The sequence below is a fragment of the Rhizobium sp. RAF36 genome, from assembly GCF_052114105.1.
GTDB lineage: Bacteria > Pseudomonadota > Alphaproteobacteria > Rhizobiales > Rhizobiaceae > Rhizobium.
Genome location: NZ_JBFREC010000011.1, coordinates 57,672 through 169,186 on the forward strand (window position 1 = coordinate 57,672; position 111,515 = coordinate 169,186).

The following is a 111,515-nucleotide window of genomic DNA, read 5'->3' on the forward strand; positions in this document are numbered from 1 at the left end:
CGCTTCGAGCGTGATGGTGATGATGCGCGAGCCGCCCGGGCTGCCGATCACCATGAAGGGCTTGCCGTCCTTGGTGATGATTGTCGGGCTCATCGAGGAGAGCGGCGTTTTCTTCGGGGCGATGGCATTGGCCTCGCCCTGGACGAGGCCGTAGAGGTTTGCCACGCCGGGCTTTGAGGTGAAGTCGTCCATCTCGTTGTTCAAGAGGATGCCGGTGCCCGGCGCCACCACACCGGCGCCGAAGGAGCCGTTCAGCGTGTACGTCACCGCAACGGCATTGCCTTCGTCGTCGATGATCGAATAGTGGGTCGTCTCGGTGCTTTCCTTGCCGCCGAGCGGTTTCAGATCGGCTGATTTTCCGGCCTTGTAGGGATCGATCTTCTCCCGGATCTCGGTGGCATAAGCCTTGTCGAGCAGCTTGGAGACCGGATTGTCGATGAAGTCAGGATCGCCAAGTGCAGCGTTGCGATCGACATAGGCGTAGCGCATCGCCTCGACCATCGCATGCACAGTCTCGGCCGAGCCGTAGCCGAGATAGGAGAGCGGGTAGTCTTCGAGAACGTTGAGGATCTCGCAGATGATGACGCCGCCGGAGGAGGGCGGGGGCGAGGAGATGATGTCGTAGCCGCGGTAATTGCATTCGATCGGCTTCAACTCGCGAACCGAATATTGCTCGAAATCTTCTTTGGCGAGGATGCCGCCCTTTGACTGGCTGGCCTTGACGATCGCGTCTGCCGGGGTGCCCTTGTAGAAGGCGTCGGGGCCTTTCTCGGAGATCGCCTGAAGCACGGCGCCGAGTTCCGGCTGCACCAGCTTCTCGCCTTCCTCATAAGGTTTGCCATCGGGCTTCAGGAAGATCTTGGCAGCCGCCTCGTCTTTGGCGAGACGCTTTGCGCTGCTGGCGAGCGAGGCTGCATCTCCCTGCTCGAAGGTGAAGCCGTCCTTGGCGAAAGCGATCGCCGGGGCAAGCAGGTCGGCACGGGATTTGGTGCCGTATTTTTCGCGCGCGGTCTCGAAGCCCATCACCGATCCCGGCACGCCGACCGCCAAATAGCCATCGAGGCTGGCGCGGGGAACGATATCGCCCTTGGCATCGAGGTACATGGTCTTGGTTGCGGCAAGCGGTGCGCGTTCGCGGAAGTCCAGAAAGGTGCTCTTGCCGTCCTTGGTGCGGATCGTCATGAAACCGCCGCCGCCGATATTGCCGGCAGTGGGATAGACGACGGCCAGCGCATAACCCACGGCCACAGCTGCATCCACGGCGTTGCCGCCGCTCTTCAGAACCTCAACGCCGACATCGGTCGCCAGATGCTGGGCAGTGACGACCATGCCATGCTGCCCTTCGACGGGCGCAGGCGAGGCGGCAAAGCTGGTGGAAAGCGGGCTGAGAGAGAAGGCTAAAGCGGTGAAAAGCGAAATGGTTTTGGCTTGAAGCCGGTCCATGAGATCCCCTCCAAAAGATAAATTATCGAGTGGATATGGTTCGGCCTGCGCCGGGTGCAAGGCTTTCAGTTGGCGGTCGCAACGATATCGCCGGTCAGCCGCTCTTCGGCGTTACGGGCCGCTGCCTGCAGATCGCGCGGCATGCCTGCAATCTTCTCAAGTGCTGCGATGGCCACATCGGTCGCCAGATAATCCGGCTTGTGCCCGACGCCCCGTATGGTCACTAGCTCCGAGCCGGCGATATCGCGGGCGAGGCCTTGGGAGTGCAGGTGTTCCCAGACGATGTCGTCGCTGTCACCGGTGATGATGACGGTCGGCGCGGTGATCTCCCGATAGCGATGGGACTCGGCCTTGAGATAGCCGAGCAGGCGGGTGAAATCGGTGGCGTTGTTGTGGAAAGTGCCGGGCCGCAGGACCAGTGACGGGCCGGTACTGGCGATATAGTCAGCCGGGCGGACGTTCGGCCGAAAGACGTTCATCGTGCCCTGTTCCAGCCGCCGCAATCCCATCGGTACGACGAGCGCGTGATTGAAGAGCCAGCCGAGCAGCGGGGCCGTTGCCGCATGATAGTACCAGTCAACGCCGCCCGGCCACGGATGGGTCGCCGGCGCAAGGAAGAGCAGCCCCGCCGTCTTCTCCGGATGATGGACGCCGAAGGCGGCGGCGATGGCGCCGCCGAAGGAATGGCCGACGATGATCGCCTTTTCGATGCCGCGCCTTTCCATCAGCCGGGCAATAGCTGCCGCCTGACCGGACGGCACGGCATTTTCGGGCCCGCCACGCTCGGAGTAACCGTGTCCGGGGCGGTCGACGAAGAGCATTTCGGCGCGGCCCTGCAGAGGCCGCAGAAAGGCACCGGCCTGATCCAGCAGATTGCCGCTGGCGCCATGAATGAAGACGATCGCCGGCAGATCCGCTGTGTCTGGACGCGGGATATGCAGGGCGTTCATGCGATAGCCGCCGATATCGGTCAGCTCGCCGACATTGGGGAAAGCTTGCTCGAACTGCCGGGCCTTGAAAGAACTGTAGCCGATGGCAGCGGCGAGAGGGGCAAGAAGGGCGGAAACTTCGGCAAGCATGGGCGGACCGGCGATGAACTCTGTGACTTTTCCTAAAATTGGGCTGTTGCGGCCGCCGTCAAGATCAGGTGCGGCTGCCCGCCAGTTTTTCGGAGAGCGTGTTCACCTGCTCCTGCGCCGTGCGGTTTGCCGGGAAGACATCCAGGAAGCGTTCCCATGCCTTGAGCGTCAGCTGGTCGTTACCGGTGTCGTTCAGGATCGCGGCCATGCCGGATAGAGCGCCGAAGTGGCGGGGATCGAGATCCAGCACATGCTCGATGTCCGACATCGACTTGCGATAATTGCCCGAGGCGTAGTTGAGGGTGGCGCGGCGGTTCCAGCTCTCGGCATAGGTCGGCTTCAGGGCAATCGCCTGGTCGAGAAAGTCGAGGGCGGCGGCGCTGCGCTTGTCCTCGATCGCCTTGTCGGCCCACTGCATCAGAAGGTTCACGGTGGCGCTGCCGGAATCGTTCCATTCCGTGCGAATTTCCTGCGCGATGCCGTTGGCCTTTTCGGGGTCACGTTCGCGTTTCAGCTGGGCGTAGAGATTGTCGAGCCTCTGCTTCGGAGAGGCGTTGGTATCCGGCTGCTCGACTATGACGTCCTTCTCGGCGCTGGCGGCGGGGAAGGCAGGAGCAAGGAAACCGGTGGCGAGCGGCGCGGCCGCCAAGAGCAAAGCAAAAAAGCGCATGGCGGACAATGTAGCCCGCCATCACACAAGATCAAAGAAAATTTGACGTGATCACCAAAGCGACCCACCGGAAATGAGCGATCAAGCGGCTACGCCGTCAATCGCTTCCGGAACGCACAATCAGCCCTGACGAGCCTTGAAGCGCGGGTTCAGCTTGTTGATGATGTAGATGCGGCCCTTGCGGCGAACCAGACGGTTGTCACGGTGACGAGCCTTGAGCGACTTGAGCGAATTCTTGATCTTCATTTTTCTGATCCGCGATCTCTGGGGGGAATTTCACATTCGCCCGTATCTTCAAACATTCAAAAGCGCGCTCGTGGCGCGCCTTTAGGTTGGGCAGGCAGATAACCCGATGGCATTCCTGTGTCAACCACATGAAGGCCTTTTATCCGGCAAAATCCTAGGTTTTCGCCGTCAGCACCGTCACATGGCCCATCTTGCGGCCAGGGCGGGACTCGGTCTTGCCGTAAAGATGGACGAGCGCGTCCTTGCGCCTCAGCCAGTCCGGAACGGTCAATATATCATCGCCGATGAGGTTCTGCATCACGCAATCCGAATGCCTGCCGGCATCGCCGAGCGGGAGCCCGCCGACGGCCCGGATATGCTGCTCGAACTGGGAAACCACGCAGGCGGCTTCCGTCCAATGGCCGGAATTATGGACGCGCGGCGCCATCTCGTTGGCGATCAGGCTGCCGTCGGCGAGCACGAAGAACTCGATACCGATGACGCCGACATAGCCGAGAGAGGTCAGGATTGCATCCGCGGCCTGGCGGGCAGCCTTTGCCGTGGCATCGGAAATCGAGGCCGGGATCGTCGAGGTGTGGAGAATGCCGTTTCTGTGGATATTCGCTGCCGGATCGAAGGCGACGACCGTGCCATCGGTGGCGCGGGCGGCGATGATCGATACTTCGCGCTCAAAGGCGACGAAGCTTTCCAGAATCAGCGGCACACCACCGAGCGCTGCAAAGGCGCCTTCGGCGCTGTCGGCTGTCGAACGGAACACTTTCTGGCCCTTGCCGTCGTAGCCGAGGCGCCGGGTCTTCAGGACCCCCTGGCCACCGAAGTCCTTCAGCGCTGCTTCGAGGTCTGCCTGACTGTTGATCGCGTGGAATTTGGCCGTCGGAATGCCGCACTCATTGATGAAGCGCTTTTCGACCATGCGGTCCTGGGCGGCTTCCAATGCCTTCGGCGGCGGATAGACTGGCACGCTTGCGGCCAGAGTCTCGGCGGCGGCGACGGGGACATTCTCGAATTCATAGGTGACGACGTCGCAAAGGCTGGCGAGCTCGGCAAGGGCTGCCGGATCGTCATATGCGGCGGTGATCTGGTGGTTCGCAACCTGGGCTGCCGGGGAATCGGCCTGCGGCTCCAGAATGACCGTCCGGAAATTCAGGCGGGCAGCGGCCATGGCCAGCATGCGGCCAAGCTGGCCGCCGCCGATGATGCCGATTGTCTTTGCGCTCATCTATCGTCCATAGGGTATTCGGCGATCGCATCGCTCTGGCGTGCGCGCCATTCATCGAGGCGATCGGCAATGTCTTCGTCGGAAAGGGCAAGAACGGCAGCGGCCAGCAGGGCGGCGTTGATCGCGCCGGCCTTGCCAATCGCCAACGTGCCGACCGGGATGCCGCCCGGCATCTGCACGATCGAAAGCAGGCTGTCCTGGCCGGACATCGTCTTGGATTGCACCGGTACACCGAAGACCGGAAGCGGGGTGAAGGCGGCCGTCATGCCCGGAAGATGGGCCGCACCGCCAGCGCCGGCGATGATGATCTTGAAACCTTCGTCGCGAGCGCCCTTGGCGAAGCTGACCATCCGGTCGGGCGTGCGGTGGGCGGAGATGATGCGCGCCTCGTAGGGGATCTCGAGCGCCTCGAGCGTGTCGGCAGCGTTCTTCATGGTTTCCCAGTCGGATTGGCTACCCATGATGATGGCAACGGGTGGTCTGTCTGTCATCGTCAACGGCACGTCCTCTTTAGGCGATGATATCCGGGATGATCTGATCCTCGAGCTTCGACAGCTTGTCCTTGATCACAAGCTTCTTCTTCTTCATGCGCTGAACGCGCAGAGCATCGCAGCCGGTGGCAATCATGGCATTGATCGCGGCATCATAATCTTCGTGTTCCTGACGCAGGCGAGCCGCGATGAGCCTGACTTCCGCCTGTTCCTGATCGGCCATTTACATTCCCCATTATCGTCTTCGGACGTTGTCCGGTCTGCCGATGATTTCCGCAAGCTCCTATCACCAAATAGCGGTAACGGGAAGTTAGTGTTGATCATGAATTTGCCATCGACACACCATGTTTTCGCCTTCGACAAGCCTTCAAAAATATGTCACAGTCGAAAGGTTGACGCCTAGAACTCCAGCGATGGATGGCTGGGGAAGGCAAGAGGAAGGAAGGGTCTAATGACTGTTCAAGCTCATCTTGAGTCACTACAGAAGAAGCATGTAGCTCTGGAGGAAGAGTTACATTCGCTGATGACAGCTCCCTCCAAAAGAGACGCAGACATTGCGGAGTGCAAGCGCAGGAAACTGCGTATCAAAGACGAGATCCAACGTCTGAAATCTTCCGTTCACTAATCGAATAATTGAGAGATCATTGCTCGGTCAATCGCGGTCCATAAGGACATAAACATAATCTTTCAAAAGGTTTAGCAAGACAGAGCCGATCCCAAGACATCATGCGCCAGTCCATTCAGTGCGGAGTTGGACTGGCGCATTTTTATGTAAGGCGGGCGCTAAGCCCAGAATTGATCCAGCCAGAGATTGAGCTTGTCGAAGCCGCGGTTGTTGACCGCGTAGATGCGGCGTGTGCCTTCGGATGTCACGGAAACGAGGTTGGAGTCCAAGAGCGCCTTGAGGTGCTGCGAGACCGCCGGACGGCTGATCGGCAGGCCTTCTGCGAGTTCGTTGACCGTCTTCGGCGCGCGCCTCAGCTCTTCCAGCAGGAACCGCCGGTTCGGATCTGATATCGCGGCGAAAGGGTCAGCGCTCGACATGCCGGAACGCTACGGCAAAGGGCGCATTCCGGCAAGAGAATTGTGCGGTGCAGCAAGCGCGACTGCGGTTTGCCATCTGCTGCCCTAGATATCTGCTCAGCTTCATTTTGAGGAGGATCACGATGGACCGCATCACCGGCGGCTGCCTTTGCGGCAGTGTCCGCTTTGTCGCAACGGGTGCCCCATACCGGGTCGGCATCTGCCACTGTCTCGATTGCCGCAAGCATCACGGCGCCTTGTTTCATGCCTCGGCGATCTATCCTGCCGATGCGGTCGAGGTTCAAGGCGAGACGGGGAGCTATGCCGGGCGGTTCTTCTGCCCGCGCTGCGGCTCGCCGGCCTTCGGCCGCAGCGGCGATGAGATCGAACTGAACCTCGGCTCGTTCGATGTGTCCGGCCAGTTCAAGCCGACTTACGAGCTCTGGACGATCCGCCGCGAGGCATGGCTGCCGAAATTCCCCTGGGTTCGCAGCTACGAGCGCGACCGCGACAATGCAAGCCGCTCGGAAGATTAATAGCCGAGACCCTCACGGATGATCAGGAAGGCAGCGATCAGCGCCATCGCATACATGAACGGATAGAAGATCTCCGGCTTCATGCGGCGCACACACCAGGCGCCGGCGATTGTTGCCAGGGGCGCGAAGGGCAGCAGCGTCATCGATGTGACGAGGTTCTTGGTATCGAGCTGGCCAAGGGCGAAATAGGGGATCAGCTTCACGGCGTTGAGGATTGCGAAGAAACGAACGCTGGTGCCGGTGAATTCGCGCGGCGGCAATTTCAGCGGCAAGGCGTAGATCTGGAAGGGCGCACCGCCGGCATGAGCAACGAAGCTGCCATATCCGGATAGCGTGGCCCAGGCACTGGCGAGGATCGGGCGCTGGCCGCGCGGCGGGACGACTTTGCCCGCGCCAGGGCCGAAATTGTTCCAGAAGTATCGCAGGCAAAAGAGCACCATAACGAGGCCGATAAGGATGCGCAGTGCGTCTGCAGGAACAAGCGCCGATGTTGCCCAGCCGAACGCGATACCCAGCAAGCCGCCAGGCAGCATGATTTTCAGCGTCGTCCAGTCGCCATGCTGGCGCCAGATGATCAGCGAAATGATGTCCATGAAAACGAGGATCGGAAGCAGAATGGCGGCGGCCTCCACCGGAGACACGACGAGTGCCAGAAAAGGGACGCCGATCAGCGAAAGGGCATCTCCCATGCCGCCCTTCGCAAACCCTACGAGCACTACCGCGGGCACCGCCGCGTAAAAGAATGACAGTTCCGGCAGCATGCTTTTCAAGTCCTCCCCTTGCCAGCCCCGTCTATCGGAATTACTCACACAAAACGAGTGCGGAGTTGCCGCCTGCTGGCGGAATCCGCGGAAAATGGAAAGACGTCATGACCACCGACCCGGAAAACCGCTGCCGCCTAGTTCTGATCGCCCCTGACATCGCCGATGCCGATGAGAGGACGAAGATCGTCGGCGACGCGCTGAAGGGCGGCGATGTCGCCTCGGTGATCGTTCCGCAATACGGTCTCGATGACGGCGCCTTTCAGAAACATGCCGAGAAACTTGTGCCGGTTATCCAGGATGCCGGCGCTGCAGCGCTGATATCGGGCGACAGCCGTACCGTCGGACGGGCGAGGGCTGACGGGCTGCATATGGCTGAGCCGGCTGCAGCACTGGCCGAGGCGATCGACAAATATGCCGACAAGCTGATCGTCGGCGGCGGCAACGCGACCGATAGACATACGGCGCTGGAGATCGGCGAGGCCCGCCCGGACTACATTTTCTTCGGCAAGCTCGACGGCGACATCAAGCCGGAGGCGCATCCGAAGAACGTCGCGCTCGGCGAATGGTGGGCATCGATGATCGAGATCCCGTGCATGGTGATGGGCGGAACGGATCCGGCCTCGGCGCTCGTCGTTGCCGAATCCGGCGCCGAATTCGTCGCCCTCCGTCTGGCGGTCTTTGCCGATCCGGCTCAGGCGCCTGCGATCGTTGCGCAGGTCAACGCACTTCTTGACGAAAAAGCGCCACGGTTTGAGGATTGAAGTCGCGCTTATGCCGATCCTTGCCGTTCAGATGCGCCGATTCTTCCTTGCTGCCGCCACGCTCGCCGTGGCGCTGCCTTATGCCGCTGTCGCGCAGACGATCGACAATGTGGTGACACGGCCAGTCGGCGGCGATGCCGAGCCGCTAAAGAAGGGCCGCCCGGCAGAGGGTGCGCAGCCCTCGTCCGGGCTCGGGGTGCTGGATCGCATGGGCGCGAAGCTGCCCGATCTTCCGCCCGAGAAGAATTATCACGGGCCTGTTGATGACGCCTACGGCGCCTATCAGCGCGGCTATTATCTGACGGCGATGCAGCTTGCGCTGCCGCGGGCGCAGCTTGGCGATCCCTCGGCACAGACGCTGGTTGCTGAGATGCAATATGCCGGGCTTGGCGTGCGCCGCGATCTGAAGAGTTCGGCCTTCTGGTACAGCAAGGCGGCCGAGGGCGGCGATGCGGCAGCGATGTTCAAATATGCGCTGATGCTGATGGCCGGTGAGATCGTGCAGCGCGACAAGGCGAAAGCCGACGACTACATGAAGAAGGCGGCTGATTCCGGCAATTCTTCGGCGCAATTCAACTGGGCGCAGATCCTGACATCCGATCATCCCGGACAGGAGGGGCTGAAGCTGGCGCTGCCTTACTATGAAAAGTCAGCCGAGCAGGGGATCGCCGACGCGCAATATGCCGTTGCCGAACTCTATTCGACCTTGCCTGATTTGCCGGAAGAAAAGCGCCGGCGGACGCGTGAATGGATGGCGCGTGCGGCACGTGCCGGTTTCGATACCGCCCAGGTCGATCTGGCTGTCTGGCTCGTGAATGGCCAGAACGGTCCGCGCGATTTCGTGCGCGGCTTCGAATGGATGCAGCTCGCCGCCAACCGCGGTAATGTCGTGGCGCAGAACAAGCTGGCGCATCTCTACATCTATGCGCTCGGCACTAAGCCCGATCCGATCGAGGCTGCCAAGTGGTATGTCCTATCGCGCCGGGCCGGACTGCCCGACCCGGAACTTGAGGACTTCTTTCTGGGGATCGAAGACGATCAGCAGAAGGCGGGGATCGACAGGGCGAACAAGTTCCGCCGGCTGCCGTAGTTCCTAGAACAGTGCATCGGCGAAGAGATCTTCGTCACCACCCGCGCTTGCGGGCGCTGCTGCCACCGGCGTGGGCGCGGCTTCGTCTTCCATTTGCGGGATGATGTGGCGGTGGACGTGCCGTTCCTGCACCATGGTGTAGAGCTTGAAGATCTTGCGATCGAGCGGCGCGACAGCCTCGGCGATGTCGTCGATGGAGGCGATTTCCTGACCGGCTGCATCTTCAAGAACCGTGGCGCAGCGGGCCAGCGTTTCGCCGAGATCGTGTTCGAAATCGAGCTTGCCGATCATCAGGGTGATCTTGCTTGCGACCTCGCGGCCGTGCTCGGCCAGCACCTTCAGTTCTTCTTCCATCATGTTGGCGGCAGAGCGGATGCTGCCGACGGCGGCCGTCAGGTTCTCGGCGAGGCCGCCGGAATTGCCGGTTGCGGGCGCCATGTTGCCGGCGGCCGCTTCCAGTGCCGGAAGGCCGTTGACGATGGAGTCGGCTGAATCGTCGAGCTTGCTTGCAAAGATGCGCAGCTCGGCGGTGACGACGTTGATCGACTTGCCCTCTTCGCCCAGACGGCTGCAGCGCAGGTTGGTGTTCAGCGCCATGTAATTGATATCGGTCTTGACCGAACGGATGTTGCCGATCGATTCCAATAGCTTAGCGGCAGTGCCCAGCGTCGATTGGCTGACCTGGTCCGCCTGCCGGGTGGCCGCATCGACCTGCTTGACGATCTCGTGGGCTGCTGAGACGCTCGATTCCAGAGCGCGCATGAAGTTGTTTTCGCCGCCGCCGCCCATCTGGTCGCGGAGCTTCATGATCTCGTGCGTATCGTGGCTGAAGCTCTTGATCGTCTGCACGACATTCTGCGAGTCGCGGTGGAAGTCCGTGCACATGTCCGCCATCTGTGCGGCGGTCAGGTGGTTGATGACGTTGCGCAAACGCTCGCGCTGGTCGGCGTCGAGCGATTTGCCGTCGCCATCTAGAAACTCGTCGAGCAGGGCAAAGCTGCTCTGCACATGCTCGATGCGCTGACGGGTGATGTCGCCGATCTGCAGTGCCGACAGCGTCGAGGCGACCTTGGACTGGACGCCGCGTGCGATGGCGCCGACGTCGCGTGCGATAGCGCCAAGATTTTGGCGGTGGCCGGCAATCTTCTGCGCATCCTGGCGGAGCGCCGAAGCCACGGCAGGAACGGTTTCAGAATAACTCTTCGACAGATTGACGCCAAAGCTCAGCGCCACTTTGACTTCCTTCTGCAGGCTGTCGAGATGGCCCGCGAAGCGGTTGACTTCCTCGGTACCGGAATAGATGCGTTCAAGGATTTCCTGGGCGAAGCCGGCGAATTCGGGAAGGCCGGCACCGGTGATCTTCACGGTCACCGCAAAGGTCCGCAGGTAGCGCATGGTCTCCTGCATTTCGGCAATGTGTTTGTGCAGATCACTGCCGGTCTGTGCAAGGACCGTCAGTGCGTTCTGGCGGGCCTGTTCGGTCACCGGCAGGGCCGTCAGGCTCTCGACGGTCGCGCGCAAATCAGCATCTGCATTGCTCGACTCATTGTTGTCGAGCGCCTTGGTGATGTTATCGAGGGAATTCAGCAAACGGTTGAGAACATCCATCACCGAAAGCAGCACCGTACCGCCTTCGAGGAAGCGCTCTTCGACCTGGCTGCGCGCCGTTTCCAGCGTCCGGCTTACATCCGTGCCCGCCGTCAAGATTGTCGGCTGTGCCGATACCGCCCCGTGTTTCACCCTGTTCCCTTTACTTATAACTTTTGGAAATCTGGTGCTATCTTTACGGGCAGGATGGAAATGAGGGGTAAACAGTTCCGACTCGCGTACGTTGTGATTAATGCTGCGTAAAGATTCCAGCGCCCCTTGTCCGCTTTAGCTCTAATATTAAAATAACAGACTGTTTTCATTTTGTTTTTTAAATAGCTGAAAAGCCATACTACAACTTATCTTAGGTAAGAATTCGGGAGTCCTGACTCGCTCCAATTGCAGATCGGTTACAACCAGAATTTACTCCCCGTTAAGCCTGTCGTGAGAGTCCTTTAAAGGAATACAAGTATTTCTCATGCCGCGAGGGCTGACTTGAACATGGATAATCAACTCCGTGATTCTGTATTATTTCCTGATGTTCTGAGCATCAGAAACGTATCCGATCTGCGCGCGAATATTATTTCGGCGCTCGATAGTAATGAGCGGATTGTATTTGAGATTCCGGCTGGTGCCGAAGCCGACCTGAGCTTCGTGCAGCTGGTTGAATCGGCGCGGCGGCAAGCAAAGGCGCTGGGCAAATCCCTGACACTCTCCTCGCCTGTTGGCGAACGTCTTCTCAAGGTTCTCGAACGGGCCGGCTTCGTCGAAGCCTTCACCGCCGAGGACGCGAAGTTCTGGTTGCATAAAGAGGTTACAGCATGAGCGCCAACATCCTGACAGTCGACGATTCCGCCAGCATCCGGCTGACGACCAAGGTCACGCTGACCAATGCAGGCTACGCCGTGACCGAGGCGGTCAACGGTGCGGAGGGTCTTGCCACCGCGCAGACTGCCCAGTTCGATCTGATCGTCACCGATCTGAACATGCCGGTTATGGATGGCCTGACGATGATCGAGGAGCTGCGCAAGCTGCCGAGCCAGGCCGGCGTTCCAATCATCTTCCTGACGACCGAGTCCGACGCCGATCTGAAGGCGCGCGCCAAGGCCGCCGGTGCCACCGGCTGGCTGACCAAGCCCTTCGATCCTGAGAACCTGGTGAAGATCGTCAAGAAGGTCTTAGGCAGATGAGCACGCTCGATCCGGTCGCAGTCTTCCGCATGGAAGCCGCCGAATGCCTGGAGGCAATCGAGGCGGGTCTTCTCGATCTCACCCATCAGCTCGACGACAAGGGCCTCGTCGATGCCGTTTTCCGCGGCCTCCATACCCTCAAGGGCTCGGGCGCGATGTTCGGCTTCGAGGCGCTTGCTGCCTTCACGCATCACTGCGAGACGGCTTTCGACCGGGTCCGCAAGGGCGAAGTGCCGGCGACCGCTGAACTGGTGGCCGCGGTTCTGGCAGCGCAGGACCACATGCGCGCTCTTGTCGATCAGCCGGACGCCGATCACGGTGATACCGGACAGAAGCTGCTTGCGCTGCTGCAGGCGGCCGTTGGCGGCTCTGCTGCTGCGAAAGAGGCGGCACCTGCCGTCGCTGCTCCGGCCGCCGCCGCACCGGCGCAGCAGAAGAAGCTCAACCATTGGCGCATCCGTTTCAGCCTGCCGTCGAATGCGATGGCCAACGGCACCAATCCGCTCGGCCTCCTAGACGAGCTGCGCGAACTCGGCGAGTGCACCGTCCGCGCCAATACCGCCGCTATCCCGCCGTTGAACGAGGTGGTCCCGAACGAGCTCTACGTTTCCTGGGAAGTGGTGCTGAAGAGTGAGCAGGATCGTTCGGCGATCGATGATGTCTTCATCTTCGTAATGGATGACATGGAGCTCGAAGTCGTCGATATCGTTGACGCCCCGGCACCTGCTGCCGAGCCCGTGAAGGCCGTCGAACCTGCACCTGCAGCCATTCCCGCAGCCGCGATCCCGGCTGCTGATCCGGCCTTCAAGCCGGTCGAAGCGGTGCCGGCCAAGCGCGAGGCGCCGGCTGTTGCTGCCGACAGCCGCCAGGCCAAGGCGCAGGAAAATGTCCGCGTTCCGGCCGAACGTCTCGACGAACTGATGGACCGCGTCGGCGAGCTTGTCATTGCCCAGTCGCGTCTCAGCCAGCTTGCCAGCTCCAGTGCCGATATCGCCCTTCGCTCCGTCTCGGAAGAAATCGAGCGGCTGTCGGGCGAATTGCGCGACACGATGATGGTGCTGCGCATGGTGCCGGTGGCAACGCTGTTTTCGCGCTTCCGCCGCCTCGTCCACGATCTGGCCCGCGAAACCGGTAAGGTGATCGAGCTGGTGACCGAAGGCGAGAGCACCGAGGTCGACAAGACCGTCATCGAGCGTCTTGCCGATCCGCTGGTGCATCTGGTCCGTAACTCCATCGACCATGGCCTGGAAACGCCTGCCGACCGTCTTGCTGCCGGCAAGAGCGAAACCGGCACGGTGACACTGTCTGCCCGCCAGTCCGGCGGCGAGGTGATCATCTCCATCAAGGACGACGGCCGCGGCATCAACCGCGAGCGGGTCCGTGCCAAGGCGGAGTCCTCCGGTCTGATTGCGCCTGGCCAGCCGCTGTCGGATTCCGAACTGCTGCAGCTGATCTTCGCGCCGGGCTTCTCGACGGCCGCGGCGATCACCAATCTTTCCGGCCGCGGCGTCGGCATGGATGTGGTCAAGAAGACGGTCGAGGCGCTGCGCGGCGCGATCGATATCGAAAGCAAGCCGGGCGAAGGCTCGGATGTGTCGCTTCGCATTCCGCTGACGCTGGCGATCATCGACGGGCTGCTCGTTCGTGTCGGCTCCGGCCGCTACGTCATTCCGCTGTCGGCGGTCGAGGAATGCCTTGAGCTTTCGCTCGAAGAAGACCTGCGTTCGCGCGGGCGGAGCTTCATCTCGCTGCGCGACAGCCTGGTGCCGTTCCTGCGGCTTCGCGATCTGTTCCGCACCGGCACCAAGCCTGACGTTCACCAGAAGGTGGTGGTCATCTCGACCGGCACTGAGCGTGTGGGCCTCGTTGTCGATCAGATCATCGGCGACCACCAGACGGTCATCAAGTCGATGTCGAAGCTGCATGACGACGTTGCGACCTTCTCGGGCGCAACCATTCTCGGCGACGGCAGCGTCGCCCTCATTCTCGACGTCGGCCATCTGGTGGCCGCCGGTCAGCAACAGGAATCTCAGATGAGGGTGGCAGGATGAGTGCGGTAGCCGAGAGAGTGGATCAGTTCTGGTCCTATGCCGACGAAGTCGAAGTTCTGACATTCGACATGAACGGTGAAACCTTCGCGCTCGAAGCCGTGATGGTCCAGGAAATTCTCGACCTTCTGCCTGAGACCGCCGTTCCCGGCGCTCAGTCTTTCGTGGCCAGCGTCATCAATTTTCGCGGCAAGGTCATCCCGCTTGCCGATCTGCGCCTCGCCTTCGGCATGGAAGCGACCGAAGCGACGATCGACAGCCGCATCATCGTTATTGAAATCGACCTGCACGGCGAGCAGACGCTCGTCGGCCTCAGGACCGACAAGGTGAATGAAGTCACCACGCTCGCAAAGACGGCGAGCGAACCACCGCCGAGTGTCGGCATGCGCTGGCGCGCCGACTACATCAACTGCCTCGTCAAACGGGGAGGGGAATTCATCATCATCCCCAACCTGCAGGCAATCTTTTCCTCCCGGCACGACAGCGCCGGCAACTCACACTGAAACGCCGTTGATATCAGCTAGGGGGCTGGACGATGCGACTGACAATTAAAGCAAAACTGGTGACTGCGTTCACCTTCATCATATTAATGCTCGTGGGTACCGCCGGTTACGGCGTCATGAGCCTGGGCGCACTGAACGACACGCTCGGCAATCTGCTTGCCGGTCCGGCGGCACGCCTCGATCTCGCGCAGCAGATCAATATCGCGCAGCTGGAAGCGATCCGTCAGCAGAAAAACCTGCTGACTTCCCGCACGCCGGACGATATCGCCTCTTCGATTCAGAAGGGCGATCAGGCCCGCAAGGACTTCTCTGACGCATTCAGCAGCGTCGTTGCGATCGCCAGCGAAGAAGGCAAGCCGCGCTGGGCACAGATTGCCGAATTCTCCAAGGCGTTCAACCAGGCCGACGACCAGATCCGTGACCTGATGAAGGCCGGAAACATGGATGCGGCCAACACCATTTCGGTCTCCACCGCGCGCGATGCCGCCAACAAAATCGATGCGGCGCTCGATGACATCCTGGTACTTGAAAAGCAGCGCATGAAGGATGCCGACGATAGCGCCGACCTGCAGTTTTCATCGACCCGTACGGTTATGATCTCTATTGCCGGCGTCGCTCTGCTGCTCGCTGCCGTTACTGCCTTCTGGATCGCCAACACCATCAGCAAGGGTCTGACCCGCGCCAACACTGTCGTTCGCGAAGTTGCCGAAGGCGACCTCACCAAGACGGCTGAAATCACCAACCGCGACGAAATCGGCGAACTGCTCGGCAACGTCAACGTGATGATCGAGCGTCTGCGCGGCGTCGTCGCCGATGCGCTGTCGGCTGCCGACAACGTTTCGTCGGGTAGCCAGGAACTGTCGGCTTCTTCCGAGCAGGTTTCGCAGGGTGCAACGGAGCAGGCTGCATCCGCCGAAGAAGCCTCTGCCTCGATGGAGCAGATGGCTGCCAACATCAAGCAGAACGCCGATAATGCTGCTCAGACGGAAAAGATCGCCCGCCAGTCTGCCAAGGACGCCGAAGCATCGGGCGAAGCCGTCACCCGCGCTGTCGAAGCGATGCGCACGATCGCCCAGAAGATTGGTATCGTTCAGGAAATCGCCCGCCAGACCGACCTGCTCGCCCTGAACGCCGCTGTCGAAGCAGCTCGTGCAGGCGAACACGGCAAGGGCTTTGCGGTCGTTGCTTCCGAAGTCCGCAAGCTTGCCGAACGCAGCCAGTCGGCTGCCGCCGAAATCAGCTCGATGTCGGGCGACACGGTCAAGGCTGCTGCCGACGCCGGCGAAATGCTCGGCCGCCTGGTGCCGGATATCCGCAAGACCGCCGAACTGGTCTCCGAGATCAGCGCCGCCTGCCGCGAACAGGATATCGGTGCCTCGCAGATCAACGAAGCGATCCAGCAGCTCGACAAGGTGACCCAGCAGAACGCGGGTGCATCGGAAGAAATGTCGGCAACGTCTGAAGAACTCGCTGCCCAGGCAGAAGAGCTGCAGGCCTCGATCGCCTTCTTCAAGGTCGATACGGCCGGCGCCACCCGCGCTGGTGTCAAGAAGGCTGCTCCGGTCAAGACCACCGCCAAGTTCGTCAAGGCCCCGGCTGCTGCCCGCAAGCCGACCAACGATCACTTCGCTCACGGTCAGTCGGTTTCGAGCCAGCAGGCTCGCGCCAAGGGCTTTGCGCTCGACATGTCGATGGGCGGCCCTGACGCGCATGACGACGACTTCCGCGAAAGCGCCTGAGCGCTGAAGCTTCGATGAGATTGCCGCGGGCCTGATGGGCCCGCGGCAGGGAAATGCCCGGCGTGATGGATGCGCCGGTTTCGACCGGCGATGTCTGCCTGCCGGTCGCCGAAGCCCGGGTGCGTCCTGATTGGCTGCCGGCTCAAGCGACGATGATCTGGAACAAGCGAATGGTCTCGTGATGCGTGCCGCTTACCGCGGCACGATCCAAGCGCCGCGGTGCCGCGGCGGAATAATCAGACAATCTCTAGTGAGGAATGCCCTATGACTGCCAGCCGCAAAAAAGGACTCTTCAGTTCCATCGGCACCAAGATTCTTGCGATCCAGATCTCGTCCAGCATTGCCATTGCCAGCGTCATCGGCGGTGGCGCCTATTACGGCATGAATGCAATGACTGAATCGATGAAGTCGATCTATGACGATCGCGTCGTCCCATTGCAGCAGCTGAAGCTTGTCTCTGACGCCTATGCCGTCAGCATCGTCGATACGACTCACAAGCTGCATGCTGACAAGCTCGACTGGCAGCAGGCCGCGACCAGCATCGAAGGCGCAAAGCGTACGATCTCCAACCAATGGTCGGCCTATCTCTCGACCGAGCTGACGCCGCAGGAAAGCCTGATCGCCGAAAAGGTGAAGAGCGACATGGCCAAGTCCGACACCAAGGTCGAGGAACTGCAGGATATCCTGAAGTCCCACGATGCCGCCAAGCTCGACAGCTTCGTGAAGAATGACCTCTACCCGGCAATCGACCCGACCACCGACGGGATCGGCAAGCTCACCGAGTACCAGCTGGAAGCTGCGAAGGAACTCAGAGAGCAGGGCATCGCGCTGTTCCATTCGCTGATCCAGCTCACCGTCATCAGCGGTCTGCTGATCACGCTGGCTGCGATCGGCGTCGTCATCTTCGTCACCAACGCCATCAAGCGCAACCTCGCCGCCGCTACCGAGCTGGCAAGCGCGGTTGCACTCGGCGATGTTGCCGCCACGGCCACCGTCAATTCCAATGACGAGGTCAAGGACCTGGTGGACGCGCTGAACACCATGACCGCCAATCTCCGCAACACGGCTGGTATCGCCGACCAGATCGCCAATGGCGACCTGACCGTCATGCCGAAGGCGTTGTCGGACAAAGATACGCTCGGCATTGCGCTGGAGCGGATGGTCGAGCGTCTGCGTGGTGTTGTCGCCGATGCGATCGCGGCCGCCGAGAATGTCTCGGCCGGAAGCCAGGAACTGTCCTCCAGCTCGGAGCAGGTCTCGCAGGGTGCTACCGAACAGGCTGCCTCGGCTGAAGAAGCCTCCGCGGCCATGGAGGAAATGGCGGCCAACATCAAGCAGAACGCTGACAATGCCGCGCAGACCGAGAAGATCGCCCGCCAGTCGGCAAAGGATGCCGAAATCAGCGGCGAAGCGGTGACCCGCGCTGTCGAAGCGATGCGCACGATCGCCCAGAAGATCGGCATCGTTCAGGAAATCGCCCGCCAGACCGACCTTCTCGCCCTGAACGCCGCTGTCGAAGCGGCCCGTGCAGGCGAACACGGCAAGGGCTTTGCGGTCGTTGCCTCCGAAGTCCGCAAGCTTGCCGAACGCAGCCAGTCGGCTGCCGCTGAAATCAGCGCCATGTCCGGTGACACGGTCAAGGCTGCCGCCGAGGCCGGCGACATGCTGGGACGTCTGGTTCCGGATATCCGCAAGACCGCAGAACTGGTTTCCGAAATCAGTGCTGCCTGCCGCGAGCAGGATGTCGGCGCCTCTCAGATCAACGAAGCGATCCAGCAGCTCGACAAGGTGACCCAGCAGAATGCCGGTGCATCCGAGCAGATGTCTGCAACCTCCGAAGAGCTTGCGACGCAGGCTGAAGAACTGCAGGCCTCGATCGCCTTCTTCCGCGTCGATATGGCGACCGGACGTCAGCAGAAGGTGCCGGCGGCTCGCATGTCGGTCAGCCGTATCCCGGCTCCGGCGGTTCGCAAGCCGTCCAAGGCTCCGGCTGCCAACAGCATTGCCAGCCAGCAGGCACGCGCAAAGGGCTTTGCCCTTGATATGTCAATGGGCGGTCCCGACGAGGGCGATGCCGAATTCAAGGAAAGCGCATAATCATGGCGACAGCGTCCCAGGAAGCTCAATTCGTGACTTTCAGCCTCGGCGATGAAATCTTCGCCGTCCCGGTGGAAGTGGTCAGGGAAATTCTAGACTACGCGGAAGCGTTCAAGATCCCGAACGGTCCGGACTACCTGCTCGGCCTTCGCGACGTGCGCGGCCAGGGCGTGCCGACCATCGATCTCCGGCTGAAGCTCGGCATGTCGAAGACGCAGCCGACCTCGCATACGCGGGTTCTCGTTCTCGACATCCCGATGGAGAGCCGGATGCTGACGCTGGGCCTGGTTGCCGACCGGGTCTTCGAGGTCACGCCTTTCCGGCGGGATCAGATCGAGGCGGCGCCCGATATCGGCGTCCGCTGGCGTTCGGATTACATCGCCGGTGTGGTCCGCCGCGACGATGGTTTCGTGGTGATCGTCGATCTCGCGCGGCTGCTGTCGCGCGAGGATGCCTCGGCATTGCAATCGGCGGCCTAGCGCTGCCGCCTTTGGAGTATTGCGTACATGAGTGTGGCAGCAGTGGAAGCCCAATTGCCGGGCGACCGGATCAGCAAGCGTAATTTCGATAAGCTTGCCCGGTTCATCTACGATTATAGTGGCATCAAGATGCCTCCGACGAAACTGACGATGCTCGAGGGCCGCCTGCGCCGCCGCCTTCGGGCCACCCATCACTCCAGTTTCGACGATTACTGCGACTTCCTCTTCGATCACGGCGGCCTCGAGCAGGAAACGGTTTACCTGATCGACGTGGTGACGACCAACAAGACCGACTTCTTCCGCGAGGCCAAGCATTTCGAATATATGCAGCTGACGGCGCTTCCGGCGCTTGTTGCAGGTGGTGCGCGCAAGATCCGCACCTGGAGTTCGGCCTGCTCGACCGGCGCCGAACCGTATACGATGGCGATGGTGCTGTCCGAATTCGTCGAGGAGCGGGCCGGGCTGTCCTACAGCGTGCTGGCCACCGACCTCAGCACCGATGTGCTGCAGACGGCGCGCCGCGGCATCTATCCGCAGGATCTGGTGCAGCCAGTACCTCACGATCTGCAGCGCAAATATGTGATGACTGCCAAGCAGCCGGGCCGCCGTGATGTGCGCATCGCACCGTCGCTGCGCAGCAAGGTCGGCTTTGCGCGCATGAACCTGATGGACGACAAATATCCGGTCGGCGAGCCGATGCAGATCATCTTCTGCCGCAATGTGCTGATCTATTTCGACAAGCCGACGCAGCAGGGTGTGCTGAGCAGGCTCTGCGACTGCCTAGCCGACGGCGGCTACATGTTCATCGGCCATTCGGAATCGATTACCGGATTCGACCTGCCGCTGAAGCAGGTTTCGAACACGGTGTTCCAGAAGACGTAAAGCAGGATTGAGATGGGAAAGAAGATTCGCGTCCTCGTCATCGACGATTCCGCCAGTGTTCGCCAGACGCTGGTCCGCATTCTCGAAGAAGACCCCGATATCGAAGTCATGGGCGTGGCGACCGACCCATTCATGGCCGCCCGCAAGATGCAGGAAGACGTCCCTGATGTCATCACGCTGGATGTGGAAATGCCGCGCATGGATGGCATAACCTTCCTGCGCAAGCTGATGTCGCAGCACCCGATCCCCGTTGTGATGTGCTCGTCGCTGACGGAGACCGGCTCGGAGACGTTGATCCAGGCGCTGGAAGCCGGCGCCGTCGATATCATTCTGAAATCGAAGATCGGCGCTGCCGACAGCCTGGCTGACGATGCGATCCGCATCCGCGAAGTGGTGAAGGGCGCTGCCCATGCCCGTCTGCCGTCGGTGCGGCGTGGTGTCGGCGTGGTGCGTTCGGCATCCGCTGATGGCCCTGCAAAGAAGCTCACGGCCGATGCGATGCTGCCGCCGCCGACCGGCCGCGCCATGGCGAAGACCACCGAGATGGTCGTCTGCGTTGGCGCATCGACAGGCGGAACCGAGGCGCTGCGCGAATTTCTGGAGGCGCTACCTGCCAACGCGCCCGGCATGGTGATCGTCCAGCACATGCCGGAGAAATTCACCGCCGCCTTCGCAAAACGCCTCAACGGTCTCTGCGAGGTCGAGGTCAAGGAAGCGGCGGATGGCGATGCGGTGCTGCGCGGCCATGTGCTGATCGCGCCCGGCGACCGGCATATGCTGCTCGAGCGCCAGGGCGCGCGCTATCATGTGTCGGTGAAGACCGGGCCGCTGGTTTCCCGCCACCGCCCGTCTGTCGATGTCCTGTTCCGCTCGGCGGCGCGGTCTGCCGGCTCGAACGCCATGGGCATCATCATGACGGGCATGGGCGACGACGGTGCGCGCGGCATGCTCGAGATGCATCAGGCCGGCGCCTATACAGTGGCGCAGGACGAGGCGAGCTGCGTGGTTTTCGGCATGCCGAAGGAAGCGATCGCCAAGGGCGGCGTCAGCCGCGTGCTGCCGCTCGACCAGATCGCCCGCGAAGTGCTGCTGACACAGCAGAAGTTTTAGAGAAACCGGCGGCCTTGGCCGCCGGTTTTCGTCTGGCGACGAGGGTGGGCATCGTCTCCCCTTGAAATTTCCCTGATTTTGTGGTCTTGAGGCCGCCAATCTTATAAAGCGCTGCCTTTTCCGGCGATCAGGGACACATCCCGCCCTGACAGCGACCCCGTACCAGTTCCAAGGAAATTGCCAACATGGCCCGTTCTGCTCTTCTCAATGTCATGGTTCAGGCTGCCATCAAGGCAGGCAAGTCGCTGGGGCGTGATTTCGGAGAAGTTCAGAACCTGCAAGTTTCCGTCAAGGGTCCGGGCGATTTCGTGTCCAATGCCGACCGCAAGGCCGAGAAGATCGTCAAGGAGGAGCTGCTGAAGGCGCGTCCTACCTATGGCTTCCTCGGCGAGGAAAGCGAAGAGATCAAGGGCACGGACGGCGCGCATCGCTGGATCGTCGATCCGCTCGACGGCACCACCAACTTCCTGCACGGCATTCCGATGTTTGCGGTCTCGATCGCGCTGGAGCGCAACGGCGAGATCGTCGCCGGCGTCGTCTTCAACCCGGCGACCGACGAACTCTACACCGCCGAGCGCGGCGGTGGCGCGTTCCTCAACGATCGCCGCCTGCGCGTCGGCGCCCGCCGCGTGCTGTCCGATGCCGTCATCGCCTGTGGCGTTCCGCATCTCGGCCGCGGCAATCACGGCAAGTTCCTCGTCGAGCTGCGCCATGTGATGGGCGAAGTTGCCGGTATCCGCCGCATGGGTGCAGCGTCTCTGGATCTCGCCTACGTGGCCGCCGGCCGCTTCGACGGATTCTGGGAAGACCGGCTTTCCCCGTGGGATATCGCTGCCGGTATCCTGCTGATCCGCGAAGCCGGTGGTTACGCAACCGACTGGAACGGCGGCGCTGACGTCGTCGAAGGCGGCGCGGTGGTAGCGGGCAACGAGTACATTCACAAGGCACTCACCGAAACCATCAAGCGCCCTATCCCTTCGAAGTAATTCCTCATCAAAACCGGCTGTTGTAAACACACGGTTTTCTGTCGCGGCATACTTCAATTCGGCACAATGTTGCTCTAGTCTCGCAGTGCAAGCAATGCGGAGGCTGCGAGACCATGGAAAACGTGAATGCGGCGGAGTTCGGCTCGACCGAAAAACCGAGCGGTACCTATACGCACAAACTCTCCAGCCCGATGTCCTTCCTGTGGACGATGGTCCTCTTTCTGGTGATCGTCGGCTTCATTGCTGCGATCCTTTTCAGGCAGACGCAAACCGCCTTCATGCATAATCCGGGCCTCAACGGCCTGATCCTCGGCGTGCTCGCTGTCGGCATCATTCTGGTGTTCAGCCATGTGCTGGCGCTCAGGCCCGAGGTGCGCTGGTTCAACTCGTTCCGCGCCGCCGGCAGCGCCGACAAGGTGAACCGCAATCCGAAGCTGCTCGCGCCGATGCGGGCGCTGATCGGCAGCCGCAAATCGACGGCGACACTGTCGACGACGGCGCTGCGTTCGATCCTGGATTCGATTGCGACCCGTCTCGATGAATCCCGCGATACGTCCCGCTATCTCATCGGCCTGCTGGTCTTCCTCGGTCTGCTCGGCACCTTCTGGGGCCTTATCGGCACCATCGGTTCGATCAGCAATGTTATTCAATCTCTCGACGCAGGCACCAATGGTTCCGGCGATGTGCTGGCGACACTGAAGGAAGGTCTTTCGACGCCGCTTTCAGGCATGGGCCAGGCCTTCTCGTCTTCGCTGCTCGGTCTTTCCGGCTCGCTGATCCTCGGCTTCCTTGATCTGCAGGCCGGCCGTGCGCAGAACCGCTTCTACATGGAGCTGGAAAACTGGCTGTCGTCGGTCACCGACGTTGGCTCGGACATGCCGGTTCCGATGATTGATGCCGCAGGCGGCTCTTCGGAAGATGTGCGTTCGCTCTCAGAATATCTGAAGAAGGTTTCAGAAGACGGCGGTGCCGGCAATCAGCGCTCCGTTGCCGCCATGGCGAGCCTCGCGGAGGGGATCCAGGGGCTGGTCAAGAACATGCGCAACGAGCAGCAGATGCTGCGCGACTGGATCGAGGCGCAGCAGGACGAGGCCAAGGCGATGCGCCGCACGCTCGACCGGCTAGCCGAGCGGATCGGCGCGCAGGAGCGTGGCTATCGCAGCAGTCAGACAGAGAAGAGCGAGGGCAAGTAAGCCATGGCTCTCGCCAGGAACCGCCGCCGCGAGCGCACGGTCGATTATTGGCCCGGATTCGTCGATGCGCTGTCGACGCTGCTGATTTCCATCATGTTCCTGCTGACGGTCTTCGTCGTCGGCCAGTTCATCCTCAGCCGCGAAATCAGCGGTCGCGACGAGGTGCTGACGCGCCTCAACAGCCAGATCAACGAGTTGACGCAGCTCTTGGCGCTCGAAAAGGGCAGCAAGCAGGATCTGGAAGATTCCGTCGCCAATCTGCAGGCTTCGCTTGCCGGTGCCGAGAGCGAGCGTTCGCGGCTGCAGGCGCTTCTCGATGCCGGCTCCGGCGGGCAGGACGTCGCGCAGCAGCGCATCGGCGGCCTGACGAAGGAACTCGACGAGCAGAAGCAGGTCAGCGAGCGGGCGATGAGCCAGGTCGAGCTGCTCAACCAGCAGATCGCCGCACTCCGCAGCCAGATTGCTGCCGTCGAAGTGGCGCTTCAGGCATCCGAACAGAAGGATCAGACCTCGCAGACAAAGATCGCCGATCTCGGGCGGCGGTTGAATGTGGCGCTGGCACAGCGCGTGCAGGAACTGAACCGCTACCGCTCCGATTTCTTCGGCCGTCTGCGCGAGATTCTCTCCGATCGCGAAAACATCCGCATTGTCGGCGACCGCTTCGTCTTCCAATCGGAAGTGCTGTTCCCGTCGGGCAGCTCGGATCTCAATCCGGACGGTACCGCCGAGATGGGCAAGCTTGCGGCAGCCCTTCTCGATCTCGCCAAGGAAATCCCGCCTGAGATCAACTGGGTGCTGCGTGTCGATGGACACACCGACAATGTGGCGCTGTCAGGCACGGGGCGCTACCGCGACAACTGGGAGCTCTCCTCGGCGCGCGCCATCTCGGTGGTCAAATATCTGATCTCGCAGGGTGTCCCTGCCGACCGGCTGGTGGCCGCAGGCTTCGGCGAATTCCAGCCGATCGCACCCGGCGATACGCCCGATGCACGGGCAACCAACCGTCGTATCGAGCTCAAGCTCACCGAGAAATAAGCTGGGGGCGGTATCTGGCCGCCCTGCCACCGCCCCAAATTTCAGAGAGTGAAATCCAGCAGTTGCGGCTGACGCCGCTGCTGAATAACGTTGGATTCGTGAATGCGGGGAGGCGTTCGGGATGGAATGTGATGTGCTCGTCATCGGTGCAGGCCTGGCGGGATTGGTGGCGGCTTCAGAGGCTGCCGATCGCGGACACAAGGTCTGCATCGTCGATCAGGAAGGCGAGCAGAGCCTGGGCGGGCAGGCCTTCTGGTCTCTCGGCGGGCTGTTTTTCGTCAACAGTCCCGAACAGCGCCGGCTGGGTATCCGCGACAGTATCGATCTGGCGCGACAGGACTGGTCTGGCTCAGCTGGCTTCGATCGCCCGGAAGACTACTGGCCGCGGCTCTGGGCCGAAGCCTATCTGGAATTTGCCGCCGGCGAAAAGCGATCCTGGCTGCATCAGCAGGGCATGCGCTGGTTTCCCGTCGTCGGCTGGGCCGAACGCGGCGGCGGCATGGCGCATGGCCATGGAAACTCGGTGCCGCGCTTTCATTTGACCTGGGGAACAGGGCCGGCCGTTCTCGAGCCTTTTATTCGCCGCGTCCGCGTAGCGGAAGGACAGGGCAAGATCACCTTCGCCTTTCGCCATCGGGTCGATGATCTGATCGTCGAGAACGGCACGGTCGTCGGCGCTTTCGGCACCGTTCTGGTGCCTGACAGTGCGCCGCGCGGCAAGGCGACGGCGCGGATGATTTCCGGCACGTTCCAGATCCGCGCCGGCGCCGTCATCGTCACCTCGGGCGGTATCGGCGGCAATCACGATCTCGTCCGGCGAAACTGGCCGCAGCAGCGGCTGGGGCCTCCACCGGCCGCGATGGTCGCCGGCGTGCCCGCCCATGTCGATGGGCGCATGCTGGAAATCGGCGAGCGGGCCGGCGCCCGCGTCATCAATGGCGACCGCATGTGGCATTATACCGAGGGCTTGAAGAACTGGGATCCGGTCTGGGCGAACCATGGTATCCGCATCCTTCCCGGTCCTTCCTCCTTCTGGTGCGATGCGCGCGGCAACCGGTTCGCCGCCCCTGCCATGCCGGGCTTCGATACGCTCGGGACGCTGAAGGCGATCAAGCAGACTGGCCACGACTACAGCTGGTTCATCCTGACCAAGGCGATCATAAAGAAGGAGTTTGCTCTCTCGGGCTCCGAGCAGAACCCGGATCTGACGGGCAAGGATATCAAGCTCCTGCTGCAGCGACTTGGCCGCGAACTGCCAGGGCCGGTGCAGTCGTTCATGGACAAGGGCGAGGATTTCATCGTTCGCAACACGCTGGAGCAGCTGGTCGACGGCATGAATGCGCTGACCGGCGAAAGGCTGCTCGACGTTTCGCATATCCGCCGGCAGATCGAAGCGCGCGACCGCGAGATCGGCAACAGCTTTTCCAAGGATGCGCAGGTGACGGCGATCCGCGGCGCACGGCGCTATATCGGCGACAAGCTGCTGAGGACGGCCCGGCCGCACCGGCTGCTCGATCCGGCCAAGGGACCATTGATTGCCGTGCGCCTGCATATCCTGACGCGAAAGTCGCTGGGTGGTCTGGAGACGGATCTTTCGGCGCGGGTGATGGGCGCAAATGGCGATGCCATACCCGGTCTCTATGCGGCCGGCGAAGTCGCCGGTTTCGGCGGCGGCGGCATGCATGGCTACAACGCGCTGGAGGGAACCTTCCTCGGCGGTTGCATTTTTTCCGGCCGGGTGGCCGGGCGGGCGGTGTGAAGGCGGCACCACATTCGGGATGCCGCCTCCCTTAAATTATGCCGTTGGCTTGGTCTGATCGTCGACCGTTGCGCCGGGCGCATTCTTCTTGATGGATTCGATGGCGCTCAGCGCGGATGCCTTTGCTTTGTAGCCTTCCGAGCCGAACATCTGCTCGCCGTTTGACGCCTTGAAGCGGAAACGGAATTCACCAGCCTTGTCTTTGTACACTTCGAACTTATACATCGATTGTCTCCCAAAATCAGGAAGTTGCCCCGGTAACAAAGAGCAATCTAGAGCAAAAGTTCAATCTATTCCATCTGGATATTTGCACCTTTAACGATCGGTTCCCATTTGGCCAGTTCGGCCTTCACATGGGCGCCAAGCTCTTCCGGCGTCGAGCCGACGATCGTGGCGCTGAAGTCCTTCATCCGCCCGGCTACGGCAGGATCCTTGAGGGCCTTGTTGGCTGAATCGTTGAGTTTTGCCACCACATCGGCCGGTGTATTGGCCGGGGCGAAGAGCGCGTTCCAGGTGTAGGTCTCGTAGCCGGGAACGCCGGATTCGGCGATCGTCGGAATATCCGGGAAGGATGTAGCCCGCTCGGCCGTTGTGACCGCGAGCGCGCGCAGCTTGCCGCTTTTGATGTGCGGGGAGGACGAAGGCAGGTTGTCGAACATGATCGAGACCTGGTTGCCGAGCAGGTCGGTCAGCGCCGGGCCTGCGCCCTTGTAGGGGATGTGCTGCATCTTCGTTCCGGCCATGGCGTTGAAAAGCTCGCCGGAGAGATGCAGCGGCGTGCCGTTGCCCGAGGATGCGTAGCTCCACTTGTCCGGCTCGGCCTTCAACAGCGCGATCAGCTCCTGAACGTTCTTGGCAGGCAGTTCCGGATTGACGACCAGCACGTTCGGCACCACGACAAGCAGCGAGACCGGCGCGAAATCCTTCTGCGGATCGTAGGGCGTCGATTTGAGGATCAGCGGGTTCAGCGCATGCGTGGCAACCGTGCCCATCAGGATGGTGTAGCCATCCGGCTCGGCGCGGGCGACATTATCGGCGCCGAGATTGCCGCCGGCACCGGCAACGTTCTGGACGGTCACCTCCTGGCCTAGATCCTCCGACATCTTCTCGGCGATGATACGGGCTACCACGTCGGTCGATCCGCCGGCGGCGAACGGCACCACCATGGTGATGGTGCGATCCGGAAATCCCTCGGCTTGCGCCGCACCCGCGCCAAGCGCGGTCAGCAATCCGATGCCGAGGGCGATGCTTGCCCGGCGGGTAGATGTAAAAGTCGCCATTCGATTCTCCTCCCAGAATTCAACAGCCCAGTCGCCCGGCTGCGTCTGGCCGGGCAGGAGGAGGTTAGGGCAGGGTGGGGTAAAGGCAACCGGTTCGATTGCTCGAGGGCATGCGACTTTAGTCGCCTTGGAATGGGGGATTGATATTACATTTGCACCTTCGATAACCATCTAAGGGTAAAACAGAATTCCACCGCTTGCCGCTGCAAGCGGATTTCATGAGGTTTGATATGCATCTGTCCCCCGATGCGATGGCCACTTTCACGGATGCCGAAGACGGCGCCTGGCCGCTTCGCCGCCGCCGTATTCTCGACTGGCTGGTCAACGAGACGCGCGGCGAACGCTTCATCGACAACATCTTCGTCGAGATGAATGAAATGCTCCTGGAAGCAGGCGTGCCGCTCGGCCGCGCGACGCTGCATTTCCGCACGTTGCATCCGCAATGGATGGGCGCGCGCGTTCTCTGGCGGCCGGGGCTGAAGGAAGGCAAGATCACCACCTTCGGCTATGGTGTCGAGAACACGCCGCAGTTTCTCAGCAGCCCGATGAACGAGATTTTCAGCGGCGCTTCGGAAGTGCGCCAGGGCCTGGAAGGCGAGATCCACAGCGACTATGCGCTCTATGATGAGTTACGCGGCGAGGGACTGACCGACTATATCGCCTGGCCATTAGAGCACACGCTCGGCAAGCGCCATGTCGTGACCTTCTCCAGCAATCTGCCGGGCGGATTCACGGCCGAGCATATTTCGTTCCTCCGTGATCTTCTCCCGGCCCTGACGCTGGTCAGCGAGATCCGCGTCAAGAATATCCTGGCGCGCACCCTGCTGCAGACCTATGTCGGCCCGCATGCCAGCGAACAGATCCTCGCCGGCGCCACGACGCGGGGCAGCGGCAGCACGGTCGGGGCGGCGATCCTGATATGCGATCTCCGCGACTTCACGACGATCTCGGACATGTGGCCGCGCGACGACGTGATCGAACTGCTCAATGCCTATTTCGATGCCATGTCCGAGCCGATCGAGCGCCATGGCGGCGAGATCCTGAAATTCATGGGCGATGGGCTGCTGGCGATCTTCCCGCTCAGCAATCCCGATGCCTGCCGCAATCTTCTCCTGTCGCTGAAGGAAGCCCGCACGGCCATCAACGACCTCAACAAGTTCAACGCCGAACGCGGCGTCGTCGAGCTGCGCTATGGCGTCGGCGTCCATGTCGGCGATGTGATGTATGGCAATATCGGCTCGCGCAAGCGCCTGGACTTCACGGTGATCGGTCCGGCCGTCAATGTTGCGTCACGGCTCGAAACCCTGACCAAGGAGGTCGGCCGTCCCGTGCTGATATCGAAGGCTTTCGTCGACATGGCAAAATGCGGCGCCGAACTGGAGCCGGTCGGCACCTACCCGCTCCGCGGATTGGGAGAGCCGGTGGACGTGTTTACGTTCCCGCAGGGGTGAAAGCCATTACTTAGCGATCGCCAAAAACTCTTCCGCGCCTGCATCAAATTGCAGCTTGGCGAGCTTGGCGTAGATGCCACCGTGGCGGATGAGGCTTTGGTGGGTGCCTTCCTCGACGATGCGGCCCTGGTCGAGCACGAGGATGCGGTCGGCTTTCAGGACGGTTGCCAGGCGGTGCGCGATGACGAGGGTGGTGCGTCCCTGCATCAGGCCGTCGAGGGCCTTCTGGACCAGCGTCTCGCTCTCGGCGTCGAGCGCCGAGGTGGCTTCGTCGAGCAAGAGGACCGGCGCGTTCTTCAGGATCGCGCGGGCGATGGCGATGCGCTGGCGCTGGCCGCCCGACAGCGTGATGCCGCGTTCGCCGACCTGCGTTTCGTAACCGCGGTCGAGACGGGCGATGAATTCGTCGGCCTGCGCGGCGATCGCGGCGGCGCGGACCTGCTCAGGGGTCGCCTGCGGGCGGCCGAAGGCGATATTGTCGTGTATCGAGGCAGCAAAGATCGTCACGTCTTGCGGGACGATCGCCATGCGCTCGCGCAGATCATCCGGGTCGGTGGCGCGGGCATCGAGGCCGTCGATGGCGACAATCCCCTGTTGCGGGTCGTAGAAGCGCAGCAGCAGCGAGAAGATCGTGCTTTTGCCGGCACCCGATGGCCCGACGATGGCAACGGTTTCGCCGGGGGTGACATGAAAGCTCAAACCATGCAGCGCCGATTTTCCGGGGCGCGACGGATAGGCGAAATGGACGTTTGAAAACTCGACGCGGCCGCGGGCAGGCACCGGCAGGATTTCCGGCTGGGGCGGTGCTGCGATCGGCGATACTTCGTCGAGAAGCTCGGTCAGCCGGTCGGCGGCACCGGCGGCCTGCGAGAGTTCGCCCCAGACTTCAGAAAGCGCGCCGAGCGAGCCTGCGGCGATGACCGAATAGAGCAGGAACTGGCTGAGCGTGCCGGCTGACAGCGTGCCTGTGAGCACGTTATGGGCGCCGACCCAAAGAACGGCGACGACGCTGCCGAAGATCAGGGTGATGGCTATACCGGTCAGCAGCGCGCGTGAGCGGATTGCCGAGCGGGCGGCTTCATAGGCGGATTCGACCGCCATGCCATAGCGGGCGGCTGCGGCATCCTCGCCGTTGAAGGCCTGGACGGTGCGGGTGGCGGCAATGGTCTCGTTGGCAAAGGCGGAGGCTTCGGCAAGCGTATCCTGCGCGGCGCGCGAGCGCTTGCGTACCGAGCGGCCGAAGGCGACCAGCGGGAAGACGATCAGCGGGATGGCGCCGAGCGCCAGGCTTGCCAGCTTCGGCGAGGTAACAACCATCATGCCCATGGCGCCGAGACAGAGGATCAGGTTGCGAAGCGCGACCGAGGCGGTGGCGCCGACGGCGGACTTGATCTGTGTCGTGTCGGCGGTCAGGCGGGAGACGATCTCGCCCGACTGGTTGACGTCGAAAAACGAGGCGGAGAGGCGGGTCACATGGGCAAAGACATCGCGGCGCAGATCCGAGACGATGCGCTCCCCAAGCGTGATGACGAAATAGTAGCGGAGCGCGCTGGCGATCGCCAGAACGATCGCCATCACCATCAGCATCGCGAAGTAGCTGTTGATGAAGGAGCCGTCCGGCTGCGTGAAGCCGTGATCAATCATCCGGCGGATGGCCAGCGGCAGGGCAAGCGAGGTGACGGCTGCGAGCGCCAGCGCAACGAGGGCGCCGGTCACCAGGCCGCGGTAGCGCATGACATAAGGCGTCAGGCGCCCGAGAGGCTTCAGCGATCGCGACTTCTTTTCCCCGCCCTGCACTGCGTCTGTCAAATCAGCTCCAATCGCCCTCAAACCGTTGATCACCAGCTTGTTGGCACTTGTTATCCTTTAGGCCTTCATGTATAGGCACCGCATCCGAATGGGAAGCCGTAGCCTTCGAGACTGCGGCTTCATTTATTCAATCGGGCCTCTTGCCGCAATGACATGCGTCAAATTGGACCCTGGCATCGCAGGAAGATTGTTATGAAGGCTGATATCCATCCCGACTACCACACCATCAAGGTTGTGATGACTGACGGCACCGAATACGAAACCCGCTCGACCTGGGGTTCGGAAGGCGCTGTCATGAACCTCGAAATCGATTCCAAGTCCCATCCGGCATGGACGGGCGGCAACCAGCAGCTCATGGACCGCGGTGGCCGCGTTTCCAAGTTCAACAAGCGTTTCGGCGGCCTCGGCCTCTAATCGCTTCTGCGGTACTGAATTTGAAAAGAGCCCGGTTTCTACCGGGCTTTTTTATTGCCCGGTTTTGGGGCTGCGCTTTCCGCCAATGAAAAAGGCCGGTTGCGCAGGGAACGCAACCGGCCGGATTTAAATATATTTCTGAGTAAACTTAGTTGTTGCCGAAAGCGGTCTGCAGCAGGCTGAGCTGAGCCTGAACGCTGTTCTGATTGTCGGGAACGATCGGGGCTTCCGACGGGCGATAGATTTCGCGGTCGAGAAGGGCGATGCGGTTCTGCAGGCGCAGCGAGCGCTCGACGAGATCGCGGAAGGATTCCGGCAGGTCGCCCCAGCCCGGAGCGTTGCGATCGACGTTGAAGCCGTCGAGACGCACCTTGTTCTTTTCAGCCAGAACCTGATCGCGAGACATCTCGCCGTTGTTGACGGCACGCTGCAAGAGCAGCCACGATGCCATCTGCATCAGGCGGGTGGTGAGGCGCATCGATTCCGCTGCGTAAAGTACCGACGCCATGCGGGGGAGGACCTTGGAAGCTGCGCGGCCGTTACCGTCGAGGTAGGCTGCGGTTTCTTCGACAAGCGACATGCCCTCGGCATAAAGCGTCTTGAATTGCGACGATGCGGCGGCGCGTCCGGCGAAGCTGATCGTATTCAAACCAAGTTCCGACATTCAATTTGTCCCTGTTGCACGCGTCTACATATGGTCAGGTAACGCCAGCCTGAAGTAAAAGTTTCAAGGGCCGGTCTTTATGTCTTTAAGATGGTATCATTACCCTAAATGCGCAAGGCGTTTCTTAAGAAAGGGTTAACTTCCACAGATTCGTGGTGAACGGCCGCGCAGGCAAAAAAGAAGAGCCGCAAAAGCGGCTCTCAAGGTAAAACAGGGAGAAAAATCAGACCAATTCACCGCATGGAAAACTGTCTGAGATCCAGACGAAATCTGGATGGTTTAAGTAATAGCTCGTAAAGCTTAATATCCTGTTAATACTGTTCAGCATTAAGACTGGGCGAAGCGTGTTTTGCGCTTGCCTGTGACTTCTTTCTTGAAGTCAGGAGCGGAACAGGCCCTCGGCGGCGGCGCGCCCCGAAGCCTTCCTGACCGACTCGGCCTCCAGTCTTGCGATCTCGCTTTTCAGCAGCTCGATTCGCTCCTTGAGCTCACCGACCGACAACAGCGAGAGATCCGCACCAATCTCGTGGGTGGTCTTCTTCACTGGCCGTTCCTCGTCAAAGAAGCTCATGGCAATCCTCCCTTTCGTTCAGCTTGGCTTTTCAGCCATACTTTACAGCAGGATCGCCGCTTTCGGGAGACTTGTTGGATCCGCGGTCGGCAAGCGTCATGCTTTCGGGCGTGATCATCGGCGATGTTGCCGTCGGGATCGTGGTGTAGGCGTCACGGGCGTCGGGGTGGATGGCAGCGCGCAGGCGGCTGCGGATGATCGCGTAGGCGGCGATGAGCACGTGAGCGATCGCCGTTACCAGGAACAGCGCGTGCGGGCTGACCATCGACATGACAGGCCCGCCGATTGTCGGGCCTATGACCGTGCCGATGCCGTAGAGCAGCAGCAGTCCGCCGGAGACCTTCACGAAATCCTCGGAGGAGGCGAAGTCGTTCGCGTGCGCCACGGCGATCGGATAGAGCGTGTTGGCGACGGCGCCGTAGAACACTACGAGGCCGATGACCCAGAAGGGGTCGGACGGGCTGAAGAGGACGATCAGGATGCCGGCGAGAGCAGCAAGGCCGGACATGGCGGCCAGAACGTAGCGGCGGTCGATGCGGTCCGAGAGGCGGCCGGCCGGAAACTGCATGACGGCGCCGGCAAAGATCGTGGCGCTCATCATGATGGCGATGCTGGTATCGGAGAGCCCGGCACCGGCACCGAAGACGGCGCCCAGCGTGCCATAGGCACCATTGGCGATGCCGACGAGCAGGATGCCGAGGCAGGAGACAGGCGAATTGCGGTAGAGCGCCGGCAGGTCGAGGCGCACGGCCTTCAGCGGCTGCGGAGAAGCCGCCGTCGACAGCGTCGTCGGCAGCATGGCGACGCAATAGAAGACACCGCAGATCATGAACAGGATGGGCGTGCGCACATCTTCCAGCGGGATCATCATCTGGCCGCCGACGACGCCGAACAGGGTGATGGCGATATAGAGCGAGAAGATCGCGCCGCGGCTTTCGTTCGTCGCCCGTTCGTTCAGCCAACTTTCGATGATCATCGAGGTGCCGGCGGTGGAGAAGCCGGTGACGGCGCGCAGCGCAATCCACCAGACCGGATCGATGACGATGCCGCTGAACAGCGCGCTGATGGCGATGATGGCGATGAAACCGGAGAAAGCGCGCACATGGCCGACACGGCGCACCATATTCGGCGCCACGAGGCAGCCTATAACAAAGCCGCCGGCCCAGGATGTGCCGAGCAGACCGAGCGTGGTGGTGGCGTAACCTTCGATGTTCCCGCGGACGGGGAGCAGAATACCCTGCAGGCCATTGCCCATGAAGAGGAAAAGCGTTCCGAAAAGCAGCGCGGCGACGGACAGCAGATTTCTTCTCATATGCCCACTCTCGACGAGTTCGATTTCAAAAAGACATAAGCCGAGACGATGTCCCGCCCAGTCCCAATGGTGTTGATTGTGCCCCGGAATGCCGTTACGGCATGAAGAAATTCTGTGTTCGCCCGGAATAATGTCGGTCCTGTGACATTATGATAATATTGGAAAAATAAAACCATGACCAAGCTGCTCGCATTGCTGCTCATCCTGGCCATGGTCATACACATCATCAAGCCGTTCGGGCTGCCCGGTTTGCGACGGCGAATGGACTTCTGGAAAATTGCGCTGATCGCTTTTGCGATCTGGACGGTGGCGCTGCTTGGGCGCGAGTTCTTCGGCTAGGCGAGAATCTCGCCGCGCATGACGAAGACGCAGCTGCCGGAAATGCGGACATCGGTGACCGTTCCGCCCGCTTTCGTCACATCGACCTGGATGATACTCCGGCGGCCCATCTCGACACCCTGTTCGATAGTGATGCGTTGTTGGCTATCGCTTCCGGGCGTCCGGGAAACCAGATAGGCGGAGAGGGCGGCGGAGGCACTGCCGGTCGCCGGGTCTTCGGGAACGTTATCGAGTGGCGCAAACATCCGCGCACGAATATGCCAGGGATTCTCGCTGGAGCGGACATAGAGGAACAGCGAGAAGTCGTGGTTATTCTCGCCGCGGTTACCGGCGGCTTCGCGGAACAGGGCGGGGTTGGGCACCGCTGCGGCAAGTGCCTCGAGGTTTGCGATTTCGGCAACGGCAAATTCCAGGCCGACGGAGACGAAAAGCGGGTGGTGGAGTGCGGTGGCGATCTCATCCGGCTGTATGGCGATGCAGCGCGCAATATCGGCTTCCGGGATCGCAGCGCCTACCTGCAGCGGTTTTGGCGCACGGATCGTCGCTGCGGTCACCTTTCCGTTGCTGCGGCGCAGATCGACCTCGACGATACCGGCTGCCTCCTCGAAGCGCAGCCGGTCGCTGACCGGTTTGCCGAAGACCTCGCTTTGCTGGCCGATGAAATAGGCGGTGCCGACATTCGGATGGCCGGCGAAGGGCACTTCCATGGTCGGCGTGAAGATGCGGACATGCGCGGTGTTGGCAGGATCCTTCGGCGGCAGCACGAAGGTGATTTCTGAATAGCCGAACTCGGCGGCGATCTTCTGCATCTCGGCCGTGTCGAGAGCTTCGGCGCCGGTGATGACGGCAAGCGGATTGCCTTCGAAGCGAACGGAGGTGAAGACGTCGAGGGTGGTGTAGGCAAGATTGGGCACGGCTGGCTCCTGTTCGGCAGGTCGCCATGATTAGCCGGCAGCGCCTGTCACAGAAGGGGCAAACTTGTCGCCGTGACAAAGAAAAATGGGCGGCCAAGGCCGCCCACATTTGATCAAACGAGGGCGCTCTCGCGCGCGTCGGACTTGTCGACGCTTGCCGCATAAATTTGAGCGATCGTTTTGGTCAGGCTCGCGTCGAATTCCGCGTCGCTCATCGTCACGCGCAGATTTTCCGCCAATGCGCGGGAGAAACTGGCGATCATGCCATGGTTATGGCTGAGCTTTTCGCAGGCGTCTTCGGTGCTGTATCCGCCTGAAAGGGCCACAACGCGGATCACCGACTTGTGGGCGATCAGCGGCGCATAGAGATCGGCAACGGTCGGGATCGTCAGCTTGATCATGACGTTTTCACCGGCGGGGAGCTTGTCGAGTTCCTTTGCGATCTCGTCGCGCAGGATGGCCTCGGCCTGCTGCTTCGTCGGGCTGTCGATCGAGACTTCCGGCTCGACGATCGGGATGAGGCCGTGGCCGATGATCTGGCGCGCCACTTCGAACTGCTGCTTCACGACGGCGGCGATCCCTGCCTTGTCGGCATGGGCGATGACCGAGCGCATTTTCGTGCCGAATATGCCCGTCTGCCGGGCGCGGATCAGGAGCGCGTCCAGATCGGGCATTGGCTTCATCACCTGAACGCCGTTCTCCTCGGCTTCGAGGCCCTTGTCGATCTTGAGAAAGGGAACGACGCCGCGCTTTTCCCAGAGGTAGGAGGGGACAGCCTGACCATCGACTTCACCGTCCATGGTCCGTTCGAAAAGGATCGCGGCGATGACCTTGTCGCCCGAAAAGGAAGGCGCGCTCATGATGCGGGCGCGCATGGCATGGACCAGTCGGAACATTTCCTCGTCACCGGAATAATCCGATTCAGATACGCCATAAAGACGCAGTGCCTTCGGCGTCGAGCCACCGCTTTGATCCAGCGCTGCAATGAAACCCGGTGCAGAGCTCATCTTATCCAACATCTTCGCGTCTACCATGCTGCTCCTATCCCAAAAATCGGCGCGCTAGGCGCCTACGGCTCAATGGCTATCATTCGCGGATAACAGAAGTTTATGAGCGGGAGAATGGAGCGCTAAACCATTGAAACGATTGAAATCATTTCAATCGTTTGAAAGTTTGGGCAGTTTTGACCCCACTGAGCAAAAGACCGCGAAAGCGAGGTGCTTCCGCGGTCCTATCCACATGTAAAAATTGTTAAATCAGCTTTGGCTGATTATTTGCCCTTGAGAACGGCAACGCCTGGAAGGACCTTGCCTTCCATCCATTCCAGGAAGGCGCCGCCTGCCGTTGAGACGTAGCTGAAGTCGTCGGCAACGCCTGCATGGTTGAGCGCCGAAACGGTGTCGCCACCGCCTGCGACCGAGGTCAGCTTGCCGGCCTTGGTGCGCTCGGCAGCGTATTTCGCAGCCGCAACCGTCGCCTTGTCGAAGGGCTCGATTTCGAAGGCGCCGAGCGGGCCGTTCCAGACCAGCGTCTGCGCACGGTCGATCCAGGCCTTGACCGCTTCGACCGATTTCGGGCCGACGTCGAGAACCATGGCATCGGCAGGGATCGCGTCGATGGCGACGGTCTCGTTGGCGGCTCCCGCCTTGAATTCGCGGGCGACGACGCCGTCCTCCGGCAGGATGATGGCGCAGCCGGCGGATGCGGCTTCGATCATGATCTGCTTTGCGGTTTCGGCGAGATCATGTTCGCAGAGCGACTTGCCGACATTGGTGCCGCGGGCGGCGATGAAGGTGTTGGCCATGCCGCCGCCGATAACGAGGGCGTCGACCTTCTTCACCAGGTTCATCAACAGGTCGATCTTGCTGGAAACCTTGGCGCCGCCCACGATGGCAACGACCGGGCGGACCGGCTCGCCGAGACCCTTTTCCAGCGCTTCCAGCTCGGCCTGCATCGTGCGTCCGGCATAGGCCGGCAGCAGGTGGGCAAGACCTTCGGTGGAGGAATGGGCGCGGTGGGCGGCGGAAAAGGCGTCGTTGACATAGATGTCGCCGTTGGCGGCGAGCGCCTTGGTGTGTTCGGCGTCGTTCTTTTCTTCAGCCTTGTGGAAACGGGTGTTTTCGAGCAGCAGGATATCGCCATCCTGCAGCTTGGTGACGGCGGCGGATGCTGCATCGCCGATCGAGTCCGTGGCGGTGGCAACGGGCTTGCCGAGAACCTTGGCGACGTCGGCTGCGATCAGCGACAGCGAAAGGTCAGGCGAGGGACCATCCTTCGGGCGGCCGAAATGGGCAAGCAGGATGACCTTTGCGCCCTTCTTCGACAGTTCGAGGATCGTCGGTGCGACGCGCTCGATGCGGGTTGCGTCGGTAACCTTGCCGTCTTTCACCGGAACGTTGAGATCGACGCGGACGAGAACGCGCTTGCCGGCGATGCCGTTGAGGTCGTCGAGGGTCTTGAAAGCTGGCATGGGAGTATCCGTTCGTTAGTGCCTTGGAAGGTGGCCGACCATAGCAAGGATGCCCCGCGACGCAAGGTGTTCAGCCGTGCTTTTCACGCGCGTTTTCGTCGCTCTCCGGCACCCGTCCCACATGCGCGGGCTCCGGCACATGGCGGCCTTTGAAGCGGTCGCGGATGCGCTGGATGATATCGCGCATGTTGATGAAGATCGGTAGGGTAATTGCCGGTTCCACCGCTTCCAGAGACATGCCGACGGAGCTGATGTGATCCTGGTCGTCGAGGTCGCGAACGATGAGGATGATCGAGCCGAGACGGACGCGATCGGCATAGTCGGCCTTGCCGCCGAGCCGCTGCTTCATCAGCTCGGCGATCGTCAGGCCTTTCTCGGATTCATTCAGCAGACCCGGCCCATAGGCAGCATCGAGATCGGCGGCGGGGCGGATCGGGGAGAGCGCGAAGGCTCCGAAGAAGTCCGCATCATCCTCATCGACAGGCGCCTTGCTGGCAAAGAGACGGTCGAGCAGGCGGGCGTAGCTCGGCACGATGAAGAGATAGACCAGATCGTTTTCGCGCAGGCGTCCGGCATATTGATAGCGCAGCGACTTGCCGTCGCGGATGACCAGCGAGGGGGTGGCCCAGCGCGGGATGCGCTCGCCGCGCAGGACGGGGCTGTCCTTGATGACGCGATAGGCGAGGAGTTCGTGGTTCGCCGAGCCCGGCAGATCGATCTCGACCTTATCGACGGCGCCCATGCGCGGCGGAATGATGAGGCCGAGCTTCTTCGCCACCGGTTTGATCGTCCACCCTTGGACGAGGAGCGAGACGAGGACGATGATGAAGGCGACATTGAAATAGACGTGGCCATTTGGCAGGCCGCCGAGGATGGGCATGATGGCGAGCAAGATCGAGACGGCGCCGCGCAGCCCGACCCAAGCGACGAAGCCGATTTCCTGCTGGGTGTAGTCGTAGGGTAGAAGCGACAGCCAGACGGCCAGCGGCCGGGCGACGAAGATCAGGAACAGCGCCAGCGCCACGGCGGGCAGGATGATCGCCGGAAACTGTGACGGTGTTGCCAAGAGCCCGAGCACTAGGAACATGATGATCTGTGCCAGCCAGGTCATGCCGTCCTGGAAGCGCTTGATGGCGGCAAGGCCGGGAAGCTTGCGGTTGCCGGCATAGATGCCGGCGACATAGACGGCAAGGAAGCCGCTGCCGCCGACCGCGCCGGTGAAGGCGAAGACCAGCATGGCAAGGCCGAGCACGAAGATCGGCGTCAGGCCGCGATCGGTATCGAGACGGCTGACCACCTGGGCGATCATCATGCCGCCGAGCATGCCGAGGATGACGCCGAGGCCCATTTCCTCGATGAAGAGGGCCAGCATCGACAGATTGATGCCGGAATAGCCTTCGCCGCTCGCCAGCAGTTCGACGAGGACAATGGTGAGGAAGATCGCCATCGGATCGTTGGTGCCGGACTCGACTTCCAGCGTCGAGCGCACCTTGTCGCGGATATTGATGCCGCCGATGCGCAGCAGGAAGAAGACAGCGGCAGCATCGGTCGAGGCGACGATCGAGCCGAGCAGCATGCCTTCCAGCCAGCTAAAATTGAGCAGCCAGGTAGCGGCGAAGCCCACAAGGGCGGCGGTCATAAGCACGCCGACGGATGCAAGCGTCAGCGAGGGAATCGCGGCAAGCTTGAAGGCCTGGATTGGCGTGCCGAAGCCGGAATCGAAGAGGATGACGGCGAGCGCGATGGAGCCAAGGATATAGGCAAGATAATTGTTGCTGAACTCGATGCCGAGGCCATCCACACCAGCCAGCAGGCCGATGCCGAGGAAGAGGAGCAGCAGGGGGGCGCCGAAACGGAAGGCGAGCAAGCTGGAGAAGGCCGCAAGAAGCACCAGCGCCGTCGAAACCAGCACGACGATATAGAATGCTTCCACGTCCATCCCCTTTCACATCCGCGCCGCGGCCCGCCCCCGGAAACCGCAACCATTGCTCGATCCTCGTCCTTTGCTGCGCTTCCGCCAGTAAACGGCAAAACAGACCGGAAGGGTAGGCCTTGCGGCTTAACCTTGCTGGGCTGCGGCGTCATGCTGCTGAACGGAGAGCCGGACGGCTCACCAGCGAATGCTACGGGAGAGAATCTCTATAAAGAATGTATAGGCAAATCAGGCGAGAGCAGGGCAAAAACTGAGATGAGCATCGCTTTTGCCGATAAGGCGGCGCTTATCGGCCATTGACCTGAAAGCGCTTGTTGATGCGATCGACCGGCGTGCCGTCGAGAAGGGGAACATCCTTGGTGACGCTGTAGGTCTCGAAGCCCATTTTCGCATAGTAGGCCAGACCACCGGTATTGTCGGCGCGGATCGTCGCGTTGATGAACTGGATATCAAGCGTCCGGGCGGCGGCAAGCGTTGCCGCGAACAGGGCAGTGCCGACGCCGGGGATTTTGGGGTGCTTGCGGGAAAATGTCCCGATGTCGGCCCATCCCTCGGGAAGATCTGGATAGAGACTTAGGAACTGAAATCCCGCAAGGACGTCATCCGTCTCGGCGACATGGCACGCCAGCGCCGACTGGCCGTCTATGAACCAGTCTCGCAGTTGATCGGGAGAGAAGGATTCTTCCATGGCCGTCGTGCCGCCAGCGGCGATGATCTCGTTGAGGAGCATGGTGAGTTCATCGGCATCGGCTGCGCGCGCTTTTCGAATTCTGAGATCCACCAAGATACCGTTCTCCCCTTTTCGGCCGTCATTTAAAACAAAAACGGCCCGGTTTCCCGGGCCGCTGTCTCAATCTGCTTTTCGCAAAAGCGAAGCTTAGATGAGCTTTGCGAAGGCGACGGCCGTGTCGGACATGCGGCTCGAGAAGCCCCATTCGTTATCGTACCACGAGAGTACGCGCACGAAGTTACCTTCCATGACCTTGGTCTGGTCGGTCGCGAAGATCGACGAATGGTCGTCGTGGTTGAAGTCGCGGGAAACCAGCGGCTCGTCGGTGTAGCCGAGAACGCCCTTCAGCTTGCCGTTGGAGGCAGCCTTGATGGCCTCGTTGATTTCGCCGACGGTCGTTGCCTTCTTGGAAACGAACTTGAAGTCGACGACCGAGACGTTCGGGGTCGGAACGCGGATCGACGTGCCGTCGAGCTTGCCCTTCAGGTGCGGCAGAACGAGGCCGACGGCCTTGGCAGCGCCGGTGGAGGTCGGGATCATCGACAGGGCTGCAGCGCGGGCGCGGTACAGGTCCTTATGCATGGTGTCGAGCGTCGGCTGGTCTCCCGTGTAGGAGTGGATCGTGGTCATGAAGCCATGATCGATACCGACGGCGTCGTCGAGAACCTTGACGACTGGTACGAGGCAGTTCGTCGTGCAGGATGCATTGGAGATGACCAGGTGTTCCTTGGTCAGCTGGTCGTGGTTGACGCCGAAGACGACGGTCAGGTCAGCGCCGTCGGCAGGAGCCGAAACGATGACGCGCTTGGCGCCGGCCGTCAGGTGGGCAGCAGCCTTGTCACGCGAGGTGAAGATGCCGGTGCACTCGAGCGCGATATCGACGCCGAGTTCGCCGTGCGGCAGCTGTGCCGGATCGCGAACGGCGGTCACCTTGATCGGCTTGCCGTTGCCGACGATGATCGTGTCGCCTTCGACCTTGACGGTCGCCGGGAACTTGCCGTGGATCGAATCGTAGCGCAGCAGGTGAGCGTTGGTTTCGACCGGGCCGAGGTCGTTGATCGCCACGACTTCGATGTCGGTGCGGCCGGATTCGACGATAGCGCGGAGAACGTTGCGGCCGATGCGGCCGAAGCCGTTGATGGCAACCTTTACAGTCATTTGCATTCACTCCCTAGACATGGGGCTTGCGGATGGAGTGGAGAGCGCCGGAGCGCTCTCCCTGAAACTCAGAGCTTTGCTTCTGCGGCAGCGACGACGGCGTCTGCCGTGATGCCGAAATGCTTGAAGACGTCCTTGGCCGGGCCGGAAGCGCCGAAGCTCTTCATGCCGATGAAGGTGCCTTCCGGACCGATGAACGCATCCCAGCCTTCGCGAACGGCGGCTTCGACGGCGATCTTGACCGGCGAGTTGCCGAGCACTTCCTTGCGGTAGGCATCCGGCTGTTCGAAGAACAGTTCAGTGCAGGGCACGGAAACGACGCGGACGGAAACGCCCTTGGCTTCGAGCGTGGCGCGGGCGGCAACGGCGAGTTCGACTTCAGAGCCCGAAGCGAAGATCGTCACCTTGGCGTCGGCCTTGCCGGCCAGCGTATAGGCGCCCTTGGTCGTCAGGTTCTCTTCCGAATATTCGGTACGAACCGTCGTCAGGTTCTGACGGGTCAAGGCCAGCGCGGTCGGGCGGTTCTTCGTCTTCAGCGCGATCTGCCAGGCTTCTGCCGTCTCGGTGACGTCGGCCGGACGGAAGACCAGCAGGTTCGGAACGGCGCGCAGGCTCGGCACCTGTTCGACCGGCTGGTGGGTCGGGCCATCTTCTCCGACGCCGATCGAGTCATGCGTCAGGACGTGGACGAGGCGGATACCCATCAGGGCGGCGAGGCGGATCGGCGGACGGCAATAGTCCGAGAAGATCATGAAGCCGCCGCCATAGGGGATCAGACCGCCGTGCAGCGAGATGCCGTTCATGGCCGAGGCCATGCCGTGCTCGCGGATACCCCAGTGCATGTAGCGGCCGGAGAAGTCGGTCGGCGTGATCGAGACCATCTGGCTGGTCTTCGTGTTGTTCGAAGGCGTCAGGTCGGCAGAGCCGCCGAGCGTTTCCGGCAGAAGGCCGTTGATCACTTCAAGCACGTCCTCGGACGCCTTGCGGGTCGCGACTGTCGGCTTGGTCTCGACGATCTTCTTCTTCAGGTCGCTGATCGCAGCATCGAAGCCTTCAGGCAGGTCACCAGCGAAGCGGCGGCTGAATTCGGCGTTGTGAGCCGACTTTGCGAGGCCAGCTTCCCAGGACTTGACCAGATCGACCGAGCGGGCACCGGCGGTGCGCCATGCGTCGAGAACGTCGGCCGGGATGACGAAAGGTTCGGCTTCCCAGTTCAGAGCCTTGCGGGTAGCGGCGATTTCCTCGGCACCGAGCGGGTTGCCGTGAACCTTGTGGCTGCCCTGCTTGTTCGGAGCGCCGAAGCCGATGATCGTCTTGCAGGCGATGAAGGTCGGGCGGTCGGACTTGTGGGCTGCTTCGATGGCAGCGGCGATTGCCGCCTGGTCGTGACCGTCGACTTCGATCGTGTTCCAGTGAACCGCCTTGAAGCGCATGATCTGGTCGGTCGAGTCAGAGAGCGAAACAGCGCCGTCGATGGTGATCGAGTTGTTATCCCAGAAAAGGATCAGTTTGTTCAGCTTCAGGTGACCGGCAAGCGCGATCGCTTCATGGCTGATGCCTTCCATCAAGCAGCCGTCGCCGTTGATGACATAGGTGTAGTGGTCCTGCAGGTCGGAACCGAATTCCTCGCGCAGCTTGCGCTCAGCGATCGCCATGCCGACGGCATTGGCAATGCCCTGGCCGAGCGGGCCGGTGGTCGTTTCGATGCCGGTCGCGTGGCCGTATTCAGGATGGCCTGCGGTCTTCGAACCGAGCTGGCGGAACTGCTTCAGGTCCTCGATCGTCATGTCCGGATAGCCGGTTAGATAGAGGAGCGAATAGAGAAGCATCGAGCCGTGGCCTGCGGAAAGGACGAACCGGTCGCGGTTCGGCCAATGCGGCTTCTTCGGGTCGAAGCGGAGATACTTGCTGAAGAGGACAGTGGCGACATCAGCCATGCCCATCGGCATGCCCGGATGGCCGGAATTAGCCTTTTCGACTGCATCCATGGCGAGGAAGCGGATCGCATTTGCCATCCGGTCGTGTTGTTCAGGAGAGGTCATGGCTGTTCCACGGGTTCCGGGTGTCGGGGGATGGCCTCGAGCCTTCTGAAGACCATCGATGAGAGCGGGGTGACACATAGCAGTTGGAACGGCCAAGTCAATAAATTGCAGGCCGAATCCGGGACGGGTGCGACGATTTTTAACATTTGACCATCAAATTTTACAAAAGACCAATTCACTACAAAGACTGGGACTATTTCAGTCATCCACAGAATAGGGCCGGTGCCCCCATGCCGCCTTTATTGACGGGCAGTTGGCGAGCTGCATATCCTCTTGAAAACACTGAACCGGCACCGCTTGCCGATTCGAATGGTCTTCTGCGGGAACACCGGACTTAAGACAATGACGCCGACAGGCAACGCCATGGAAGCAGCGCTCAACGAGCTCAAACAGGCCATCTCAGGCCTCGAGAACGCCGTCGACATGCGCATCGAACGCCAGCGCGAGCAAGGCGATATCGAGGGCGAGGTACGGCGCGTTCATGCCGATCGCTCGAAACTGGCGCAGGAGCTGGATCAGGCGGAATTCCGGGCGAACCGTCTGGAAGAGGTCAATCGCGAGGTCTCCCGCCGGCTGGTAACGGCGATGGAGACCATTCGCGCGGTTCTGGACCGGTAAAGGAAGCAGCGACATGGCGCAGGTGACTGTTACGATCGACGGCAAGGCCTATCGCATGGCCTGCGAGGAAGGCCAGGAAGGCCATCTGACGGATCTCGCCAACCGCTTCGACGGCTATGTCGGCCATCTCAAGGGCCAGTTCGGCGAAATCGGCGATCTCAGGATCACTGTCATGGCCGGTATCATGGTGATGGACGAGATTGCCGAACTCACGCGCCGGGTGGCGGGTCTCGAGGCGGAGCTCGACGGTCTGCGCAGCAACCGCGATACGGTGCTTGCCGCGACCTCGCGCACCGAAGAGACGCTGGCATCGGCGCTTGGCGAAGTTACCAGCCGCCTGCGCAGCATCACCGAAAAGCTGAACGGCCGGACGCCTGCCGAGCTGAATTAATTCGCCGAAACACCGCTTTCTGCCACTGGCGCGGCCTCGAGAACGCCCTTATATATTGAAGGCGATCTGCGCCTCTCGACAGGAATCACAATCCCTGGGGCCATACTCGATCCAACGGGAGCTGTCCCTGACCAGGCTCGTGGGCCTGGACATATGGCGCCCACCTACGTTTGTAGGCACCCAGGATCGTAAACATCCACCGGTTGCCGCGGATCGCACTTTCCCCTTCACAGTTTCCCTTCCCCGATTGCCACGTCCTTCTTCAGGTGAGCGCTTAGGTCGTTGGCCTTGGCGGGGCGGGGCGGTTTGGCCGCCGATTTGGCCCGATATGGCTGAACCAAGCGCAGCAAGATATTCAGAAATTTCATGGAAACGGTCATGGTCTTTCCTTCCATGACGCCAATTTACTGCTGTGGAGTAGCGCAGTATAATGAAACTCCCTCCGCCCAATGGTGAAGGATTTTCATGCCAAATCGCGTTCTGCCGCCTGTCGCCACATTGCAGGCCTTCTGCGCCATTGCGGAAACCGGCGGCTTTGCCAAAGCGGCGGAGCGGCTGGGTCTTACGCAGACGGCAGTCAGCCACCAGATCGCGCAGCTCGAAGGCTGGCTTGGCGGACGGCTTTTCGACCGCGGGCGGCATGGGGCCAGGCTGTCGGCTCTCGGAGCGAAGCTTCATCCGGACATTTCTGCGGCAATGACCGCACTGGAGACGGCGCTGCATCAGGGCCGTGCGGCAAGCCTCGATCCCTCGCTGGTCATTGCCACGACACCCGAATTTTCCAGCCAATGGCTGGCGCCACGTCTGGAGGCCTTCTGCCGCCGTTATCCGAAGATTGAGGTGCGCACCGCGGTCACCTATCAGCGCCCCGATTTCACCAGCGTCGATCTGGCGATCTGGCTTGGGCATGGCGGCTCAGAGCTTGTGACCGAATCTTTATTGCTCGACGACGAATTCGTGGTGTGTGCGCCGGAAGTCTCCGCGCGGCTTCCGCGCCGGGGTGCGGTTCGTGCGGCACCTCTGCTTGCCTATCGCGGCATGCGTCATACGGTTCTCGACTGGCAGCGATGGTTCGAGCAGGTTGGCGGCGACCTGAATTCGCAGGAGCTGGCCGGTTTCGATATTGGCGAAGCGGTGCGGGAAGCACAGGTCTTCGATACGTTCGAGGAGATGCTGGAAGCCTGCGGCCGGGGCGAAGGCTTTGCGCTCGTTCGAAGTTCGCTGGTGGATGCAGATCTTCAGTCGGGAAAATTGGTGCGCTGTTTCGTCGAACAGCAGCCGGCGGCATTGAATTATGCGATGCTTTATCCGGCGGGCGCCCTGGAAAAATCGTCAGTCGCGCTCTTCAGGCAGTGGCTGCTCAGCCAGACAGGGCCGCAGCAATAGGTTCTTACTCGGCTGCAGCCAGATAGATGGTGTTCTGCGAGGAGGCGGCGAGCGCCTGCACTCTTGCTTCGGCCTTGGCGATCAGCTGGTAGAACTCGTCCTGTGCATCGACATCGAGCTGGATGACGGCGTTGACGTCCTCCGGGGTATCGCAGACGCAGGCAACTGCCGATATCGGACAGATGCCGCCCGGATAGCGCTTTCCATTGCCGGTATACGCACGGCGGCCCCAGCGCTCAGAGAAAACTGTCTCTTCGCGGTCGAGATGCAGAATCGTGCCCTTGCATGCTGTCACGATCGCGGCCTTGCCGTAAGCGAACCAGTGATAGTTCAGCTTGCGCAGGATATATTTGCCAGTGATGTCTTCTCCGGCCAGTTCGGCGGGATCTTGAATCATTCTGATCATAACGGCGTCCTCGAAGTTGCCTTCAATATCCGGTATGTCGGTTTCCGCCGCAAGTCGAAAAACATCAGGTTTTGTATAGACTTAGTCACAAACTATTTCCAATTTTTACAAACGGACGGCTGTTGCGCATACCGGAGCGAGTTTGATTTGGTGAATTGAATTCATAAGTGTTGGGATTTTCACCCGGATTATCGTCGCAATGGCGGTCGCCCATATTGTGAGCCGAACAAGAATTTGCCGCGCCTGTCAGATGCGGCTTTCACATCGGATCTCATTATGCCCCTTGCACTTTTTGCGTTAACGATCGCGGCCTACGCGATCGGAACCACCGAATTCGTCATCGTCGGCCTGCTGCCGACCGTGGCCGATGACCTTCACATCACCTTGCCGCTCGCCGGCCTGATCGTCAGTGTCTACGCCCTCGGCGTCACTTTCGGTGCGCCTATCCTGACGGCGCTCACCGGCCGGATCGAGCGTAAGCCGCTGTTGCTCGGGCTAATGGCGCTGTTTGTCCTCGGCAATGCGATGGCCGCGCTCAGCCCCGGTTACCTGCCGCTGCTGGTGGCCCGTGTGCTGTCGGCCTTTGCCCATGGCGTATTCTTCTCAGTCGGCTCGACGATCGCCGCCGGTCTGGTTCCTGAAAATCGCCGTGCCTCGGCCATTGCCATGATGTTCATGGGCTTGACGGTGGCGATCGTCACCGGCGTGCCGCTCGGCACGTTCATCGGCCAGACTTTCGGCTGGCGCGCGACATTCGCAGCCGTTGCCGGGCTGGGCGTCATCGCCTTGATTGCGATTGCCGTCCTGCTGCCATCGACGCTGACGAAGGCCGAACCGGCGACGCTGCGCCAGCAGGCCGGCGTCCTCGGTAGCGGGCGCCTGCTGATGGTGTTCGGAATGACGGCGCTCGGATATGGCGGCACCTTCGTGGCCTTCACCTTCCTGGCCTCAATCCTGCAGGAGGTCACCGGCTTCTCGGCTTCCTCAGTTAGCCTCATCCTGGTGCTCTACGGCCTGGCGATCGCTGCCGGCAACATCGTCGGCGGGCGGATCGCCAATCGGGATCCGGTGCGGGCGCTGACCTGGCTCTTCGTTGCCCAGGCCGCGGTTCTGGTGCTCTTCAGCTTCACGGCCGTCTCTCCCTGGCTGACGATCCCGACGCTGGTGGCGCTCGGCTTCCTCTCCTTCGCCAATGTGCCGGGCCTGCAGCTCTATGTCGTTCAGCTTGCCAAGCAGGTCCGCCCGGCAGCTGTCGATGTGGCCTCGGCGCTGAACATCGCCGCCTTCAACCTCGGGATTGCCGCAGGCGCCTGGATCGGCGGCCTGGTCGTCGAGTCGCCGCTTGGCCTGCAGGCGACACCGTGGGTCGGCGCCATTCTGGTCGTTGGTGCGCTGCTTCTGACGCTGAAGAGTGCGGCTCTCGACCGGCGGTTGGTTCCGGAGGCGGAGCCCATGCGCAGGGCGGCCTGAACGGTCATGCAATCAACGGGCGCTTCGGCGCCCGTTTTCTATTGCGCTTCAAGATCGCTCTTCAGCCGGTCGATGATCGAAAGAGCGTGCCCGGCATAGGCGCTGATCCAGCGGTCGTAGATATGTTTGATCGGCAGGCTGTTGAGGTGGTTCCAGCGTTCGCGGCCCTCCTTTTTCGCGATCACCAGACCGGATTCCTCCAGAACCTTCAGATGCTGCATCACCGTGCAGCGGTCCATATCCGGAAAATTTTCGCAAAGCATGCCGGTCGTGCGCGGTCCGTCCTTCAAAAGGTCGAGGATCTCGCGACGCCGGAAATGGGCGAGGGCCTTGAAGACAGGGTCGTTTTCCGATTCGCTTGACATGTTATGTTTTTATAACATAATGGCGCCGATCACAATGGAAAAGAGGAGGAAGTGCCATGTCCCTCAGTATTCGTGTCGGAGGCCGGATCGGCCGGCCTGCCGCGGAGGTTTTCGATGCGGTGGTCAATCCGAAAAAGCTCTCGGGTTATTTCACGACGGTCGGCGGCGCGAGCGCGCCGCTTGTCAAGGGAACCACGGTGACCTGGTGGAAGGACGCGCCGGTGGAGGTCGTCGATCTGGTGCCGGAGAGCCTGATCGTGCTGCGCTGGGACGGCGGAACGGATGCGGACAAGGTCCGCTACAAGACGACGGTCGAAATGAAGTTCGAGGCGCTTGAGGATGGCGGCACGATGGTTACCATCTCCGAAGACGGCTGGCACGAAGACGAAGCCGGGCGGCGCGGCACCTATCTCAATTGCGAGGGCTGGGCCAACATGCTGTGCTGCATGAAGGCCTTCGTCGAGCACGGCATCAATCTGCGCGACGGCATGTTCCTCAGCGAGATGCGCGGCGAGCCGGCCGAAGCGCCTGACTACGAGGCGCGGACATGAGCGCGGCTTTCGAGGGCGGCGTCGATGTCGCGATGAAGGTGCCGCCGCACCAATATCAGCCCGTCTTGAATTTCTACCGCGATGTCGTCGGGCTGAAGGAAATCGGCAATGAGGGTACGCGCGGTTTCGAACTCGGGCCGATCCGGCTTTGGATCGACGAGAGCCCGGGCATGAGCCAGGCGGAACTCTGGCTGGAGCTCTTCACGCCGGATTTCGGCCAGGCCGCAGAGCATCTTCGCCAGGCTGGCGTGACGCGCTGCGATGCCATCGAACCGCTCGGCGAGAGTTTTCGCGGCGGCTGGATCCTCAATCCAGCCGGCATCGTCCATATGGTGCGGGAGCCGGATACCTGGGAACCGCCCTCGGAGTGACCTATTCGGCCGCGGGCGGTAGCAATCCCTGGCCCGGCGCCGGCAATGCCCTTGATCCGCTCGCCAGGATGCCGCCCGGCGACGGGCGCCATCTGGAGCGGCGCACGGAGACGGTGTTGGCTGCCATCCGCGTCTGGCCGGAATAGGCGGACGGCTTCTGGAACATGCGGCTGAACAGGGCGCGGAGCGCTGCCAGCGGATATGCCCTGCCCGGCATTGCTTCCGGCATCTCGCTGTAGAGCCGCTGGATCATCTTGCGCCGGACGATCGCCGGATGGGCGTGGATATCCTCGCTTTCGCGCCGTTCCTTTACCGCGACGACGGAGACGGTGAAGGACGACCGGTTCTGATCGACGCGGTCGATGCGTCCGGCGACGTCGAAGCCGGGGAAGGGCGAAAAGAGAAGCAGATCGCCGACACCGGCATTCATGCCGATGCGTGGTTGCTGCAGGCTGATTTCCGCCTGTGTCAGAGAAAGGCTATCGACGGTGCAGGGCAGGGCCTGGCCGTTGCAGGTCATTGCCGTCTTGCGTCCGACCGGAAACTTGATGGCGTCCAGCGGCTCGCGCGGCAGCTCGATGCAGACGAGCATCGAGACGAACGCATAGACCATGACCACCATGCCCCAGGCGACGCTGAAGCTGTCGAGGCCGCTGTAGTTGCTGAGCAGCGGCCCGTTCAGCATGCCGGTGAAGGTCAGGATGATGATCAGCGCGAAGGTGGTGGCGATCGGATAGAGGATATCGACGCGGGTGCGGTCCTCGCCCTTGGCCGTCACCTTGAATGGCCGTCCGAAGGGGTGGGCGATGGCGTGGCAGATGGCGATGGTGATCGGGATCGCCGAAACCATCTGCGAGACCTCGGTGAACAGCGGCAGGCTGCGCCAGCCGGAGACCCAGGCGTGGAAGGTCCACATCGCGCCGACCATCGGCAGGGCATAGAGGAAGAAGGCTTCGGGCTCCATCAAGATCGCCGGCAAGCCGAGGAAATAGAAGAGGATCGGCGCTGCCATCAGAAGCAGCATGAACGGCCGGCAGAACCAGAACAGCAATCCGTGGAAATAATGCAGCCGCTGCATCAGCGTATAGCCGCGGCCGAAGAACGGGCCGTCGCGCAGAAGCGCGACCTGGATGGTGCCGAGGCACCAGCGGCAGCGCTGGGTGATGTAGCCCGACAGGCTTTCGGCGGAGAGCCCGACGCTGAGCCGCTCGTTCAGCCAGCGGGTGCGCAATCCCTTCTGCATCAGGCGGTAGGTGAGATGGATGTCTTCGGTGACCGTTTCTTCGGGCATGCCGCCGATGAGTTCCAGCGCATCGCGCCTGACGACGCAGGATGTGCCGACACAGAAGGCCGCGCCCCAGCCGTCCTTCGATGGCTGCATGACGTCGAAGAAGATGCGCTGGTCGTCGACCCAGGCCTTGGACGCCAGAAGGTTATGCTGCACCGGGTCGGCATTATAATAGAATTGCGGGGTCTGGATCAGGCCGATTTCGGGATCGACGAACTGGCCGATGATGCGCTTCAGGATCGGCCGCTGCGGCGCGAAGTCGGCGTCAAGGATCAGGATGAAGGGGGCGTTGGTGATCTGCTTCGACCAGCGGATGGCATTGTTGATGTTGCCGCCCTTGGCGCCCTTGTTGTCGTCGCGCGTCAGATAGCGCACGCCGAGTTCGCCGCAGTAGTCGCGCAGCCATTCGCGCCGCCCGTCGTCGAGGATCCAGATGGTGAAGTTGCCGTAGTCGATCGCCTTGGCGGCGAGGATCGTCCGCTCCAGGATGGTGACATCCTCGTTGTAGGTGCAGATGAAGACGTCGACGGCCGGCGGCTTTCCCATGCGCGAGATCATCGCCTCGCTGGTATCGGCTGCCCCTGTATGGTCGGTCCGCCGGAAGAAGAAGACGATCGACAGCAGCGTGTAGAGAATGACCACGGCCTCGAAAGCCAGGTAGATGCGCGGCCAGATCGCGTAGGCGCTCCAGTCGAAAGCCGGCAGCGTCGTCGTCAGCCGGAAATAGACGTAGTTCGCAAGCATCAGGATCAGGATGGTGCCGAAGACGGCGCGGTCCTTGCTTCTGTTGCTGTCGAGCAGCAGTGCGCAGCCCAGAATGAGGGCAAGCGTCACCAGCGAGAAGAGGATGGCATCCGAGAGGGTGACTACTTCTGGGGACATGGCTTTTCCTCGTTCTTGGCCGCAAAGGAATCTGCATTGAAGGGGTTGAGCCTGAGCGCCGCGAGCACGGCCCATCCCGTCGCCCCGACATGGGGCAGGCGATAATATTTGAAGTCGCCGGGCTCGGAGTTCGGCCCGACCTGCAGCCCCGTGGTCAGCTGCTCATCGACTGTGGCGTAGATCAGTTTCTCGGGTGAGATCTGGGCCGATATGGTCTGGAACAGCGGCTCCGCCTTTTGCGCATCGCCGACCATCTGATAGATCAGCGCTGCCTGCGCGGTGCCCTCCAGCCAGATGCCGTCGCGATCGTCGTTGAAGTCGAAGCCGCCGGGAACGCCGTGGTTGGCCTCGGTCCATTCGAGCACCTGCGGTGCCTTGGCGGCGAAATCCTTGACGGCGATCAGGGGCCAAAGCTCGGCATCGAGACCGGACATGTTGACGTTCGGCGCGTTGCTGTCCGGCACGCTGCCGATATAGAAGCGGCCCTCTGCCTTGTTCCACATGGCGTCGAGGAAGTCCTTGGCGCTCTCGCCGTCATGCTCCCAGTCGCCGGCCTCATCGATGGTCGCCAGCCAATGATCGGCGGCGTAGATATCGAGGTTGTGCTCGGTGGATTTCCAGGTCATCCGGTCGGGCGTTGGCTCGTGACCGAAGAAGCCGCCGAAATAGCCGGGGTTCTTGGGGTCGGCAGTCGAACGGTGGATGAAGTCCATGATCTTGCGGGCGCCGTCGAGATAGGCCGTCTGGCCGGTCTCGGAATAGGCGGCGAGCAGGCCGAGCGCGCCCCAGGCGGTGCTGCCGGTCGCACTGCCGACCTGATAGCCGTCCTCGATCCAGGAGTTGCTGGCCGTGCTCCAGTAGCCGGGAAGCAGCATGCCGTCCTTGCCTGTTATGACCGGCCCGGAGCGATAGGCGTTGCGCAGCCGTCCGTCGTGATAGTGGCGGTCGGTTTCCAGCGCCAGCACCAGCGCATCGGCGACGCGTTTAGCCTCCTTGGCGCGGCCGCAGCCATAGAGCGCCATCATCGCCAGCGCGTTGTCATAGGTGAAGCCGGTATTGTCGAGCGCCGGGTGCAGCTTCGATCCGCCGTTTGCCGGTTCGAAACTGCGAAAGACGAAAGCCTGCTCCGGTTCACCCGTCATCAGCGCGGCCAGGCCGTCGCAGAGCGTGCAGGCCAGTTCGTCATGTTTGCCTGCGGCCGCAGCAGGCGGTGGGCTGAAGGCAAATGCCGCCATGGCGAGCATCGCCGCTAGGAACGTTCTACGCAAAACCATATCAAAGTCTTCCCTGTTATCGCCGCTCGATAACGTGAAGCGAAAGCGCGCTTGTTACTGCTGGAGGCTCGCCATCTTGTGGCCCTTGTCGAAAAAGGCCGACGCGGAGAGCAGGCCGTCCGCCTCTGACAATTTGTCGACGGCCATTTTCGAATAGCGGGTGAGGCGCGCGACGACGGTCTCTCCAAGCGAGACAATCACGTCCTCACCGACATTGCATCCAAAGAACTTGTCGTTGTTCGGCTGTCCGGCAGCGGTCAGCTCGACAGGATCGTCGTCGACCTTGACGAGGACATAGACTTCGTCGCCCTCGGCCTTCGGAAACTTGGCGAAATAGCGGTTCTGCTGGCCACTGTCGAAGTAGCGGACGATCTTGTAGACGTGGCCGCTTTTCTTGACGCCGAGCGAGCGGAAATTGACCATCGCCGGCGTGCCTATATCGAGGGAGGAGACATCGCGGCTTCTGTAGACCGCCGCAGCGAAGGCCTCGGTGCAGTCGAGAGACTTGGCGACCGCTTGGCCCTGCATGACGAAATCGCCGAAGGAGGCGTCGACGCTGACGACCTGGCCGTGATGGTCGGCGACCACCTCGGCTGCCCCCGATTTGCCGAGCCGGCCTTCCTCGCGGTTGATCAGCTTCTCGACCTGCGCCTTGCGCTCGGTCATCTGGTTGATCTCGATATTGTCCTCGGCGATGTCGCCGGCGAGCTTGGTGCGCTGCATTTCCAGCGTCAGCAGGTTGGCTGCGACGGTACCGCCCGTATAGATGTCGCGGCTGACCAGCGACTGGACGATCTCGTTGCGCTTCAGTTCGCCGCGGGCTGCATCGAGCTCGCCCTGGGCGGCATTGCGTTTCTGCCGCTGCGGCTCGACACTCGCTTCGGAGGTCATCCCCTTTTTCAACAGCACGGTGGCGCGCTGCAGCAGCGCATCCTGTTCGGCAAGCCGTGCCTCGTAGATCGAAACATTCGATTGGGCGTTGCTGATCACCGCCCCCAGTTCGCTCAGAACCCCGTCCTTCACATCCGATATCTGCGCCTTGACCTTGCTCAGCTGGTCATTGCGCTCGGCAACCACGTTGATCGTGTTGTTGAGCTTTTCCGTCAGATCGAGTTTCTCAAGCCGGAGACCGGTGAGAGATGTCTGATCCTGATTGGGATTGGAGACGGTTGCCGTCACATCGCCGAGATTGACCACCTGGCCGACCTGCAGCGAGATCTTGTCGACGCGGCCGTAGATCGGCGAGGCGATCATCTGCACGGGCGCGTTGATCACCGCCTTTGGCGAAACGACGAAGAACTGGTTGGGTACCATCGACATGCCGATGGTGAAGAGCAGCAGGAATGCGAACAAATACCCAGCGATCCGCGAAGCAGACAGTATTCGTACGTCTTTTGGATGAATATTAATTGGTGTGGCCTTCATAGTCTTCAATCCTGAACTGACAAATCATAGATCGAAATTGAAGGGCACTTCCCCCGTTGTTTTTTTATTTAGTTGTTAATCAAAAAGTACCATCGAGATTTCACCAAGGCAACTGCTCACCAAGTGCAAAATTTTGCGGGACAGTGTTGTGACGAAGATGAGCGATAAGTTAAGAATATGAAAAGAAACGGATTAATCAGCTTTATTTCGGGCATAGAAAATTTTCGTGACTGCTTTGATTGGCCGCTTGAAAGCATCCGCCGGTAACTGCGGCATGCTGCAATGCAACTGCCATACGTCTTTGCCGTCGGGCTCAGGCCGGCTCTTTTACTGAGTTTTTCACTCCGATTTTAACAGGGCCACACCCTTTGCGCGAAACGTTTCGCGGCGTGAAAAGACGGCAGCGCGGTTTCATCTCCCGAATGTGACAGAGACTTCGCTTGCCTGCGGCGGCATGAGTGCTAATTTCCGGAATCATATCGATTAGATTCCCAGGAGAATATAAAATGCAGCTTGGCATGGTAGGTTTGGGCCGTATGGGCAACTACATGGTCCAGCGCTTGATGCGGGATGGCCATGAATGCGTGGTCTATGACGCGAAGCCGGAAAGTGTTTCCGACCTGACGGGCAAGGGCGCCACCGGAGCCAGCTCGCTGGAGGAGTTCGTCTCGAAACTGTCGCGTCCGCGCGCCATCTGGCTGATGCTGCCGGCTGCCATTACCGACAAGGTGATCGCCCAGCTTCTGCCGCTTCTGCATGATGACGACATCATCATCGACGGCGGCAACTCCTATTATCATGACGATATCCGCCGCGGCGCGGAGCTGATCACCAAGGGCATCCATTATGTGGATGTCGGCACCAGCGGCGGCGTCTTCGGCCTCGAACGCGGCTATTGCCTTATGATCGGCGGCGAAAAGGGCATCGTCCAGTCGCTGTCGCCGATCTTCGCATCGCTGGCACCGGGCGTCGGCGACGTGAAGCCGTCGGAAAACCGCACCGCCGGAGAGCACAGCACCGCGGAGCAGGGCTACCTGCATTGCGGCCCGCATGGCGCCGGCCACTTCGTCAAGATGGTCCATAACGGTATCGAATACGGCCTGATGGCCGCCTATGCCGAAGGCTTCAACATTCTGAAGAATGCCAATATCGGCGCGGCGACGCATGAAGCCGACGCCGAGACGGCGCCGCTCGCACATCCGGAACATTACCGCTACGACTTCAATCTGCAGGATGTTTCGGAAGTCTGGCGCCGCGGCAGCGTCATCACCTCCTGGCTGCTCGACCTGACCTCGGATGCGCTGCATGCCGATCCGGCTCTGGCGAAATATGCTGGCCGCGTCTCGGATTCCGGCGAGGGACGATGGACGATCATGGCGGCAATCGACGAAAGCGTTCCGACGCCGGTGCTGAGTGCTGCGCTCTACGGCCGCTTCTCGTCGCGTGACCAGGACGAGTTCGCCAACAAGGTGCTCTCGGCGATGCGCGCCGGCTTCGGCGGTCACGTCGAGAAGCCGAAGGCATAAAGCCCAACAGTTACCCATATATTCTTGAAGACCCGCGCTTTCCGAGCGCGGGTTTTTTCGTGCCCATTGCCTATGGCATCGCAAGCGATATGGTTGATTCCAGTCATACCGGAGGGCGTCGGGTGTTGGGTTCAAGGTTCGTGAGGGGGAGCCTCTGGGCTTGCCTGTTTTCGTTGACGATTTTTCTCGGCATTTCCGGCGGCGCAAACGCGCAGACGGCGCCCGTCCCATCCGCAGCCGATGCCGCCACGCCGCCCGACAAGGTGCGGCAGATGATGCAGTTGATGCAGGCGCCCGAGGTGCAGACATGGATGGCATCGCAGATGAAGATGGCGCCCGCGGCGGCGGCCGATGACGGCGGGCAGATGTCGGTGCTGTCAGACCTGCTCGCCCATGCGCGCCACCATGTCGAAATGGTCTCGGACGCGGCCATGGACCTGCCGGAAGAGGTCGAGGCCGCCGACGGCATCGTCGATCGCGAGATCGAGCCGACCGGGCCGGGGTGGATTGCCGTTCAGGGCCTGACATTGCTGCTGATCGGCACCTTGGCCGAACTGCTGTTTCGTGCCGCGACGCCGCGGCCGCGCATCCGCCGGACCGATGTCGAAGAGCCGGCCGCACTGCATCACGCCGGTGCCAATCTCTTCTATCGCGTCATTCCTGCGATTGTTTTCGCCATGGCGACGATCGTTCCGTTGGTTGCCTTCAGCTGGCCGCCCATCAGCCAGGCGATCGCGATTGCCGTTGCGATCGCGCTGATCGCGACCCGCTTCACCATTTCCATCGGCCGCATGCTGGTCGTGCTGGTGACGCTGCCGCGCGCCGACGGTGAGCGCGATATTTCCCGCGCCAAGGCGTTGTACTGGTTCCGGCGCTCGGCGGTGTTCGCCATCTATTTCGCGTTTGGCTGGGTGGTGATCCAGATCATGGAGCCGCTCGGCTTTTCAGTCGGTTCCCGCTTGTTCGTCGCCTACATCCTCGGGATCGGGCTTTTCCTGATTGCCGTCGAGGCGGTCTGGTCGCGCCCGACCGATGGCGCCAGGCACAGCACCGCCACGGCCTGGTTCCTGACGATCTATTTTCTGGCGCTATGGCTCCTATGGGTCACCGGCTTCATGCTGCTTCTCTGGCTCGGCATTTACGCCCTGCTTTTGCCGAAGGTTCTCCGCGTCGCAACAATGGCGGTCCGTTCGCTGCACCAGGCGGAAGCGGGTTTCCTGGCCAACCGCCGGATGGCGACCGTGCTGCTGGACCGCGGCGTTCGAGCCATTATCATCGCGGCAGCGGCGGTCTGGATGGGGCGGATCATGGGCTTTGCGGCAGACAGAATGGCGGCGGGCGACACCATGGTCGACCGCATCACTCGCGGCGCCATTGGCGGCATCGTCATTCTCCTTGCGGCCGACCTGCTGTGGCACATCGTCAAGGCCTATATCAACGGCAAGCTTATCGATTCGCCGCTCGACGCTTCGGCTTCGGATGAAGAGAAAGCCAAGCGCGCCCGCCTGCAGACCTTGCTGCCGATCTTCCGCAACATCTTCGCGGTGGTCATCGCCGTCATTGCCATTTTGATGGTCTTGTCCGGCCTGGGTATCGAGATCGGGCCGCTGATTGCCGGTGCCGGTGTTGTCGGTGTCGCGGTCGGTTTCGGCGCGCAGACCATCGTCAAGGACGTGATCAGCGGCATGTTCTATCTCTGGGACGATGCTTTCCGGGTTGGCGAATATATCGAGAGCGGCAGCCACAAGGGGGTGGTCGAGGCCTTCAGCCTGCGCTCCGTGAAGCTGCGCCATCACCGCGGACCGCTGACGACGGTTCCCTTCGGCGAGCTCGGCGCCGTCAAGAACCTCAACCGCGACTGGACGATCGACAAGATCAGCCTGAACGTCACCTATGACACCGATCTGGTGAAGGCCAAGAAGGTCGTCAAGCAGATCGGCCAGCAGCTGCTCGACAATCCCGATTTCGGCCCGCATATCATCGAGACGCTGAAGATGAAGGGCGTTGAACAGTTCGGAGAATTCGCGATCGAGATCCGGCTGTCGATGATGACCAAGCCGGGGGAGCAGTTCGTCATCCGTCGCAATGCGCTGGCAATGATCCGCAACGCCTTCAAGGAAAACGGCATCGAGTTCGCGGTGCCAACGGTGCAGGTTTCCGGCGACGGGCGGGACCACGAGGCGATGGCCGCTGCCGCACGCTATGCGGCCCAGGCACGGGCAGGCGGCGAACCTGCGGCCTGACATCAGTAAGGGGTGCGACGGAATGCTACAAAAGCGCTGTGGAGGACTATGTCACCCAGCGCTAATTTTGCCCCAATTCGGGCCGATGAGGCGCGCTTGGCGGTAGCGGGGTAGCGCTGTCGGGGGCCGATAGAGCTTGCCTGCAGCATATGCTAGTTCTTTGCCGAACGACTCACGCCAAGCTGGCAGTCGGCAGGGGTAAGATGGCGAATCAAGGCAGTCTGGAAGAAATGGAAAGCGAGGAAGCCGGTGGCTTTCGGGGCTTTATCCGGCGTTACCGTACGCAGCTTGTCGCGGCAGCGACGCTTATCCTGTTTTGCATGGTCGGTTATGCGATCATGCAGCTTACCAACGAAGTCCGCTATGACGACGTCGTCCAGGCGCTTGCCGACACGCGCGTCAGCTCGATCCTGCTGGCCTTGCTCTTTACCGGCCTCAGCTTCTTCGCGCTGATCTTCTACGATCTCAATGCGATCGAATACATCGGCAAGAAGCTGCCCTTTCCGCATGTCGCACTGACGGCGTTCAGCGCCTATGCGGTCGGCAATACGGCGGGCTTCGGCGCGCTCAGCGGTGGCGCTATCCGCTACCGCGCCTATTCGCGCCTCGGCTTGACGCCCGAGGATATCGGCCGAGTCATCGCCTTCGTCACACTGTCCTTCGGTCTCGGTCTTGCCAGCGTCGCGGCGATCGCGCTGATGATCATCGCCGATGAAATCGGGCCGCTGATCAATACCAATGCGCTGCTGCTGCGGATCATCGCCGGGGCGATCCTGGCGGGGCTCGGCGTCATGGTCTATCTCGGGCGTGATGGCCGGGCGGTGGCTCTCGGCCCGATCGCCGTCCGCCTGCCGGATTCGCGTACCTGGTCGCGGCAGTTCCTCGTTACCGCCTTCGATATCGCCGCGTCGGCCACCGTGCTTTATGTGCTGCTGCCGCAGACAGCGATCAGCTGGCCGGTATTCCTGGCGGTCTATGCGATTGCCGTCGGGCTTGGCGTGCTCAGCCACGTTCCGGCCGGTCTCGGCGTCTTCGAAACCGTCATCATCGCCTCGCTCGGCAGCGCGGTGAATATCGACGCGGTTCTCGGATCTCTGGTTCTCTACCGCCTGATCTATCATGTGCTGCCGCTGCTGATCGCCGTTCTGGCAGTGTCGTTGACCGAGCTTAGGCGGTTCGTCGATCATCCGGCCGCTTCCAGCATCCGCCGCATCGGCGGGCGCCTGACGCCGCAGCTGCTCTCGGCATTCGCGCTGATCCTCGGCGTCATGCTGATCTTCTCGAGCGTCACGCCGACGCCGGACGAGAATCTCGAATTCCTCGCCAATTATCTGCCTCTGCCCATCGTCGAGGGCGCCCATTTCCTGTCGAGCCTGCTCGGCCTGGCGCTTGTGGTCGCCGCGCGTGGTCTTGGCCAGCGTCTCGATGGCGCATGGCTGGTATCGGTGGTCTCCGCCGTTCTGGCGCTCACCCTGTCGCTGCTGAAGGCGATTGCGCTGGTCGAAGCGATCTTCCTCGCGATCCTGATCTTCAGCCTGTTCGTCAGCCGCCGCCTGTTCACGCGCCACGCCTCGCTGCTGAACCAGACGCTGACGGCCGCCTGGCTCATGGCGATTGCGGTCATCTGCGTCGGCGCCGTCGTTATCCTGCTCTTCGTCTATCGCGATGTCGAATACAGTAACGAGCTCTGGTGGCAGTTCGAATTCGCGGCTGAAGCGCCGCGCGGTCTGCGCGCCGTGCTCGGGATCACCATCATTTCCTCGGCGATCGCCATTTTCAGCCTGCTGCGTCCGGCGGCCTTCCGCCCGGAGCCGGCGAGCGTAGACGCGCTGCAGCGCGCTGTCGATATCGTCAAGGCGCAGGATTATGCCGACGCCAATCTAGTGCGCATGGCCGACAAGAGCATCATGTTCTCCGAAAAGGGCGACGCCTTCATCATGTATGGCCGCCAGGGGCGCTCATGGATCGCGCTGTTCGATCCGGTCGGCGAGCGGCATGCCATTCCGGAACTCGTCTGGAGTTTCGTCGAGGCGGCGCGGGCTGCCGGATGCCGCGCGGTCTTCTATCAGATCTCGCCGGGGCTGTTGTCCCATTGCGCCGATGCGGGCCTGCGGGCATTCAAGCTGGGCGAGCTCGCCGTTGCCGATCTCGGCGCTTTCGAAATGAAGGGCGGCAAGTGGGCGAACCTGCGCCAGACGGCCAGCCGCGCCCAGCGCGATGGCCTGAGCTTCGAGGTTATACCGGCGGAAGACGTGCCTGCCATTCTCACCGATCTGGCTGCGGTTTCCAGCTCCTGGCTCGAAGACCACAACGCCAAGGAGAAGGGCTTCTCGCTCGGCGCCTTCGAGCCTGACTATGTCAATTCGCAGCCGGTCGGCGTGTTGAAGAAGGACGGCAAGATCGTCGCCTTCGCGAATATCCTCGTCACCGAAACCAAATCGGAAGGCACGATCGACCTGATGCGCTTCTCTCCAGAGGCGCCGAAGGGCTCGATGGACTTCCTCTTCGTGCAGATCATGGAATATCTGCGCGAGGAGGGATACCGCCACTTCAACCTCGGCATGGCACCGCTTTCGGGCATGTCGAAGCGCGAAACGGCGCCTGTCTGGGACCGCATCGGCAGCACCGTTTTCGAACACGGCGAGCGCTTCTACAATTTCAAAGGCCTTCGGGCATTCAAATCAAAGTTTCATCCGCACTGGCAACCGCGCTATCTTGCGGTTTCCGGAGGGGGCAATCCGATGATCGCGTTGATGGACGCGACCTTTCTCATCGGTGGCGGATTGAAGGGAGTCGTCAGAAAATGATCAGAAAATATATCCTCGCCGCAGCATGCGCCACGGCGCTTGCGTTTCCGGCCTATGCCGCCGACGAGAGTACGCAGGACTTCGAAACCGGGCTTATCCCGTCGCCGCACATCTTTCTGCCGAAGGGTGATGTGAAGGGTGCGGTGATGCTGATCTCGGACGCGGCCGGCTGGGGCGACAACGAAAAGGCCGAGACGGATAAGCTGGTGGATGCCGGTGCCGTGGTGATCGGCGTCGACTTTCCGTCCTACATGGATGCGCTGCGCAAATACGATGCCAGTGACAATGACGGCTGCATCTACCTGGTCTCCGACATCGAGGCGTTGAGCCAGCAGGTTCAGCGCGCCGCCGGCAACAGCGCCTATCATCTGCCTATCATCGCCGGTGTCGGCGAGGGCGGCGCCCTGGCGCTGGCGATTGCCGCGCAGACGCCGGATGCGACGATCGGCCAGACGCTGGCGATCGATCCCACGGCAGGCATTCCGCTGACGCAGCAGCTCTGCACGCCGGCCAGCAAGAAGACCGTTGGCGACCGGATGATCTACGGCCTGACCGAGGGCAATCTGCCGGATCCCGTCGTGGTGGCCTTGACGTCGAATGCACCGAAGGATGGGCGCGAGCATGTCGCGGAGCTGAAGAAGACGCATCCGGCGATCGATGTGCGCGACGCCGATGACGACGCGCAGACGACGCTGTCCGATACGCTTGACGACATGATCGACGCATCGGGCAATGCCGACAATCCGCTCGGCCTGCCGCTTGCCGTTCTCGATGCCAAGCCGGCGATGGATACGATGGCGATCGTCTATTCCGGCGATGGCGGCTGGCGCGATATCGACAAGGAAGTTGGCAGCAAGCTGCAGAAGGAGGGGATTCCCGTCGTCGGCATCGACTCACTGCATTACTTCTGGTCGGAACGGAAGCCGCAGGAGACCGCCGACGATCTCGGCAAGATCATCGACCTCTACCGGAAGCAGTGGAAGGTCAAGCATGTGCTTCTGATCGGCTACTCGTTCGGCGCTGACGTGGTGCCGGCGACATACAAGCTGCTGAAACCGGCCGAGAAGGCGTCGATCGTCCAGATCTCGCTGCTGTCGCTGTCGCACGAGGTTGACTACGTGATCTCCGTCATGGGTTGGCTCGGCCAGAAGACCGACGGGGCCGGTGGCGATCCGGTCGCCGATCTGAAGGATGTCGATCCGAAGCTGATCCAGTGCATCTACGGCAAGGAAGACGATGACGAAGTCGCCTGCCCGGATTTGAAGCAGAGCGGCGCGGCTGTCGTCGAGCTGGCGGGCGATCACCACTTCGACGAAAACTACGATCTGCTGACCAAGACCATCGTCGATGCGCTGAAGTCGCGCCTGAACGACTGAGTCTGGCGGTCAACGCATCAGCTTTTCCTCGCTCCAGCCGAGGGCGGCAATCTCGTCGCCCCGGAAACGGGCATCATCGTTGACGATGAATTCGTCGAGTTGCGGTGGGCGGACACTGGATTCCGCCAGCATCGCATGCACCTGGCCGCGGTGATGGGTCTGGTGCTGGAAAAGGTGGCTGAGGATATCGTCCGCACGCTCCTCCTGAAACCGGCCGCCGCGATCCAGCCGGATGGTGGCCGCCAAGGTCTCCGGCGTCAGCGCTTCGCATAGCGCAACGAGGCGCGCATCGACAGTCCGCTGCTCGGGGATCAGCGCTTCGAGCGTATCGAACGGCTCTTCGATCTTCCATGCATCGGGTCCGAGGCTGCCGCCTTCCAGCCCATCCACGTAGAACCAGTCGACTGTGATGATGTGATTCAGCGTCATCTTGATCGAAGGGAAGAAGCTGGTGCGATGCGCTTCGAACTCGCCCGGCTGCAGCCGGAGGCAGGCGTCGAGCAATCTGACATTGGCGAGCGCATTGTTATAGGCGAGCTTGCGGAAAACCCGGCAGGGATCGAAAACTGTCATGTCATCTCCTGTCGGACCGGTCATCGCCCGTCAATGAACCTTCCTGATTTCCGAGTGGCTCTTCAAGACCTTGCCGCCATCTTCCTGCTCGATCAGATAGGCGGGTTCGTCGCTGGTCGCCTTCCGCTTGATGTCGGCGCCCTCAATGGTGCGCTCGACGTCTTCGGTGAAGCTTTCAGCGATCCTGCCCGTTCCCTTGCCTTTGCCCCATCTCCACTCGACGCTCGTGCCCCTCCTGTATTTCTGCATGGCGATGCTCCTTGTTCAGGATGCAATGCGCGGAGAAGGGGACAGTTCCCTCAATCGTCCCGGTCGAGATCGCCGTCTCGCCAGACGACGTGGCGCGGTGCCGGAGGAAGCGTCTCGATCTCGTCGGCAATGAAATACGGCGGAATATCGAGAGCCTTCAACGCTTCGCGGGTGGCGGGCACCCATTTGAACTCCAGAATGCTCTTGCCGTCCTCGATCTGATGGACGATCTCATTTGGCCGGAAGGGGAAGCTTTCGGGGACTTCCATCAGATAATAGAGCCCGAGTTCGTGCCAGTCGCGCTTCTCGAAATGGAAAAAATTCTCGACGATCCAGAGCAGGCGGCCGACCTCGACCGTCACACCGAGCTCTTCGACCATCTCGCGCCGCAGCGTTTGTTCAGAGGTCTCGCCAATCTCGGCGCGGCCGCCCGGGAATGTCCAGAAAAGCTCATGGACGGCCCGGTGAACGAGGACATGGCCATCGCGGAAGCCGAGCCCGGCGATGCGGTAGTTGAAGCGTCCGGCACTGCCATCCAGCCGGATCATCGTTCTCTTCGGCATCGGCGCGCTCAGTCGTCTTGCTGGAAGAGCCGGAACTGCGCGGCTTCCAGGTCCTTCGGCGGCTGCATGCCGAGGTGCTTCCAGGCGGTTGCGGTGAGTACACGGCCGCGCGGCGTGCGCTGGATGAAGCCCTGCTGGATCATGTAGGGCTCGATGATGTCCTCGATCGCATCGCGCGGCTCGGAAAGGCCGGCGGCGATGGTTTCGATACCGACAGGGCCGCCGCCGAAATTGACGGCGATCATGTTGAGGTAGCGCTTGTCGAGCTGATCGAGGCCCATATTGTCGACGAGTAGCCGGGTCAGCGCCTCGTCTGCGATCTCGCGGGTGACGGCCTCGGCCCTGGCGACTTCGGCAAAATCACGGACGCGGCGCAGCAGACGCCCTGCGATGCGCGGCGTGCCGCGGGCGCGGCGGGCGATTTCCTTGGCGCCCTCGTCGGTCATCGGCAGGTTCATCAGCCGCGCGCCGCGGCGGACGATCAGCTCCAGTTCCTCGACGGTGTAGAAGGAGAGACGCACCGGAATGCCGAAGCGGTCGCGCAGCGGCGTGGTCAGCAGGCCAAGGCGGGTTGTGGCGGCGACCAGCGTGAATTTCGACAGATCGATCTTCACCGAGCGTGCGGCCGGGCCCTCGCCGATGATCAGGTCGAGCTGGAAGTCTTCCATCGCCGGATAGAGGATTTCTTCGACGGCCGGGCTCAGGCGGTGGATTTCGTCGATGAAGAGCACGTCACGCTCTTCGAGATTGGTGAGCAGCGCCGCAAGGTCGCCGGCCTTGGCGATAACAGGGCCAGATGTGGAGCGGAAGTTGACGCCGAGTTCCTTCGCCATGATCTGCGCCAGCGTTGTCTTGCCGAGACCGGGCGGGCCGACGAACAGCACATGATCCAGCGCCTCGCCACGGTTCTTGGCGGCCTCGATGAAGATTTTCAGGTTGGCGCGCGCTTCGGCCTGGCCGGTGAATTCATCCAGCGACTGCGGACGCAGCGTCGCATCAAAATCTTCGCCCTTCTTTTCCGGCGATATCAGGCGGGCGGGATCGCTCATGTCAGCATTCTTCCAATTCGGTACTCACTCAATCCATACAGAACGCGGCGCGGTTTTGCATCAAACCCATACGGAATTATCGCGCCAGTTCCTTCAGCCCCAGCCGGATCAGCTTGGCGCTGTCGGCATCTTCGCCGGCAGTCTTCATGGCGGCAGCGACGGCATTCGCCGCTTGATCACGCGAATAGCCGAGATTGGTCAGCGCTGAGACGGCGTCGGCGACCGGGGCCGAAGCCACGCCTTCGCCGAGTTCCTGCTTGAGGCCGATATTCATCGCCTCGCCGGCATAGGCGGGTGCCTTGTTCTTCAGTTCGGTGACGATGCGGACGGCGACCTTCGGCCCAACCCCTTGAGCGCGGGAGACGGCGGTCTTGTCCTGGAGGGCAATGGCATTGGCGAGTTCCGGCGGCGTCAGCGTCGAAAGCACGGCGAGCGCCACCTTGGCGCCGACGCCCTGAACGCTCTGCAGCAGGTTGAACCACTCGCGCTCAAGCACGCTCATGAAGCCGAAAAGCTTCAGCTGGTCCTCACGGACATAGGTCTCGATGAAGAGGACGCAGGCCTCTCCGACGGAACCGAGCTTCGACAGGGTGCGGCCGGAGCAATGGGCGACGTAACAGACACCATGCACATCGACGAGCACATAGTCTTCGCCGATTTCCTCGATGGTGCCTTTGAGCTTGCCGATCATGATATGTCCGTCAGGGGTGGGTTTCGGGAGTGATGAGGTCGAGCGACGGGAAGTAAGCGCGGTAGCCCTTCACATCGCGTGTTAGCAGTGAATAGCCGCGTATGGCGGCATGCGCGCCGATCAGAAAATCCGGCAGCACACGTTCGCGCTGGCCGCCGGCCTTGCGATAGATGCGGAATGCGGCTGCGGCCGCAAAAGCCGCTGGCCAGGGGAGATTTTCCCTGCGAAAGGCATCTTCCGGCAGTGCGTCATCGACTTCATCGATATCGTCGTAGCGTACCGAAAACTCGGCATAAATGATCGGGTTGATGAGCACCGGCCCCTGATCGAAAGCCTCGATCGTCCGTTGCCTTGACCAGCCATGCCAATTGGACGACGGGACGGCGAGATCGACCAGCACGTTGGTGTCAATCAAGGTCGCCATGTCAGCGGTCACGTGTGATGGACATGAGCGCGTCGGCATCGAGCGCCTGATCACCAGTGCCTTCAAGCTTGGAGATCGCTTTGAGGACTTGATCAAGGCGGTTTCGATCTTCGATGGCGCGACGACCAGTCTTCGGGGAGACAACCAGCTTTCCCCCTTCCATGGAGAATACGACTTCGCTGTTTGGCTCTATACCTGCCAGCTCGCGGAGATCGCGGGGGATAGTGACCTGACCTTTCGAGGTAACGCGCATGACTTGCTCCTTCAAAGTAAGAATAATCCTTACCTAGAGAACAAGTCAAGAACAAACTATCCGGCCAAGGCCGCCAGGCGCATGCGGTTGCTGCCGCGATTGTGGGCATGGCAGATGGCGATCGCCAGCGCATCGGCCGCGTCGTCGCCCTTGAATTCCACCTTCGGCATCAGGATCTTCAGCATCATGTGGATCTGCTTCTTTTCCCCGTGGCCGACACCGATGACGGCTTTCTTGACGGCGTTCGGCGCATATTCGGAAACCTGCAGTCCGGCACGCGCCGGCACCAGCATGGCGATGCCTCGGGCCTGGCCGAGCTTCAGTGTCGCGACCGCGTCCTTGTTGACGAAGGTCTGTTCGACGGCGGCTTCATCGGGTGTGTAGCTGTGGACGATCTCAGCAAGCCCGTCATGCAGCTGGCAGAGGCGGGAGGCCAAGTCCATATCGCCGTCCGACGTGACGGTGCCGGAGGCGACGAAGCGCAGCGAATTGCCCAGCGTGTCAATGACGCCCCATCCCGTGCGGCGCAGGCCGGGATCGATGCCGATGATGCGAATCGTGTTTTGCATGGCTCACCATATTGCAGTTGCAAAATAACTGCCATCGATATGTGAACAAAACAAAAACATCCCTTGTTTTTGTGTCGCGCCGTTTACTGCGAATTAAATCAGTTGTCTGAAATCTAATCCATCAAATGTGAGAGGGGCTCCTTTTTCGGAAGGTTAAGGCCCCCAGTGTTCTGTTTTCGGTCAAGCCAGCTGCGAAAAGCCAGGCAAGCCGCTCCGGAAGGGTTCTAGTTTATGGCTCAGAGATTTCAGTCTCTATCATTTAAAGTCATTGCGACTTTCATTCTGCTCACGGCGCTTGCCGTCAGCACCATCAGCGTGCTCGGCTATTTCGCCAGCAGCCGCATTTCCGACGAGCAGGCGCTGAAGGCGAAGGAGAGCGTGCTCATCTTCCGCGGCGACATGCTGCAGGATCAGCTGGAGCAGCTCGAAAACCAGGCGAATTCGATTGCGCGCATCGAAGCGCTGCAGATGTCGATCACCAGCCTGAAGAGCGGCTGGAAGACCATCGAGAAGTCCTCGGGCGATGCCCGCGCGGAACTGAAGAAGGTCTTCATCACCAACAATCCCAACCCGGCTGACCAGCGCGAAAAGCTGATGAAGCCCGAGGGGCCGAGCGGCTTCTACTACTCGAACCATGAGAAGACGCAGGGCGAAGTCGCCCGCGACCTCGAGAACACGGCCTTCAGCGACCTGTTGATCGCCGACATGGATGGCTCCGTCCTCTATTCCTACAAGAAGGACGACAACTTCGCCGAAAACCTGAAAGCCGATGCCTGGAAGGCGACCGGAGCCGGTCTGGCCTATGCGAAGGCCGTCGAGAACACGGCGAAGGCGACCGACGATTCCGCACCGACAGGCTTCTCGGGCCTGCGCGTCGATGCGGGCAAGTCGGGGATCTTCTATGCCGTTCCGATCGTCAAGCTGGGCCTCGCGAAGGGTATCATCCTCTTCAAGGTTCGCGATGACATCGTCACCGGCATCCTGTCGAAGGGCATCGTCTCCGGCAGCACGGCGCAGGCGGCGATCATTTCCAGCGATGGTTCGGCTGTCGGTCTTGCAGACGGCAAGCTGGCGACGCTCGATACTGCGTCCTTCACTTTCATTCCGGATGCGCTCGCCAACAATCAGGGCATGACGGTCGATGACTTCGACCGCGCTGATGGCTCGGCCCGCGCCTATGTTCGCGGGATCGATTATCACGGCGACCGCTTTCTGGTGGTCGAGAGCGTCCGTCTCAGCGAGCTCAATGCCGGCTCGATCGAGATCGCCACGCTGCTGACGATGATCGGCCTCGGTGCGCTCGTCGTCATGGCGATCGCCACCGGCCTGATCACCAAGTTCCTGTTCTCGCCGCTCGCCCGCCTTGCCGGCAACACCCGCGATGTGGCCGACGGCAAGCTCGATACCGAGATCGGCAGCCAGAACCGCCATGACGAAATCGGCACGATGGCCAAGGCTCTTGCCCGTTTCAAGCAGTCGCTGCTCGAAAGCCGTGAACTCGAAGCCGCAAGTGCCGAGACCCGCACCCGCGCAGAGCGCGATCGCCAGGAAAATATGGCGCTGCGCGAAGCCGAGGCGAAGAGCCTGCAGGATGTCGTCCAGGCGCTGGACGAGGGCCTGCATCATCTGGCCAGCGGCAATCTCGCCTATCAGATCGAGACGCGCTTCCCCACCGAGCTCGAGGGCCTGCGTGTCAATTTCAACGAGGCGCTTGCGACGCTGAGCGAAACGATGACGGCGATCGGCGGAAACTCGATGGCGGTTCGTTCGGGCTCGGAAGAAATGCGCAACGGCGCCGACGATCTGGCCGGCCGCACCGAACGCCAGGCTGCCTCGATCACCGAGACCGCCAATGCGATCGATGCGATCACGCAGTCGGTCCGTATCCAGATCGAGCGCGCCGAGCAGGCCGAGCGGATCGCCCGTGACGCCAAGAAGGAAACGGCCGGCTCGAGCGATATCATGCGCGAGACCATCGCGGCGATGGAAGCGATCCAGTCGTCCTCGCGCCAGATCAACTCGATCATCTCGGTTATCGATGAAATCGCCTTTCAGACTAACCTGCTGGCGCTGAATGCCGGTGTCGAGGCAGCGCGTGCCGGTGAATCCGGCAAGGGCTTTGCCGTCGTCGCCATGGAAGTCCGCGAACTGGCACAACGCTCCTCGAGCGCCGCCAAGGAGATCGCCAGCCTGCTACAGAAGTCGACACATGAGGTCGAAAGCGGCGTGTCGCTGGTTGAGCGGGCAGGGGTTGCGCTGACTGGTATCGGCAGCCGCGTCGAGGCGATCAACGGCCAGATCCATGAGATCATGGAATCGACCCGTGAAGAGGCCGACACGCTGCGCCAGATCAACAGCGCGGTTTCCGAACTGGATTCGATGACGCAGCAGAATGCGGCAATGGTCGAGGAAAGTACGGCGGCGATCCATCGTCTCGCCAGCGAGGCGCTGGAGATGGACCGCCAGCTCGGCAACTTCACGCTGCCGCAGGGCCATCACCACCAAAGCGCTGAAGTGCATGTGCTCCGGCACCGCCGCGCTTCCTGACGCGCCGTCAAAGTGTCAGGCGACTCCAGCCATCAGTTGAATCTGGAGTCGCTTGAAACCGCGGCCTCATCAGAGGCTCAGGTCCAGACCGAGCTTCCTGCTCAGAAGGAAAGCGGCGAGCCCTACGCCGAGTACCGCCAGCGCGAAGACTGCAGCCATCATGCCGCCCGATCGCAGTAGCGCTCGCCTGTCGCTTTTCTCCGCACGGTCATAATGCCACTTGATGGCGAAGAACATCGCTATTCCCAAGGCAAGAACCTTGAATGTAACGAAGACGACAGGGACCCAATCCATCTCAAACACTCTCGTATGCATAAGCTGCGCTCCTTATGATCCCATCGCGGGCAAGCGCCTACTTCCGATTATGCAACGCAGATATGTAATAGTAGGCGGTGGTTATTTAGCCCGTACTACTGGCTCAGGAATGACCGCCTAGGGCCTGCGATGACAACGACATGCGGAATGCCGGAATTTGGTTTCCACATCTGCGTTGATGGCAGGCGGCCGATCGGCCCTTTTCTTTGCCGCAGGGTTTGGATGCCGCGCCGTTACCACCTACATAGCCGGTAGCCCCATTATACCGACGGCAGGTTTTCATGATTCCCTTTTCGATCCTCGATCTTTCGCCCGTTCCCGAAGGCACGACTGTCAGCCAATCTCTCGCGGGTTCCGCGCGGATGGCGCAGAAGGCGGAAGAATATGGCTACAAGCGCTTCTGGCTTGCCGAGCATCACGGCATGCCGGGGATTGCCAGTGCCGCGACTGCCGTCGTCATCGGTCATGTCGGTGCGGCGACGAAGCGGATCCGCATCGGATCGGGCGGCATCATGCTGCCGAACCATTCGCCGCTTGTTATCGCCGAACAGTTCGGCACACTCGCCGCACTCTTCCCCGGCCGCGTCGATCTCGGTCTCGGCCGCGCGCCGGGAACGGATATGCGCACCGCCCAGGCGCTGCGCCGCAACCTCGATGCCGGCGCCCAGAGCTTCCCTCATGATGTCGTCGAGCTGCAGCAGCTGCTCGGAGAGCCGGTCGAGAACCAGGCGATCCTCGCGGTGCCCGGCAACCGGACGCATGTGCCGATCTGGCTGCTTGGCTCCAGCCTCTACAGCGCCCAGCTCGCCGCCATGCTCGGTCTTCCCTATGCCTTCGCTTCACATTTCGCGCCGGATTCGCTGCTCGATGCGATCGATATCTATCGCAGCAAGTTCCAGCCATCCGCCGTCCTCGACCAGCCCTATGTGATGGCCGGCGTGATGGGTTCGGTGGCGCCGACAGATGAGGAGGCCGAATATCATTTCACTTCGGCGCAGCAGCAGTTCGTCAATCTCCGGCGCAATGTGCGCGGCCAGTTTCCGAAGCCTGTGAAGGATATGGAGAGCTTCTGGTCTCCGATGGAAAAGCTCAATGTCGAGCATACGCTGCGCTATGCCGTCGTCGGCTCGCCGCAGACGGCTGAAGCCAAGCTCAAGGAATTTCTGAAAGAGACGGAGGCCGACGAGCTGATCATCTCCATGCCGATCCACGATATCGAGGCGCGGCTGAAGTCGGTCGAGCTGTTCGCGGGGCTCGGCAGCTTTGTGAGCGCCGCCGCCTAATCGGCGATTGTCTCGCCGGGATAGACACCCCAGAGGGCCGATTGCTCGACGAAGCCGGTGAGGTTCTCGTGTGGCAGGCCGATGCTGCACCAGGCTCCGTCGCAGCTTCTGACATGGACGAGGACGCGGGCCATCAACGCCGCCGAGATAGCCGCACTTTCCCGGGCTCCGGTGTGAAGTGCGGCAGGCTGTTTCAGCCAGGGGCCGATCACCGCGGTCCGGCGCGAGGAGAGCAGGGCGCGATGCATCCAGCCGCTGATGCCATCGCTATCGCGCACCTGACGCCAATTGTCGTATTCGGCGGTGATCTCCAGCGGCAGGCCTGATTTCACGTAAATCCACTTGGTCCCGTAATCCAGCGACGGGCCGATGCGCATGCGCGCGTTGGCCGATTTGAGCGAGACGAAACGGGGAACCGGCAGACCGGTTTCCCGGCCTTTTGGCGCGCTTGTCTCAACCGGGATTGCCGATGCCTGGCTGGCCAGGCAGGCGGCAAACAGGCCGCAGAGGGCAAGCAGCCCCATCGTGCGGCGCAGAAGAGAAAACGGGCGCATGTCAGCTACAGCTGGTCACCTGTTTCAAGGCGGCCGTGATGCCATCGAGCGAATAGGTGTAGCTGGTATCCGTCCCCCGGCTGGAGGTCGCCTCGATCACCATCTCGCTGCCGCCGCGCATGGCGCGGATCATTTCCGGTTCACGCTCCTCATGCTGCATCCAGGCGGCGTTCTCGCGGGTGAACATCCAGAATGTCTGGTCGCCAATGCGCACCTTCACGCGCGATCCCTGCTTCAACTCGTAGCCCATCCGTGCCTGCGGCTCGTATTTCGCCGAGGCGCCGGGGCCGACCATGAAGAAATTCTTGCCGTGATCAACACTGGTCGGCGTCTGGCCGGTCGGCACGGTCAGCAGATAGCAGACCGTCTGGCCACCGGCCTTGTAGGAATAGACGCCCCAATCGTTGAAGCGCTTGACCATCGTGGGCTGCGCTTGTGCGGAGAAGGCGCAAAGCAGCGAAATGGAGAGAGTGAGAGCAAGTTTCTTCATGGCATTTTCCCCGCCGATGGTGTGAGAGACGCTGGCCTGAGACAGACCGGCTGGAGGCAGGGACATTGAAGGGTTGCAGCGTTACCGCTTTCTTAAAATCAGGCTGCGGCTCACGGAGCTGTGAACCGCTTTGATCCAGATCCTCGCGGAGGTCAGAAGAAGGCAGCCATCGGCACCGGGACGATGCGCTTCAGGACTGCATCGACAGACAGCGATCCGGCGCCCGAGATCGCCAGCACAAACATGCCACCGGCGATCGCAAAGTCCTTCTCGAAATGCAGCAGTTCGTTCTGGCTGGTGAAATCGGTGTGGAAGAGCAGGGCCGTCATCAGGCAGAAGATGCCGAGCGCAACAGCACCCAGCCGTGTGGCCATGCCTGCCGCGACCGAGAAGCCGGCCGCAAGCTGCAGCAGGATGACGCCGATAGCGACCGGTAGTTCGAGACCGAGCCTTTCGAAGGCCGCTGCCGTGGCGTTGAAGTTCAGCGCCAGCGTTGCGCCTTCATGCAGGAAGATGGCCGAGAGCAGCAGACGTCCGGCGAGAAGTGCTGCATTGCTGCCGGCGGATCGGATAGCGGAATGTTCCATGATCATCTCCAATGGGGGTGAGCAGGGCGAGCGGCATCTGCCGCCCGCCCGGGGCAATCACCGTCAGTTGCCGCCCCGTGCGGCGATCGCCTCTTGTAGGTCTTCCAGCTCCTCGCAGCCTGCGGGGCACAGCTGCTTCAGCGAAGCGAGCTGCTCGTTCGCCTTGTCGGGCTTGCCGGTCTGCAGATAGAGCTCGCCAAGATACTCATGTGCCGCCTTGTGATCGGGCTGCAATTCGAGAGCCTTGGTGTAGTAGGTCAGCGACGTGTCGTAGTCGCCGGTCATGCGCAGCGTGTAGCCGAGCAGGTTGTAGACATCGGCCTGCTGGTTATCCTCGGCGAGGCCGCGCAACTCCTCGAGTGCGCCCTGATAGTCCTTGGCGGCGATCTTGGCGCGGACGGAAGTGAGGTCCGGACCGTCGCCGGTTTCCATGTTATCGACGGCAAAGGCCGGCATCGCCGTCAGTGCCGAGATGGCCGAGCCGCCTGCCGACAGCGCGCAGAAGCTGATGACGCCGAGAACGGCGTAGCGGGTGAATGATCTTTTCATGACGATAGTCTCCTCAGGCGTCAGGCCTGGCTGGTAGGTGTGAAGGCATAGGCGTTTCCGTCCTTGACGAAGCTGCCGGAGCCGGGGAAGGGGAAATGCGAGCCGCAGATGGCGATCTTGTCCGATATGACGCGATCGATCAGCTTGCGGCGGCTGGTGATGGCAAGAGGTCCGTCTTGATCGTAGCTGCCTTGCCATTCCGGGTGCGGCGCCAGCAGCGCCGGGACGTACATGATGTCGGCCGAAACCAGCAGCTGGCTGTTTCCGGAGTTGACCAGATAGGTCGAATGACCAGGCGTATGGCCCGGTGCCGAAATCAGCTCGATGCCGGGAGCCACCTGCGCACCGTCCTCCACCAGCTTCCAGTTCTTCCATTTCGGGAAGACTTCGGCGATGCGCTTTCCGGCAGGCTTGCGTCCCTCCGCGAGTTTCGAGAGGCGGCCGGGATCGGTCCACCAGTTGTATTCGGCCGAATGAACGATAAGTTCGGCATTCGGGAAGACAGGCGCATTGGTGCCTTTTTCCATCAAGCCCCAGACGTGGTCAGGGTGGAAATGCGAGATCATGACCGTGTCGATCTTGCGGTAGTCGATGCCGGCGGCTGCCATGTTGCCGGGAAGGTTGGTGGCATTGGCCTGCCACTGGCCGACGCCGGAGCCGGCATCCATCATGATCAGCCGTCCGCCGACCTTCAGGACGACCACCGTCAGCGGGATCGGCATGAAATCGGTCGGCAGATGCGCCTTGGCGAGCGCATCCTTGGTCTCGTCGACCGTGGCGTTCTTGATGAAGGCGGGATCGTGCGGCTTGCGCCAGATGCCGTCGTAAATGGCAGTCACTTCGATATCGCCGACATTGTAGCGGTAGAAGCCGGTTGCCGGTTCGTCCGGCGATGCGGCGAAGGCCGGGGGCACGAATTCGAGCTTCGATGCGAGGCCGAATGCGGCTGCCGCGGCGGCCGAACCAAGCAGTGTACGGCGTGACATTTCAAACATTGGGATGCCTCCTCTGGCTTGTCCTTTGTCTCAGCGGAGACGGGATGGGTTCGACGCCGCCGCTGAAGAACTAGACCGGAGAGGCCTGCTGCTTATTCCGAGCCTGCCGTAATTTTCCATGCAAGTCATTGAGAATTAACGGCTAATTTTTCACCCCGGCAAAGCGGTCAAAAAAATCTCAGTCGGCAGGGAATAAAACCGGGTGCTTGGCGATCTAGGCAATAAAGGGTCGCATTGTGCTGAGGGCGGCCCGAGGACTAGAGTCGGCTGCGCTGCAGCCGCAGAGGGTGTGATGACCGAAGCCTGTCTTGCTTTCCCCACATCGTTCGACGATCAGCTGGCCATGGCTCTGCTGCGCTGGCGCCGCCGTTCGCGATCGTTTTCTCAGCTCGCAAGCTGTTTTCTCGCCGAGGCAGCGTCGGTCCTCGTCGGCTATATGGAAATGGCACAGGCGAGGGGCGGACGGCAGGCCGCTGCCGCCTCCGCGCAGCCCGATCACACATTGCGTTTCCAGCAGAACATCCTTCCGCACATGGATGCAGCCTATAACTTCGCGCGCTTTCTCAGCCGCGACCAGGATGCGGCGCAGGATATCGTCCAGGACGCCTTTTTGCGCGCCTATCGCAGTTTCGAGACCTATCGCGGCGGCGATTCACGGGCCTGGATTTTTGCCATCGTCCGGAACTGCCATCTCGCTTGGCAGCAGCAGGGACGGCGGAAGGCACGTTTCGAAACGCCGCTGGATGCCGATGCCGGAAGCGACAGCCCGGCCCATGAGATCGCATCGGATGACGATACGGCGGAGACAGCGATGATCCGCGAAAGCGAGACGTCGCGCGTGCGCCATGTCATCGGCCTGCTTCCGGAGGCGATGCGGGAAATTCTGGTGCTGCGCGAACTCGAGGAGCTTTCCTACAAACAGATCGCCGAGGTCATCGATGTGCCTATAGGTACCGTGATGTCGCGCATCGCCCGGGCGCGGCGCGAATTTGGCGAGGCCTGGGATGCGTTCGAGAATGGCGGGGTGCGGGCATGAGCGAGGCGCCGAAGCAGGGCTGCGACCAGTGGGGGCCGGTGGTGCATGCCTTCATCGACGGCGAGCTGGATCTGGTGCGCGCGGCCGAGCTGGAAAGTCATCTGGCGGGGTGCCCGGATTGCCGGGCGGAGATCGAAAGGGTGCGCGGGGTGCGGCAACGGATCGGACAGGACGGCGTGCGCTTCAAGCTTCCGGACGAGGTCCGGTCGCAGGTTCTCGCCGCGCTGTCGCGCGAGCAGGCCATCTCCTCATCCGCTCTTCAGCCGCGCCAGAAGCCTGCTTCGCGGTGGGACCGTTTCTTTCGTTTCATTCGCGACTGGAGCTTCGTGCCGTCACTGGCGGCGCTGGCGGCGAGCGCAATGCTGTTCGTCAACGCGCCGGTGCCGGATCTCGGCATCGAGGACCAGCTGCTGGCGAGCCATGTCCATTCGATGCTCGCCGATCACCTCGTCGATGTGCAGACCTCGAACCAGCATACGGTAAAGCCCTGGTTCAACGGCCGCATCGATTTCTCACCGCCGGTCAACGATCTCGCCAAGGATGGTTTCCCGCTGGTCGGCGGCCGGGTCGATTATATCGGCGGTCGGGTGGTGGCAGCGCTCGTCTACCGGCGCAACGGCCATGTCATCAACCTGTTCATATGGCCGCAGGCCAGGGGCGGGCAGGCGACACGGGAACATGACGGCTACAACATGACGGACTGGTCGTCCGACGGGCTGGTCTTCTGGGCCGTTTCCGATGTCGCCGCCAGCGATCTGGCCGCCTTCCGTAGCAGCTTCATCCGCGCAGCCGGCGGCTGACACGACAAAAAAGGCGGGCAAAAGCCCGCCTTTGAAATGTCTTCGGCCAAGAGGCGATCAGGCCGAAAGCTTGGCCAGCACTTCTTCGGAGACTTCGAAGTTCGAATAGACGTTCTGGACGTCGTCATCATCTTCGAGGTTGTCGATCATCTTCAGCAGCGACTGAGCCTTTTCCTCGTCTACCGGCACGTTGTTCTGCGCGCGCCAGACCGCCTTGACGGTTTCGGCTTCGCCGAGTGTCGCTTCGAGCGCCTTGGCGACTTCGCCGAGCGATTCAAAAGCGCAGGTGATGTAGTGGCCTTCTTCGTCGGTCTCGACATCGTCGGCACCGGCTTCGATCGCGGCTTCCATCATCTTGTCGGCATCGCCTGCTGCGAGCTTGTAGGTGATTTCGCCGACGTGATCGAAAGAGAAGGAAACCGAGCCGGTTTCGCCCAGTGCACCGCCGGCCTTGGTGAAGATCGAGCGGACATTCGAGGCGGTACGGTTGCGGTTGTCGGTCAGCGCCTCGACGATGACGGCGGTGCCGCCCGGGCCGTAGCCCTCGTAGCGGATCTGCTCGTAGTTCTCGCCGTCGCTGCCAGCTGCCTTCTTGATGGCGCGGTCGATATTGTCCTTCGGCATGGACTGGGCCTTGGCGTTCTGGATTGCCAGGCGCAAGCTGGCGTTCATCGACGGGTCGGGCAGACCGGCCTTGGCGGCGACAGTGATTTCGCGCGCGAGCTTGGAGAACATTTTCGACCGCACGGCGTCCTGACGGCCCTTGCGATGCATGATGTTTTTAAACTGTGAATGGCCAGCCATGGCACCCCTGTTCACGTCTCTTGTTCGGAATGGGCCGCCTTATAAGAGCGAAACGGGCCGCATTCAAGCGGAAAGCAGCTTTTCGGCAGGCGTTTGGCTTGCGGTGACCAACGGGAACAAAGCCACCGGACCTGACGTTGTGACCCTGAAACAGCGAAGGGAAAGGAATAGCCATGGCAAGCTTCAGCGAAGCCCGCGAACATCCGGCACAGCAGCTCTGGGATCAGGTGAATGGCATTCATGCCGGCATGCTCGGTGTCGATGGTGCCGACATGCATATGCAGCCCATGGCGCCGCATGCCGATCCCAAGACCAACACCATCTGGTTCTACACGAAAGCCGACGCGGATATCGTCCGTGCCGTTAAACCGGGAACGCGCGCGCATTTCTGCGTGGTCGGCAAGGATCACGACTATCACGCCTGCCTGGCAGGCAAGATCGAACTGAAAGCCGATCCGTCGAAGATCGAAGAGTACTGGAATTCTGTCGTTGCTGCCTGGTACGAGAACGGCAAGAAGGACCCGAAGCTGACGATGCTCGCCATGCATGTCGACGATGCCGAAATCTGGGTCTCGACCGGCAGTAAGCTGAAATTCGGCTGGGAGATCGCCAAGGCCAATCTCGACGATGACAAGATGCCGGATGTGGGGATAAAGCGGCATTTGCAGTTTGCTTGAACAGATTTCCGTTTTACCGCGAGGCCCCCTCATCCGCCCTTCGGGCACCTTCTCCCCGAGGGGAGAAGGGATGCTGGAGCCGCGGCGTTCACTTCCCCTCTCCACTCGGGGGTCCGAAGGACGGGCCGAGACCGTTGGCTCGGCCCCGGTGGGTAGGGTGAGCGGGCTCCGGGCTTTGCGAGTCCCTACTGCACGTCCCTCATCACATAAATCTGCGGCTTCCTTGGCAGCGTCCGCAGCGACACCGTCAACGTGTTGTTCTGCGCCATCTGAATATCGAATTCCTTGCCGATCATCGACAGGAACCGCTCGACCGGCGGCCCACGGCGGTGCATCGGCAGGACGATCGACGCGCGCAGGCGCTTGATCACCCGGCTCATGCTGTCCGGTCCCATCGTCAGCCCGCCATCGACGGGCACCATCACCACGTCGAGACGGCCGATCTCGGTGTAATGCGCATCCGTCAGCTCGTAATGCAGGTGGCCGAGGTGACCGATACAGAGGCCGGCGATCTCGAAGATGAAGATCGAGTTGCCATCCTGCTGCGATCCGCCGAGGCCGTAGCTGAAGCGGATGTCGGTCGTGACGTTGCGGATATAGGCGTCGCCGACGACGAGATCGACCTTGGCTTTTTCGCCGGGGATGTCGCTCCAGCCGTGCAGCACGTGCTTGATCGCCGGATCCGGAGTGAGTGTGTAATGCGTCTGGTGCGCCTTGTTCATGGTCACGACGTCAGGCGTCACCGAGGGCTGGTAGATGCCGTTGTAATCGGTGGCGATGACGATGCCGCCGGGTGTGTCGATCTCGAAGGTGGAGTGGCCGAGAAAGGTGAAGGTGACGTCCTCGCCTTCCGATACCGCGGGGATGACTGGCGCGGTGGTCGAGAAGCTGGCGAACTGCGCCTTCGGGATACCTTGGGCGATTGCCTGGCACTGGCTGACGTTCTTGCGCTGCTCCTGGGCGCTCGCGGCCTGCGGCAGGGCGAGGGAAGCAACGCATGCGATAGCGAGGACAAGCAATTGCGGCTTCATGCCACCCCTCCGGCGCTTTCACGAAGCCGGGAGGATGCGGCAAGGCGCCGCAGGGGTCCAGATGCGGGGTGCTCACAAATGCGTGTTGGGGTGGGTGGTCTCGGGTCTTATGTAGGCGGGTGCCGGCCCCCCTCTGCCCTGCCGGGCATCTCCCCCACAGGTGGGGAGATCACAAGTGGCAGGCTCCCCGCTTTTAAATGAAGGCTGCGGCTCGTAGAACGATGTTGGCGGGGCGAGCGGGTGCGCCCAGCCAATCTCCCCACCTGTGGGGGAGATGCCCGGCAGGGCAGAGGGGGGCGGGTACCCGCTGACCTCACAAAACTACCGCCAGAACTCCGGAATCGTCTCCGCCAGTCTCGGCCCCAGCCGCAGCGGCGCAATCTTCTCCGCCAAACCCGTCGCGTCCGAAATCTCCACACCAACCCCGCAGATCGTCGCAGGCCCGGTCGCCGCCTCCATCCGCCCCTTCGGCATCTTGGAGATGAACCGGTTGAGTGGCTCCTCCTTGTCCATGCCGAGCGAGCTATCATAGTCGCCGCACATTCCGGCATCCGACATATAGGCGGTGCCGCCGTTCAGGATCTGGTGGTCGGCGGTCGGCACATGCGTGTGGGTGCCGACGACGAAGCTGGCGCGGCCGTCGACGAAATGGCCGAAGCACTGCTTCTCGCTGGTCGCCTCGGCGTGGAAGTCGAAGATGATGGCGTCGGCCTGTTCCTTCAGCGGGCAGGCGGAAAGGATCGCCTCGGCCGACTTGAAGGGGTCGTCCAGCTCGGGATGCATGAAGACGCGGCCCATGATGTTGGCGACGAGCACGCGCGCGCCGTTGCGGGCATAGAAGAGACCGGAGCCGCGGCCGGGCGTGCCCTGCGGATAATTGGCCGGGCGCAAGAACTGGTCGTGGCGGCCGGCGAAAGCGACGGCGTCTTTCTGGTCCCAGACGTGATTGCCTGTCGTCACGACATCGGCGCCGGCATTGATCGTCTCGAGGAAGATGTCTTCGGTGATGCCGAAGCCGCCGGCGGCGTTTTCGCCGTTGACGATCACGAAGTCGAGTTTCAGGTCGGAGACCAGTCCGGGTAGGCGATCCCAAACCGCAGTGCGTCCCGTCTTGCCGACCATGTCACCCAGAAAAAGCAGTCGCATTCACTATCCAATCCACGAGGCAAAAAAGCGAAGGCCGCTTTCTGTCAGGATGGCATCCAGGCTTATGTCATGCGGCTCGTCGGGCACATGTGCCACTTCCTGGCAGTCGAATGCAATGCCGATGAGCTTCGGTTTGCGGCCTTTTTGCCGCAAAAGGCTAATGGCACGGTCATAATAGCCGGCGCCGTAACCGATCCGGTGGCCACGGGCGTCGAAGGCCGAGAGCGGCACCAGCATGATGTCGGGATCGAGAACCGGCGCATCCGGCCCTGGGCCCGATGTGCCGAAGCCGGTCGGGATCAATGGCGCGCCGCGCACCAGCTCGCGAAACACGATCGTCTGCTTGTCGAGAATGGCGGGCACGCAAAGGCGGGCGCCGCGGGTCTGAAACCTTGCCATCAGTGGCCGCAGATCAGCCTCCGAGCGGATCGGCAGGAAGCCTGAAATGACGGCGCCGGGATCGAAGGCGACGGCGTCGCCTGCGTGGTCGGCCATGGCAAGGGCCATGTCGATGCGCGCTTCTGGGGCGATCGCATCGCGAAGGGCGAGCCGTTCGGTTCGCAGATCCGCCTTGAGTTGCTTGAAATCGGTCAGCATGCCGCAAACCATAAACCGCTGACGGGCCAATGCAATGCGTGAAAGCGGCGTTCGCTTTGCCGATCGGCTAGATGACGATGCTCGACGGAATGCCCGACGAACCGGTTGGAAGCGGCATGGCCTGCGTGTAGTTGCCGCCGGTCTTACCGTTTCTCACTTCATCCATCGCCTTTTCGAGAATCTGACGGACCTCGCGCAGAAGCGACTGCAGCTTTTCCAGCGATACGCGGTCTTCGCTCGACACGCCTGATGCCTGCTGCTCGCCATCGGCGGCCGTGTCCTGGTAGGCCTTGCGTGCCTGCGCGGTATCGACAGGCTCGGTTTCTCCGGCGGCCGGATCGGCGGGTGTTTCGCCCGAGGCGGAATCTGCGGAAGCAGAACCGGCCGTTGTTCCGGCGGTGCCCGCTTCGGCGGAAGCAGCTGCAACAGCACCTGGCGTGGCGCTCGCGCCAGCGATGGAAGAGGCAAATTGCACGGCGGCCGAGGCAATCTTCTGTGACAGCTGTGCGGCGAGCCGCGCGGTGGCTTCGGGCGAGAGCCCGCCGCTCTTCAGCATCTCCACCTGCTGCTGCAGTTCGGCAAGTTTGCGCGCGGCGCGTTCCTTGGCGATATTGGAAGACGATTTCTTGTCCTGCTGCAGGGCGGCGAGGGCCTGATCGGCGCGCTCGGCCAGCCGCACCCGCGGGTCGCTGCTCGGTGTTGCGGAGGCCGCAATCGACTGTTGTGGTGTGCTGCGCAGTATGTTCAGCGCATTCGACTGTGCGACCTGCATCATATCCCCCGATATCATCAGGAATGGTTTCTGCAACTTCAGGCTTGCGCGGGCCCTGGCAGCAAACGCCGGGCGAGCGTCTTTTGTGTCTCGCAGTGATGCAGCGCGGCAGGGTGACGGATGCAGCCCTCTCTGCAATCCTCGCCGCATTGCCTCAGGCTTGCTCATCCACTATCGGGGGGACGCAGAACGATGACGACTTGGCAGGCATGCCCATCTGGAGACGGCTATGGTGGATGAGAGTTTTTCGATTTCGGGCAAGCTGACGGACGAGGGCCACAAGCTGGTCCAGCGCGTCTATTATGAAGACACCGATTTCTCCGGCCTCGTCTATCACGCCCGCTACCTGCATTTCCTCGAGCGCGGACGCACCGACTACCTGCGTTGCCTCGGTGTGGAGCAGCGAGAGCTTATCACGGCCGACGAGGAGGGACTGGTTTTCGTCGTCCATCGCATGGAGATCGACTTCAAGAGCCCGGCTCGGATGGACGATATCCTGACAATCGTGACGCGGACCGAAAAGGCGGGCGGCGCCAAGATGATTCTGTCGCAGGAAATCCGCCGCGGCGAAACGCCGCTGATCGCGGCAAAGGTCATCATCGCTGTCATCAACGCCAAGGGCCGGCCGCGCCGCCTGCCGGAGGGGCTAGCGAAGCAGATGCCGATTGCGGCCGACGCAGGCTAAAAGGAAGCGTTTTATGCTGTACAACGGCTGCAAACCGGCTCTTGCAAAAACATGAGTTTCATGTGAAGGAATTGCCGCGCTGCAGGAAATGCGCGTTGCTCCGCCGCCGGACCAGCTCAGATCAGTTCTGACCGGCTAGAAAAACCCAGCTGAATTAAAGCTTTCAGTCGCACTCTGACACTAACGATGTGTTAACCATAATGGTGTCTTACTCTGAATGTCAGAGTTTGTGCGGTGCACGCCTTCCTTTGACCAAATTTGACGGCAAGGAAGGCGGAAGAAAAGCTTCAAGCTTGACCAGGGCTTAGGGCGGCGGTCGCCAGACATTTCTTGCGAGATCACTTTTGTGCCGCCCGGTCAAGCACCGGGCGTTTGGATTCGGGGATTTTGGATCAATGGAACAAGCAGGATTGGCAGCAGCAACGGCCGACGTCAGCCTCTGGTCGCTGTTCATGCAGGCAGGCATCGTCGTCAAGCTCGTCATGCTCGGGCTTCTCGCAGCCTCCGTCTGGACGTGGGCGATCGTCATCGACAAGTATCTGGCTTATGGCCGTGCGCGGCGCCAGTTCGACAAGTTCGAGCAGGTGTTCTGGTCGGGCCAGTCGCTGGAAGAGCTCTACAGGACGCTCTCCGAGCGCAACAACACCGGCCTCGCGGCGATCTTCGTTGCGGCGATGCGCGAATGGAAGAAGTCCTTCGAGCGCGGTGCGCGCTCGCCGATCGGTCTGCAGATGCGTATCGACCGTGCCATGGACGTGACGCTGTCGCGTGAATCTGAAACACTTTCGTCCCGCCTGGGCTCGCTTGCGACGATCGGTTCGGCCGGTCCGTTCATCGGTCTCTTCGGTACGGTTGTCGGTATCATGACCTCGTTCCAGGCTATCGCCGGCTCGAAGTCGACCAACCTCGCGGTTGTGGCGCCGGGTATCGCCGAAGCGCTTCTTGCGACGGCTATCGGCCTCGTCGCCGCTATTCCGGCGGTTATCGCCTATAACAAGTTCTCCGCCGATGCCGGCAAGCTTTCGGCTCGCATGGAAGGCTTCGCGGATGAATTCTCCGCCATCCTTTCGCGCCAGATCGATGAAAAGCTGCAGCCGCGCCAGGCCGCGCAGTAACGGAACGGCGGGAGTACGACCATGGGTATGGCTGTTGGAGGCAATTCCGGGAGCGGTGGCGGACGCCGCCGCCGCGGTGGCCGGAACAAGAACGTAATTTCCGAAATCAACGTGACGCCGCTTGTCGACGTCATGCTGGTGTTGTTGATCATCTTCATGGTCGCAGCACCGATGATGACGGTCGGCGTGCCGATCGACCTGCCGGAAACGCAGGCCAAGGCGCTGAATTCCGAGACCCAGCCGATCACGATCTCGGTCAAGAACGACGGCCAGGTGTATCTGCAGGAAACGACGATCCCGGCTGAAGAGATTGCCGCGAAGCTCGAGGCGATTGCGACGACGGGTTACAACGAACGCATCTTCGTTCGCGGCGACGCGACGGCGCCTTACGGCGTGATCGCTGATGTGATGGCGCGCATCCAGGGTGCGGGCTTCAAGAATATCGGCCTAGTCACGCAGCAGAAGAAGGACCAGTAGAAAGCAAGATGAAGACCAGCGTCGTCACATCTGCTGTTCTGCATGGACTGGTGCTCGCTGCAGCGCTGGTGACCATTGGCTCGCCCGAGCATTTCAAGGTTGATGATTTCGAAGCGATGCCTGTTGATCTGGTGCCGGTCGAATCGATCACCCAGATGCAGCAGGGCGACAAGAAGGCGCCGATGAAGGAAACGTCGGCGCCGAAGCCGACGACGCGGCCGCCGACCCCTGATCAGGGGGAGAATGTCGGCGATAACAAGGTCGATCTCAAGACACCACCGGTGCCGAACGCCAAGCCGAGCAATACGGATGCGGCGGCTGCCAATTCGAGCGAGAAGCCGGCGCAGAAGATCGATCCTATCCCGAACGAAGTGAAGGAAATCAACAAGGAAGAGACCGAGGTCGAGCAGCCGAAGGAAGTCGCTTCCATTCCGCAGACCAAGCCCGACGTCGCGCCGACCCCGCCGAAGCCGGAGGAAAAGCCGGTCGAGGAAGCAAAGCCCGAGGAAGCGCCGAAGCCCGATGCCGAAGCGCTGCCGGACAAGGTCCCGACCCCGGTTGCCAAGCCACAGGTGAAGCCGCCTGAGGAAAAGCAGGCCGAGAAGCCGCCGGAAAAGCCCCAGGACCAGCCGAAGACGGCTGAAAAGCCGACCGATAAGAAGAAGGACGACCAGAAGCGCGACGTGGCGAAATCTGCATCGTCGATGAAGAGCGACTTCAACGCAGACGACATTTCTGCGCTCCTGAACAAGACCGATCCTTCGGCCGGCGGCACGAAACACTCGACACAGGAAGCCTCGCTTGGCGCCAAGAAGGCGACGCAGGGTGCTTCGAAGCTGTCGATGAGCGAGATGGACGCACTGAAGAGCGCGATCGCCGGCAACTGGAACGTCATTCCGGGCATGGAAGGCATGGGCGACGTGCGCATCAAGGTGCATATGAAGCTCGACGAAGACGGCAACATCATCGGCCAGCCCGAAGTCGAAGCGACCGGCGGCGACAACGATTCGACCCGCCGCGCGCTCGCTGGCGGCGCCTATCGCGCGATCATGAAGTCCGCGCCGTTCTCCACGCTTCCAAAAGATAAATACGATGCCTGGAACGAAGTCGTCGTGAACTTCGATCCCAGCGATCTAGGGATTTAAATGCTGAAAGGCCTCTGTCATATGAGAAAGTCTTCCCTTCTCCGCGCCCTGATGATGGTGGCGGGTCTCGTCACCGCGGGCGCCTTTACGACGCCTGCGAACGCGCTCGTCGAAATCAACATCAACAAGGGTAACGTCCAGCCGCTGCCGATCGCCGTCACCGACTTCCTGCAGGGCGACATGGGCGCGCAGGTTTCTCAGGTGATCGCCGCCGACCTGCAGCGCTCGGGCCTTTTCGCGCCCGTCAACAAGAACGCCTTCATCGAGAAGATCTCCAACCCCGATGCCGCTCCGCGCTTCGAGGACTGGAAGGTCATCAATGCACAGGCGCTGGTGACCGGCCGGGTTACGCAGGAGGCCGATGGCCGCCTGCGCGCCGAGTTCCGTCTCTGGGATACGTTTGCCGGCCAGCAGATGACCGGTCAGCAGTTCTACACGCAGCCGGAAAACTGGCGCCGCGTGGCCCACATCATCGCCGACGCGATCTACAAGCAGATCACCGGCGAAGAAGGCTATTTCGATACCCGCGTCGTCTTCGTCTCGGAATCCGGCACGAAGCAGCAGCGCAAGCGCCAGCTCGCCATCATGGACCAGGACGGCTTCAACGTCCGTACCCTGACCGACGGCAGCGACCTGGTTCTGACGCCGCGCTTCTCGCCGAACCGCCAGGAAGTGACATACATGTCCTTCGCCAACCAGCAGCCGCGCGTCTATCTGCTGCAGCTGGAAACCGGACAGCGCGAAGTGGTCGGCAACTTCCCGGGCATGACCTTCTCGCCGCGCTTCTCGCCTGATGGCCAGAAGGTGGTGATGAGCCTTCAGCAGGAAGGCAACGCCAATATCTATACGATGGACCTGCGTTCGCGCACCACGACGCGCCTGACCTCGACGGCGGCGATCGACACGTCACCGTCCTATGCGCCGGATGGCGGCCGCATCGTTTTCGAAAGCGACCGTGGCGGCCACCAGCAGATCTACGTGATGAATGCCGATGGCTCCGGCCAGACGCGTATCTCCTTTGGCGACGGCAACTACTCGACGCCGGTCTGGTCTCCGCGTGGCGATCTGATCGCCTTCACCAAGCAGTCGGGCGGCAAGTTCTCGATCGGCGTGATGAAGCCGGATGGCTCCGGCGAGCGTATCCTGACGACGGGCTTCCACAACGAAGGCCCGACCTGGGCTCCGAACGGCCGCGTGCTGATGTTCTTCCGCCAGGCCGCCGGTGCCGGTGGTCCGCAGCTCTACTCGATTGACCTGACGGGCTACAACGAGCAGCTCATCAAGACTCCGAACTACGCTTCCGACCCGGCATGGTCGCCGCTGCTGGAGTAGTGGACGGCCCGGAATACGCCTTCATGTCGCCGCAAAGTCCTGAAAATGGGCAATGTAGGGACAAATCAGTAAATCATTAACCATACTTCTTGAGCGCCGATTAACCTCGTACGGTTACAGTCCGGCAACCCTGATGAAGTCGCAAGGAGACCCGGCCATGAGCCGAATTCATACCCCGGCAATGAGCCGCATGCAGAGCCTCGCCCGCAACCCCGTCATGATCGCGCTCGTCGCTGGCCTCGCTCTCGCAGGCTGCGCCAACAAGAAGAACATGGCCAACAGCGCTGGCGATCTCGGCCTTGGCGCCGGTGCAGCAACGCCGGGTTCGGCTCAGGACTTCACCGTCAACGTCGGCGACCGCATCTTCTTCGACACCGACTCCACGTCGATCCGCGCGGACGCTGCCCAGACGCTCGACCGTCAGGCACAGTGGCTTGCCCGCTACCCGAACTACGCGATCACCGTCGAAGGCCATGCCGACGAACGCGGCACGCGCGAATACAACCTGGCTCTGGGTGCCCGCCGTGCGGCTGCCACCAAGGACTACCTCGCTTCGCGCGGCGTTCCGGCTCAGCGCCTGAAGACGATCTCCTACGGCAAGGAACGTCCGGTTGCTGTCTGCGACGATATTTCCTGCTGGTCGCAGAACCGCCGTGCCGTTACCGTTCTCGGTGGCGCAGGCATGTAATCTGCGGAAATCGCATTACATTTTGGAAAGGCGGTCCGTTCGCGGGCCGCCTTTTCTTTTTGAACACACTTTGGCCAGACTCCGTTGCTTTTTGAAAGCAATTGGCAAAATCTCCTGTTCGTGCCATCGGGGCGCGAAGAATCACTGGGACAGGACGATACCTATGAAGAAATATGTCGTGGCAGGGGTGCTCTGCCTCGCGGCTGTGACGGGGACCGAGCGAGCGGCGTATTCCGCATCGTTTCTCGGTCTGAACCTTGGCGGCAAGCCGGTGCAGACACAGGCGCAGCCTCCCGTCGTCAACGTGCAGAGCAGCGGCACGGAAATGCGGGTCCAGCAGCTGGAAGATCAGCTGCGCCAGCTGAACGGCCGCATCGAAGAGATGAGCTATCAGATCCTGCAGATGCAGGAATCGCTGCGCAAGACGCAGGAAGACAACGAGTTCCGTTTCCAGCAGCTTGAAAAGGGCGGTGGCGGCGCTGGCGGCGGTTCGACCGGCGGCAGCACCAAGGGCACCAAGAAGAGCGAAGCCGACGTTCCCCCCGCATCGACGAACCAGGCGCAAGCCGGTTCTCGAGGGCAGGGCGCCGATGATGTTGCGACCATTATCGAAGCACCGCAGGGAGCCGAAACGGCTCCCTCCAACGACGTGCCGTCGAACAGCGGTCTTGGCCAGCCGCCGCAGCAGCTGGGTTCGATGGACTTCGACCAGAACGGCAATCCGATCGGCGGCACGGTCAATCCGGGCGCCGAGGTCGGTTCTGCGCCGCTGCCACCTCCGGGCTCCGGCGCTTCGCCGCAGCAGACGGCATCGCTCGGCAGCGAGGCTGACCAGTACAAGGCCGCCTACGGCCATGTTCTCTCAGGCGACTACGGCACGGCGGAGCAGGAATTCACCCAGTACATCGCCCAATATCCGGGCAGCGCCCGGGCGGCGGATGCGAATTTCTGGCTGGGCGAAGCCCTTTATTCGCAGGGCAAGTTCAATGAAGCAGCCAAGACCTTCCTGAACGCGCATCAGAAATATGGCTCGTCGGAAAAGGCGCCGGAAATGCTCTTGAAGCTCGGCATGTCGCTGGCTGCACTCGACAACACCGATACGGCCTGCGCCACGCTCAAGGAAGTCTCGAAGCGCTACCCGAAGGCATCGCGCGCCGTCATAAGCAAGGTCGCGAGCGAACAGAAGCGTCTCGCCTGCTAAGGGTTTCCGGTTTGTCTCCGGAAGCCATCCTGCCGCCCGAGGCTGCGGTCCACCGCTTCCTCCAATCGCTTGCCGAGCCTACTCGCATTCTCGTCGCGATTTCAGGGGGCAGCGATTCCACCGGCCTTCTCGTCGCGCTCAATGAAGCCATCAAATTCCAATCGAAATTCTCGCTCTGCGCCGCCACCGTCGATCACGATCTGCGTGCTGGCTCTGCGGATGAAGCGCGCGCTGCCGCTGCTCTCTGCCATTCGCTTTCCATAGATCACCTCATCTGCCGCTGGACAGGTCCGAAACCGAAGGCCGGCATCATGGCCGCTGCGCGCGAGGCCCGCTATCAGTTGCTCGCGGCCGCCGCGCGGCAACTCGGCGCAAATCTTGTTGTCACCGCCCACACGCTCGACGATCAGGTCGAGACGCTGGCGATGCGCGCCAGCCGTGGCGCCACGTCCGCGGCCGAGACCGGGATTGCCGACGCTGTGCTGTTCGATCGCAGCATCTGGATCGCCCGGCCGCTGCTGGCCTGCAGCCGTAGCGGCATTCGCGCGCTGCTCACCGCCAGCCATATCGGCTGGTCCGATGATCCGAGTAACGAGGACATGAAATACGAGCGCGTTCGAACACGCGCAGCCCTCGCTGTGCAAAGCGCCGACCGTCTCGACATGCCTTCCATGGAAACGAGAGCGGCGCTTGCGGAGAGTGCTGCAGACTGGCTCGACCGGCATTTCGCTCTCGCCGCACCCGGCCTGGGGCGCGTCTCGCCTGAGGGGATCGACGTTGGCGATCCGGCCTTCTGCTATGCGCTCGGGCGTCTGGCAGCGGTTTTCGGCGGGCAGGCGTTTCCGCTCTCGTCTTCATCGCTCGAACGCGTGCTGGCATTTCTCGGAACCGGCGAGCCGGGGAGGGTGACGGCTGGCCGCGTGGTCTTCGACAGGCGGCGGGACGGTCTTTACCTGACGCGCGAGGACCGCGGCATCTTGCCACTCGCGCTGGCGCCCGGCGCCTCCGCCATCTGGGACGGGCGGTTTGTGATCACCAACCATTCCGGCTCGGAAATCCGTGTCGAAAAGCAGGGTGCCAAGCCAGACCAATACGGCGTTGACGATCGCCTGCGGCGATCAGCCCTCAAGCGCGCTCTGGCTGCGGCTCCGGCCGTATTCGCTGGAGATGACGCAATCGTGTCCGGAGCATTTTCCGGGGACATGGAGGTCATCCCGTATTTTGCGCCATTCGACCGCTTTTTGACACGATTCGACTTCAAGTTCGCCCAACGCCTCGCGGCGGCTTTTGGAACACGCCCCTATCCAAGGCCACCTTTAGGTCTTATTGACGGAAAAACCATCTGACGGATCGGATCGCCTTGGCAATGACACGGCGCAACCCTATGTTAGAGTTCAAATAAGACGGCCGCCATGAGGCGGCTGTTCCAGTGCTGGGGAGTTCGATGAACCCTAACTTACGTAATTTCGCCTTGTGGGCGATCATAGCTCTGCTGCTGATCGCTCTTTTCAGCATGTTCCAGACGACGCCGGCACAGACCAGCTCGCGCGAAATCCCTTACTCGCAGTTCCTGCGTGAGGTTGATGCGGGCCGTGTGAAGGAAGTCGTGGTCACGGGCAACCGTGTCTCGGGCAGCTATGTTGAAAATGGCACCACCTTCCAGACCTATTCTCCTGTGATCGATGACAACCTGCTCGATCGCCTGCAGCAGAAGAACGTCCTGGTTTCGGCCCGCCCGGAGACCGACGGTTCTTCCGGCTTCCTGAGCTATCTCGGCACGCTGTTGCCGATGCTGCTGATCCTCGGCGTCTGGCTGTTCTTCATGCGGCAGATGCAGGGCGGTTCGCGCGGCGCGATGGGCTTCGGCAAATCCAAGGCCAAGCTTCTCACCGAAGCGCATGGCCGCGTGACGTTTGAAGACGTTGCCGGTGTCGATGAAGCCAAGCAGGACCTCGAAGAAATCGTCGAATTCCTGCGCGATCCGCAGAAGTTCCAGCGTCTCGGCGGCAAGATCCCGCGCGGCGTGCTGCTCGTTGGCCCTCCGGGCACGGGTAAGACGCTGCTCGCCCGCTCGGTTGCCGGCGAAGCCAACGTTCCGTTCTTCACGATCTCGGGGTCCGACTTCGTCGAAATGTTCGTCGGTGTCGGCGCAAGCCGCGTCCGCGACATGTTCGAGCAAGCCAAGAAGAACGCGCCCTGCATCATCTTCATCGACGAAATCGACGCCGTCGGCCGCCATCGTGGCGCCGGTCTCGGCGGCGGTAACGATGAACGCGAGCAGACGCTGAACCAGCTGCTTGTCGAGATGGACGGCTTCGAAGCAAACGAAGGCATCATCCTGATCGCAGCGACCAACCGTCCTGACGTTCTCGACCCAGCACTTCTGCGTCCGGGCCGTTTCGACCGTCAGGTCGTGGTTCCGAACCCTGACATCGTCGGCCGCGAGCGTATCCTCAAGGTTCACGCCCGTAACGTGCCGCTGGCACCGAATGTCGATCTCAAGGTTCTGGCGCGCGGTACGCCCGGTTTCTCCGGTGCCGATCTGATGAACCTCGTCAACGAAGCTGCCCTGATGGCCGCACGCCGCAACAAGCGCGTCGTCACCATGGCGGAGTTCGAAGACGCCAAGGACAAGATCATGATGGGTGCCGAGCGCCGCTCGTCCGCCATGACCGAAGCCGAAAAGAAGCTGACCGCCTATCATGAGGCCGGTCACGCCATCACCGCGCTCAAGGTTGCCGTGGCCGATCCATTGCACAAGGCGACGATCATTCCGCGCGGCCGTGCTCTCGGCATGGTCATGCAGCTTCCCGAGGGCGACCGCTACTCGATGAGCTACAAGTGGATGGTTTCGCGCCTGACGATCATGATGGGCGGCCGTATCGCTGAGGAACTGACCTTCGGCAAGGAGAACATCACCTCGGGTGCGTCATCCGACATCGAGCAGGCCACAAAGCTTGCCCGCGCCATGGTCACCCAGTGGGGCTTCTCCGACGTGCTTGGCCAAGTCGCTTACGGCGAGAACCAGCAGGAAGTGTTCCTGGGTCATTCCGTTTCTCAGTCGAAGAACGTCTCGGAATCGACGGCCCAGAAGATCGACAGCGAAGTGCGCCGCCTGATCGAGGAAGCCTATGCCGAGGCACGTCAGATCCTGACGGACAATCACAACGAGTTCGTTGCGATTGCTGAAGGTCTGCTCGAGTACGAAACGCTGACCGGTGAAGAGATCAAGGCTCTGATCCGCGGCGAAAAGCCGGCGCGCGATCTCGGCGACGATTCACCGCCGAGCCGCGGTTCGGCTGTTCCGAAGGCGGGCGCACGCCCGGCATCGAAGGGCGATGAAACGGAAGGTGGCCTCGAGCCGCAGCCGCATTGACCGAAAGTACGAAAGCCTAAGCTTAAGAGAGGCCGGGTTTCCCCAGGAAATCCGGCCTTCTCGTATCGGTAACGCGATATAATCGGTTTTCGCGGTAATTGACGTGATGGCGCCTGCGTTTTGTGGCATGCCGCTATTATGAGCAGGCCGCGTTAGAGACATCGAACGAATTGATTCGTTCTTGCGGCCAGGATTTGCTTGGCACATGGCGCCGCCTGCTTGGCGCGCCGGAAGCATAGGGGTACATATGAAGAGACGTTACTTCGGCACGGACGGCATTCGCGGCCAGTCGAACATTTTCCCGATGACGCCGGATCTGGCGATGCGGGTGGGCATCGCGGTCGGTACCATCTTCCGCCGCGGCAATCACCGCCACCGCGTGGTCATCGGCAAGGACACACGCCTGTCCGGCTACATGCTCGAAAACGCCATGGTTGCAGGTTTTACTGCTGCCGGCGTCGATGCCTTCGTCCTCGGCCCGATCCCGACACCCGCCGTTGCCATGCTGACGCGATCGCTGCGCGCCGATATCGGCGTGATGATCTCGGCCTCGCACAATCCTTACGAAGACAACGGCATCAAGCTTTTCGGCCCCGATGGCTACAAGCTTTCCGATGATATCGAGCAGCAGATCGAGGACCTTCTTGAAAGAGACCTGTCCAGTCAGCTCGCCAAGTCCGACGATATCGGCCGCGCCAAGCGCGTCGATGGCGTCCACGACCGCTATATCGAACATGCCAAACGTACACTGCCGCGCGACGTGACGCTGCAGGGCCTGAGGATTGCGATCGACTGCGCCAATGGCGCTGCCTACAAGGTTGCGCCCGCCGCTCTCTGGGAGCTCGGCGCCGAGGTTGTCACCATCGGCAACGAGCCGAATGGCACCAACATTAACCTGAATTGCGGCTCGACCAGCCCGGTTGCCCTGCAGAAGAAGGTCGATGAAGTCCGGGCCGATATCGGCATCGCGCTCGATGGAGACGCGGACCGCGTGATCATCGTCGATGAGAACGGTGCCGTCGTCGATGGCGACCAGCTCATGGCTGTGATTGCCGAGAGCTGGGCCGAAAGCCAGCAGCTTCGCGGCAGTGGCATCGTCGCAACCGTGATGTCGAACCTCGGCCTGGAACGCTTCCTTGAGGACAAGGGCATGACGCTGGCACGCACTAAGGTCGGCGACCGCTATGTGGTCGAACATATGCGCCAGAACAATTTCAACGTTGGCGGCGAACAGTCCGGCCATATCGTCATGTCCGACTATGGCACGACGGGTGATGGCCTCGTGGCGGCGCTGCAGATTCTGGCTGCCGTCAAGCGCACCGGCAAGACCGTCAGCGAAATTTGCCGCCGCTTCGAGCCCGTGCCGCAGCTGCTGCGCAATGTGCGTATCTCCGGCGGCAAGCCGCTTGAAGATATCCAGGTGCAGAAGGCGATTGCCGATGCCGAAGCCGAGCTGTCGAAGAACGGCCGCCTCGTTATTCGCCCGTCGGGAACCGAGCCGCTGATCCGCGTCATGGCTGAGGGCGACGACCGCGCCCAGATCGAGCGCATCGTCAACGACCTGATCGGCACGATCTCGAACGTCCGCAGCGCGGCGTAAGATCCTCCCGATGTCTTGCATTGAACCGGCGCCACAAGTGCCGGTTTTTTGTTGCCGCAAGAATTATGGTGTCCGCTCTATGAACAAACACGGTAAATATTCGTAGTTAAGCGGGTTTTAACGTTTCCCGTTCATTATCCAGACAAAGCGTATCAGATTGGCAGGCTCGCGCTCGGCCAATGTAACTTCTTTGGAGTGGATCATGAAAAAAGGCTTGGCCGGCATCTTCGCCGCACTGCTTATGACCTCGAATGCACTGGCGGCCGATCTCGCTCCTGTCGAGCCGGTTCCGGAAATGCCGCCTGAGGTGACTGTTACCGAAGCGACCGGCTGGTACCTGCGCGGCGATGTCGGTTATGGCTTCAACGATCTGCGCGGTGCCAAGTTCTATCAGGGCGGAAGCTCCGCTGACGAAGTGGACTTCACTACCTCGGACCTGCGGGACAGCTTCACCGTTGGCGGCGGTGTTGGTTATCAGGTCAACAGCTACCTGCGTACCGACTTGACGCTCGACTATCTCGGCAAGAGCGACTTCCACGGCTCGACGACCGGCGGCGGTTCTGCCTTCGGTGCCTGCCAGGTCACCTGCTCTTCCACCGATCTGTCTTCCTTGACGGCATGGACGCTGATGGCAAATGCCTATGTGGATCTTGGCACCTACGGCGTCTTCACGCCTTATGTCGGTGCCGGTATCGGTGGCTCTTACGTTAAGTGGAAAGATCTGCGCAACACGTCTTGCGACACCAGCGGCAGCGGCTTTGGTTGCGACGATACCGTCACGCATAACGGCAAGGGCGACTGGCGCTTCAGCTACGCTCTGATGGCCGGTGCATCGATCGACGTCACCTGCAACGTCAAGGCTGATGTCGGTTACCGCTTCCTGCATGTCGATGGTGGCAACATGTTCGGCTATGCTGAGAACGGCGGCCCGGGCCGCGACAAGGGCTTCAACGTCCACGAAGTCCGCGCCGGTGCACGCTACCTCTTCGGCGGTTGCGAGCAGCCCGTCGCTTACGAGCCCCAGCCGGAAATTCCGCTGCAGCAGCCTGTCTACAAGTAATCGGATCTCTATCGATCCTGCGAAAGCCGCCTTCGGGCGGCTTTTTGCTTTTCAGGCCTCGCGTCGCACCTGCGTCAAAAAATCCTCAGTGTGCGACACTTCTCCGTTGACCATGACGGGCGAGGTCTGTATCTACGGCGGCGGGACACCTCTCCCCAACGAGAGGCTAATTACCTGGAAGGGTATACATATGGCCGCTGCCACCGCAAAGCCGGACGTCCGTCCGAACAACACTCATTTCTCTTCTGGCCCTTGTTCGAAGCGCCCCGGTTGGTCGCTCGATGCTCTCTCCGACGCGCCGCTTGGCCGTTCGCACCGCGCGAAAGTCGGAAAGACGAAGCTGAAGCAGGCCATCGATCTTACCCGTGAAATTCTGGAAGTGCCCGCGGATTACCGCATCGGCATCGTTCCTGCTTCCGATACCGGCGCCGTCGAAATGGCGCTCTGGTCGCTCCTCGGCGAGCGCGGCGTCGACATGGTCGCCTGGGAAAGCTTCGGCGCTGGCTGGGTCACCGATGTCGTCAAGCAGCTGAAGCTGAACGACGTCCGCAAGATCGAAGCCGGTTACGGCGAGCTGCCTGACCTTTCGACCATCGATTTCGACCGCGACGTCGTCTTCACCTGGAACGGCACCACCTCGGGTGTCCGCGTTCCCAATGCCGATTTCATCCCTGCCGACCGCAAGGGTCTGACGATCTGCGACGCGACGTCCTCTGCCTTTGCGCAGGACATGGACTTTGCCAAGCTCGACGTCGTCACCTTCTCCTGGCAAAAGGTTCTCGGCGGCGAGGGCGCACATGGCGTCATCATCCTGTCGCCGCGCGCTGTCGAACGCCTGACGACCTATGCACCGGCCTGGCCGCTACCGAAGATCTTCCGCATGACCTCGGGCGGCAAGCTGATCGAGGGCATCTTCACTGGCGAAACCATCAACACGCCGTCGATGCTCTGCGTCGAGGACTATATCGATGCGCTGCTCTGGGCCCAGAAGCTCGGCGGCCTGAAGGCGCTGATGGCGCGCGCCGATGCCAATACCAAGGTCATCGCCGACTTCATCGTTGCCAACGACTGGATCGCCAATCTGGCGGTCAAGGCGGAGACCGCTTCCAACACCTCGATCTGCCTGAAGATCGTCGATAAGGAAGTCACCGCTCTCGATGCCGATGGCCAGGCGAATTTTGCCAAGGGTCTCGTCGCTCTTCTTGAGAAGGAAGGCGTTGCCTATGACATCGGCGCTTACCGCGACGCCCCGTCGGGCTTGCGCATCTGGGCTGGTGCCACCATCGAAGCTTCCGACATGCAGAAGCTGATGCCGTGGCTCTCCTGGGCGTTCGAAACGCAGAAGGCCACGCTTTCCCAGGCTGCTGCCTGAGTTGATCGCATAAGGCTCCGCCGGAATGGCGGAGCCCAGCATCCCTGATTTCATCCATCGCTGAACACTTTTGAAGGAAGCCCACAATGGCACCTCGCGTTCTCGTATCCGACGAACTGTCGGAAACCGCCGTCCAGATTTTCCGCGACCGCGGCGTCGAAGTCGATTTCCAGCCGCAGCTCGGCAAGGACAAGGACAAGCTCGCCGAGATCATCGGCAATTATGATGGTCTCGCCATCCGCTCGGCCACTAAGGCCACCGAGAAGCTGATCGCTTCGGCGACCAACCTCAAGGTCATCGGCCGCGCCGGTATCGGCGTCGACAATGTCGATATTCCGGCTGCCTCGCGCCGCGGTATCATCGTCATGAACACGCCGTTCGGCAACTCGATCACCACCGCCGAGCACGCCATCGCGCTGATGTTTGCCGTTGCCCGCCAGCTGCCGCAGGCCGATGCCTCGACGCAGGCCGGCAAGTGGGAAAAGTCGAAGTTCATGGGTGTCGAAATCACCGGCAAGACGCTCGGCGTCATCGGCGCCGGCAATATCGGCGGCATCGTCTGCAAGAAGGCGATCGGCCTCGGCATGCATGTCCTGGCCTACGACCCCTTCCTGTCGGCCGAGCGCGCCCAGGAAATGGGCGTCACCAAGGTCGAGCTCGACGAGCTGCTGGCTCAGGCCGACTTCATCACCCTGCACGTTCCGATGACCGACAAGACCCGCGGTATTCTCGGCAAGGACAACCTTGCCAAGACCAAGCCCGGCGTTCGTATCATCAACTGCGCCCGTGGCGGTCTGGTCGATGAAGCCGCACTCGCCGAAGCCATCAAATCAGGCCATGTCGCCGGTGCCGGTTTCGACGTCTTCGAAGTCGAGCCTGCCAAGGAAAGCCCGCTCTTCGGCCTGCCGAACGTCGTCTGCACGCCGCATCTGGGTGCGTCGACCACCGAAGCCCAGGAAAACGTTGCTTTGCAGGTTGCCGAGCAGATGTCGGATTACCTCGTCAAGGGTGCGGTTTCCAACGCCATCAACATGCCATCGATCACCGCCGAGGAAGCACCGCTTCTGAAGCCGTTCATCAAGCTGGCTGATGTTCTCGGCGCCTTCGTCGGTCAGGTCACCGACGAGCCGATCAAGGAAATCGAGATCCTCTATGACGGCGTGACCGCCGGCATGAACACCCGTGCGCTGACCTCGGCAACGCTCGCCGGTCTGATCCGCAGCCAGGTGGCGGACGTCAACATGGTTTCGGCACCGGTGATGATCAAGGAAAAGGGCATCGTGCTCTCCGAGGTCAAGCGCGACAAGACCGGTGTCTACGACGGTTACATCAAGCTGACGGTCAAGACCGACACCATGACCCGCTCGATCGCCGGTACCGTGTTCTCGGACGGCAAGCCGCGCTTCATCCAGATCAAGGGTATCAACCTTGACGCCGATGTCGGCTCACACATGGTCTATATCACCAACACCGACGTCCCCGGCATGATCGGCTTCATCGGCACGACGCTCGGCTCGGCCGGCGTCAATATCGCCAACTTCCAGCTCGGCCGTGACAAGCAGGGCGGCGATGCGATCGCGCTGCTCTATGTCGATGGACCGCTGAACGACGAAGTTCTTGCCAAGCTGACCGCCAATGCGGCGATCCGCCAGGCCAAGCCGCTGGTCTTCGCCGTCGATTGATTTTCCTCCCAGGAAGACAAGAAAAGCCCGGCGCGGGAAACTGCGCCGGGCTTTTTCCGTTTCGAGCGATCAGGCGCTGATGCTGCCTGCGTCCGGCACGCGGCCTTGCGGCGTCAGCCCATCGACCGCCTGCGGTAGGGTCTTGGAAAGGCGGGCGAGAAGGTCGTCCTTGTTGAGGCCGGTCGCCTTGGCGAGCTCGTCGAGAATATCGGGGCCGAGGGCCTGGGAGAGCTGGCCGTTGTCGATCGGCTTGTTCTCGCCAGATGAAACCCAGGAATTCGCCGTGTCGCCGAAGCCGTTCTGCTGGAAGTGATCGAGCAGGCCGCCAAGGCCGCCGCTCAATATGCCGCCGGCCGAGCCGCCTTTCAGCAGGTCGCCAAGGCCGCCTGCACCGGCAAGGCCGCCGAGAAGGCCACCCAAACCGCCGAGGCCGCCGGTTTGTGTCGCACCGCCGCCATCTTGCCCGCCGCCGAGAATGCCACCAAGGAGACCGCCCAGGCCTCCACCATCCGCTTGCGGCGCGGCTCCGCCAGGCTGGGTGCCCGAGGCTTGCGGCTGTGCGCCGCCCGTTAGTTCGCGAAGCGTGGCTGCAATCTTGTCGCGGTTCTGGTAGCCCGCAACGGCCAATATACCCAGCAATGCCGTAAGATTCCTGCGATCCATGGTGTCCTCCCGCTGAAATCGCCAGGGCGCAATCCGCCCGGATGCCTCAATGCACGAGACGGCAAAATGTTCCGCAGCGCCGGTGTTTTCAGCCGCGCGGCTTGAGCAGGCGAAGCGCGTTCATCGTCACCAGCACCGTTGCGCCGGTATCGGCCAGGATTGCAGGCCACAGACCGGTGACACCAATGATCGTCGTGACCAGGAAAACCGCCTTGAGACCGAGCGCGATCGTGACGTTCTGGAAGATGTTGCGCATCGTTCGCTGCGACAGTGCGATCATCTCTGCGACATCGCCGACGCGTCCGTGAAGGATCGCCGCATCCGCAGTTTCGAGCGCGACATCGGTCCCACCACCCATGGCGATGCCGATATCGGCGGCGGCAAGTGCCGGGGCGTCGTTGATGCCGTCACCCACCTTGGCAACGGTGAAGCCCTCGCGCTTCAATTCGCCGACGATGCGCTGCTTGTCCTCGGGCATCAGCTCGGCGCGCACATCGATACCGAGCTGCTTGCCGATCGCCTGGGCGGTGCGGGCATTGTCGCCCGTCAGCATGACGATCTTGACGCCGCGGGCCTTGAGAGCGTCGAGGCCGGCCCGCGCGTCGTCTCGCGCTTCGTCGCGCATGGCGATTAGACCGGCAATCGTATCATTGACGAGAAGGATCGAGACTGTCTTGCCGTCGTCGTTCAGTGTCTGGATCGCTTCGCCCTGCTCGGCCGTCAGCTGCTCACGCACGGCGGCGGGGGAAAAGAGGTCGAGCTTCTCGCCACCGGCACGGCCGCTCATTCCCTTGCCTGCAATAGCCGAGGCTTCAAGGGCAGGCGGGACTGGCAGCTTGTCGGCCGTTGCCCTGTTGAGGATTGCCAAGGCTAACGGGTGGCTGGAGTTGCGCTCGAGCACGGCAGCACGCGATAGGATCTGCGGCTGGGTTAATGCGCCGAAGGAGACTATGTCAGTAACCTTCGGTTTGCCTTCGGTCAGCGTGCCGGTCTTGTCCAGCGCCACGGCGTTGATCTTGCCGAGGCCCTCCAGCACGGCGCCGCCCTTCAGCAGCAGCCCGCGGCGCGCACCTGCCGAGAGCGAGGCGGCGATGGCGGCGGGCGTCGAGATCACCAGCGCGCATGGGCAGCCGATCAGCAGGATCGCCAGACCCTTGTAGATCCATTCATCCCAGGCGCCGCCTGCGACAAGAGGCGGCAGGATCGCGACCAGTGCGGCAACTGCCACGACACCGGGCGTATAGTAGCGCGAGAAGCGGTCGATGAAACGCTCGGTCGGCGCCTTCGATTCCTGCGCTTCCTCGACGAGCTTGACGACGCGGGCGATGGTGTTGTCGGCCGATGCCGCGGTGACGCGGACGCGCAATGCGCCATCGCCATTCACCGTTCCGGCAAAGACGATGTCATCAGGCGTCTTGCGAACCGGAACGCTCTCGCCTGTAACGGGCGCTTCGTCGATCGCACTTTCTCCGGAAACAATGATGCCGTCAGCCGAAATCCGGTCGCCGGGGCGCACCAGAATGATGGCGCCGACGGCAAGCGTCTCGGCCGGGACTTCGCGGGTTGCGCCGTTTTCCTCAAGCAATGCGCTTTTCGGCACGAGCGCGGTCAGCGACTGGATGCTTGCCCGGGCTCTGCCCGCCGCAACGCCTTCCAGCAACTCGCCGACAAGGAAGAGGAAGACGACGGCCGCGGCTTCTTCCGCCGCGTTGATGACGACGGCGCCGACCGCGGCGATGGTCATCAGCATCTCGATAGAAAAGGGCGTGCCGGCCAGCGCCGCCATCACCGCCCGCCTTGCGATGGGTACAAGACCGATCAGCATCGCGACCATGAATGCGTAAGGCGCGATCGCCGGGACAAGGTGACCAGCCGCATAGGCTATGACGAAGGCCGCGCCAGACAGGATGGTGAGCCTTCCCTTGCTGCTTTTCCACCAGGGACCGGTGGACGGCGCGTGATCATGACCATGCAGGCCGGGGATTTCGGCCTCATCGTGCGAATGCCCTGCATGCTGCTCGTGATTGTGGTCATGTCCGGAATGGTCGTGGTGGACAGCGGTCTTTTCGCGCCTCGCATCTTTGCCGCCCGCCGCCATCGGCACGACGGAATAACCAAGGCCGGTGACGCGTTTCTCGATTGTGCCGAGATCGCTGCTGCCATCGTGGCGCACCGTCATCGTACCAGCCGTCATGGAGACCGAGACATCCTCGACGCCAGGCACGCGGCGCACCGCCGTGTCGATCTTTGCCGCGCAGGAGGCGCAGTCCATGCCGCCGACGCGGTATTTTGCCTGGGATGTTTCGGCCATGATCCGGTTCCTTGTCTTCTACCGGTTTTCTTCCTACATCCTCTAGTCACTAGAGGTGCAAGAGGCGATCATGAAAAAAATCACCATTGGAGATGCCGCGCGTCAGAGTGGCGTCAAGGTGCCGACGATCCGCTATTACGAAAGCATCGGATTGCTGGCTGCCCCAAGCCGTAGCGAGGGCAACCAGCGCTCGTATGAAGTGTCGGATATCCGGCGGCTGGCCTTCGTGCGGCACGCGCGCGAGCTCGGTTTCGAGGTCGATGCCATCCGGGCGCTATTGACGCTGCAGGACGATCCGCATCAATCCTGCGCTTCCGCCGATGCCATCGCCAAGGCCCGTCTCATCGAGGTCGAGCAGCGTATCCGCAGCCTGACCGCACTGAAGGCGGAGCTGGAGACCATGGTAGAGGGTTGTTGCCACGGGCGCGTCGACCAGTGCCGGGTCATCGAGATCCTGGCCGATCACGGCCAGTGCATGCACGACCATCATTGAACTTAAAACCGCCGTGGCCGTTTCTTCGATTGGACAATGGAGGAGCCAGTCATGACGAAGATGAGCCTTGCGGATATTTCCAAGAAGATGCGCGATATCGATGTCGCGATGCTATCGACCCATACCGACGGCGGCGCGATCGCCGGCCGGCCGATGAGCAACAACCGGGAGGTCGATTACGATGGCGACTCCTACTATTTCACATGGTCGGATTCGCGCATGGTCTCCGATATCGAGCGTAACCCGAAGGTCTCACTGACATTCCAGGGGAAGCAGTTCTTCTCGATCGCCGTCGAGGGTAAGGCCGAGGTCGTGCGCGACAAGAAGGCCTTTGAGGAACATTGGACCAAGGACCTCGACGACTGGTTTAAGGATGGTATCGACACCAAGGGCGTAGCGATGATCAAGGTCCATGCCGATCGCATCCATTACTGGAGTGGCGAAGAGGACGGCGAGGTCAAACTGAAGAACTAGGCCATGCGGCGCCGGTGGCAAAAGAATAGTCACCGGCGCGCTGACGGGAAGCACTTGCAGGAATTTAGCAGCACGACGATGCCTAATCATCGGGCTTTCGCCTGAAGTTTAGGCGCGCTATGATTCTGATTTTATTTATCTTTTTCATTTATAAGAGCAGGGTTCCGTTTCAATATCCGATAAGATTCATGGCCTTCACCACGACGAATCCAGATGATTTCCACGTCCCGAACGATGACTTCCGTTCGCTGTTCGAGACCCATCCGTCGCCGATGTGGGTCTATGATCCCGTCACCCTGCGGTTCCTGATCGTCAACGATGCGGCCCATGATCTCTACGGCTATTCCGCCGAGGCCTTCGCGCGGATGACGGTGCTCGACATCCGGCCCGCGACCGAGCGCGAGCGGATGGTCAGCGCCGTTCAGGGCCGGACCGATATCGAGCGGGCCGAGCGCTGGACGCATCTGAAGGCCAGCGGCGAGCCCTTCGAAGTGCTGACCTACGGGCGCGAAGTGCGCTTCGACGGCCGCAATGCCATCCTTGCCATCGTTCAGGACCGAACCGAGGTCAACGCCGCCAGACGGCAAGTCACCGATGCCCGCTCACTGCTTGACAGCATCGTCGATAACCTGCCGGTCGGCGTTTTCGTCAAGGATATGGAAGACGACGGGCGCTATGTGCTGTTCAACCGCCAGAGCGCCACGATTGCCGAAATGCCCGGCCGCGAGATCGTCGGCAAGACCGACCGCGTGGTGTTTCGCGACAAGACGCGGTTCTTCCGCGAGCAGGACAAGCGGGTGCTGGAGGAAGACATCACGATCACCTTCGAGGAGGTCATTGCCAAGAAAGGCGGTGGCCACCGTCTGCTGAAGACGGTGAAGCGTGCGCTTCCAGCATCTGAGGGCCGCCCGCGCCGCTATCTTCTCGGCATCTCGCAGGACGTGACGGAAGAGCGCGCCTTCGAAGCGCGCCTTGCGCATCTTGCCATGCACGATGCCCTCACCGGGCTGCCGAACCGCGCGGCTTTTGCCGATCACATCGAGAGCCATGTCGCGGCAGCAACGGCGCAGACGCCGATCGCGCTGCTGTACCTCGATGTCGATCACTTCAAGCTGATCAACGACAGCAAGGGTCACGCGGCCGGCGATGCGCTGCTCTGTCAGGTGGCGCGGCGGCTGAAGATGCTGCTGGAGGAGGGGGATCTCGTGGCGCGCCTAGGCGGCGACGAGTTTGCGATCGTGCTGAAATCCGGCGATTGCGGCCGGACGGGACGCTTTGCCGAGCAGCTGCTCGCCGTGCTCAGCGCGCCCTTCGATCTCGACGGCAGCAACGAGCATGTGACCTGCAGCATCGGCGTCGCCTTGGCACCGGATCATGCCGGCGATGCCGACGTGCTGATGCGGCATGCCGATCTGGCGCTCTACGCCGCCAAGGAAAGCGGCCGCTCCACCTACCGCTTCTACGAAACGGAAATGCGCCTCGAAGTGGAGCGGCGTCATCAGCTCATCGCCGAATTGCGCGACGCCGTCGAGAAGCGGCAGTTCGAGCTTCACTACCAGCCGATCGTGCAGGCGGCGAGCGGCGAACTCGCCGGCTTCGAAGCGCTGATCCGCTGGCATCACCCGAGCCGCGGGCTTGTGGCGCCGATGGAATTCATTCCGCTCGCCGAAGAAACCGGGCTGATCGTGCCGATCGGCGAATGGGTGCTGCGCGAAGCCTGCCGCGTTGCCGCCGGCTGGCCCGAACATCTGAAGATCGCCGTCAATCTTTCGGTCTGCCAGTTCCGCCACAACACGCTGCTCGCGACCGTCGTTTCGGCGCTCGGCGACAGCGGATTGCAGGCGCAGCGGCTGGAGATCGAAATCACCGAGTCCGTTTTCCTCGCCGATGTCGAACAGAGCCTGCCGCTGCTTCGAGCCCTGAAGGAGCTCGGCCTGCGCATCGCCATTGACGATTTCGGCACGGGCTATTCGTCTTTCAGCTATCTGAGGGCCTTTCCCTTCGACAAGATCAAGCTCGACCGCAGTTTCGTCGCCGGCATGGAGAGCGACCCCGGCAATCTGGCGATCATCCGCGCCGTTGCCGGCATCGGCTCAGGGTTTAATGCGGTAACGCTTGCCGAAGGGATTGAGACGGAAGAGCAGTTGGAGAGGCTGCGGCGGGAGGGCTTTGCGGAAGTGCAGGGCTATCTGCTCGGCAAGCCGATGCCGCAGGCCGACGCCGAGCGGATGATCGAAGGCGATGTGCCATTAAGGCGCGCCCGCTACCGTTGAGATCATCGCGTCGAAGGCATCTGCTGCCTTGCTGCGATAGCGCTCTTCATGCCGCAGCAGGAAGAAGGGCCGCGGCAGCGGCTTTATGGCCGCTTCGACGATCGTGCCGCCCTTGAGCAAGGGGTCGGCGAGGATGCGCGACATCAAGGTCGCCCCCAATCCAGCCTCGACGGCGCTGATGATCGGCTCGTTGGCGGGCAATTGCAGGGTGACGTCAAGCTCGGCGAGACTGAGACCCTCTGCCTCGATCATACTTTCGAAGGCATGCCGCGTGCCCGATCCCGCCTCGCGCATCACCCACGGGGTTTGCCGGAAGTCGCCGATGCTGCGCGGCTTTCCGTCCGTCCAGGGGTGATCGCGGCCGACGATGACGATCATCTCGTCGATCGCAACCTGCCGGGCCGAAACCCCGCGGCGATCCTCGCGCCATTCGATAAGCCCGATTTCCGTCTTGCCGTTCATCACGGCGTCAGCCGTTTCGACGGTATTGCCGATGCCAATATTGAGCTTGATGCCGGGATAGAGGTTGCGATAGGCGGCAAGCTTCGGCGCTAGCCAGTGGGCGGCGGCCGTCTGGCTGGCGATGATCGACAGTTCGCCATGCATCAGGCCGGAGAGATCCATCAGGGCCGCCTCCGCTGCCTTAGCACTTGCCAGCACCTGCTGTGCTTCCTTGAGAAACAGCTGGCCCGTCCGGTTGAGGACGATCGAGCGACCGACGCGGTCGAAGAGCGTCACGCCGTGACGGGTCTCCAGCGCGGTGATTGCGGCGCTGACGGCCGATTGCGTCATGTTCAGATATTCGGCGGCGCGCGTCACATGCTGGCGGGCGGCGACTTCGACGAAGATGCGGAGCTGCTCAAGGGTCATATCATCGATTTTATCGAACGTTTTTATAATTACAATTCGTTGGAAGCGATTAATTCAAGGGTCTATTGGTGACGCCGAAAGATGAGGCGAGCGGCAATGACCATTCTGATGAAAACCGGTGCGGGTGATGTTCCCAGCGAAGGGCTGCGGCTTGTCCGGCATTTCACGCCCAACTGGTTTGCAGCGACCATGGGTACCGGGATGTTCGCCGTCTGCCTGGCGCAGTTTCCATCGGCACCGGCGCTCTACAGCCTCGGCGAAACGTTGTGGGTGGCGAACATCCTGCTCTTCATTGCTCTTTCGCTGATCTACGCGGCGAAGTGGATCATCTATCCTGGCGATGCGCGCCGGATCTTCGATCATCCGGTGCTTTCGATGTTCTTTGGCTGCATTCCGATGGGACTCGCCACCATCATCAACGGCTTCGTGATCTTCGGGCAGCCGCTGGTCGGGGATTTCGCGATCGATATCGCGCAATCGCTCTGGTGGTTCGATGCGGCGCTGGCGATCCTTGCCGGTCTTTCCATTCCGCTTGCCATGTTCACCCGGCAGGAGCACGCGATCCATCAGATGACCGCGGTCTGGCTGCTGCCTATCGTCGCCTCCGAGGTGACCGCCGGCAGCGGCGCGATGCTGATGGCGCACCTGCCGTCCGGTGCGCCGCAATTCACCATGCTCTTTGCAAGCTACGTCCTCTGGGCCTGCTCAGTGCCGCTGGCGCTCGGCATTCTGGTGATCCTCTTCCTGCGCATGGCGCTGCACAAATTGCCGCCTGCCAACATGAGCGCGACGAGCTTTCTGGCGCTCGGCCCGATCGGCACCGGCGCCTTCGGCTTGGCTCTGTTTGCCGCCAATAGCGGCAGCGTGCTGGAAGCAAAGGGGCTCGGCGAACTGGCGACGGCGATGGCTGGCGCTAGCCTGCTCGGTGCCGTTCTGCTCTGGGGTTACGGGCTCTGGTGGCTGGCGATCGCCATCGCGACGACGGTCAGCCATGCGCGCGAAGGGCTGCCGTTCAATCTCGGCTGGTGGGCCTTCACCTTTCCGATCGGCGTCTATGCGGTTACCACGCTGCGGCTGGGCCAGCTGCTCGACTTTCCGCTGCTGACAAGTTTCGGCGGCGTGCTGGTGGCGGCGCTTGCGATGATCTGGCTGGTCGTGGTCGGCAAGACGCTCTCCGGCGCGCTGAAAGGTTTTCTTTTTGCCGATCCCTGCCTGGAGAACTGAATTCTGCGCGGCATAGGCCGTTCACTCGTCGGGACGGCGGCCGAATTCCGGCCGTGGCGGCTGCCCCTTGCGTGGGCGGCCAATCCTTTCTATATCCAGCGGCACGGAAAGCCCGGCGGACGAGCCCGCCGGAGGCATTGAAACCGGCCGTATTTGCAGCGCAAAGCATGCCGGTCGCATCAATCGCGGAACTCGCGCAGAATTTGGCAGTCGGACGTGAATACACTGGATTTTGACAAGAAGCCGGAAGACACCCGTGTCGTCGTCGCCATGTCGGGCGGCGTCGACAGCTCCGTCGTGGCCGGAATTCTGAAACGCCAGGGCTATGACGTTCTTGGCATCACCCTGCAGCTTTACGATCATGGCGCCGCCGTTCACCGCGCCGGTTCGTGCTGCGCCGGTCAGGATATCGACGATGCGCGCCGCGTCTGCGAGACGCTCGGCATTCCGCATTACGTGCTCGATTATGAAAAGCGCTTTCGCGATACGGTGATCAACCCGTTCATGGAAAGCTATGTGGCCGGTGAAACGCCGATCCCCTGCGTGTCCTGCAACCAGACGGTCAAGTTCGCCGACCTCTTGGAGACCGCCAAGGAGCTCGGCGCCGATGCCTTGGCCACCGGCCATTACATCCGTTCGCGGCCGAATCCTGCAAGCGGTGCGGCGGGACGCCGGGCGCTCTATCGCCCTGCCGATGCCGACCGCGACCAGAGCTACTTCCTGTTTGCGACGACGCAGGAGCAGATCGATTACCTGCGCTTTCCGCTGGGCGGCCTGCCGAAGTCGGAAACGCGCAAGCTCGCCGAAGAGATGGGCCTCGTCGTTGCCAAGAAGGCCGACAGCCAGGACATCTGTTTCGTGCCGCAGGGCAAGTATTCTGATGTCATCAACAAGCTGAAGCCGAATGCGGCGCTGGCGGGCGAGATCGTCCATCTCGACGGCCGCGTGCTCGGCCGTCATGAGGGTATCCTGCATTATACGATCGGCCAGCGCCGCGGCATCGGCGTCGCCACTGGCGACCCGCTCTATGTCGTCTATCTCGACGCGCGCTCGCGCCGCGTCATCGTAGGCCCCAAGGAAGCGCTGGAAACCCACCGCGTCTATCTGCGTGATGTCAACTGGCTGGGCGACGAACCGCTGCTGCAGGCTGCTGCCGGCGAAGGCTTCGCCTGCTATGCCAAGGTACGCTCCACCCGCGTGCCGGAACCGGCTATCCTGCGTGCCGACGCATCGGGCATCTATGTCGATCTGACCGTCGGTGAAGCCGGTATCGCGCCGGGCCAGGCCTGTGCGCTCTATTCGGCGCCGGGCGACGACGCCCGCGTTTTCGGCGGCGGCTTCATCGAACGCTCCGAACGCGAGCCCGCAGCGGAAGCCTCGCTGAAAGCACTTCTGAGCCAGCCGGTGGCTGCGTGAAATTGTTGGGAAAAGCCATGCTGCAGCGCTCCCTTTTTCTCCTTCACGTGCTTGACACAAAGCCGAGACGCTCTTAATAACCCGCTCATCCGACGGGCCGCCGCTTTGCGACGGGCTTGTCTGGATGGTGTGGCTGGGTAGCTCAGTTGGTGAGAGCGCAGGATTCATAACCCTGAGGTCGGCGGTTCAATTCCGCCCCCCGCTACCATTTTTCATCACCTAATAGGCATTCTAAGGTGAGGCTTGAGAAAGCCTCTGATCGCTTTTTGCGATGAGACTTTTGGGCGGCTCTGCGTGCTTGGATTCTGATTCGGATATGTTCTGTACCGGCAGCGTCCTAATCCTGACATTTCCCAAGCGCTCAACGTTTTGATCAAAAATGCCCGCCGCAATGCTGTGCGACGGGCATAGGTTGATCCGAAGACTGATCTGTCAGGCTATCACCGGCAAATCCGTTCACGTCTTTGAATGAGATCACCGTGACGCCAATAGCGAACGGTCTCCGTATGGCAACGTGGACGGTAACGTCTGTCGTCGCGGTAATCGCGGCTATGGCGCAACGGACGATACTCCTGTCCGTGGGTTCTTGCCCACGTTTCCCTTTGCCGCTCCGTGGGAGCCGCCATGCTCGGCGACGGGATTGCCGAAATCGAGGTGATGGCGAGCAGGCAGGCCACTATTATTTTCTTCATGCTTATTCCAACGTTCTGTTGACGAGACTGGAAAAGCAACGCGGTCTGCGCGGTTTGGTTCCTGAGAGCGTGGTGATTTGCATCGGCTCACCGGATTCAGGCCCGTAGGCTTTCAGGATACCCCGGCTATCCCGCAGCAGACAGCGTCTGTATCCGTTCCGCGATAAACGCGCTGGCCTGTTCTGCAGGCATCGCCTTGCCGAACAAGTAGCCCTGGCCGATGTCGCAGCCGAGGCGGGTGAGGTAGCCCAGCTGGCTGTGTTCCTCGATGCCCTCGGCCGTCGTCTTGATGTTCAGGCTGTGGCCGAGGCCCAGCATGGCGCGGACGATCTTTTCCTGCCGTTCGTCGTCCTGGTAGGTGGCAACGAAGCTCTTGTCGATCTTGATCTTGTCAAAGCGGTAGCGGGCAAGCTGGGCAAGGCTGGAATAGCCGGTGCCGAAGTCGTCAAGGGCGATCTGGACGCCCGCCGCATGCAGTTCGTCGAGGATGACGGCGGCCACCGCCGGATCCTGGATCAGGGCGTTCTCGGTGATCTCGATCTCCAGCCGTTCCGGCGGCAGGCCGGAGGCGACCAGCACTTTGAGGACGCGCGAGGCCAGCAATCTGTCTTCCATCTGCACCGGCGATATGTTGAAGGAAAGCACGATCCGGTCATGCCAGGCCAGGGCATCGCTGCAGGCCTGGGTCAGCAGGTTTTCGAAAAGCTCGGTGATCATTCCGGTCTCTTCGGCAATGCCGATGAAGACAGGCGGCGGGATGCTGGTGCCGCTATCGTCGGTCCAGCGGGCAAGCGCCTCGAAGCCGCAGATATCACCGGTCTTCAGGTCGATCAGCGGCTGGTAGAAGGGCCGGATGGCCTTTTGCTGGATGGCGGTGCGCAGCTTGGCTTCGAGGGCCGCGCGTTCGGCGACCTTGTCCTGCATCGAGGCTTCGAAGGCGAGGGCATGGTTGGGGCCGCGCGACTTTGCTTCGTACATGGCAAGATCGGCGCGGTGCGCGGCGTTTTCGAGCGGCTCGCTGCCCTCGATCCAGCGCTCGTAGCCGACACTGGCGCCAACCTCGACGGCAAAGCCGTCGATGCTGATTGGCCGGGTGACGGCCTGAATCAGGACGCGGGCGAAATGCCGCTCGCGTTCCTCGGTCATACCGGCGCCGATGATGACAAATTCGTCACCGCCGAAGCGGTAGACGCAATCGGCATTGCCGAGCGAACAGATGCGCCGGGCCACCTCGATCAACAGGATGTCGCCGCCCTTGTGGCCGACGAGATCGTTGACCTTCTTGAAGCCGTCGAGATCGACGGAAAACACGGTGACATTCAGCGCTTCCGTCTCCGCATGCTCGTGGTTCTTCGGCGTGGAGCGGGTGAGTTTCTTGCGCTCGAAGGCGTAGCGGTTCGGAAGCTTGGTCAGGTGATCGTGGGTGGCCGTCCAATCGGCCTTGAACTGCGCCGCGGCACGAAGCTCCATTTCCTGGCGGAGATCAGCTATGCGCAGGATCGAATAGATGAAGCTCATCGCACCGGCGATGACGAAGGCGAGCACCAGCTTCTCGGCGCCGTAATCATCGAACATCTGTACAAAAGCCGACAGCCCGTCGCCGAATTGCAGCCAGGCGCCGAGCAGCCAAAGGACCGTTCCCAGCATCATGACCGATAAACATTGCCTTCCGGCACGGCTACGAAAGAACCCCGGCATCGTCATTCCTCACCCCATATAAGACATAGCAATATCATCGAAGTCTGAAATGTTCGTTGAAAACGGGTAGTGATTGTTTGCTGCAATCGCTGGGCTGCGGAAGGACGCAAGGGATCGCTGGTCGCACGGAAACGACAGGCCTGGCCGGATCCGCCCAAGTTTTTAGACGCGAATTGAAACCTTTAGCGTGCTTCCCGCTTTAAAGAGCAAAACCAGAGTGGGAAGCAATGTCCGCATTCTATTTCAAGACGCATGACAATGACGGCACTGTGCCAGCCGACCGGGCTTTCGAGTTTCCGGATCTGATATCGGCCGTTGAGCAGGCCAAGCGCGTACTGGCGGAAATGGCGCTGGATGGGTTGCCGTCGGCGCCGGGCGAGCGGCTCAGCATCGAGGTGCAGAACGGTCAGCGCATGCCGATCGTCAATCTCGAATTGGAACTGACGATCAGCTACCTGCGCCAATCGTGACGGTGGCCGGCGGAACCAAGCGATCGCTTCTGCCGTTTGGACATTGAAGTTGAAACGCTTAGGAGGACAGGTCCATGCAGGTCGTCGGCACTCAGGTCATTCCCAGCCATGGCGGAAAATCGGGATTCACCGTCGAATTCGTCAGTGATGGCGGCGAGGTCGTTTCCGTTCAGATGAAGGGAGCCGATGATCTCAACCGGCAAAACGCAATCGACAAGGCGAAGGCGCTGATGGGCGAATTTGCCTCGGCCGAGGCGCAGGAAGGCGGCGAGATGCGCGTTCGCGAGAGTGCGCGCGTTTCCAAGGCAGAGCAGGAGCTGGAAGCGCAGCTTGATCGCGGCCTTGAGGATACGTTTCCGGCAAGCGATCCGGTTTCGGTGACCAGTCCGTCAATAGCGGGCGACGGCGTCAAACACTGACGCAAATCCCATTTATAGTCACGGTGGATATCATTGCCTTGCGGTCATCGGGTTGATCGCAAGGCGTTTTTCCGTCACTTGTATTTCAGAAAATCCTTTTCAGAGAAATCCCTGATGTCATCCAACACCTCCTTCGTTCGCTCGACGCTGATCATGCTCGGGCTCGGCGTTCTGCTTCTGGTGGGCATCGTCGGGACCTCGCTGTGGTTGACGAGAGAGAACCGGGTCTATTCCGATACCGTTGCCGAGATGCGCCGGATCCGCAGCGGCTCGGCCGATCTGCTTTCGGCGCTTCAGGATGCCGAAACCGGCCAGCGCGGCTTTCTGCTGACCGGCGAGCAGAGCTATCTCGATCCTTTCAATCTGGCCTTGAAAAATCTGCCGGAGCGGCGAAAGCGCCTTGCCGATGCCGTTGCCAACTACCCGGAATATGCCGGGAAACTGCCTGACCTCGACAAGGCGATCGACGGCAAGCTGGCAGAGGTCGAGAACACCGTGGCGCTCGCCCAGAACGGAAGGCAGCAGGAAGCGCTTGCCATCGTCAGCAACGACAGCGGGCGCGTCTATATGGACGATGCCCGGCGCCTTATGATCGGCTTCATTGGACTGACCGACGAGCATTTGCGGGTGATCGTTGCCGAGCAGCTCGAGGCCGCCAGCGATCTGCAATGGGTCACCGTCGGCGGTGCGCTGGCGATCGTGATTGTGCTTGGCGGCGCCATCCTCATTATCTTCCAGCACGTGCGCGATCTGTCGCGTGCGCGTGAGGAACTGGAAGCGCTGAACAGCGGCCTCGAGGAGCGCGTCAACGAGCGCACAGAGGATCTGATGCAGGCGAACCAGGAGATCCAGCGCTTCGCCTATATCGTCACCCACGACCTGCGCGCGCCGCTGGTCAATATCATGGGCTTCCTCAGCGAACTGGAGGCGAGCCTCATTGCAGTGACGGCCTATGTAATGGCCGACGAGAAGAAGCCGAGCGAAAGCGAGATCAAGGAAGCGCGGCTGGCGGTGGAGGAAGACCTTCCGGAGGCGATGAGCTTTATCCGCTCGTCGACGCGGAAGATGGATTCGCTGATCAACGCCATCCTCAAGATTTCCCGCGACGGGCGCCGCAAACTGGTTCCGGAGAGGGTCGATCTCAAGGCCGCGATGGAGACCGCGGCTGCGAGCGTTCACCACCAGGTGGTTGCGGCCGACGGGACGATGGAGATGGACATTCGCGTTTCCGCACTCATAACCGACCGCTTCTCGCTGGACCAGATCGTCGGCAACCTTTTCGACAATGCGGTCAAATACCGCTATCCTGGCCGCCCGGTAAAGATTGCGGTCCGGGCAATGCCTGCCGGCAAGGGCCGTATCAAGATCGATGTCGAGGATAATGGCCGCGGTATTGCAAAGAACGACCGCGAGCGCGTTTTCGAGCTGTTCCGCCGCGCCGGCGAGCAAGACCAGCCGGGCGAGGGGATCGGCCTGGCATATGTGCGTTCGTTAATACGAAATTTGGGCGGCGACATTACTGTCGAGTCGATTGAAGGTACCGGCAGCACGTTCACGCTGCTCCTGCCTTCGGATCTCACCACTATCGTAAAGGGTACAGAGTCATGAAAGCCACGGGCCAGGAAGTCACGATCGTGATGATCGAAGACGATGAGGGGCATGCCCGCCTTATCGAGAAGAACGTGCGCCGGGCCGGCGTGAACAACGAGATCGTTCCCTTCACCAATGGCAAGAGCGCTCTCGATTTCATCCTTGGTGCCGATCGCAGCGGTGAGGTCAGCAGGGACCGCTATCTGCTGGTGCTGCTCGATCTCAATCTGCCTGACACCTCGGGCATCGACATTCTCGAACAGATCAAGGGCAACGAGCACACCAAGCGCATGCCGGTGGTGATCCTGACGACGACCGACGACGAGCGCGAAATTCAGCGTTGCTACGATCTCGGCGCCAATGTCTACATCACCAAGCCCGTCGATTACGAAGGCTTTGCGCACGCGATCCGCCAGCTCGGCCTGTTCTTCGCGGTCATCCAGATTCCGCAGCAATAACGCGAAAAGGCGAGCAGTTTGACTGCTCGCCCTTCTTTCAGCTCACCAGCATCGGGATGCTGATGACAAAGCCTATGAGAACAACGGCGGTAACGATCTTCAGAAGACGCACGCGCCGTGTACGCTCCCCACTCCAATCATACGTCATGGCTGGTCTCCCCGGGGCAAGGACTTAGCGCCCGGCAAGCCGGGTTCAATAGGTATTGCGCAACTTGCTTGCGTAAGGCTTATCTAAATTTCGCGTTGGGAATGGTCGCTTTAGCGGCCGAAGCGCAGCGCCCAGCGGCGGCCGTCATGGCTCATGCGCAGGATGGCAAGCGGTTCGATATCCGTCAGCCAGAACGAGGCGAGCGGCGCGTTCAGCACATGGAGAACGGCGGCCCGGATCACCGCGGCATTGGCGATTGCGATCACGTGCCCGTCGAGGCTCTGCTGTTCCTCCATCCAGCCGGTGACGCGAGATTGAACTTTCGCGAGACTTTCGCCGCCATGCGGCGCCGATTGCGGATCCGTCATCCATTGAACCAGAGCGTCCGGCTCCTTTGCCTGCAGATCGGCGAGCGAGCGTCCCTTCCAGCGGCCATAATCAGGATCGGCAAGCCTGGGATCGCCGGTGGCGGCAAGGTTCAGGATTTCGGCCGTCTGCAACGCTGCCAGGGTAGGGCTGCTTGCGCTACGATCGGCGTGCCGAAGCCTCTCCGTCAACGCTGCTGTTTCCACAACGGCGCTCTGCTCCAGCGGCTCGTTCAAAGGGAATCGGCCCTCGCGGTTGGCGCTGGTC

110 protein-coding genes, 1 tRNA gene, 1 other RNA gene and 2 pseudogenes (2 of these 114 cut by a window edge) are annotated in these 111,515 nt (G+C 61.5%); 61 read left to right on the forward strand and 53 right to left on the reverse strand.

The genetic code is table 11. The features are described from left to right. The 7 genes from ggt to AB4Z25_RS26610 form a co-directional block, all read right to left on the reverse strand. A protein-coding gene (gene ggt, locus AB4Z25_RS26580) for a gamma-glutamyltransferase (RefSeq protein ID WP_112538674.1) crosses the window boundary here: on the reverse strand, positions 1-1,443 show its 5' portion. The gene continues 303 nt to the left of window position 1, outside the view; only the first 1,443 of its 1,746 coding nucleotides appear in the window; its start codon is at positions 1,441-1,443; its stop codon lies beyond the left edge, outside the window. Between the two features lie 65 nt (positions 1,444-1,508). Beyond that, positions 1,509-2,522: an alpha/beta fold hydrolase gene (locus tag AB4Z25_RS26585; protein WP_112538675.1), complete on the reverse strand. Its 1,014-nt coding sequence runs from the start codon at positions 2,520-2,522 to the stop codon at positions 1,509-1,511. 64 nt (positions 2,523-2,586) lie between these two features. Next, on the reverse strand, positions 2,587-3,201 hold the full coding sequence (locus AB4Z25_RS26590) for a hypothetical protein (protein ID WP_442210084.1): 615 nt from the start codon (positions 3,199-3,201) through the stop codon (positions 2,587-2,589). Between the two features lie 111 nt (positions 3,202-3,312). After that, entirely contained in the window at positions 3,313-3,438 is a 126-nt protein-coding gene (gene ykgO / locus AB4Z25_RS26595) for a type B 50S ribosomal protein L36 (protein WP_003566454.1), read from the reverse strand. A 154-nt stretch (positions 3,439-3,592) separates the two neighbouring features. After that, the gene (locus AB4Z25_RS26600; RefSeq protein WP_112538677.1) at positions 3,593-4,657 is read right to left on the reverse strand and encodes a 5-(carboxyamino)imidazole ribonucleotide synthase; all 1,065 of its coding nucleotides are present in this window, start codon (positions 4,655-4,657) and stop codon (positions 3,593-3,595) included. Beyond that, complete coding sequence (gene purE / locus AB4Z25_RS26605) at positions 4,654-5,148, reverse strand: 5-(carboxyamino)imidazole ribonucleotide mutase (RefSeq protein WP_112538678.1); 495 nt, start codon at positions 5,146-5,148, stop codon at positions 4,654-4,656. Before purE ends, AB4Z25_RS26600 begins: the two co-directional genes overlap by 4 nt. Positions 5,149-5,167: 19 nt before the next feature. Further along, positions 5,168-5,371: a YdcH family protein gene (locus AB4Z25_RS26610; RefSeq protein WP_112385501.1), complete on the reverse strand. Its 204-nt coding sequence runs from the start codon at positions 5,369-5,371 to the stop codon at positions 5,168-5,170. A 228-nt stretch (positions 5,372-5,599) separates the two neighbouring features. On the opposite strand from AB4Z25_RS26610, the gene AB4Z25_RS26615 reads away from it, so the two are divergent. Next, positions 5,600-5,773: a YdcH family protein gene (locus tag AB4Z25_RS26615; protein WP_112385500.1), complete on the forward strand. Its 174-nt coding sequence runs from the start codon at positions 5,600-5,602 to the stop codon at positions 5,771-5,773. Between the two features lie 158 nt (positions 5,774-5,931). Here AB4Z25_RS26615 and AB4Z25_RS26620 read toward each other — a convergent pair whose 3' ends face one another. Beyond that, positions 5,932-6,192 (reverse strand): metalloregulator ArsR/SmtB family transcription factor, encoded by a 261-nt coding sequence (locus tag AB4Z25_RS26620; RefSeq protein WP_112385499.1) that lies wholly within the window; start codon positions 6,190-6,192, stop codon positions 5,932-5,934. A gap of 122 nt (positions 6,193-6,314) precedes the next feature. On the opposite strand from AB4Z25_RS26620, the gene AB4Z25_RS26625 reads away from it, so the two are divergent. Further along, positions 6,315-6,707, forward strand: coding sequence for a GFA family protein (locus AB4Z25_RS26625; RefSeq protein ID WP_112538679.1), 393 nt, complete (start codon positions 6,315-6,317; stop codon positions 6,705-6,707). Here AB4Z25_RS26625 and AB4Z25_RS26630 read toward each other — a convergent pair. After that, positions 6,704-7,468 carry a sulfite exporter TauE/SafE family protein gene (locus tag AB4Z25_RS26630; RefSeq protein ID WP_112538680.1) on the reverse strand — a complete coding sequence of 255 codons (765 nt, stop codon included), beginning with the start codon at positions 7,466-7,468 and terminating at the stop codon, positions 6,704-6,706. The two genes, AB4Z25_RS26625 and AB4Z25_RS26630, sit on opposite strands and share 4 nt — an antisense overlap. 107 nt (positions 7,469-7,575) lie before the next feature. Between AB4Z25_RS26630 and AB4Z25_RS26635 the strand changes: the two genes are divergently transcribed. Further along, the gene (locus tag AB4Z25_RS26635) at positions 7,576-8,232 is read left to right on the forward strand and encodes a thiamine phosphate synthase (RefSeq protein ID WP_112538681.1); all 657 of its coding nucleotides are present in this window, start codon (positions 7,576-7,578) and stop codon (positions 8,230-8,232) included. A 10-nt stretch (positions 8,233-8,242) separates the two neighbouring features. Next, positions 8,243-9,322, forward strand: coding sequence for a tetratricopeptide repeat protein (locus AB4Z25_RS26640; RefSeq protein WP_112538682.1), 1,080 nt, complete (start codon positions 8,243-8,245; stop codon positions 9,320-9,322). A 3-nt stretch (positions 9,323-9,325) separates the two neighbouring features. Here AB4Z25_RS26640 and AB4Z25_RS26645 read toward each other — a convergent pair whose 3' ends face one another. Continuing rightward, complete coding sequence (locus AB4Z25_RS26645) at positions 9,326-11,062, reverse strand: chemotaxis protein (protein WP_442210091.1); 1,737 nt, start codon at positions 11,060-11,062, stop codon at positions 9,326-9,328. Positions 11,063-11,404: 342 nt separating this feature from the next. On the opposite strand from AB4Z25_RS26645, the gene AB4Z25_RS26650 reads away from it, so the two are divergent. From AB4Z25_RS26650 to AB4Z25_RS26720, 15 genes and pseudogenes are all read left to right on the forward strand, one after another. After that, positions 11,405-11,734 (forward strand): STAS domain-containing protein, encoded by a 330-nt coding sequence (locus AB4Z25_RS26650; RefSeq protein ID WP_442210093.1) that lies wholly within the window; start codon positions 11,405-11,407, stop codon positions 11,732-11,734. Beyond that, entirely contained in the window at positions 11,731-12,099 is a 369-nt protein-coding gene (locus tag AB4Z25_RS26655) for a response regulator (protein ID WP_112385492.1), read from the forward strand. The genes AB4Z25_RS26650 and AB4Z25_RS26655 overlap by 4 nt, the downstream gene beginning before the upstream one ends. Beyond that, positions 12,096-14,150 carry a chemotaxis protein CheA gene (locus tag AB4Z25_RS26660; protein WP_112538684.1) on the forward strand — a complete coding sequence of 685 codons (2,055 nt, stop codon included), beginning with the start codon at positions 12,096-12,098 and terminating at the stop codon, positions 14,148-14,150. The genes AB4Z25_RS26655 and AB4Z25_RS26660 overlap by 4 nt, the downstream gene beginning before the upstream one ends. After that, complete coding sequence (locus tag AB4Z25_RS26665; protein WP_112385490.1) at positions 14,147-14,650, forward strand: chemotaxis protein CheW; 504 nt, start codon at positions 14,147-14,149, stop codon at positions 14,648-14,650. Before AB4Z25_RS26660 ends, AB4Z25_RS26665 begins: the two co-directional genes overlap by 4 nt. A 32-nt stretch (positions 14,651-14,682) precedes the next feature. Beyond that, on the forward strand, positions 14,683-16,389 hold the full coding sequence (locus AB4Z25_RS26670) for a methyl-accepting chemotaxis protein (RefSeq protein ID WP_112518049.1): 1,707 nt from the start codon (positions 14,683-14,685) through the stop codon (positions 16,387-16,389). A gap of 53 nt (positions 16,390-16,442) precedes the next feature. Continuing rightward, the gene (locus tag AB4Z25_RS26675; protein WP_310297247.1) at positions 16,443-16,571 is read left to right on the forward strand and encodes a hypothetical protein; all 129 of its coding nucleotides are present in this window, start codon (positions 16,443-16,445) and stop codon (positions 16,569-16,571) included. Between the two features lie 82 nt (positions 16,572-16,653). Next, positions 16,654-17,157, forward strand: a pseudogene (locus tag AB4Z25_RS26680) (MCP four helix bundle domain-containing protein); the annotation flags it as partial. A gap of 180 nt (positions 17,158-17,337) precedes the next feature. After that, positions 17,338-18,486 (forward strand): annotated as a pseudogene (locus AB4Z25_RS26685) (methyl-accepting chemotaxis protein); the annotation flags it as partial. 2 nt (positions 18,487-18,488) lie between these two features. Further along, the gene (locus AB4Z25_RS26690; protein ID WP_112385487.1) at positions 18,489-18,965 is read left to right on the forward strand and encodes a chemotaxis protein CheW; all 477 of its coding nucleotides are present in this window, start codon (positions 18,489-18,491) and stop codon (positions 18,963-18,965) included. A 27-nt stretch (positions 18,966-18,992) separates the two neighbouring features. Then, positions 18,993-19,847: a CheR family methyltransferase gene (locus AB4Z25_RS26695; RefSeq protein WP_112518046.1), complete on the forward strand. Its 855-nt coding sequence runs from the start codon at positions 18,993-18,995 to the stop codon at positions 19,845-19,847. A 12-nt stretch (positions 19,848-19,859) separates the two neighbouring features. Continuing rightward, positions 19,860-20,957, forward strand: a complete 1,098-nt coding sequence (locus AB4Z25_RS26700) for a protein-glutamate methylesterase/protein-glutamine glutaminase (RefSeq protein WP_112518045.1) — start codon at positions 19,860-19,862, stop codon at positions 20,955-20,957. Positions 20,958-21,142: 185 nt separating this feature from the next. Then, on the forward strand, positions 21,143-21,943 hold the full coding sequence (locus tag AB4Z25_RS26705) for an inositol monophosphatase family protein (protein ID WP_112385484.1): 801 nt from the start codon (positions 21,143-21,145) through the stop codon (positions 21,941-21,943). Positions 21,944-22,056: 113 nt separating this feature from the next. After that, positions 22,057-23,136: a MotA/TolQ/ExbB proton channel family protein gene (locus tag AB4Z25_RS26710; RefSeq protein ID WP_112385483.1), complete on the forward strand. Its 1,080-nt coding sequence runs from the start codon at positions 22,057-22,059 to the stop codon at positions 23,134-23,136. 3 nt (positions 23,137-23,139) lie between these two features. Further along, positions 23,140-24,171 carry a peptidoglycan -binding protein gene (locus AB4Z25_RS26715; RefSeq protein ID WP_112538686.1) on the forward strand — a complete coding sequence of 344 codons (1,032 nt, stop codon included), beginning with the start codon at positions 23,140-23,142 and terminating at the stop codon, positions 24,169-24,171. Between the two features lie 121 nt (positions 24,172-24,292). Next, entirely contained in the window at positions 24,293-25,930 is a 1,638-nt protein-coding gene (locus AB4Z25_RS26720) for an FAD-binding dehydrogenase (protein WP_112538687.1), read from the forward strand. A 36-nt stretch (positions 25,931-25,966) separates the two neighbouring features. Here AB4Z25_RS26720 and AB4Z25_RS26725 read toward each other — a convergent pair whose 3' ends face one another. Both AB4Z25_RS26725 and AB4Z25_RS26730 read right to left on the reverse strand, forming a co-directional pair. Continuing rightward, positions 25,967-26,155 carry a YegP family protein gene (locus tag AB4Z25_RS26725; protein ID WP_112385480.1) on the reverse strand — a complete coding sequence of 63 codons (189 nt, stop codon included), beginning with the start codon at positions 26,153-26,155 and terminating at the stop codon, positions 25,967-25,969. Between the two features lie 65 nt (positions 26,156-26,220). Continuing rightward, positions 26,221-27,210, reverse strand: coding sequence for a tripartite tricarboxylate transporter substrate binding protein (locus tag AB4Z25_RS26730; RefSeq protein ID WP_112538688.1), 990 nt, complete (start codon positions 27,208-27,210; stop codon positions 26,221-26,223). Positions 27,211-27,440: 230 nt separating this feature from the next. Between AB4Z25_RS26730 and AB4Z25_RS26735 the strand changes: the two genes are divergently transcribed. Next, the gene (locus AB4Z25_RS26735) at positions 27,441-28,661 is read left to right on the forward strand and encodes an adenylate/guanylate cyclase domain-containing protein (RefSeq protein WP_112538689.1); all 1,221 of its coding nucleotides are present in this window, start codon (positions 27,441-27,443) and stop codon (positions 28,659-28,661) included. Positions 28,662-28,667: 6 nt separating this feature from the next. Here the strand turns inward: AB4Z25_RS26735 and AB4Z25_RS26740 are convergent, their stop codons facing one another. Further along, entirely contained in the window at positions 28,668-30,470 is a 1,803-nt protein-coding gene (locus AB4Z25_RS26740; RefSeq protein ID WP_442210104.1) for an ABC transporter transmembrane domain-containing protein, read from the reverse strand. Positions 30,471-30,662: 192 nt separating this feature from the next. Between AB4Z25_RS26740 and rpmE the strand changes: the two genes are divergently transcribed. Next, positions 30,663-30,884 (forward strand): 50S ribosomal protein L31, encoded by a 222-nt coding sequence (gene rpmE / locus AB4Z25_RS26745; protein WP_007527409.1) that lies wholly within the window; start codon positions 30,663-30,665, stop codon positions 30,882-30,884. Between the two features lie 148 nt (positions 30,885-31,032). Here the strand turns inward: rpmE and rcdA are convergent, their stop codons facing one another. From rcdA to AB4Z25_RS26760, 3 genes are all read right to left on the reverse strand, one after another. Continuing rightward, entirely contained in the window at positions 31,033-31,548 is a 516-nt protein-coding gene (gene rcdA, locus AB4Z25_RS26750) for a protease adaptor protein RcdA (RefSeq protein WP_112385477.1), read from the reverse strand. Positions 31,549-31,927: 379 nt separating this feature from the next. Next, positions 31,928-32,119: a DUF1192 domain-containing protein gene (locus AB4Z25_RS26755; RefSeq protein ID WP_112538690.1), complete on the reverse strand. Its 192-nt coding sequence runs from the start codon at positions 32,117-32,119 to the stop codon at positions 31,928-31,930. 31 nt (positions 32,120-32,150) lie between these two features. Next, positions 32,151-33,431, reverse strand: a complete 1,281-nt coding sequence (locus tag AB4Z25_RS26760) for an MFS transporter (protein WP_112385475.1) — start codon at positions 33,429-33,431, stop codon at positions 32,151-32,153. A 174-nt stretch (positions 33,432-33,605) separates the two neighbouring features. On the opposite strand from AB4Z25_RS26760, the gene AB4Z25_RS26765 reads away from it, so the two are divergent. After that, complete coding sequence (locus AB4Z25_RS26765; protein WP_310297279.1) at positions 33,606-33,770, forward strand: hypothetical protein; 165 nt, start codon at positions 33,606-33,608, stop codon at positions 33,768-33,770. Here the strand turns inward: AB4Z25_RS26765 and AB4Z25_RS26770 are convergent. From AB4Z25_RS26770 to tkt, 7 genes are all read right to left on the reverse strand, one after another. After that, positions 33,767-34,684 carry a PhzF family phenazine biosynthesis protein gene (locus AB4Z25_RS26770; protein ID WP_112538691.1) on the reverse strand — a complete coding sequence of 306 codons (918 nt, stop codon included), beginning with the start codon at positions 34,682-34,684 and terminating at the stop codon, positions 33,767-33,769. The genes AB4Z25_RS26765 and AB4Z25_RS26770 overlap by 4 nt on opposite strands. A gap of 113 nt (positions 34,685-34,797) precedes the next feature. After that, positions 34,798-35,718 carry a fructose bisphosphate aldolase gene (locus AB4Z25_RS26775; RefSeq protein WP_112538692.1) on the reverse strand — a complete coding sequence of 307 codons (921 nt, stop codon included), beginning with the start codon at positions 35,716-35,718 and terminating at the stop codon, positions 34,798-34,800. A 236-nt stretch (positions 35,719-35,954) separates the two neighbouring features. After that, entirely contained in the window at positions 35,955-37,154 is a 1,200-nt protein-coding gene (locus AB4Z25_RS26780; RefSeq protein ID WP_112538693.1) for a phosphoglycerate kinase, read from the reverse strand. Positions 37,155-37,224: 70 nt separating this feature from the next. Next, positions 37,225-39,093 carry a potassium/proton antiporter gene (locus AB4Z25_RS26785; RefSeq protein ID WP_442210111.1) on the reverse strand — a complete coding sequence of 623 codons (1,869 nt, stop codon included), beginning with the start codon at positions 39,091-39,093 and terminating at the stop codon, positions 37,225-37,227. Positions 39,094-39,373: 280 nt separating this feature from the next. After that, positions 39,374-39,871: a GNAT family N-acetyltransferase gene (locus AB4Z25_RS26790; protein ID WP_442210113.1), complete on the reverse strand. Its 498-nt coding sequence runs from the start codon at positions 39,869-39,871 to the stop codon at positions 39,374-39,376. A 93-nt stretch (positions 39,872-39,964) separates the two neighbouring features. Then, positions 39,965-40,975: a type I glyceraldehyde-3-phosphate dehydrogenase gene (gene gap / locus AB4Z25_RS26795; protein ID WP_112385471.1), complete on the reverse strand. Its 1,011-nt coding sequence runs from the start codon at positions 40,973-40,975 to the stop codon at positions 39,965-39,967. Positions 40,976-41,043: 68 nt separating this feature from the next. Beyond that, positions 41,044-43,017, reverse strand: a complete 1,974-nt coding sequence (gene tkt / locus AB4Z25_RS26800; protein WP_112518037.1) for a transketolase — start codon at positions 43,015-43,017, stop codon at positions 41,044-41,046. A gap of 342 nt (positions 43,018-43,359) precedes the next feature. On the opposite strand from tkt, the gene AB4Z25_RS26805 reads away from it, so the two are divergent. The 3 genes from AB4Z25_RS26805 to ssrS all read left to right on the forward strand — a co-directional run bounded on the left by AB4Z25_RS26805 (position 43,360) and on the right by ssrS (position 44,245). Beyond that, on the forward strand, positions 43,360-43,635 hold the full coding sequence (locus AB4Z25_RS26805; protein ID WP_112385709.1) for a DUF4164 domain-containing protein: 276 nt from the start codon (positions 43,360-43,362) through the stop codon (positions 43,633-43,635). 13 nt (positions 43,636-43,648) lie between these two features. Further along, entirely contained in the window at positions 43,649-44,026 is a 378-nt protein-coding gene (locus AB4Z25_RS26810) for a cell division protein ZapA (RefSeq protein ID WP_112385469.1), read from the forward strand. A 60-nt stretch (positions 44,027-44,086) separates the two neighbouring features. Next, a non-coding RNA gene (gene ssrS, locus AB4Z25_RS26815) (6S RNA) lies at positions 44,087-44,245 on the forward strand. 8 nt (positions 44,246-44,253) lie between these two features. Here ssrS and AB4Z25_RS26820 read toward each other — a convergent pair. Continuing rightward, positions 44,254-44,406: a hypothetical protein gene (locus tag AB4Z25_RS26820; RefSeq protein WP_162698732.1), complete on the reverse strand. Its 153-nt coding sequence runs from the start codon at positions 44,404-44,406 to the stop codon at positions 44,254-44,256. Between the two features lie 85 nt (positions 44,407-44,491). Here AB4Z25_RS26820 and AB4Z25_RS26825 point away from each other — a divergent pair, with 85 nt between their 5' ends. Then, on the forward strand, positions 44,492-45,412 hold the full coding sequence (locus AB4Z25_RS26825; RefSeq protein WP_112538694.1) for a LysR substrate-binding domain-containing protein: 921 nt from the start codon (positions 44,492-44,494) through the stop codon (positions 45,410-45,412). Between the two features lie 4 nt (positions 45,413-45,416). Here the strand turns inward: AB4Z25_RS26825 and AB4Z25_RS26830 are convergent, their stop codons facing one another. Further along, the gene (locus AB4Z25_RS26830) at positions 45,417-45,818 is read right to left on the reverse strand and encodes a hypothetical protein (RefSeq protein ID WP_112538695.1); all 402 of its coding nucleotides are present in this window, start codon (positions 45,816-45,818) and stop codon (positions 45,417-45,419) included. A 276-nt stretch (positions 45,819-46,094) separates the two neighbouring features. Between AB4Z25_RS26830 and AB4Z25_RS26835 the strand changes: the two genes are divergently transcribed. Then, entirely contained in the window at positions 46,095-47,288 is a 1,194-nt protein-coding gene (locus AB4Z25_RS26835) for an MFS transporter (protein ID WP_112538724.1), read from the forward strand. 38 nt (positions 47,289-47,326) lie between these two features. Here AB4Z25_RS26835 and AB4Z25_RS26840 read toward each other — a convergent pair whose 3' ends face one another. Continuing rightward, positions 47,327-47,653: an ArsR/SmtB family transcription factor gene (locus tag AB4Z25_RS26840; RefSeq protein ID WP_112385466.1), complete on the reverse strand. Its 327-nt coding sequence runs from the start codon at positions 47,651-47,653 to the stop codon at positions 47,327-47,329. 56 nt (positions 47,654-47,709) lie between these two features. Between AB4Z25_RS26840 and AB4Z25_RS26845 the strand changes: the two genes are divergently transcribed. Together AB4Z25_RS26845 and AB4Z25_RS26850 are read left to right on the forward strand one after the other, a co-directional pair. Continuing rightward, positions 47,710-48,204, forward strand: a complete 495-nt coding sequence (locus AB4Z25_RS26845) for an SRPBCC domain-containing protein (protein ID WP_112538696.1) — start codon at positions 47,710-47,712, stop codon at positions 48,202-48,204. Next, entirely contained in the window at positions 48,201-48,575 is a 375-nt protein-coding gene (locus AB4Z25_RS26850) for a VOC family protein (protein ID WP_112538697.1), read from the forward strand. The genes AB4Z25_RS26845 and AB4Z25_RS26850 overlap by 4 nt, the downstream gene beginning before the upstream one ends. Before the next feature lies 1 nt (position 48,576). Here the strand turns inward: AB4Z25_RS26850 and AB4Z25_RS26855 are convergent, their stop codons facing one another. Genes AB4Z25_RS26855 through AB4Z25_RS26865 form a run of 3 tightly spaced genes read right to left on the reverse strand, consistent with a single transcriptional unit; the run spans position 48,577 to position 53,372 of the window. After that, entirely contained in the window at positions 48,577-50,745 is a 2,169-nt protein-coding gene (locus tag AB4Z25_RS26855; protein WP_112538698.1) for a glycosyltransferase family 2 protein, read from the reverse strand. After that, complete coding sequence (locus AB4Z25_RS26860) at positions 50,730-52,019, reverse strand: hypothetical protein (protein WP_112538699.1); 1,290 nt, start codon at positions 52,017-52,019, stop codon at positions 50,730-50,732. Before AB4Z25_RS26860 ends, AB4Z25_RS26855 begins: the two co-directional genes overlap by 16 nt. A 54-nt stretch (positions 52,020-52,073) precedes the next feature. Then, positions 52,074-53,372 carry a hypothetical protein gene (locus AB4Z25_RS26865; RefSeq protein ID WP_442210124.1) on the reverse strand — a complete coding sequence of 433 codons (1,299 nt, stop codon included), beginning with the start codon at positions 53,370-53,372 and terminating at the stop codon, positions 52,074-52,076. 578 nt (positions 53,373-53,950) lie between these two features. On the opposite strand from AB4Z25_RS26865, the gene gnd reads away from it, so the two are divergent. The 4 genes from gnd to AB4Z25_RS26885 all read left to right on the forward strand — a co-directional run bounded on the left by gnd (position 53,951) and on the right by AB4Z25_RS26885 (position 61,396). Then, a complete protein-coding gene (gene gnd / locus AB4Z25_RS26870) occupies positions 53,951-54,970 on the forward strand; it encodes a phosphogluconate dehydrogenase (NAD(+)-dependent, decarboxylating) (RefSeq protein WP_112538700.1) in 1,020 nt (339 codons plus the stop codon). An 89-nt stretch (positions 54,971-55,059) separates the two neighbouring features. Then, the gene (locus tag AB4Z25_RS26875; RefSeq protein WP_112538725.1) at positions 55,060-57,213 is read left to right on the forward strand and encodes a mechanosensitive ion channel family protein; all 2,154 of its coding nucleotides are present in this window, start codon (positions 55,060-55,062) and stop codon (positions 57,211-57,213) included. A gap of 203 nt (positions 57,214-57,416) precedes the next feature. Further along, complete coding sequence (gene mprF / locus AB4Z25_RS26880) at positions 57,417-60,020, forward strand: bifunctional lysylphosphatidylglycerol flippase/synthetase MprF (protein ID WP_112538701.1); 2,604 nt, start codon at positions 57,417-57,419, stop codon at positions 60,018-60,020. Beyond that, positions 60,017-61,396 carry a virulence factor family protein gene (locus AB4Z25_RS26885; protein WP_112538702.1) on the forward strand — a complete coding sequence of 460 codons (1,380 nt, stop codon included), beginning with the start codon at positions 60,017-60,019 and terminating at the stop codon, positions 61,394-61,396. The genes mprF and AB4Z25_RS26885 overlap by 4 nt, the downstream gene beginning before the upstream one ends. A gap of 9 nt (positions 61,397-61,405) precedes the next feature. Here the strand turns inward: AB4Z25_RS26885 and AB4Z25_RS26890 are convergent, their stop codons facing one another. The 8 genes from AB4Z25_RS26890 to ruvC form a co-directional block, all read right to left on the reverse strand. Continuing rightward, a complete protein-coding gene (locus tag AB4Z25_RS26890; protein WP_112538703.1) occupies positions 61,406-61,969 on the reverse strand; it encodes a DinB family protein in 564 nt (187 codons plus the stop codon). Between the two features lie 30 nt (positions 61,970-61,999). After that, positions 62,000-62,218 carry a DUF2945 domain-containing protein gene (locus AB4Z25_RS26895; protein WP_442210130.1) on the reverse strand — a complete coding sequence of 73 codons (219 nt, stop codon included), beginning with the start codon at positions 62,216-62,218 and terminating at the stop codon, positions 62,000-62,002. Positions 62,219-62,268: 50 nt separating this feature from the next. Then, positions 62,269-62,781: an NUDIX hydrolase gene (locus AB4Z25_RS26900; protein WP_112538705.1), complete on the reverse strand. Its 513-nt coding sequence runs from the start codon at positions 62,779-62,781 to the stop codon at positions 62,269-62,271. A gap of 8 nt (positions 62,782-62,789) precedes the next feature. Continuing rightward, positions 62,790-63,830 (reverse strand): Holliday junction branch migration DNA helicase RuvB, encoded by a 1,041-nt coding sequence (gene ruvB, locus AB4Z25_RS26905; RefSeq protein ID WP_112385455.1) that lies wholly within the window; start codon positions 63,828-63,830, stop codon positions 62,790-62,792. A 76-nt stretch (positions 63,831-63,906) separates the two neighbouring features. Then, positions 63,907-64,521: a Holliday junction branch migration protein RuvA gene (ruvA, locus tag AB4Z25_RS26910; protein WP_112538706.1), complete on the reverse strand. Its 615-nt coding sequence runs from the start codon at positions 64,519-64,521 to the stop codon at positions 63,907-63,909. A gap of 10 nt (positions 64,522-64,531) precedes the next feature. Continuing rightward, complete coding sequence (locus AB4Z25_RS26915; RefSeq protein ID WP_112538707.1) at positions 64,532-64,945, reverse strand: type II toxin-antitoxin system VapC family toxin; 414 nt, start codon at positions 64,943-64,945, stop codon at positions 64,532-64,534. Position 64,946: 1 nt separating this feature from the next. Continuing rightward, positions 64,947-65,198 carry an AbrB/MazE/SpoVT family DNA-binding domain-containing protein gene (locus AB4Z25_RS26920; RefSeq protein ID WP_112538708.1) on the reverse strand — a complete coding sequence of 84 codons (252 nt, stop codon included), beginning with the start codon at positions 65,196-65,198 and terminating at the stop codon, positions 64,947-64,949. 56 nt (positions 65,199-65,254) lie between these two features. Further along, positions 65,255-65,767, reverse strand: a complete 513-nt coding sequence (gene ruvC, locus AB4Z25_RS26925; protein ID WP_112385449.1) for a crossover junction endodeoxyribonuclease RuvC — start codon at positions 65,765-65,767, stop codon at positions 65,255-65,257. 231 nt (positions 65,768-65,998) lie between these two features. Here ruvC and AB4Z25_RS26930 point away from each other — a divergent pair, with 231 nt between their 5' ends. Continuing rightward, complete coding sequence (locus AB4Z25_RS26930) at positions 65,999-68,314, forward strand: methyl-accepting chemotaxis protein (RefSeq protein ID WP_112538709.1); 2,316 nt, start codon at positions 65,999-66,001, stop codon at positions 68,312-68,314. Between the two features lie 69 nt (positions 68,315-68,383). On the opposite strand, the gene AB4Z25_RS26935 is transcribed toward AB4Z25_RS26930, so the two are convergent. Beyond that, positions 68,384-68,629 (reverse strand): hypothetical protein, encoded by a 246-nt coding sequence (locus AB4Z25_RS26935; RefSeq protein WP_112518021.1) that lies wholly within the window; start codon positions 68,627-68,629, stop codon positions 68,384-68,386. A 281-nt stretch (positions 68,630-68,910) separates the two neighbouring features. On the opposite strand from AB4Z25_RS26935, the gene AB4Z25_RS26940 reads away from it, so the two are divergent. Next, complete coding sequence (locus AB4Z25_RS26940) at positions 68,911-69,912, forward strand: LLM class flavin-dependent oxidoreductase (protein ID WP_112538710.1); 1,002 nt, start codon at positions 68,911-68,913, stop codon at positions 69,910-69,912. Here the strand turns inward: AB4Z25_RS26940 and AB4Z25_RS26945 are convergent. From AB4Z25_RS26945 to AB4Z25_RS26965, 5 genes are all read right to left on the reverse strand, one after another. Continuing rightward, on the reverse strand, positions 69,909-70,466 hold the full coding sequence (locus AB4Z25_RS26945; RefSeq protein ID WP_112538711.1) for an SH3 domain-containing protein: 558 nt from the start codon (positions 70,464-70,466) through the stop codon (positions 69,909-69,911). The genes AB4Z25_RS26940 and AB4Z25_RS26945 overlap by 4 nt on opposite strands. Position 70,467: 1 nt before the next feature. Further along, positions 70,468-70,956 carry an invasion associated locus B family protein gene (locus AB4Z25_RS26950; protein ID WP_112538712.1) on the reverse strand — a complete coding sequence of 163 codons (489 nt, stop codon included), beginning with the start codon at positions 70,954-70,956 and terminating at the stop codon, positions 70,468-70,470. 152 nt (positions 70,957-71,108) lie between these two features. Beyond that, the gene (locus AB4Z25_RS26955; protein WP_442210139.1) at positions 71,109-71,543 is read right to left on the reverse strand and encodes a DoxX family protein; all 435 of its coding nucleotides are present in this window, start codon (positions 71,541-71,543) and stop codon (positions 71,109-71,111) included. Between the two features lie 63 nt (positions 71,544-71,606). After that, entirely contained in the window at positions 71,607-72,092 is a 486-nt protein-coding gene (locus AB4Z25_RS26960; RefSeq protein WP_112538713.1) for a tetratricopeptide repeat protein, read from the reverse strand. Between the two features lie 20 nt (positions 72,093-72,112). Then, on the reverse strand, positions 72,113-73,087 hold the full coding sequence (locus AB4Z25_RS26965) for an MBL fold metallo-hydrolase (protein ID WP_112385441.1): 975 nt from the start codon (positions 73,085-73,087) through the stop codon (positions 72,113-72,115). A gap of 292 nt (positions 73,088-73,379) precedes the next feature. Here AB4Z25_RS26965 and AB4Z25_RS26970 point away from each other — a divergent pair, with 292 nt between their 5' ends. Next, complete coding sequence (locus AB4Z25_RS26970) at positions 73,380-74,123, forward strand: sigma-70 family RNA polymerase sigma factor (protein ID WP_442210143.1); 744 nt, start codon at positions 73,380-73,382, stop codon at positions 74,121-74,123. Continuing rightward, the gene (locus AB4Z25_RS26975) at positions 74,120-74,923 is read left to right on the forward strand and encodes an anti-sigma factor family protein (protein WP_112538714.1); all 804 of its coding nucleotides are present in this window, start codon (positions 74,120-74,122) and stop codon (positions 74,921-74,923) included. Before AB4Z25_RS26970 ends, AB4Z25_RS26975 begins: the two co-directional genes overlap by 4 nt. 57 nt (positions 74,924-74,980) lie before the next feature. Here the strand turns inward: AB4Z25_RS26975 and AB4Z25_RS26980 are convergent, their stop codons facing one another. Next, positions 74,981-75,727, reverse strand: a complete 747-nt coding sequence (locus AB4Z25_RS26980; RefSeq protein WP_112538715.1) for a YebC/PmpR family DNA-binding transcriptional regulator — start codon at positions 75,725-75,727, stop codon at positions 74,981-74,983. Positions 75,728-75,900: 173 nt separating this feature from the next. On the opposite strand from AB4Z25_RS26980, the gene AB4Z25_RS26985 reads away from it, so the two are divergent. Continuing rightward, positions 75,901-76,404, forward strand: a complete 504-nt coding sequence (locus AB4Z25_RS26985) for a pyridoxamine 5'-phosphate oxidase family protein (protein WP_112538716.1) — start codon at positions 75,901-75,903, stop codon at positions 76,402-76,404. Positions 76,405-76,589: 185 nt separating this feature from the next. Here AB4Z25_RS26985 and AB4Z25_RS26990 read toward each other — a convergent pair whose 3' ends face one another. From AB4Z25_RS26990 to AB4Z25_RS27005, 4 genes are all read right to left on the reverse strand, one after another. Continuing rightward, a complete protein-coding gene (locus tag AB4Z25_RS26990; RefSeq protein ID WP_112538717.1) occupies positions 76,590-77,435 on the reverse strand; it encodes an MBL fold metallo-hydrolase in 846 nt (281 codons plus the stop codon). Between the two features lie 321 nt (positions 77,436-77,756). Continuing rightward, the gene (locus AB4Z25_RS26995; RefSeq protein ID WP_112541087.1) at positions 77,757-78,581 is read right to left on the reverse strand and encodes a TIGR00282 family metallophosphoesterase; all 825 of its coding nucleotides are present in this window, start codon (positions 78,579-78,581) and stop codon (positions 77,757-77,759) included. A gap of 3 nt (positions 78,582-78,584) precedes the next feature. Next, positions 78,585-79,178, reverse strand: a complete 594-nt coding sequence (locus AB4Z25_RS27000; RefSeq protein ID WP_112541114.1) for a 5-formyltetrahydrofolate cyclo-ligase — start codon at positions 79,176-79,178, stop codon at positions 78,585-78,587. A 67-nt stretch (positions 79,179-79,245) separates the two neighbouring features. Continuing rightward, a complete protein-coding gene (locus AB4Z25_RS27005) occupies positions 79,246-79,953 on the reverse strand; it encodes a hypothetical protein (protein ID WP_442210148.1) in 708 nt (235 codons plus the stop codon). Between the two features lie 226 nt (positions 79,954-80,179). On the opposite strand from AB4Z25_RS27005, the gene ybgC reads away from it, so the two are divergent. From ybgC to serA, 13 genes are all read left to right on the forward strand, one after another. Continuing rightward, positions 80,180-80,635: a tol-pal system-associated acyl-CoA thioesterase gene (gene ybgC / locus AB4Z25_RS27010; RefSeq protein ID WP_112541089.1), complete on the forward strand. Its 456-nt coding sequence runs from the start codon at positions 80,180-80,182 to the stop codon at positions 80,633-80,635. A 395-nt stretch (positions 80,636-81,030) separates the two neighbouring features. Beyond that, on the forward strand, positions 81,031-81,750 hold the full coding sequence (gene tolQ, locus AB4Z25_RS27015) for a protein TolQ (RefSeq protein ID WP_112385434.1): 720 nt from the start codon (positions 81,031-81,033) through the stop codon (positions 81,748-81,750). Positions 81,751-81,771: 21 nt separating this feature from the next. Then, complete coding sequence (tolR, locus tag AB4Z25_RS27020) at positions 81,772-82,227, forward strand: protein TolR (RefSeq protein WP_112385433.1); 456 nt, start codon at positions 81,772-81,774, stop codon at positions 82,225-82,227. 8 nt (positions 82,228-82,235) lie between these two features. Beyond that, a complete protein-coding gene (locus tag AB4Z25_RS27025) occupies positions 82,236-83,372 on the forward strand; it encodes a hypothetical protein (RefSeq protein ID WP_112541090.1) in 1,137 nt (378 codons plus the stop codon). A 21-nt stretch (positions 83,373-83,393) separates the two neighbouring features. Then, positions 83,394-84,704: a Tol-Pal system beta propeller repeat protein TolB gene (tolB, locus tag AB4Z25_RS27030; protein ID WP_112541091.1), complete on the forward strand. Its 1,311-nt coding sequence runs from the start codon at positions 83,394-83,396 to the stop codon at positions 84,702-84,704. Between the two features lie 157 nt (positions 84,705-84,861). Continuing rightward, positions 84,862-85,392, forward strand: a complete 531-nt coding sequence (pal, locus tag AB4Z25_RS27035) for a peptidoglycan-associated lipoprotein Pal (protein WP_112385430.1) — start codon at positions 84,862-84,864, stop codon at positions 85,390-85,392. Positions 85,393-85,555: 163 nt separating this feature from the next. Then, the gene (gene ybgF / locus AB4Z25_RS27040) at positions 85,556-86,593 is read left to right on the forward strand and encodes a tol-pal system protein YbgF (RefSeq protein ID WP_112541092.1); all 1,038 of its coding nucleotides are present in this window, start codon (positions 85,556-85,558) and stop codon (positions 86,591-86,593) included. 11 nt (positions 86,594-86,604) lie between these two features. Beyond that, positions 86,605-87,939, forward strand: coding sequence for a tRNA lysidine(34) synthetase TilS (tilS, locus tag AB4Z25_RS27045; RefSeq protein WP_112541093.1), 1,335 nt, complete (start codon positions 86,605-86,607; stop codon positions 87,937-87,939). 98 nt (positions 87,940-88,037) lie between these two features. Continuing rightward, complete coding sequence (ftsH, locus tag AB4Z25_RS27050; protein WP_112385427.1) at positions 88,038-89,969, forward strand: ATP-dependent zinc metalloprotease FtsH; 1,932 nt, start codon at positions 88,038-88,040, stop codon at positions 89,967-89,969. Between the two features lie 247 nt (positions 89,970-90,216). Beyond that, complete coding sequence (glmM, locus tag AB4Z25_RS27055) at positions 90,217-91,569, forward strand: phosphoglucosamine mutase (protein WP_442210156.1); 1,353 nt, start codon at positions 90,217-90,219, stop codon at positions 91,567-91,569. Between the two features lie 202 nt (positions 91,570-91,771). Further along, positions 91,772-92,629: an outer membrane protein gene (locus AB4Z25_RS27060; protein WP_112385425.1), complete on the forward strand. Its 858-nt coding sequence runs from the start codon at positions 91,772-91,774 to the stop codon at positions 92,627-92,629. A 190-nt stretch (positions 92,630-92,819) separates the two neighbouring features. Beyond that, positions 92,820-94,001: a phosphoserine transaminase gene (locus AB4Z25_RS27065; RefSeq protein ID WP_112541094.1), complete on the forward strand. Its 1,182-nt coding sequence runs from the start codon at positions 92,820-92,822 to the stop codon at positions 93,999-94,001. Between the two features lie 86 nt (positions 94,002-94,087). Further along, entirely contained in the window at positions 94,088-95,683 is a 1,596-nt protein-coding gene (gene serA / locus AB4Z25_RS27070; protein WP_112385423.1) for a phosphoglycerate dehydrogenase, read from the forward strand. A gap of 69 nt (positions 95,684-95,752) precedes the next feature. Here the strand turns inward: serA and AB4Z25_RS27075 are convergent, their stop codons facing one another. After that, positions 95,753-96,346 (reverse strand): YidB family protein, encoded by a 594-nt coding sequence (locus AB4Z25_RS27075; RefSeq protein WP_112385422.1) that lies wholly within the window; start codon positions 96,344-96,346, stop codon positions 95,753-95,755. 88 nt (positions 96,347-96,434) lie between these two features. Next, positions 96,435-98,657, reverse strand: a complete 2,223-nt coding sequence (locus AB4Z25_RS27080; RefSeq protein ID WP_442210161.1) for a heavy metal translocating P-type ATPase — start codon at positions 98,655-98,657, stop codon at positions 96,435-96,437. Positions 98,658-98,727: 70 nt separating this feature from the next. Here AB4Z25_RS27080 and AB4Z25_RS27085 point away from each other — a divergent pair, with 70 nt between their 5' ends. From AB4Z25_RS27085 to AB4Z25_RS27095, 3 genes are all read left to right on the forward strand, one after another. Then, complete coding sequence (locus AB4Z25_RS27085) at positions 98,728-99,150, forward strand: MerR family transcriptional regulator (protein WP_112385420.1); 423 nt, start codon at positions 98,728-98,730, stop codon at positions 99,148-99,150. Positions 99,151-99,201: 51 nt separating this feature from the next. After that, on the forward strand, positions 99,202-99,624 hold the full coding sequence (locus tag AB4Z25_RS27090; RefSeq protein ID WP_112385419.1) for a pyridoxamine 5'-phosphate oxidase family protein: 423 nt from the start codon (positions 99,202-99,204) through the stop codon (positions 99,622-99,624). 188 nt (positions 99,625-99,812) lie between these two features. After that, complete coding sequence (locus AB4Z25_RS27095; protein ID WP_442210165.1) at positions 99,813-101,897, forward strand: putative bifunctional diguanylate cyclase/phosphodiesterase; 2,085 nt, start codon at positions 99,813-99,815, stop codon at positions 101,895-101,897. On the opposite strand, the gene AB4Z25_RS27100 is transcribed toward AB4Z25_RS27095, so the two are convergent. Continuing rightward, a complete protein-coding gene (locus AB4Z25_RS27100) occupies positions 101,874-102,767 on the reverse strand; it encodes a LysR family transcriptional regulator (RefSeq protein ID WP_112541097.1) in 894 nt (297 codons plus the stop codon). The two genes, AB4Z25_RS27095 and AB4Z25_RS27100, sit on opposite strands and share 24 nt — an antisense overlap. 96 nt (positions 102,768-102,863) lie before the next feature. On the opposite strand from AB4Z25_RS27100, the gene AB4Z25_RS27105 reads away from it, so the two are divergent. The 3 genes from AB4Z25_RS27105 (at position 102,864) to AB4Z25_RS27115 (ending at position 105,615) form a co-directional block, all read left to right on the forward strand. Further along, positions 102,864-103,991, forward strand: coding sequence for a TDT family transporter (locus AB4Z25_RS27105; protein WP_112541098.1), 1,128 nt, complete (start codon positions 102,864-102,866; stop codon positions 103,989-103,991). 216 nt (positions 103,992-104,207) lie between these two features. Further along, complete coding sequence (gene mnmA / locus AB4Z25_RS27110) at positions 104,208-105,407, forward strand: tRNA 2-thiouridine(34) synthase MnmA (RefSeq protein WP_442210170.1); 1,200 nt, start codon at positions 104,208-104,210, stop codon at positions 105,405-105,407. Between the two features lie 131 nt (positions 105,408-105,538). Then, positions 105,539-105,615 (forward strand) — tRNA-Met (locus AB4Z25_RS27115). Between the two features lie 610 nt (positions 105,616-106,225). Here the strand turns inward: AB4Z25_RS27115 and AB4Z25_RS27120 are convergent. After that, positions 106,226-107,797 (reverse strand): bifunctional diguanylate cyclase/phosphodiesterase, encoded by a 1,572-nt coding sequence (locus tag AB4Z25_RS27120; protein WP_112541100.1) that lies wholly within the window; start codon positions 107,795-107,797, stop codon positions 106,226-106,228. A gap of 227 nt (positions 107,798-108,024) precedes the next feature. Between AB4Z25_RS27120 and AB4Z25_RS27125 the strand changes: the two genes are divergently transcribed. The 4 genes from AB4Z25_RS27125 to AB4Z25_RS27140 all read left to right on the forward strand — a co-directional run bounded on the left by AB4Z25_RS27125 (position 108,025) and on the right by AB4Z25_RS27140 (position 110,734). Continuing rightward, positions 108,025-108,267 carry a DUF6894 family protein gene (locus AB4Z25_RS27125; protein WP_112385414.1) on the forward strand — a complete coding sequence of 81 codons (243 nt, stop codon included), beginning with the start codon at positions 108,025-108,027 and terminating at the stop codon, positions 108,265-108,267. Positions 108,268-108,341: 74 nt separating this feature from the next. Beyond that, positions 108,342-108,686 (forward strand): hypothetical protein, encoded by a 345-nt coding sequence (locus tag AB4Z25_RS27130; RefSeq protein WP_112541101.1) that lies wholly within the window; start codon positions 108,342-108,344, stop codon positions 108,684-108,686. Between the two features lie 114 nt (positions 108,687-108,800). Continuing rightward, on the forward strand, positions 108,801-110,294 hold the full coding sequence (locus tag AB4Z25_RS27135; RefSeq protein WP_442210175.1) for a sensor histidine kinase: 1,494 nt from the start codon (positions 108,801-108,803) through the stop codon (positions 110,292-110,294). Next, a complete protein-coding gene (locus AB4Z25_RS27140) occupies positions 110,291-110,734 on the forward strand; it encodes a response regulator (protein ID WP_112385412.1) in 444 nt (147 codons plus the stop codon). Before AB4Z25_RS27135 ends, AB4Z25_RS27140 begins: the two co-directional genes overlap by 4 nt. A gap of 258 nt (positions 110,735-110,992) precedes the next feature. Here AB4Z25_RS27140 and AB4Z25_RS27145 read toward each other — a convergent pair whose 3' ends face one another. Continuing rightward, positions 110,993-111,515, reverse strand: partial view of a histidine phosphatase family protein gene (locus tag AB4Z25_RS27145; RefSeq protein WP_442210180.1) — the 3' portion only. Its footprint extends 35 nt past the window's final position; 523 of the gene's 558 nt are visible here — the last part of the coding sequence; its start codon lies off the right edge, out of view — the gene reads right to left on this strand; it ends in the stop codon at positions 110,993-110,995.

Coding starts and splice junctions, on each gene's coding strand:
- AB4Z25_RS27090 (WP_112385419.1), top strand. CDS start 99,202: ATGACGAAGATGAGCCTTGCGGATATTTCCAAGAAGATGCGCGATATC.
- AB4Z25_RS26655 (WP_112385492.1), top strand. CDS start 11,731: ATGAGCGCCAACATCCTGACAGTCGACGATTCCGCCAGCATCCGGCTG.
- AB4Z25_RS26615 (WP_112385500.1), top strand. CDS start 5,600: ATGACTGTTCAAGCTCATCTTGAGTCACTACAGAAGAAGCATGTAGCT.
- AB4Z25_RS26720 (WP_112538687.1), top strand. CDS start 24,293: ATGGAATGTGATGTGCTCGTCATCGGTGCAGGCCTGGCGGGATTGGTG.
- AB4Z25_RS26600 (WP_112538677.1), bottom strand. CDS start 4,657: ATGAGCGCAAAGACAATCGGCATCATCGGCGGCGGCCAGCTTGGCCGC.
- AB4Z25_RS27080 (WP_442210161.1), bottom strand. CDS start 98,657: ATGGCCGAAACATCCCAGGCAAAATACCGCGTCGGCGGCATGGACTGC.
- AB4Z25_RS26990 (WP_112538717.1), bottom strand. CDS start 77,435: ATGAAGCCGCAATTGCTTGTCCTCGCTATCGCATGCGTTGCTTCCCTC.
- AB4Z25_RS26775 (WP_112538692.1), bottom strand. CDS start 35,718: ATGGTAGACGCGAAGATGTTGGATAAGATGAGCTCTGCACCGGGTTTC.
- AB4Z25_RS27130 (WP_112541101.1), top strand. CDS start 108,342: ATGCAGGTCGTCGGCACTCAGGTCATTCCCAGCCATGGCGGAAAATCG.
- AB4Z25_RS26785 (WP_442210111.1), bottom strand. CDS start 39,093: ATGGACGTGGAAGCATTCTATATCGTCGTGCTGGTTTCGACGGCGCTG.
- AB4Z25_RS26855 (WP_112538698.1), bottom strand. CDS start 50,745: ATGTCCCCAGAAGTAGTCACCCTCTCGGATGCCATCCTCTTCTCGCTG.
- AB4Z25_RS26935 (WP_112518021.1), bottom strand. CDS start 68,629: ATGCATACGAGAGTGTTTGAGATGGATTGGGTCCCTGTCGTCTTCGTT.
- AB4Z25_RS26735 (WP_112538689.1), top strand. CDS start 27,441: ATGCATCTGTCCCCCGATGCGATGGCCACTTTCACGGATGCCGAAGAC.
- glmM (WP_442210156.1), top strand. CDS start 90,217: ATGAAGAGACGTTACTTCGGCACGGACGGCATTCGCGGCCAGTCGAAC.
- AB4Z25_RS26660 (WP_112538684.1), top strand. CDS start 12,096: ATGAGCACGCTCGATCCGGTCGCAGTCTTCCGCATGGAAGCCGCCGAA.
- AB4Z25_RS26635 (WP_112538681.1), top strand. CDS start 7,576: ATGACCACCGACCCGGAAAACCGCTGCCGCCTAGTTCTGATCGCCCCT.
- AB4Z25_RS26805 (WP_112385709.1), top strand. CDS start 43,360: ATGACGCCGACAGGCAACGCCATGGAAGCAGCGCTCAACGAGCTCAAA.
- AB4Z25_RS26980 (WP_112538715.1), bottom strand. CDS start 75,727: ATGGCTGGCCATTCACAGTTTAAAAACATCATGCATCGCAAGGGCCGT.
- AB4Z25_RS26850 (WP_112538697.1), top strand. CDS start 48,201: ATGAGCGCGGCTTTCGAGGGCGGCGTCGATGTCGCGATGAAGGTGCCG.
- AB4Z25_RS26970 (WP_442210143.1), top strand. CDS start 73,380: ATGACCGAAGCCTGTCTTGCTTTCCCCACATCGTTCGACGATCAGCTG.
- AB4Z25_RS26690 (WP_112385487.1), top strand. CDS start 18,489: ATGGCGACAGCGTCCCAGGAAGCTCAATTCGTGACTTTCAGCCTCGGC.
- AB4Z25_RS26915 (WP_112538707.1), bottom strand. CDS start 64,945: ATGGCGACCTTGATTGACACCAACGTGCTGGTCGATCTCGCCGTCCCG.
- ruvC (WP_112385449.1), bottom strand. CDS start 65,767: ATGCAAAACACGATTCGCATCATCGGCATCGATCCCGGCCTGCGCCGC.
- AB4Z25_RS26945 (WP_112538711.1), bottom strand. CDS start 70,466: ATGCGCCCGTTTTCTCTTCTGCGCCGCACGATGGGGCTGCTTGCCCTC.
- AB4Z25_RS26705 (WP_112385484.1), top strand. CDS start 21,143: ATGGCCCGTTCTGCTCTTCTCAATGTCATGGTTCAGGCTGCCATCAAG.
- AB4Z25_RS27025 (WP_112541090.1), top strand. CDS start 82,236: ATGAAGACCAGCGTCGTCACATCTGCTGTTCTGCATGGACTGGTGCTC.
- tolB (WP_112541091.1), top strand. CDS start 83,394: ATGAGAAAGTCTTCCCTTCTCCGCGCCCTGATGATGGTGGCGGGTCTC.
- AB4Z25_RS26835 (WP_112538724.1), top strand. CDS start 46,095: ATGCCCCTTGCACTTTTTGCGTTAACGATCGCGGCCTACGCGATCGGA.
- ftsH (WP_112385427.1), top strand. CDS start 88,038: ATGAACCCTAACTTACGTAATTTCGCCTTGTGGGCGATCATAGCTCTG.
- AB4Z25_RS26670 (WP_112518049.1), top strand. CDS start 14,683: ATGCGACTGACAATTAAAGCAAAACTGGTGACTGCGTTCACCTTCATC.
- AB4Z25_RS26845 (WP_112538696.1), top strand. CDS start 47,710: ATGTCCCTCAGTATTCGTGTCGGAGGCCGGATCGGCCGGCCTGCCGCG.
- AB4Z25_RS26675 (WP_310297247.1), top strand. CDS start 16,443: ATGCCCGGCGTGATGGATGCGCCGGTTTCGACCGGCGATGTCTGCCTG.
- AB4Z25_RS26955 (WP_442210139.1), bottom strand. CDS start 71,543: ATGGAACATTCCGCTATCCGATCCGCCGGCAGCAATGCAGCACTTCTC.
- AB4Z25_RS26890 (WP_112538703.1), bottom strand. CDS start 61,969: ATGACAGTTTTCGATCCCTGCCGGGTTTTCCGCAAGCTCGCCTATAAC.
- AB4Z25_RS26585 (WP_112538675.1), bottom strand. CDS start 2,522: ATGCTTGCCGAAGTTTCCGCCCTTCTTGCCCCTCTCGCCGCTGCCATC.
- ruvA (WP_112538706.1), bottom strand. CDS start 64,521: ATGATCGGCAAGCTCAAAGGCACCATCGAGGAAATCGGCGAAGACTAT.
- ybgF (WP_112541092.1), top strand. CDS start 85,556: ATGAAGAAATATGTCGTGGCAGGGGTGCTCTGCCTCGCGGCTGTGACG.
- ruvB (WP_112385455.1), bottom strand. CDS start 63,830: ATGAGCGATCCCGCCCGCCTGATATCGCCGGAAAAGAAGGGCGAAGAT.
- AB4Z25_RS26960 (WP_112538713.1), bottom strand. CDS start 72,092: ATGAAAAGATCATTCACCCGCTACGCCGTTCTCGGCGTCATCAGCTTC.
- AB4Z25_RS27095 (WP_442210165.1), top strand. CDS start 99,813: ATGGCCTTCACCACGACGAATCCAGATGATTTCCACGTCCCGAACGAT.
- AB4Z25_RS26760 (WP_112385475.1), bottom strand. CDS start 33,431: ATGAGAAGAAATCTGCTGTCCGTCGCCGCGCTGCTTTTCGGAACGCTT.
- AB4Z25_RS26640 (WP_112538682.1), top strand. CDS start 8,243: ATGCCGATCCTTGCCGTTCAGATGCGCCGATTCTTCCTTGCTGCCGCC.
- gnd (WP_112538700.1), top strand. CDS start 53,951: ATGCAGCTTGGCATGGTAGGTTTGGGCCGTATGGGCAACTACATGGTC.
- AB4Z25_RS27060 (WP_112385425.1), top strand. CDS start 91,772: ATGAAAAAAGGCTTGGCCGGCATCTTCGCCGCACTGCTTATGACCTCG.
- ybgC (WP_112541089.1), top strand. CDS start 80,180: ATGGTGGATGAGAGTTTTTCGATTTCGGGCAAGCTGACGGACGAGGGC.
- AB4Z25_RS26825 (WP_112538694.1), top strand. CDS start 44,492: ATGCCAAATCGCGTTCTGCCGCCTGTCGCCACATTGCAGGCCTTCTGC.
- AB4Z25_RS27140 (WP_112385412.1), top strand. CDS start 110,291: ATGAAAGCCACGGGCCAGGAAGTCACGATCGTGATGATCGAAGACGAT.
- AB4Z25_RS26895 (WP_442210130.1), bottom strand. CDS start 62,218: ATGCAGAAATACAGGAGGGGCACGAGCGTCGAGTGGAGATGGGGCAAA.
- AB4Z25_RS26625 (WP_112538679.1), top strand. CDS start 6,315: ATGGACCGCATCACCGGCGGCTGCCTTTGCGGCAGTGTCCGCTTTGTC.
- AB4Z25_RS26975 (WP_112538714.1), top strand. CDS start 74,120: ATGAGCGAGGCGCCGAAGCAGGGCTGCGACCAGTGGGGGCCGGTGGTG.
- AB4Z25_RS26630 (WP_112538680.1), bottom strand. CDS start 7,468: ATGCTGCCGGAACTGTCATTCTTTTACGCGGCGGTGCCCGCGGTAGTG.
- AB4Z25_RS27105 (WP_112541098.1), top strand. CDS start 102,864: ATGACCATTCTGATGAAAACCGGTGCGGGTGATGTTCCCAGCGAAGGG.
- AB4Z25_RS26820 (WP_162698732.1), bottom strand. CDS start 44,406: ATGACCGTTTCCATGAAATTTCTGAATATCTTGCTGCGCTTGGTTCAG.
- AB4Z25_RS26860 (WP_112538699.1), bottom strand. CDS start 52,019: ATGGTTTTGCGTAGAACGTTCCTAGCGGCGATGCTCGCCATGGCGGCA.
- AB4Z25_RS26765 (WP_310297279.1), top strand. CDS start 33,606: ATGACCAAGCTGCTCGCATTGCTGCTCATCCTGGCCATGGTCATACAC.
- tkt (WP_112518037.1), bottom strand. CDS start 43,017: ATGACCTCTCCTGAACAACACGACCGGATGGCAAATGCGATCCGCTTC.
- AB4Z25_RS27135 (WP_442210175.1), top strand. CDS start 108,801: ATGTCATCCAACACCTCCTTCGTTCGCTCGACGCTGATCATGCTCGGG.
- AB4Z25_RS26730 (WP_112538688.1), bottom strand. CDS start 27,210: ATGGCGACTTTTACATCTACCCGCCGGGCAAGCATCGCCCTCGGCATC.
- AB4Z25_RS26875 (WP_112538725.1), top strand. CDS start 55,060: ATGGTTGATTCCAGTCATACCGGAGGGCGTCGGGTGTTGGGTTCAAGG.
- AB4Z25_RS26840 (WP_112385466.1), bottom strand. CDS start 47,653: ATGTCAAGCGAATCGGAAAACGACCCTGTCTTCAAGGCCCTCGCCCAT.
- AB4Z25_RS26700 (WP_112518045.1), top strand. CDS start 19,860: ATGGGAAAGAAGATTCGCGTCCTCGTCATCGACGATTCCGCCAGTGTT.
- rcdA (WP_112385477.1), bottom strand. CDS start 31,548: ATGTCGGAACTTGGTTTGAATACGATCAGCTTCGCCGGACGCGCCGCC.
- AB4Z25_RS26715 (WP_112538686.1), top strand. CDS start 23,140: ATGGCTCTCGCCAGGAACCGCCGCCGCGAGCGCACGGTCGATTATTGG.
- ykgO (WP_003566454.1), bottom strand. CDS start 3,438: ATGAAGATCAAGAATTCGCTCAAGTCGCTCAAGGCTCGTCACCGTGAC.
- AB4Z25_RS27000 (WP_112541114.1), bottom strand. CDS start 79,178: ATGCTGACCGATTTCAAGCAACTCAAGGCGGATCTGCGAACCGAACGG.
- AB4Z25_RS27100 (WP_112541097.1), bottom strand. CDS start 102,767: ATGACCCTTGAGCAGCTCCGCATCTTCGTCGAAGTCGCCGCCCGCCAG.
- gap (WP_112385471.1), bottom strand. CDS start 40,975: ATGACTGTAAAGGTTGCCATCAACGGCTTCGGCCGCATCGGCCGCAAC.
- serA (WP_112385423.1), top strand. CDS start 94,088: ATGGCACCTCGCGTTCTCGTATCCGACGAACTGTCGGAAACCGCCGTC.
- mprF (WP_112538701.1), top strand. CDS start 57,417: ATGGCGAATCAAGGCAGTCTGGAAGAAATGGAAAGCGAGGAAGCCGGT.
- AB4Z25_RS27005 (WP_442210148.1), bottom strand. CDS start 79,953: ATGATGCAGGTCGCACAGTCGAATGCGCTGAACATACTGCGCAGCACA.
- tolQ (WP_112385434.1), top strand. CDS start 81,031: ATGGAACAAGCAGGATTGGCAGCAGCAACGGCCGACGTCAGCCTCTGG.
- AB4Z25_RS27125 (WP_112385414.1), top strand. CDS start 108,025: ATGTCCGCATTCTATTTCAAGACGCATGACAATGACGGCACTGTGCCA.
- AB4Z25_RS26695 (WP_112518046.1), top strand. CDS start 18,993: ATGAGTGTGGCAGCAGTGGAAGCCCAATTGCCGGGCGACCGGATCAGC.
- AB4Z25_RS27120 (WP_112541100.1), bottom strand. CDS start 107,797: ATGCCGGGGTTCTTTCGTAGCCGTGCCGGAAGGCAATGTTTATCGGTC.
- AB4Z25_RS26950 (WP_112538712.1), bottom strand. CDS start 70,956: ATGAAGAAACTTGCTCTCACTCTCTCCATTTCGCTGCTTTGCGCCTTC.
- AB4Z25_RS26900 (WP_112538705.1), bottom strand. CDS start 62,781: ATGCCGAAGAGAACGATGATCCGGCTGGATGGCAGTGCCGGACGCTTC.
- AB4Z25_RS26930 (WP_112538709.1), top strand. CDS start 65,999: ATGGCTCAGAGATTTCAGTCTCTATCATTTAAAGTCATTGCGACTTTC.
- rpmE (WP_007527409.1), top strand. CDS start 30,663: ATGAAGGCTGATATCCATCCCGACTACCACACCATCAAGGTTGTGATG.
- AB4Z25_RS27075 (WP_112385422.1), bottom strand. CDS start 96,346: ATGGATCGCAGGAATCTTACGGCATTGCTGGGTATATTGGCCGTTGCG.
- AB4Z25_RS26725 (WP_112385480.1), bottom strand. CDS start 26,155: ATGTATAAGTTCGAAGTGTACAAAGACAAGGCTGGTGAATTCCGTTTC.
- AB4Z25_RS26810 (WP_112385469.1), top strand. CDS start 43,649: ATGGCGCAGGTGACTGTTACGATCGACGGCAAGGCCTATCGCATGGCC.
- AB4Z25_RS26965 (WP_112385441.1), bottom strand. CDS start 73,087: ATGTTTGAAATGTCACGCCGTACACTGCTTGGTTCGGCCGCCGCGGCA.
- AB4Z25_RS26620 (WP_112385499.1), bottom strand. CDS start 6,192: ATGTCGAGCGCTGACCCTTTCGCCGCGATATCAGATCCGAACCGGCGG.
- AB4Z25_RS27065 (WP_112541094.1), top strand. CDS start 92,820: ATGGCCGCTGCCACCGCAAAGCCGGACGTCCGTCCGAACAACACTCAT.
- AB4Z25_RS26755 (WP_112538690.1), bottom strand. CDS start 32,119: ATGAGCTTCTTTGACGAGGAACGGCCAGTGAAGAAGACCACCCACGAG.
- AB4Z25_RS26780 (WP_112538693.1), bottom strand. CDS start 37,154: ATGCCAGCTTTCAAGACCCTCGACGACCTCAACGGCATCGCCGGCAAG.
- AB4Z25_RS26885 (WP_112538702.1), top strand. CDS start 60,017: ATGATCAGAAAATATATCCTCGCCGCAGCATGCGCCACGGCGCTTGCG.
- AB4Z25_RS26710 (WP_112385483.1), top strand. CDS start 22,057: ATGGAAAACGTGAATGCGGCGGAGTTCGGCTCGACCGAAAAACCGAGC.
- AB4Z25_RS26665 (WP_112385490.1), top strand. CDS start 14,147: ATGAGTGCGGTAGCCGAGAGAGTGGATCAGTTCTGGTCCTATGCCGAC.
- AB4Z25_RS26995 (WP_112541087.1), bottom strand. CDS start 78,581: ATGCGACTGCTTTTTCTGGGTGACATGGTCGGCAAGACGGGACGCACT.
- purE (WP_112538678.1), bottom strand. CDS start 5,148: ATGACAGACAGACCACCCGTTGCCATCATCATGGGTAGCCAATCCGAC.
- AB4Z25_RS26985 (WP_112538716.1), top strand. CDS start 75,901: ATGGCAAGCTTCAGCGAAGCCCGCGAACATCCGGCACAGCAGCTCTGG.
- AB4Z25_RS27085 (WP_112385420.1), top strand. CDS start 98,728: ATGAAAAAAATCACCATTGGAGATGCCGCGCGTCAGAGTGGCGTCAAG.
- pal (WP_112385430.1), top strand. CDS start 84,862: ATGAGCCGAATTCATACCCCGGCAATGAGCCGCATGCAGAGCCTCGCC.
- AB4Z25_RS26610 (WP_112385501.1), bottom strand. CDS start 5,371: ATGGCCGATCAGGAACAGGCGGAAGTCAGGCTCATCGCGGCTCGCCTG.
- AB4Z25_RS26920 (WP_112538708.1), bottom strand. CDS start 65,198: ATGCGCGTTACCTCGAAAGGTCAGGTCACTATCCCCCGCGATCTCCGC.
- AB4Z25_RS26940 (WP_112538710.1), top strand. CDS start 68,911: ATGATTCCCTTTTCGATCCTCGATCTTTCGCCCGTTCCCGAAGGCACG.
- AB4Z25_RS26830 (WP_112538695.1), bottom strand. CDS start 45,818: ATGATCAGAATGATTCAAGATCCCGCCGAACTGGCCGGAGAAGACATC.
- tolR (WP_112385433.1), top strand. CDS start 81,772: ATGGGTATGGCTGTTGGAGGCAATTCCGGGAGCGGTGGCGGACGCCGC.